This is a genomic window from Chryseolinea soli, from assembly GCF_003589925.1.
GTDB classification, from domain to species: Bacteria; Bacteroidota; Bacteroidia; order Cytophagales; family Cyclobacteriaceae; genus Chryseolinea; species Chryseolinea soli.
On record NZ_CP032382.1, the window covers coordinates 3514061 to 3629403 of the forward strand.

The 115343-nt window shown below is 50.8% G+C and carries 98 protein-coding genes (2 of these 98 running past the window's edge); 50 read left to right on the plus strand and 48 right to left on the minus strand.

From position 1 onward, the window contains the following. On the minus strand, positions 1 to 979 hold the 5' portion of the coding sequence (locus D4L85_RS15135) for a Kelch repeat-containing protein (protein ID WP_160143747.1). Its footprint begins 1577 nt before the window's first position; 979 of the gene's 2556 nt are visible here — the first part of the coding sequence; the start codon lies at positions 977 to 979; its stop codon lies beyond the left edge, outside the window. A 158-nt stretch (positions 980 to 1137) separates the two neighbouring features. Here D4L85_RS15135 and D4L85_RS15140 point away from each other — a divergent pair, with 158 nt between their 5' ends. From D4L85_RS15140 to D4L85_RS15180, 10 genes are all read left to right on the plus strand, one after another. Further along, positions 1138 to 3429 (plus strand): GH92 family glycosyl hydrolase, encoded by a 2292-nt coding sequence (locus D4L85_RS15140; protein WP_119755079.1) that lies wholly within the window; start codon positions 1138 to 1140, stop codon positions 3427 to 3429. 43 nt (positions 3430 to 3472) lie between these two features. Then, positions 3473 to 3685 (plus strand): hypothetical protein, encoded by a 213-nt coding sequence (locus tag D4L85_RS15145; protein WP_119755080.1) that lies wholly within the window; start codon positions 3473 to 3475, stop codon positions 3683 to 3685. A gap of 80 nt (positions 3686 to 3765) precedes the next feature. Next, positions 3766 to 5202, plus strand: a complete 1437-nt coding sequence (locus tag D4L85_RS15150) for a GDSL-type esterase/lipase family protein (protein ID WP_228450908.1) — start codon at positions 3766 to 3768, stop codon at positions 5200 to 5202. Between the two features lie 280 nt (positions 5203 to 5482). Then, positions 5483 to 8602, plus strand: a complete 3120-nt coding sequence (locus D4L85_RS15155; RefSeq protein ID WP_119755081.1) for a SusC/RagA family TonB-linked outer membrane protein — start codon at positions 5483 to 5485, stop codon at positions 8600 to 8602. 30 nt (positions 8603 to 8632) lie between these two features. Beyond that, positions 8633 to 10159 carry a RagB/SusD family nutrient uptake outer membrane protein gene (locus tag D4L85_RS15160; RefSeq protein WP_119755082.1) on the plus strand — a complete coding sequence of 509 codons (1527 nt, stop codon included), beginning with the start codon at positions 8633 to 8635 and terminating at the stop codon, positions 10157 to 10159. 510 nt (positions 10160 to 10669) lie between these two features. Then, the gene (locus tag D4L85_RS15165; protein WP_119755083.1) at positions 10670 to 11944 is read left to right on the plus strand and encodes a glycoside hydrolase family 99 protein; all 1275 of its coding nucleotides are present in this window, start codon (positions 10670 to 10672) and stop codon (positions 11942 to 11944) included. A 38-nt stretch (positions 11945 to 11982) separates the two neighbouring features. Continuing rightward, positions 11983 to 14025 (plus strand): SGNH/GDSL hydrolase family protein, encoded by a 2043-nt coding sequence (locus tag D4L85_RS15170; RefSeq protein ID WP_119755084.1) that lies wholly within the window; start codon positions 11983 to 11985, stop codon positions 14023 to 14025. Positions 14026 to 14040: 15 nt separating this feature from the next. After that, on the plus strand, positions 14041 to 14433 hold the full coding sequence (locus D4L85_RS15175; RefSeq protein ID WP_160143748.1) for a hypothetical protein: 393 nt from the start codon (positions 14041 to 14043) through the stop codon (positions 14431 to 14433). 76 nt (positions 14434 to 14509) lie between these two features. Next, a complete protein-coding gene (locus tag D4L85_RS34925) occupies positions 14510 to 14602 on the plus strand; it encodes a DUF5989 family protein (protein ID WP_236849113.1) in 93 nt (30 codons plus the stop codon). 1 nt (position 14603) lies between these two features. Next, positions 14604 to 16457 (plus strand): carbamoyltransferase family protein, encoded by a 1854-nt coding sequence (locus D4L85_RS15180; RefSeq protein ID WP_119755086.1) that lies wholly within the window; start codon positions 14604 to 14606, stop codon positions 16455 to 16457. Positions 16458 to 16486: 29 nt separating this feature from the next. On the opposite strand, the gene D4L85_RS15185 is transcribed toward D4L85_RS15180, so the two are convergent. The 5 genes from D4L85_RS15185 to D4L85_RS15205 all read right to left on the minus strand — a co-directional run bounded on the left by D4L85_RS15185 (position 16487) and on the right by D4L85_RS15205 (position 22023). Then, positions 16487 to 17236 carry a DUF72 domain-containing protein gene (locus D4L85_RS15185; RefSeq protein WP_228450909.1) on the minus strand — a complete coding sequence of 250 codons (750 nt, stop codon included), beginning with the start codon at positions 17234 to 17236 and terminating at the stop codon, positions 16487 to 16489. A 62-nt stretch (positions 17237 to 17298) separates the two neighbouring features. Beyond that, complete coding sequence (locus D4L85_RS15190) at positions 17299 to 19971, minus strand: ABC transporter permease (protein ID WP_119755088.1); 2673 nt, start codon at positions 19969 to 19971, stop codon at positions 17299 to 17301. Continuing rightward, entirely contained in the window at positions 19968 to 20306 is a 339-nt protein-coding gene (locus D4L85_RS15195; RefSeq protein ID WP_119755089.1) for a PadR family transcriptional regulator, read from the minus strand. The genes D4L85_RS15190 and D4L85_RS15195 overlap by 4 nt, the downstream gene beginning before the upstream one ends. A gap of 169 nt (positions 20307 to 20475) precedes the next feature. Then, on the minus strand, positions 20476 to 20925 hold the full coding sequence (locus tag D4L85_RS15200) for an SRPBCC domain-containing protein (protein ID WP_119755090.1): 450 nt from the start codon (positions 20923 to 20925) through the stop codon (positions 20476 to 20478). Between the two features lie 186 nt (positions 20926 to 21111). After that, positions 21112 to 22023: a VOC family protein gene (locus tag D4L85_RS15205; protein WP_119755091.1), complete on the minus strand. Its 912-nt coding sequence runs from the start codon at positions 22021 to 22023 to the stop codon at positions 21112 to 21114. Between the two features lie 241 nt (positions 22024 to 22264). On the opposite strand from D4L85_RS15205, the gene D4L85_RS15210 reads away from it, so the two are divergent. Together D4L85_RS15210 and D4L85_RS15215 are read left to right on the plus strand one after the other, a co-directional pair. Continuing rightward, positions 22265 to 23542 (plus strand): amidohydrolase family protein, encoded by a 1278-nt coding sequence (locus D4L85_RS15210; protein ID WP_119755092.1) that lies wholly within the window; start codon positions 22265 to 22267, stop codon positions 23540 to 23542. A gap of 239 nt (positions 23543 to 23781) precedes the next feature. Beyond that, positions 23782 to 24555, plus strand: coding sequence for a DUF4382 domain-containing protein (locus D4L85_RS15215; RefSeq protein ID WP_160143749.1), 774 nt, complete (start codon positions 23782 to 23784; stop codon positions 24553 to 24555). A 101-nt stretch (positions 24556 to 24656) separates the two neighbouring features. Here the strand turns inward: D4L85_RS15215 and D4L85_RS34785 are convergent, their stop codons facing one another. After that, the gene (locus D4L85_RS34785; RefSeq protein ID WP_228450910.1) at positions 24657 to 25271 is read right to left on the minus strand and encodes a nickel-binding protein; all 615 of its coding nucleotides are present in this window, start codon (positions 25269 to 25271) and stop codon (positions 24657 to 24659) included. A 119-nt stretch (positions 25272 to 25390) separates the two neighbouring features. Between D4L85_RS34785 and D4L85_RS15225 the strand changes: the two genes are divergently transcribed. From D4L85_RS15225 to D4L85_RS15255, 7 genes are all read left to right on the plus strand, one after another. Then, a complete protein-coding gene (locus D4L85_RS15225) occupies positions 25391 to 27997 on the plus strand; it encodes a helix-turn-helix transcriptional regulator (protein WP_119755094.1) in 2607 nt (868 codons plus the stop codon). A gap of 89 nt (positions 27998 to 28086) precedes the next feature. Beyond that, a complete protein-coding gene (locus tag D4L85_RS15230; protein WP_119755095.1) occupies positions 28087 to 28359 on the plus strand; it encodes a DUF4242 domain-containing protein in 273 nt (90 codons plus the stop codon). Positions 28360 to 28415: 56 nt separating this feature from the next. After that, complete coding sequence (locus D4L85_RS15235) at positions 28416 to 29621, plus strand: acetyltransferase domain-containing protein (protein WP_119755096.1); 1206 nt, start codon at positions 28416 to 28418, stop codon at positions 29619 to 29621. Between the two features lie 98 nt (positions 29622 to 29719). After that, positions 29720 to 30049 (plus strand): PadR family transcriptional regulator, encoded by a 330-nt coding sequence (locus D4L85_RS15240; RefSeq protein WP_119755097.1) that lies wholly within the window; start codon positions 29720 to 29722, stop codon positions 30047 to 30049. Next, the gene (locus D4L85_RS15245) at positions 30046 to 30492 is read left to right on the plus strand and encodes a permease prefix domain 2-containing transporter (RefSeq protein ID WP_119755098.1); all 447 of its coding nucleotides are present in this window, start codon (positions 30046 to 30048) and stop codon (positions 30490 to 30492) included. Before D4L85_RS15240 ends, D4L85_RS15245 begins: the two co-directional genes overlap by 4 nt. 28 nt (positions 30493 to 30520) lie before the next feature. Then, positions 30521 to 32725: an FtsX-like permease family protein gene (locus D4L85_RS15250; protein ID WP_160143750.1), complete on the plus strand. Its 2205-nt coding sequence runs from the start codon at positions 30521 to 30523 to the stop codon at positions 32723 to 32725. A gap of 278 nt (positions 32726 to 33003) precedes the next feature. Then, on the plus strand, positions 33004 to 33492 hold the full coding sequence (locus D4L85_RS15255) for a DUF2061 domain-containing protein (RefSeq protein ID WP_119755100.1): 489 nt from the start codon (positions 33004 to 33006) through the stop codon (positions 33490 to 33492). A gap of 65 nt (positions 33493 to 33557) precedes the next feature. Here D4L85_RS15255 and D4L85_RS15260 read toward each other — a convergent pair whose 3' ends face one another. Beyond that, positions 33558 to 33944 carry an iron chaperone gene (locus tag D4L85_RS15260; protein WP_228450911.1) on the minus strand — a complete coding sequence of 129 codons (387 nt, stop codon included), beginning with the start codon at positions 33942 to 33944 and terminating at the stop codon, positions 33558 to 33560. Positions 33945 to 34077: 133 nt separating this feature from the next. Continuing rightward, the gene (locus tag D4L85_RS15265) at positions 34078 to 34926 is read right to left on the minus strand and encodes an AraC family transcriptional regulator (RefSeq protein ID WP_119755101.1); all 849 of its coding nucleotides are present in this window, start codon (positions 34924 to 34926) and stop codon (positions 34078 to 34080) included. Between the two features lie 137 nt (positions 34927 to 35063). Between D4L85_RS15265 and D4L85_RS15270 the strand changes: the two genes are divergently transcribed. Continuing rightward, positions 35064 to 35957 (plus strand): phytanoyl-CoA dioxygenase family protein, encoded by an 894-nt coding sequence (locus D4L85_RS15270; protein WP_119755102.1) that lies wholly within the window; start codon positions 35064 to 35066, stop codon positions 35955 to 35957. 44 nt (positions 35958 to 36001) lie between these two features. Here D4L85_RS15270 and tsaA read toward each other — a convergent pair whose 3' ends face one another. The 4 genes from tsaA to D4L85_RS15290 all read right to left on the minus strand — a co-directional run bounded on the left by tsaA (position 36002) and on the right by D4L85_RS15290 (position 39579). Continuing rightward, a complete protein-coding gene (gene tsaA, locus D4L85_RS15275; RefSeq protein WP_119755103.1) occupies positions 36002 to 36403 on the minus strand; it encodes a tRNA (N6-threonylcarbamoyladenosine(37)-N6)-methyltransferase TrmO in 402 nt (133 codons plus the stop codon). 12 nt (positions 36404 to 36415) lie between these two features. After that, positions 36416 to 37291, minus strand: coding sequence for an AraC family transcriptional regulator (locus tag D4L85_RS15280; protein ID WP_119755104.1), 876 nt, complete (start codon positions 37289 to 37291; stop codon positions 36416 to 36418). A gap of 285 nt (positions 37292 to 37576) precedes the next feature. Next, complete coding sequence (locus tag D4L85_RS15285) at positions 37577 to 38434, minus strand: immunity 49 family protein (RefSeq protein ID WP_119755105.1); 858 nt, start codon at positions 38432 to 38434, stop codon at positions 37577 to 37579. Between the two features lie 473 nt (positions 38435 to 38907). Next, positions 38908 to 39579, minus strand: coding sequence for an FAD-binding oxidoreductase (locus tag D4L85_RS15290; RefSeq protein WP_119755106.1), 672 nt, complete (start codon positions 39577 to 39579; stop codon positions 38908 to 38910). Between the two features lie 55 nt (positions 39580 to 39634). Between D4L85_RS15290 and D4L85_RS15295 the strand changes: the two genes are divergently transcribed. The 4 genes from D4L85_RS15295 (at position 39635) to D4L85_RS15310 (ending at position 44351) form a co-directional block, all read left to right on the plus strand. Then, positions 39635 to 40798, plus strand: coding sequence for a helix-turn-helix domain-containing protein (locus D4L85_RS15295; protein ID WP_119755107.1), 1164 nt, complete (start codon positions 39635 to 39637; stop codon positions 40796 to 40798). 134 nt (positions 40799 to 40932) lie between these two features. Continuing rightward, complete coding sequence (locus D4L85_RS15300) at positions 40933 to 42024, plus strand: hypothetical protein (protein WP_119755108.1); 1092 nt, start codon at positions 40933 to 40935, stop codon at positions 42022 to 42024. Between the two features lie 318 nt (positions 42025 to 42342). Further along, the gene (locus D4L85_RS15305) at positions 42343 to 43245 is read left to right on the plus strand and encodes a carboxylesterase family protein (protein WP_119755109.1); all 903 of its coding nucleotides are present in this window, start codon (positions 42343 to 42345) and stop codon (positions 43243 to 43245) included. A 239-nt stretch (positions 43246 to 43484) separates the two neighbouring features. Further along, positions 43485 to 44351, plus strand: coding sequence for a dienelactone hydrolase family protein (locus D4L85_RS15310; protein WP_119755110.1), 867 nt, complete (start codon positions 43485 to 43487; stop codon positions 44349 to 44351). Positions 44352 to 44409: 58 nt separating this feature from the next. Here the strand turns inward: D4L85_RS15310 and D4L85_RS15315 are convergent, their stop codons facing one another. Further along, positions 44410 to 46839, minus strand: coding sequence for an ABC transporter permease (locus D4L85_RS15315; protein WP_119755111.1), 2430 nt, complete (start codon positions 46837 to 46839; stop codon positions 44410 to 44412). Positions 46840 to 47124: 285 nt separating this feature from the next. On the opposite strand from D4L85_RS15315, the gene gndA reads away from it, so the two are divergent. The 6 genes from gndA (at position 47125) to D4L85_RS15345 (ending at position 53709) form a co-directional block, all read left to right on the plus strand. Further along, the gene (gene gndA, locus D4L85_RS15320) at positions 47125 to 48537 is read left to right on the plus strand and encodes an NADP-dependent phosphogluconate dehydrogenase (protein WP_119755112.1); all 1413 of its coding nucleotides are present in this window, start codon (positions 47125 to 47127) and stop codon (positions 48535 to 48537) included. Positions 48538 to 48577: 40 nt separating this feature from the next. Then, positions 48578 to 50110 carry a glucose-6-phosphate dehydrogenase gene (gene zwf / locus D4L85_RS15325; RefSeq protein ID WP_119755113.1) on the plus strand — a complete coding sequence of 511 codons (1533 nt, stop codon included), beginning with the start codon at positions 48578 to 48580 and terminating at the stop codon, positions 50108 to 50110. Then, entirely contained in the window at positions 50103 to 50837 is a 735-nt protein-coding gene (gene pgl, locus D4L85_RS15330) for a 6-phosphogluconolactonase (RefSeq protein WP_119758812.1), read from the plus strand. Before zwf ends, pgl begins: the two co-directional genes overlap by 8 nt. 140 nt (positions 50838 to 50977) lie before the next feature. Next, positions 50978 to 51880, plus strand: coding sequence for a class A beta-lactamase, subclass A2 (bla, locus tag D4L85_RS15335; RefSeq protein WP_119755114.1), 903 nt, complete (start codon positions 50978 to 50980; stop codon positions 51878 to 51880). Between the two features lie 20 nt (positions 51881 to 51900). Then, positions 51901 to 52527: a class I SAM-dependent DNA methyltransferase gene (locus D4L85_RS15340; RefSeq protein WP_119755115.1), complete on the plus strand. Its 627-nt coding sequence runs from the start codon at positions 51901 to 51903 to the stop codon at positions 52525 to 52527. Positions 52528 to 52740: 213 nt separating this feature from the next. Continuing rightward, positions 52741 to 53709, plus strand: coding sequence for a DUF4097 family beta strand repeat-containing protein (locus D4L85_RS15345; protein WP_160143751.1), 969 nt, complete (start codon positions 52741 to 52743; stop codon positions 53707 to 53709). Positions 53710 to 53860: 151 nt separating this feature from the next. On the opposite strand, the gene D4L85_RS15350 is transcribed toward D4L85_RS15345, so the two are convergent. Further along, a complete protein-coding gene (locus D4L85_RS15350) occupies positions 53861 to 54472 on the minus strand; it encodes a PAS domain-containing protein (RefSeq protein WP_119755117.1) in 612 nt (203 codons plus the stop codon). Positions 54473 to 54601: 129 nt separating this feature from the next. On the opposite strand from D4L85_RS15350, the gene D4L85_RS15355 reads away from it, so the two are divergent. Then, positions 54602 to 56533: a sialate O-acetylesterase gene (locus tag D4L85_RS15355; protein WP_228450912.1), complete on the plus strand. Its 1932-nt coding sequence runs from the start codon at positions 54602 to 54604 to the stop codon at positions 56531 to 56533. Between the two features lie 61 nt (positions 56534 to 56594). On the opposite strand, the gene D4L85_RS15360 is transcribed toward D4L85_RS15355, so the two are convergent. From D4L85_RS15360 to D4L85_RS15370, 3 genes are all read right to left on the minus strand, one after another. Next, positions 56595 to 57371, minus strand: a complete 777-nt coding sequence (locus D4L85_RS15360) for a DNA alkylation repair protein (RefSeq protein WP_228450913.1) — start codon at positions 57369 to 57371, stop codon at positions 56595 to 56597. Between the two features lie 52 nt (positions 57372 to 57423). Further along, positions 57424 to 57897, minus strand: a complete 474-nt coding sequence (locus tag D4L85_RS15365; RefSeq protein WP_119758814.1) for a VOC family protein — start codon at positions 57895 to 57897, stop codon at positions 57424 to 57426. 146 nt (positions 57898 to 58043) lie between these two features. Beyond that, positions 58044 to 58502, minus strand: coding sequence for a YybH family protein (locus D4L85_RS15370; protein WP_119755119.1), 459 nt, complete (start codon positions 58500 to 58502; stop codon positions 58044 to 58046). A 122-nt stretch (positions 58503 to 58624) separates the two neighbouring features. On the opposite strand from D4L85_RS15370, the gene D4L85_RS15375 reads away from it, so the two are divergent. The 3 genes from D4L85_RS15375 to D4L85_RS15380 all read left to right on the plus strand — a co-directional run bounded on the left by D4L85_RS15375 (position 58625) and on the right by D4L85_RS15380 (position 62498). Then, positions 58625 to 59596 carry a GlxA family transcriptional regulator gene (locus D4L85_RS15375; protein ID WP_119755120.1) on the plus strand — a complete coding sequence of 324 codons (972 nt, stop codon included), beginning with the start codon at positions 58625 to 58627 and terminating at the stop codon, positions 59594 to 59596. A 238-nt stretch (positions 59597 to 59834) separates the two neighbouring features. Next, the gene (locus D4L85_RS34425) at positions 59835 to 60098 is read left to right on the plus strand and encodes a hypothetical protein (protein ID WP_160143752.1); all 264 of its coding nucleotides are present in this window, start codon (positions 59835 to 59837) and stop codon (positions 60096 to 60098) included. 165 nt (positions 60099 to 60263) lie between these two features. Further along, positions 60264 to 62498 carry a T9SS type A sorting domain-containing protein gene (locus D4L85_RS15380; RefSeq protein ID WP_119755121.1) on the plus strand — a complete coding sequence of 745 codons (2235 nt, stop codon included), beginning with the start codon at positions 60264 to 60266 and terminating at the stop codon, positions 62496 to 62498. Positions 62499 to 62537: 39 nt separating this feature from the next. On the opposite strand, the gene D4L85_RS15385 is transcribed toward D4L85_RS15380, so the two are convergent. After that, entirely contained in the window at positions 62538 to 63380 is an 843-nt protein-coding gene (locus D4L85_RS15385; protein WP_119755122.1) for an alpha/beta fold hydrolase, read from the minus strand. Between the two features lie 171 nt (positions 63381 to 63551). Continuing rightward, positions 63552 to 64022: a VOC family protein gene (locus D4L85_RS15390; RefSeq protein ID WP_228450914.1), complete on the minus strand. Its 471-nt coding sequence runs from the start codon at positions 64020 to 64022 to the stop codon at positions 63552 to 63554. 218 nt (positions 64023 to 64240) lie between these two features. Here D4L85_RS15390 and D4L85_RS15395 point away from each other — a divergent pair, with 218 nt between their 5' ends. Further along, positions 64241 to 64798 (plus strand): carboxymuconolactone decarboxylase family protein, encoded by a 558-nt coding sequence (locus tag D4L85_RS15395; protein WP_119755123.1) that lies wholly within the window; start codon positions 64241 to 64243, stop codon positions 64796 to 64798. A gap of 55 nt (positions 64799 to 64853) precedes the next feature. On the opposite strand, the gene D4L85_RS15400 is transcribed toward D4L85_RS15395, so the two are convergent. The 15 genes from D4L85_RS15400 to D4L85_RS15470 all read right to left on the minus strand — a co-directional run bounded on the left by D4L85_RS15400 (position 64854) and on the right by D4L85_RS15470 (position 78747). Further along, on the minus strand, positions 64854 to 65318 hold the full coding sequence (locus D4L85_RS15400) for a hypothetical protein (RefSeq protein ID WP_160143753.1): 465 nt from the start codon (positions 65316 to 65318) through the stop codon (positions 64854 to 64856). Between the two features lie 229 nt (positions 65319 to 65547). Continuing rightward, positions 65548 to 66849 carry an agmatine deiminase family protein gene (locus tag D4L85_RS15410; RefSeq protein WP_228450915.1) on the minus strand — a complete coding sequence of 434 codons (1302 nt, stop codon included), beginning with the start codon at positions 66847 to 66849 and terminating at the stop codon, positions 65548 to 65550. Between the two features lie 144 nt (positions 66850 to 66993). Then, complete coding sequence (locus D4L85_RS15415) at positions 66994 to 68034, minus strand: hypothetical protein (RefSeq protein WP_119755126.1); 1041 nt, start codon at positions 68032 to 68034, stop codon at positions 66994 to 66996. 84 nt (positions 68035 to 68118) lie between these two features. Further along, on the minus strand, positions 68119 to 68883 hold the full coding sequence (locus D4L85_RS15420; RefSeq protein WP_119758817.1) for a slipin family protein: 765 nt from the start codon (positions 68881 to 68883) through the stop codon (positions 68119 to 68121). A 14-nt stretch (positions 68884 to 68897) separates the two neighbouring features. Beyond that, complete coding sequence (locus D4L85_RS15425) at positions 68898 to 70175, minus strand: NfeD family protein (RefSeq protein WP_119755127.1); 1278 nt, start codon at positions 70173 to 70175, stop codon at positions 68898 to 68900. Positions 70176 to 70195: 20 nt separating this feature from the next. Then, on the minus strand, positions 70196 to 70729 hold the full coding sequence (locus D4L85_RS15430; RefSeq protein ID WP_119755128.1) for a hypothetical protein: 534 nt from the start codon (positions 70727 to 70729) through the stop codon (positions 70196 to 70198). A gap of 11 nt (positions 70730 to 70740) precedes the next feature. Beyond that, positions 70741 to 71496 (minus strand): succinate dehydrogenase/fumarate reductase iron-sulfur subunit, encoded by a 756-nt coding sequence (locus tag D4L85_RS15435; RefSeq protein ID WP_119755129.1) that lies wholly within the window; start codon positions 71494 to 71496, stop codon positions 70741 to 70743. A gap of 41 nt (positions 71497 to 71537) precedes the next feature. Next, entirely contained in the window at positions 71538 to 73358 is a 1821-nt protein-coding gene (locus tag D4L85_RS15440; protein ID WP_119755130.1) for a fumarate reductase/succinate dehydrogenase flavoprotein subunit, read from the minus strand. Beyond that, positions 73358 to 74134: a hypothetical protein gene (locus D4L85_RS15445; RefSeq protein WP_228450916.1), complete on the minus strand. Its 777-nt coding sequence runs from the start codon at positions 74132 to 74134 to the stop codon at positions 73358 to 73360. Before D4L85_RS15445 ends, D4L85_RS15440 begins: the two co-directional genes overlap by 1 nt. 493 nt (positions 74135 to 74627) lie before the next feature. Beyond that, a complete protein-coding gene (locus D4L85_RS15450; RefSeq protein ID WP_119755132.1) occupies positions 74628 to 75383 on the minus strand; it encodes a hypothetical protein in 756 nt (251 codons plus the stop codon). Positions 75384 to 75394: 11 nt separating this feature from the next. After that, positions 75395 to 76033 (minus strand): TlpA family protein disulfide reductase, encoded by a 639-nt coding sequence (locus tag D4L85_RS15455; RefSeq protein WP_119755133.1) that lies wholly within the window; start codon positions 76031 to 76033, stop codon positions 75395 to 75397. Continuing rightward, positions 76030 to 76161 carry a hypothetical protein gene (locus D4L85_RS34975; protein WP_257791775.1) on the minus strand — a complete coding sequence of 44 codons (132 nt, stop codon included), beginning with the start codon at positions 76159 to 76161 and terminating at the stop codon, positions 76030 to 76032. Before D4L85_RS34975 ends, D4L85_RS15455 begins: the two co-directional genes overlap by 4 nt. A gap of 498 nt (positions 76162 to 76659) precedes the next feature. After that, positions 76660 to 77745, minus strand: coding sequence for a hypothetical protein (locus D4L85_RS15460; RefSeq protein ID WP_119755134.1), 1086 nt, complete (start codon positions 77743 to 77745; stop codon positions 76660 to 76662). Between the two features lie 159 nt (positions 77746 to 77904). After that, positions 77905 to 78375: a methyltransferase family protein gene (locus D4L85_RS15465; protein ID WP_160143754.1), complete on the minus strand. Its 471-nt coding sequence runs from the start codon at positions 78373 to 78375 to the stop codon at positions 77905 to 77907. A 93-nt stretch (positions 78376 to 78468) separates the two neighbouring features. Beyond that, positions 78469 to 78747, minus strand: coding sequence for a DUF1905 domain-containing protein (locus D4L85_RS15470; protein WP_119755136.1), 279 nt, complete (start codon positions 78745 to 78747; stop codon positions 78469 to 78471). Between the two features lie 515 nt (positions 78748 to 79262). Between D4L85_RS15470 and D4L85_RS15475 the strand changes: the two genes are divergently transcribed. Both D4L85_RS15475 and D4L85_RS15480 read left to right on the plus strand, forming a co-directional pair. Next, positions 79263 to 79874: a TlpA family protein disulfide reductase gene (locus D4L85_RS15475; protein WP_119755137.1), complete on the plus strand. Its 612-nt coding sequence runs from the start codon at positions 79263 to 79265 to the stop codon at positions 79872 to 79874. Further along, positions 79871 to 80908, plus strand: coding sequence for a hypothetical protein (locus tag D4L85_RS15480; RefSeq protein WP_160143755.1), 1038 nt, complete (start codon positions 79871 to 79873; stop codon positions 80906 to 80908). The genes D4L85_RS15475 and D4L85_RS15480 overlap by 4 nt, the downstream gene beginning before the upstream one ends. Before the next feature lie 12 nt (positions 80909 to 80920). Here the strand turns inward: D4L85_RS15480 and D4L85_RS15485 are convergent, their stop codons facing one another. Together D4L85_RS15485 and D4L85_RS15490 are read right to left on the minus strand one after the other, a co-directional pair. Beyond that, the gene (locus D4L85_RS15485) at positions 80921 to 82951 is read right to left on the minus strand and encodes a WD40 repeat domain-containing protein (RefSeq protein WP_119755139.1); all 2031 of its coding nucleotides are present in this window, start codon (positions 82949 to 82951) and stop codon (positions 80921 to 80923) included. A 127-nt stretch (positions 82952 to 83078) separates the two neighbouring features. Next, a complete protein-coding gene (locus D4L85_RS15490) occupies positions 83079 to 86525 on the minus strand; it encodes a discoidin domain-containing protein (protein WP_119755140.1) in 3447 nt (1148 codons plus the stop codon). A 545-nt stretch (positions 86526 to 87070) separates the two neighbouring features. Between D4L85_RS15490 and D4L85_RS15500 the strand changes: the two genes are divergently transcribed. Next, on the plus strand, positions 87071 to 87709 hold the full coding sequence (locus D4L85_RS15500) for a zeta toxin family protein (protein WP_160143756.1): 639 nt from the start codon (positions 87071 to 87073) through the stop codon (positions 87707 to 87709). Positions 87710 to 87931: 222 nt separating this feature from the next. Here the strand turns inward: D4L85_RS15500 and D4L85_RS34430 are convergent, their stop codons facing one another. From D4L85_RS34430 to D4L85_RS15515, 3 genes are read right to left on the minus strand one after another with little or no spacing between them, the layout of a single operon-like run. Beyond that, a complete protein-coding gene (locus D4L85_RS34430; protein WP_160143757.1) occupies positions 87932 to 88378 on the minus strand; it encodes a hypothetical protein in 447 nt (148 codons plus the stop codon). Between the two features lie 7 nt (positions 88379 to 88385). Next, positions 88386 to 91070, minus strand: coding sequence for a T9SS type A sorting domain-containing protein (locus D4L85_RS15510; protein ID WP_119755144.1), 2685 nt, complete (start codon positions 91068 to 91070; stop codon positions 88386 to 88388). 24 nt (positions 91071 to 91094) lie between these two features. Beyond that, positions 91095 to 92555 carry a hypothetical protein gene (locus tag D4L85_RS15515; RefSeq protein ID WP_119755145.1) on the minus strand — a complete coding sequence of 487 codons (1461 nt, stop codon included), beginning with the start codon at positions 92553 to 92555 and terminating at the stop codon, positions 91095 to 91097. 181 nt (positions 92556 to 92736) lie between these two features. On the opposite strand from D4L85_RS15515, the gene D4L85_RS15520 reads away from it, so the two are divergent. From D4L85_RS15520 to D4L85_RS15530, 3 genes are all read left to right on the plus strand, one after another. Further along, on the plus strand, positions 92737 to 94761 hold the full coding sequence (locus D4L85_RS15520) for an ATP-binding protein (RefSeq protein WP_160143758.1): 2025 nt from the start codon (positions 92737 to 92739) through the stop codon (positions 94759 to 94761). Beyond that, positions 94761 to 95378 (plus strand): response regulator, encoded by a 618-nt coding sequence (locus D4L85_RS15525; RefSeq protein ID WP_119755147.1) that lies wholly within the window; start codon positions 94761 to 94763, stop codon positions 95376 to 95378. Before D4L85_RS15520 ends, D4L85_RS15525 begins: the two co-directional genes overlap by 1 nt. A gap of 229 nt (positions 95379 to 95607) precedes the next feature. Beyond that, entirely contained in the window at positions 95608 to 97338 is a 1731-nt protein-coding gene (locus tag D4L85_RS15530) for a tetratricopeptide repeat protein (RefSeq protein ID WP_119755148.1), read from the plus strand. A 157-nt stretch (positions 97339 to 97495) separates the two neighbouring features. Here D4L85_RS15530 and D4L85_RS15535 read toward each other — a convergent pair whose 3' ends face one another. Further along, a complete protein-coding gene (locus tag D4L85_RS15535; protein WP_119755149.1) occupies positions 97496 to 97951 on the minus strand; it encodes a nuclear transport factor 2 family protein in 456 nt (151 codons plus the stop codon). Positions 97952 to 98088: 137 nt separating this feature from the next. Next, positions 98089 to 99336: a Clp protease N-terminal domain-containing protein gene (locus D4L85_RS15540; RefSeq protein WP_160143759.1), complete on the minus strand. Its 1248-nt coding sequence runs from the start codon at positions 99334 to 99336 to the stop codon at positions 98089 to 98091. 209 nt (positions 99337 to 99545) lie between these two features. Between D4L85_RS15540 and D4L85_RS15545 the strand changes: the two genes are divergently transcribed. From D4L85_RS15545 to D4L85_RS15585, 9 genes are all read left to right on the plus strand, one after another. Next, positions 99546 to 100157 carry a TetR/AcrR family transcriptional regulator gene (locus tag D4L85_RS15545; RefSeq protein WP_119755151.1) on the plus strand — a complete coding sequence of 204 codons (612 nt, stop codon included), beginning with the start codon at positions 99546 to 99548 and terminating at the stop codon, positions 100155 to 100157. An 84-nt stretch (positions 100158 to 100241) separates the two neighbouring features. Further along, the gene (locus D4L85_RS15550) at positions 100242 to 101594 is read left to right on the plus strand and encodes a TolC family protein (protein WP_119755152.1); all 1353 of its coding nucleotides are present in this window, start codon (positions 100242 to 100244) and stop codon (positions 101592 to 101594) included. Positions 101595 to 101629: 35 nt separating this feature from the next. Further along, positions 101630 to 102685 carry an efflux RND transporter periplasmic adaptor subunit gene (locus tag D4L85_RS15555; protein ID WP_119755153.1) on the plus strand — a complete coding sequence of 352 codons (1056 nt, stop codon included), beginning with the start codon at positions 101630 to 101632 and terminating at the stop codon, positions 102683 to 102685. Between the two features lie 49 nt (positions 102686 to 102734). Further along, a complete protein-coding gene (locus D4L85_RS15560) occupies positions 102735 to 105869 on the plus strand; it encodes an efflux RND transporter permease subunit (protein WP_119755154.1) in 3135 nt (1044 codons plus the stop codon). Positions 105870 to 105892: 23 nt separating this feature from the next. Continuing rightward, entirely contained in the window at positions 105893 to 106165 is a 273-nt protein-coding gene (locus tag D4L85_RS15565; RefSeq protein WP_119755155.1) for a hypothetical protein, read from the plus strand. Positions 106166 to 106305: 140 nt separating this feature from the next. Further along, a complete protein-coding gene (locus D4L85_RS15570) occupies positions 106306 to 106704 on the plus strand; it encodes a hypothetical protein (RefSeq protein ID WP_119755156.1) in 399 nt (132 codons plus the stop codon). 149 nt (positions 106705 to 106853) lie between these two features. Further along, a complete protein-coding gene (locus D4L85_RS15575) occupies positions 106854 to 107849 on the plus strand; it encodes a TolB-like translocation protein (RefSeq protein ID WP_119755157.1) in 996 nt (331 codons plus the stop codon). After that, the gene (locus D4L85_RS15580) at positions 107846 to 108817 is read left to right on the plus strand and encodes a TolB-like translocation protein (RefSeq protein WP_119755158.1); all 972 of its coding nucleotides are present in this window, start codon (positions 107846 to 107848) and stop codon (positions 108815 to 108817) included. The genes D4L85_RS15575 and D4L85_RS15580 overlap by 4 nt, the downstream gene beginning before the upstream one ends. Before the next feature lie 130 nt (positions 108818 to 108947). After that, entirely contained in the window at positions 108948 to 109829 is an 882-nt protein-coding gene (locus tag D4L85_RS15585; protein WP_160143760.1) for a PD40 domain-containing protein, read from the plus strand. A 90-nt stretch (positions 109830 to 109919) separates the two neighbouring features. Here the strand turns inward: D4L85_RS15585 and D4L85_RS15590 are convergent, their stop codons facing one another. The 6 genes from D4L85_RS15590 to D4L85_RS15615 all read right to left on the minus strand — a co-directional run. Further along, a complete protein-coding gene (locus D4L85_RS15590) occupies positions 109920 to 110762 on the minus strand; it encodes a sigma-70 family RNA polymerase sigma factor (RefSeq protein WP_119755160.1) in 843 nt (280 codons plus the stop codon). 10 nt (positions 110763 to 110772) lie between these two features. Then, a complete protein-coding gene (locus D4L85_RS15595; protein WP_119755161.1) occupies positions 110773 to 110991 on the minus strand; it encodes a putative antibiotic biosynthesis monooxygenase in 219 nt (72 codons plus the stop codon). Between the two features lie 13 nt (positions 110992 to 111004). Next, on the minus strand, positions 111005 to 111313 hold the full coding sequence (locus tag D4L85_RS15600) for a hypothetical protein (RefSeq protein WP_119755162.1): 309 nt from the start codon (positions 111311 to 111313) through the stop codon (positions 111005 to 111007). Positions 111314 to 111560: 247 nt separating this feature from the next. After that, a complete protein-coding gene (locus D4L85_RS15605; protein WP_119755163.1) occupies positions 111561 to 114203 on the minus strand; it encodes an ABC transporter permease in 2643 nt (880 codons plus the stop codon). Then, positions 114200 to 114532 (minus strand): PadR family transcriptional regulator, encoded by a 333-nt coding sequence (locus D4L85_RS15610; protein ID WP_119755164.1) that lies wholly within the window; start codon positions 114530 to 114532, stop codon positions 114200 to 114202. The genes D4L85_RS15605 and D4L85_RS15610 overlap by 4 nt, the downstream gene beginning before the upstream one ends. A 144-nt stretch (positions 114533 to 114676) precedes the next feature. Beyond that, positions 114677 to 115343 carry the 3' portion of an SMEK domain-containing protein gene (locus D4L85_RS15615; protein WP_119755165.1) on the minus strand. It continues 1757 nt past the right edge of the window, so only the last 667 of its 2424 coding nucleotides appear in the window; its start codon lies off the right edge, out of view; the stop codon is at positions 114677 to 114679.

Below are 115343 nucleotides of genomic sequence, written 5' to 3' on the forward strand. Positions count from 1 at the left end.
TTGTCCAGGTATGGCGCTCAGGGTTGTAGCGGGCGAGCGTGTTGGTGAAGACGTCATAGTTGATCAACGTATGATTCTGTTCGACATACAACAACTGGTTGGCATCGGTGTGAACCACGTTGCCCACCGTATTTTTTTCGAATTGTATTTCGCCGTGTTGCAGGTTCCAGGTGTAGACACCATTCACGTCGGCGGCGTATAAAATACCCTCCTTACCGTTGAAGGCTACGCCGGGATATTTGCCAATGACAAAATTCTTCCGGTGCACCCATTTGATGTGGCGGTCGATCAGCCACGTGGGGTTCTTTACGAGGGCCACGCGCTCTTTTTGGCTGTCATACACTTCGTTGACGGCATGGCGTTTCAGCTCCCATTGCGCTGCCACCTTGTCGCTGTCGCGGAGGACAACGTCTTTGATGCTCATGGGGGGCACATCGGCGGTGTTGAACCGGCCAAAGTCGTTGGCGCCAAAAAAGAAGCGGAAGGTCTTGAGTTGGGCTACAGGAAAAGATTGCGTTTTTTTTACGCCGTTCCAGGTCACGGTGATCTGGTTGGTTTGGGGTGAGAAGGCAATCCGCACGGGCGTCCACGTGCCGGGTTGGAGTTTCACGTCCAGGAATTCGTACTGGATGTCGGTTTGTTTGTTGTTCACGATGATGCCCATGTCGTGGAACTCGCTGTGTTCGGGGCTGGACAAGAGGTCGATGTTCACCGAGTCGTTGGCGATGATGCGCACCACATAGCCATAGGCATTGGTGAGGCGGTGAAAGGAAAGCTGGAAGGTGAGCTCGAAGCCGTTGTCAAACGCGAACGGGTCCTCGGGGGTGAGGTTAAGGGATGTGCGCTGATCCTTGATCACTTCGTGCGACGCAAAGGACAATCCGTAGTCGGGAACGGTCGATACTTTTTGCGCAAAGAGACCAGTAACGAAGAAGAGGAGGGGGAGTACGCGAAGAAAAGTTCGAGTTAAAGAAAGCATCGCAACCTGTATTTCTCCATCACTGTTTTAAAAACGAATTTAGTCAAAAAAATCCTCATTACGCGATAAAAAAACGTTTGAACGGCGTCTTTAATCCGATATTAATTCGATTTTAAGAGGGCACTCCTACTTTCACGGCGATCCAAAATAAAAGACGCATGGCCCTGAGAGTGTTGTTTTCTTTTTTGACGTTGGCTGCCCTCGTGGCCCTGCCCCAACATCCCGCGAAAGCGCAACAGAAAAAGCCGCAAGGCAAAATCGCGCTCGTCAACCCTTTCATTGGTACCGGTGGCCACGGCCACACATTTCCCGGCGCCGTTGTCCCTTTTGGTATGGTGCAGCTGAGTCCCGACACGCGCTTGAATGGCTGGGACGCCTGCGCCGGTTACCACGCGTCTGATCCGGTCATCCTCGGATTTTCGCATACCCACCTGAGCGGCACCGGCATTGGCGATTACGGCGACATTTTATTTATGCCCGTAGCCGGACAACCCTGGCTAAACCAAGGCACGGCCGACAACCCGGAGAGCGGCTATTGCTCCCGTAAGGTGGAGGGGTCGGAGGCGGCCACGCCAGGTTATTACCGTGTCACCCTCAAAGACGACAACATCACCGCCGAGCTCACCGCTACCACGCGCGCCGGCATGCACCAGTATACGTATCCTGCAGGGACCAACCCAGGCCTGATCATCGATGTGGGCCACACCTTGCAAAGCCATCAAAACGCGGAGAATCTCATCGAAATCGTGAACGACCACGAAATACGGGGCCACAAGTTCACCCGCGGATGGGCCCGCGAACATCATGTTTACTTTCACGCGGTGTTCTCGCAACCCTTCACCTACCGGCTGGCGTCCGGCGATGCCTATGCCACCTCATCCCAATCCAGCATAAATGCCGCAGGCGCCAAAGCCGTCTTGAAATTTGAAAACCTGAAAGATCGTCAATTGCAGGTACGTGTTGGCATCTCGGCGGTGGACATGGAAGGCGCCCGCAACAACGTGATGAACGAAATTCCGGACTGGAACTTTGCGAAGGTAAAAGATAACGCCGCAGCCGCCTGGACCGAATGGCTGAACAAAGTTGATCTGCAAGGCGGCACGCCCGACCAGCAGACCATTTTCTACACGGCCTTGTACCACTCCGCCATCAGCCCCAACCTGTACACGGATTGGGATGGACGATACCGGGGCCTGGACAAGAAAATCCACACGGCCGAAAAAGGATCGGAGAGTTATACCGTGTTTTCGCTATGGGACACCTTCCGCGCCTTTCACCCGTTGATGACCATCATCAACCCCTCGCGCAACGAAGCTTGGGTGAGGACGCTCATCACAAAATATGAACAAGACGGCGTGCTGCCCATGTGGGAACTGGCCGCCAACGAAACGGGCACTATGATCGGCTACCACTCCGCGTCGGTCATTGCCGATGCCTATGTGAAAGGCAATCGCAACTTCAATGTGCAGAAAGCCTACGAAGGTTTGTTGCGTGCACCGCACTTCGACACCGTGTCCGTCCATTTTCCCGATGCCGAAATAAAAAACAATGTGATGCCCGTGGGCAAGTACTACAACGAGACGTTGGGTTTTATTCCGTGCGACAAAGACAATGAGTCGGTGAGCAAAGCGCTGGAGTATGCCTATGACGATTGGTGCATTGCGCAAATGGCGAAAGGCCTGGGCAAAACCAAGGACTATGAAAAATTTATGGAGCGATCGCGGCGCTACGCAAAATATTTTGACAAACGCGTCGGCTTCATGCGGGGCGTGAATGCCGATGGTTCGTGGAAGACACCGTTCAACCCGCGTTTCTCGAATCACCGCCGCGACGAATATGTGGAGGGGAACTCCTGGCAGTGGTCGTGGTTTGTACCCCACGACATCGATGGCCTCATGGCGCTGCACGGCGGCCGGAAGCCGTTCATTCAAAAACTCGACAGTTTGTTTTCCGTGCAATCGGATATCGAGGGCAACAATTCTTCGGCCGACATTACGGGTTTGGTTGGGCAGTATGCGCATGGCAACGAGCCCAGTCACCACATTGCCTATCTCTATAATTATGTAGGCCAGCCTTGGAAGACCCAGGAGCTTGCCGATAAAATCCTGAACACGCTTTATTTCAACGACGCCAATGGTTTATCCGGGAACGAAGACTGTGGACAGATGTCGGCATGGTATATTCTGAGCAGCCTGGGAATTTACCAGGTGAGCCCGGGTGATCCAACGTACACCTTGGGCCGTCCCCTGTTCAGCGAAGCAAAGGTGCATCTCGAAAATGGGAAGACCTTTGTGGTGAAAGCGCAGAACAACAGTGTGGTTAATAAATACGTCACCAAAGTGAGCTTGAACGGGACGCCGCTCAAAACCCCGTTCATCACACACGAGGATATTTTAAAGGGAGGCACGTTGGAATTTGTCATGTCGGCGCATCCCACCATCACGCCCTGATTTTTTTAACAACTTAACCGAAAAAGAAATACACCGAAATATTATGCGACAAGAGGAGCTTGCCAAGCTGGAGAAGGAAGACCTGGTGATGTTGTTGACCCAGACCCACGACAAGATGAAAAAGAAAAACACCCAACTGCGCAAAACTCAAGAGAAGCTAAGTCTGGCCAAAAGCCGGATCCGTAAAATGAAGGACATTATCAGCTACCAACGGAAACGGATATTGGATGGTGTTTCAACACAGGAGACTGCGTAATACGATGGAGTGATCGCCCGTTTTTGCCGTTAACATAAATTCAGTTCATTCATTCAAGGCGTTATATCCACTTTTATTCCATGATCGCGCGTGTCTACATTTTAATGATTGGAATGCTGTCGACGCTGCTTTCCGTTTCGTTTACCTGCGCCCAGCCCAGCCGTAAGGTCAGCATCGCTTGCATTGGCGCTAGCATCACGTATGGCGCCGGTCTTGAGGATCGCGAAAAGCAATCCTATCCCGCGCAACTTCAAAACCTGTTGGGTGACCATTATACCGTGACCAATTATGGTGTGAACAGCACTACGCTCCTACGGCAGGGCGATCATCCTTATTGGAGCACAAAAGCATACGCGTCAGCACTGGCCAGCAATCCCGACATCGTGTTCATCGACTTAGGTGGAAACGACAGTAAGCTGGTGAATCGCGTAAACGCCGGTGCGCTGGAACAGGATGGCCGGGACCTCATTCAATCCTTTCGACAGCTTCCCTCGCACCCGCGCGTTATTTTGCTGTTACCGATCGTCTCGTTTGTGACGGACACGATGGAAATCTGGGATGCCGCCATCGTGAAAACCATCATCCCGCATTTGCGCAACGTTGCGTTCGATGCGGGCTGCGAGGTATTGGATATGCATCCGTTATTATTGAACCAATCCGCGTACATGCCGGATAAAATACATCCCGACGCCGTGGGGGCGTTGATGATGGCAAAACGGCTTCACGCTTTTCTCACCCAAGACTATGACGAGCGTTTCGATATTTTCAAAACGCTAAAACCCGAAAACCTTCAATCGTTTTATGGTTATGCGTGTTCGGAATTCACAATGGAAGGGCATCCCTGCAAGATCGTCCAGCCTAAACGCGCTGCGAAGCATCATCCGTGGATTTGGCGCGCGCGCTTTTGGGGTCACGAACCGCAAACGGACATTGCTTTGCTGGAGCGAGGATTTCACGTGGTCTACTGTGATGTAGCCGAATTGTTCGGCAACGCCGAAGCTGTGCAGCGCTGGAATACATTTTACGAGACGCTCACAAAGAACGGACTCTTTCGCAAAGTAGCGCTGGAAGGCATGAGCCGAGGCGCGGTGTACTGCTATAACTGGGCCGCCGCAAATCCGGACAAAGTAGTATGTGTTTATGTGGACAATCCGGTGCTGGACCTGAAGAGTTGGCCGGGCAGTCAGCGAACCAAAACCGAGCGACCGGAGTGGGAGATGTTCAAAAAAGATTTTGGGCTGGTTTCGGATGAGGCGGCGCTGGCGTTTCAAGGAAGCCCCATCGACAAGGTAGCGCTGATCGTAAACGGACATTATCCGCTGTTGCACGTTTGCGGTGATGCGGACCGCGATGTACCCATGATCGAAAACACGACCCCTTTCGAACAAAAGGTAAAGGCGCTTCATGGCGATATCACGGTGATCCACAAACCAGGCTTCGCACATCATCCGCACAGCCTTCCGGATCCAAGCCCCATCGTCGATTTTATTATGACGGCGTGGAATACGTACCGGTAGCCTGTTCACCTCATCCTAATCCAACGCCCTGCTTTTTCTAAAGCCATGTCAAAAGGATCGTCGCGGATCAAATTTTACAATTGCGGTTCAATCGTATGGATAGCGCTTGATTTTTTTTCATCTGTAAAAGCAAAAACCTTCAAAAAAATCGCTGTTAATAGGTTTTTAAGAGATAATTAATTCCCCCCGGATAGATTTGATTCATCGTAAACGATTGAATTGCCCATCGCAAACGATGATTATACCAACCCATGTTCCACTTAACTAACTATCCAAAACGATGATCAAAATCTACACGTTTTTGGCGCTCTTCGTTGGCACAAGTACCCTTCTGCAAGCCGGCAACGCCGGCCGGAAGGATGCTTTGAACGAAGATCGCAACGCGGGGCGGATCGCAAACGCGACTGCTCTTGACACTACGATTCCCCCCGATGAGGAGCCATTGGCCGCTGCACTGACGGCGCAGGCTGTGCAGGGGGTGATAACTTCTGAAAGCGGGGACCCCATGCCCGGCGTGAATGTGATTGAAAAAGGAACTTCCAATGGTACGACTACTGATGTGGAAGGAAAGTATGCGCTCAATGTGTCCGGACCGGATGCCGTATTGTTATTTACATTCATCGGGTATTCATCCCAGGAAGTGCGCGTTGGAACGCAATCGGCCATAAGCCTTTCACTTTCGCCCGATGTTTCCACTTTGCAAGAAGTGGTCGTTGTGGGTTATGGTACACAACAAAAGCGCGACGTTACCGGCGCTACCTCCACGGTTAAATCAGACGAAATTGTGAAACGCCCGATCATGCGCGTGGAGCAAGCCTTGCAGGGCACTACACCCGGGGTGGTCGTGAGCAGCAACAGCGGACAGCCCGGCGTTCCTTTGAGTGTGCGCATCCGCGGTTCGAATTCGATCAGCGGATCCAACGATCCTCTATACGTGATCGACGGCTATATCGGCGGCAACATCGAATCGATCAACCCGAATGATATAGAGTCATTGGAGATCCTGAAAGATGCGTCGGCCACGGCCATCTATGGTTCGCGCGGGTCGAACGGGGTGGTGATCATTACCACCAAAACCGGCAAAGAAGGAGCACCCCGACTCAACTTTAGCACGTGGTTCAGCAAGGCCATGATCGGCAAACAGCTGGATCTCATGAACGCCTACGATTTTGCCAAGACGGTAAACCTCCAACAATCGCAAATCGGCCAGGGTGCAGCATTCAGCGACGCACAACTGCAGGCGCTGAAAGAAAATGGTGGAACCGATTGGCAGAAAGAACTCCAGCAAAAACCCTGGATCCAAAATTACCAGCTCGATTTGAATGGAGGAACGTCGGCGGTGCATTACTATTTCTCATTCAACCACCTCAACCAACCGGGTCTCATTGTGAACCAGTACTACAAGCGTACCACGTTCCGTACCAACGTGGATGTGAAGGTGAACGACCGGCTGGACCTCAAATTCAAGATCACGGCGCTGCTTCCGCAAAGCCGCAACACAAAATACCAGGGCGATCTCACCGATCCATTCTCGCAAGCCAACATCTGGGACCCTACATCGCCCATCCGCAACCCGGCAACCGGCGAGTATGTGAACAACTCGTCTTATGGCTCCACAGGTTTCAACCCCATCGCGCAAGCGCGGAGTCAACAGGAAGATGTGTCGACCACCAACGTGACCGGTATGGCTACGTTGTCGTACAAAATCTTTAAAGACCTGACGTTTACGTCAAACAACAGTTATGAAATACAGTCGCAGTTCTCCGACGCCTTGCGTGGTCCGGGCACAGATCCTACGTCTGCTTTTTATGCCTCGACCTCGGCCAGCCGCTACAGGGCCTATCAGAACAGTAACTTCCTGACGTATAATCACAGTTTCGGAGAACATTCACTGACCGTAACGGCGCTGTATGAACAACAGAACCACTTGAACCGGAACCTGGATGGACGCTCATCGAAGTTGTCGAGCTATGCGCTTGGTTATTATGGACTGAGTCTTGGTCAGACACAACAGATCAACACCGGCTACTGGAACGACGCGTTGCAATCGTACATGGGTCGCGTGAACTATGCGTTCCGTCAGAAATATCTTTTGACGGCCAGTGTGCGTACAGATGGTTCGTCGCATTTGGTACAAAAGTATAGCACGTTTCCCTCCGTGGCCGTGGGGTGGAACATTTCCCGTGAGTCGTTTATGCAATCCTCCAAGCTGTTTGCTGATTTGAAATTGCGTGCCAGCTATGGTAAGACCGGCAACCAGGCCGTGCCTCCCTATTCTTCCATCGCCCAGATCACGACAGGTGGTCCGCACCCTTCCTACTATTTTGACGGCAACACACCCAGTGTATCCACACCGTTGGGCGCCCCGGTTTCAACGACTTTGAAATGGGAGACCTCTGCCCAATATGATATCGGTTTGGACGCATCGTTCCTGGAAGGCCGCTTGACGCTGACCGTGGATGCGTATAAGAAGAAAATCTCCGACTTGTTGTATAATTACCAGGCACCCTTCTACATGGGCGGTGGCTACTACCAGCGCAACATCGGAACGGTGGAAAACAAAGGTCTCGAATTCGCGCTGCGCGGAACGCCTGTGAACACGGGCAAATTGAAATGGAACAGCTTCTTCACACTCTCCTTTAACCGCAACAAGGTGCTTGACCTGGGTGGATTGGACAACGTGCAAGTGGGTAACATCGGCTCGGCACAAGACGGCGCCTCGCTGTTACGTGTAGGAAGACCGTTGGGTGAGTTCTACGGATACGAGTTCCTGGGAACCTGGAAAAGCAGCGAAGCCGACGAAGCAGCCAAATTTGGATTGTTGCCCGGCGCCGCTAAATACACCGACGTCAATGGCGACCATGCTTACAACTCGGCCGATCTGAAGCCCATCGGAAACGGTACGCCGAAGTATTCCTTTGGTTTTATTAACGACGTGACCTATGGCAACTTCACCTTCAGCTTTATGTTCCAGGGTACGCATGGCAACCAGATCTATTCGCAAACCATGGCTTACCTGTGGGGCGGACAAGGACAAGCCAAAAATGCTACAACCAGCGATGCGATGAACATGTGGTCGCCTACGAACGAGACCGACAATCCCTCGTTTGGTGGCAATGGCAAGAACTTCATCAACAGCAGCCGCTACGTGTATAACGGCAGCTACATCAAGTTGAAGAACATTTCGATATCGTATCACATACCGACGGATCTGCTCGACAAAGTGAAGATGAAGAACCTGGAAGTGTATGTGAGCAGCCAGAACCTCTTCACGATCACAAAGTTCCCAGGCTATGATCCCGAAATCAACAACGCTCAGAACGCGGTAACACAAGGCCTCGAAATGGGTGTGATCCCCAACCCGAGAACGTACACCATCGGTTTGAGAGCCGGCTTCTAACCATCACAAACATTTTTTAAAAACGTAACTATGAACAAGAAATATTTCATACCCTTCGCCTACGTCGGGCTGCTGGCCCTGGCAAGTTGCCAGGACCTGAGCGAAGACCCGAAAGCGAATCTTACGCCTCAGACTTATTTTAAAACGCAATCCGATCTCGATGCGGCCGTGTCCGCGATCTACGTACAGTTCGCCATCGACGGCGCTTATGGATTCACCAGCCGCATGACCTCATACTTCGGTGCAGACGATTTGACTACGGATCCCGCCCTGAATAAAGCCGACTTTCGTGACTTCGACCGTCTTGCCGGAGGCAGTGGAAACAGCAGCATGGTGGCCGAGTGGTCGGGTCCTTGGCAAGGCATTTACCAAGCCAACAACGTACTCACGAACTATGCGAAAGTAGAATCCTCCGAAGACGCAAAGAACGCGTCTGCAGGGCAAGCATACTTTCTAAGAGCATGGGGCTATTACAACCTCGTGCGCACGTTTGGTCCCGTGCCGCTCATCACTGGCCCGATCGACGTGAATGCACGTCCCGACCGTGCGCCGGTTGCCGACATCTATGCATCCATCATCAGCGATCTGGAAGCCGCAAAATCTTTGTTGCCGGTGAAGTTCGATGGTGCTCCGGGTAAAGCCAACCAGATGGCTGCACGCGCGCTGCTGGCTGACGTGTATCTTACGATGGCCGGCTGGCCGCTGAACCAAACCAGCAACTATGCACTGGCTGTACAAGAAGCGCAAGGCGTGATGGACGGCACCTACACGTTGCTGGATGACTACGCCACGGTATTCTCCACCAACAATCACTCGGAGTCGATCTTTGCCTTGCAGTACAACGTGGCTGGTGGAACACCCCAACGCAGCTTCGGTTCTTCGTCTGTTCCCCTGGAGGAAGTAGCATTGAATGGTTCCAGCGGATGGGATGATTACTATCCTGAGATCAACTTCTATCTGAACGCACCGAAGTGTGAACGCACCGATGAAACGTTTTACACCACGATCAAATTGCGCCAAGCCGATAATGTAACGTATAAACTGGTGAACTGGGATGCTGAGGAAACCCACGCCCGTCACCCGTATTTCAAAAAGTTCCGTGCAGGCCTTAACGGCGATGGCGTATCCGAGACTGCTAACTCCATCATCACCATGAACCCCAGCACCAACAAAGCGCTCGACATCATCCGCTATCCCATGGTATTGCTGGATTTTGCCGAAGCCAAGGCCATGTCTACCGGCCCCGACCAGGCGGCCTACGATGCCATCAACGCCGTGCGCCACCGCGCAGGTCTGAAGGATCTCACCACCGGATTGTCCGCTACCGCGTTTCGTGATTCTGTGGTCTACGAACGCGCCTACGAATTTGCCGGAGAGTTCGGTATCCGCTGGTTCGACATCGTGCGACTGCAATTGCTGCCACAAGTTATTGCCGCCCGGAGCGACAAAGAAAATGCGATCAACACCTCGGGCAACCTAAACGACAAATATCTCGCACCGATCCCTCAGAATGAGATGTACAGAAATCCACTCTGGCAACAGAATGATGGGTATTGATTTTTGTTTGGAATTCGTTAAACCATGCCTTCGGGTGTGGTTTAACTTTTTAATGCGGGGTTGGGCTGGGCAAGGGTTCCCCAGCTTCCCCCTGCATTTTGTTAGTGCGTGCTGTTCCGCGCCGCGGAGCGTTCGTACGGATCTATTTCGTTCGCAGCGGCGCGGCTGGAGATAGTTGGTGTAGCAAAGCTGTCCTAGACGGACAGCTTTGCTACACCAACCATCTTTTAAGGGCAAGCATCCGCGTAGCGGATGCTTGCTTTTGCGGTTCGAAAGCCAACAAGAACATGCGCAGCATATTCTTGCATCTTAAATCTTTTTGCTGATCAGGCACCCTGCTGGTGCCTGATCAGCAAAAAGATTTTCTAAGGCGCCTACGCACGATCTAGAGGTGATCACGTTCTTTCGCGCCTTCGATACACACTTCCTACAGAGCACCTCCCACACAAAACTCACACCCACACCTATTGCGCGACCCGCACACAAATCTCACTATAACATCAGCACAAAATGAAACGACAAATACTTTTTCTAATATTCCTTGCGACAGCACCTTTTGCTTTTGGCCAATCCAAACACAATCCCAAAACTTTATATCCCACTTACAACGGCCTGGTCATGGCCGGCTACCAAGGATGGTTTCGGGCGGCCGGCGACGGCAGCCAAGCCCGGCACTATGCCTACGGCGACGAGAGCCGTTCGAGCATCGACGCATGGCCCGACGTTTCGGAATATGAAAAAACTTACGAAACCCCCTTCAAGCTTCCGAACGGATCAAAAGCAAAGTTCTTCAGCTCGGTGGATAAAAGCACGGTGGATCTGCATTTCAAATGGATGCAACAATACGGCGTAGACGGCGTGTTCATGCAACGCTTCTTTGACGACACCCGCGATAATAACCGGAAAAAAGAATCGTCTGCTATTCTGACGAACGCTATGGAGGCGGCGACGAAATATAAGCGTGCCATCGCCGTCATGTACGATCTCTCGGGATTGAAAGGATCGGGAGAAGATTGCTCCTCTATTATCGAGGATTGGAAATATTTGGTGGATCAGCTTCGCGTTACCAGTCAGAAAGAAAACAATACGTATCTGCATCACAACGGCAAGCCGCTGGTGGTGATCTGGGGCGTGGGCTTTCCCGACCGGCCGTATAACATCCGGAACATCGGGTTGGAGCGTCTGATGAACTTTTTAAAGAATGACCCCGTCTATGGCAATTGTTCTGTGATGCTGGGCGTGCCCACGGCATGGCGCGAATTGAATGCCGATTGTTTGCCCGATCCCTATCTGCACGATCTCATCCGGGCCGCTGACTTAGTGTTGCCCTGGACCGTGCAGCGCTTCTCTCCGTTGCTGCACAATGACATGGATCGTTACCGTGACCTGATGCTAGCCGATATGAAATGGTGTGAAGACAATCGCGTCGGCTACGTGCCCTGTGTATACCCGGGTTTTAGCTGGCACAATCTCAGTGTGCATGCTTTCCCCGACGACATCAAGCCGGTGGCTTCCATTCCGCGTCAGGGAGGAAGGTTCTATTGGCAACTGATCTCCACCGCCCTGAACACCGGCGCGAAGATGCTGTATGTGGCCATGTTCGACGAAGTAAACGAGGGCACTGCTATTTTCAAGGTGACCGATACCCCACCCGTGGGGGGTGCGACGCAATTCATGGACCTGGATCACAAACCCTCCGACCATTATCTCTGGCTCACCGGCGAGGCAGCGAAAATGTTGAGGGGCGAAAAGCCGCTCACTTTTACACTACCGGAACGGAAATGAAGGAGCACCTTCGTACTTTACCCTGAAGAATCCTTTTTATGACACAGCCCCGCACCAATGACCAACCCAAAGCATCACCCCCGGGTCCGGGGAGGGTGCTGGCGTTTAAGGTGATCGGCGTGTTGTTGCCGTTTGCGTTCTTAGTATTGGTTGAGGTTTTATTGCGGGTGTTTCACTACGGATACGCCACGGATCTTTTTATAGCGTATTCGGGAAACAAGGATCTCCTGGTCATGAACCCGGATGCCTCCAAGAAATATTTCACGAATGCCTCGGCGGCGACCGTGGGAAACGTGGAGTTTTTCAGAAAGGTGAAAAATAAAAACACGTTGCGCATTTTTGTACTGGGCGAGTCTACCACGCTGGGCTACCCGTATTTTCACAACGGCTCGTTTCACCGCTGGCTGCAGTATCGCCTGCAGCATACTTTCCCGGAACGCGACTTTGAGATCATCAACCTGGCGCTGACGGCCGTCAATTCCTATACGGTGATGGGCTTTGCCAAGGAGGTGGTGAACTATTCGCCGGATGCTGTTTTTATTTATACGGGTCACAACGAATACTACGGCACACTAGGTGTGGCGTCGACAGATCGGATAGGAGGGAGTCGGTTTGTCGTGAAGACCATGCTCTTGTTGCGCGAATTGAAAATTGTGCAAGGCATGACGCGGATGTATGAGAAACTTTTTGGACCCTCATCCCAAACCAGCGGGGGCACCCGCATGAAAAGGATGGTGGCCGATGAGCAGATCCCCTTTGGATCGGAGCGCTACCGTCGGGGGATGGAGCAGTTCAAGGCCAATCTGGACGAGACCCTGGATGTTTTCCAACAGCACAACATTCCGGTTTTTGTCAGCACGCTGGTGAGCAATGAAAGAGACTTGAAGCCCTTTGTCAGTTTTCGGGTGGACAGCGTAAAGCACCCCGGTTTCCGGGAAAGGTTTGCTTTTGCTATAAGGGCTCTTCGAGACAACGATCTTTCGCAGGCGTATCGTTATTTAAAGGAAGCGGATTCCATCTATGACGGCCATGCGCTGAGTCAATATTACCTGGGGAAGCTGGCGTACCGGTATGGAGACTATGAAAAAGCAAAGCGCGCTTTCCAAAGAGCAAAAGACTTTGACGGCCTTCGCTTCCGCGCCCCGGAAGAAGCGAATGATATCATCCGGCAGACGTGTAAGCAACATCGCAGCGCCTATGTTGTGGACGCAAAAGCTTTTTTCGAAAGGGCGTCGTCACACGGGGTGACGGGCGATGCGCTGATCCTCGAGCACGTCCATCCCAACCTGACGGGCTATGGCTTGTTATCGGACGCGTTTTACGAGGCCTTAAAAAAGGAGAATCTTATCGCAACGGATGCACAAAAAGAAATGACCGTAGAGCAGCTGCTGCGGGTAATGCCGATCACGAAGGTGGATTCCCTTGCGGGTCTGTATAAGATAGATCGTCTAAAAAGAAGCTGGCCTTTCCGCGAAGCCCTTCGCCGCGATTCCGTGAAAGTGGAGACCTACGAAGAAATGCTGGCGTTGAAACTGGCCAACCGACAAGTGACTTGGCAAGCGGCCAACGACAGCCTGTACGTGTACTATTTGGCAAAACGCGACTTCCGCGCGGCAAAGACCGTGATGGAAACCCTGGCGCTCGAATATCCGGACGACGCGGCGTTCTATGAGAAGGCGGCGATGTTGAGTGGCGAGATAAACGAATTGTCCGATGCACTCGTATATTTCCAGAATGCCTTTCGCCGCGCACCCACAACCGAGAAAGCGAGATACCTTTTTGTTCTTTACCTGAAACAAGACCGGCCAGCCGATGCCATACCGTATTTGGACTATGCCATCGCTCACAGCCCTTCACGCGCTGCGCTGCTGCCGGTGAAAACTTATGCGGAAAAAATAGTCAAGCTTCAGACTATTCAGAAAAAAGATACCGCCAACGTGATGCTTTTGAATGAGATTGCGCAAGCCTATTATCGTATGGACAACCGGGATGCAACAGAAAAGTACATTGGTAAAATATTTAAACTCGATGCACGCAATGCCACCGCGCTGGCATTGCAGGCAAAGCTTGGTCACAAGTAAAACGAAACGGGAAGCATGAAGTCATTCGTTACATCGGTTACGCGAAAGCAATGTTTGGAATTCGGGCAGGTGGCTGTGCTGATCGCGTTGCTGGCTGCCCTTTATTTTAGAGATGACCACGGGTTCCTCTTGGCGGCTTTGTTTTTGACATTGGTTACGATCGTGGTTCCCACGGTATTTTATCCATTTGCCGTGGTGTGGTTCGCGCTGGCAAAACTATTGGCAGCAGTAGTGCCGCCGGTGGTGCTTGGCATTTTGTTTTTTGTGATGGTGACGCCCCTCGGTTTCGTGCGGCGGATGTTGGGACGCGATACTTTGCGGCTTCGTCAATTCAAAAAGGGAAGATCGTCGGTGATGAACGACCGTGACCATGTCTATACAGCGGATGACCTGAAAGATACATTTTGAATACTTAAAATTTAAAGCCATCGAATTTCTAAAAGAACTCCTGCGCTTTCTACGCACCCGGAAAAAGTTCTGGCTGCTGCCGCTTATTGTGGTGCTGTTGCTTTTCGCGGTGCTCATCGCGCTGACCAGCGCCTCGGCCTTGGCACCTTTCATCTACGCTTTGTTCTAATATGGCGCGGATCGTTATCCTGGGCATTTCGGCATTCTATCACGACAGTGCTGCGGCGCTTATCGTGAACGGAACCATCGTAGCCGCCGCGCAGGAAGAACGCTTTACCCGGAAGAAACACGACGCAGGCTTTCCCATCCACGCCATCCGTTACGTGTTGCGGGAGGCGGGTGTCGACTTTGATGACCTCACGACGATCGCGTTTTACGACAAGCCCTTATTGAAGTTTGAACGCTTGCTGGAAACCTATCACGCTTTTGCACCCCGCGGTTTGGTGAGCTTTATTACTGCGCTTCCCGTGTGGATGAAAGAAAAGCTCTTTATGAAGAATGTATTGCGCAAGCAATTAAAAGCTTTGGGGGATGCCCGCGTGCCGATGCTTTTCCCGGAACATCACCTGTCGCATGCGGCCAGCGCCTTTTATCCTTCGCCTTTCGAGGAAGCAGCTATTCTGACCATCGATGGCGTCGGGGAATGGGCTACCACCACGTTGTGTTATGGGAAATCCAACACGATAAAAATTTTAAAGGAGCTTCATTTTCCACATTCCGTTGGACTATTATATGCGGCCTTCACCTATTACCTCGGTTTCAAGATAAACAGTGGAGAGTATAAAGTAATGGGGCTGGTGCCGTATGGCGACATGGCTTCACCCCAAACCAATGAATTCCGCCAAAAAATTCTCTCCACGCTCGTCGACGTGAGAGAAGACGGTTCGATACTCCTCAACATGGACTTTTTCGACTTCGCCACTCAACTCACGATGACGCGAGACGAGAAATGGGAAAGTCTCTTTGACCTGCCCCGCCGTGAGTCGGAATCGGAAATACGGCAAGTACACATGAATCTTGCCCTGGCCTTGCAGCAGGTAACGGAGCAAATCGTGTTGATGCTCGCGCGCACGGCGCAGCAGCTCACCGGGAGCCGAAACCTGGTCATGGCCGGTGGCGTCGCGCTAAATTGTGTCGCCAACAGCAAGATCCGGGAGGCAGGTATATTCGATGCAGTATGGATTCAGCCCGCAGCGGGCGATGCCGGCGGTGCACTTGGTGCTGCATTGGCGGCCCATCACATCGGTCATCACCAGCCGCGGACGCCCACCCCGGGCGATGCGATGCAAAATGCTTACCTGGGTCCTGAATACACGGATAAGGAAATTCTCAATGCGGCTCAAAAATTCAATGCGCCGTTTCGTCGCTTTGAAAAGTTTTCGGACCTCACGGCGCAGGTGAGTGAAAAGATCGCCGCGGGAAAGATTGTCGGATGGTTTCAAGGTAGGATGGAGTTTGGGCCGCGGGCCTTGGGCAATCGGAGCATCCTGGGCGATCCGCGCAACCCGTCGCTGCAAAAGATGCTGAACCTGAAGATCAAGTCTCGTGAAGAGTTCAGGCCCTTTGCGCCCAGTGTTTTGCTGGAGGATCTTCAGGACTATTTCAAGACCACCGAGCCCTCACCCTACATGCTGTTTGTCGCCGCGCTGCGCTGCGAGCTGCGTCAACCTGAGCCGGAGCACTACCAGACGATGTCTTTGCACGACCGTCTTTATCATGTGCGGTCGGATGTGCCCGCCGTGACACACATCGATTATTCTGCACGCATCCAAACCGTGACCCGGGAAAGCAATCCGGAATTTTTCCAATTGCTACGCGACTTCAAAGCGATCAGCGGCTGCGGAATGCTGATCAATACATCGTTCAACGTGCGGGGCGAGCCCATCGTGTGCACACCGCAGGAGGCGTACGCCGGCTTTATGCGCACCGGGATGGATTACCTGGTGATGGGAAATTTTTTGTTTGATCGCCGCGAACAGCCGGCATTACCCTCGGGCCTGGAACAGCATTTTCCGTTGGATTAGGTTGCGCTTCGCCGGCGTTGGACTGTTTTTTAAGGCGTTGGTTGCTCCACCAATTTTCTCAGCGTTTGGGCATCCTCGAAAGCGGTGCCAATCGTGTTATTAAAATAGGCATACACGTCCTTATCTTTTGCCAGCCACGTTCGAATTAAAGCGGCATAGCCTTCCAGAAATTCCTGCGAGTAGCCACCACGATAGTTTCCGTCAGGTCCATGAAACCGCAGGTAAACAACCCGGGTTGCCTCATCCGAAACCGGCGGCTTCGAACCCGGCATGTCGTGCATCACCACAGAGGCTTCATATCGGTCCAGCAGTTCGTATACCGGACCGATATACCAATTTATATCGCGAAACTCGACGCAAATATTCCACCCGGGCACGCTGTTCAGGGCATGGACCTGTTTCAGGATGTTTTTTACTTCCCGCCGGAGTTCGATTTTGACGCTGGTCGGAAATTGGATGAGCAGGCATCCTTTCTTTGCTCCGATCTTGTCGGCTGCTTTCAGAAAGGTCGTGATGTCATCCGGGTTGTAGGGTAATTTCTTTTTGTGCGTGATCGCACGCCACAGCTTCACGGTGAATTTAAAATCATCCGGCACTTCCTGCGACCATTTTTCGAATGTCGCAGGCAAAGGCACTTTGTAGAATGAACTGTTTACTTCCAGTGTATTGAATAGCGATCCGTAGTATTGCAGCCGGCTGGCAGAGCGATATTCTTCGGGAAAGGTCTCTTTCGTCCCGGGAACAACAATTCCGCTGGTACCGATTCGTAGCGTGCCCACCTGCAAGTAATGGTTACATTACTTATAACAAAGCGGGGCGAAAATTAGTTACACCGCCACGTTCATTCCGATCGCAGGCTCTTCGCCGGGTTGGCCAGTGCCGCCCGGATGGATTGATAGCTCACGGTCGACAACGCGATGAATACCGACATCGCTCCGGCCAGTACAAACACATCCCACGTGATGGGAATTTTATACGTGTAGTCGGCGAGCCAGGTTTGCATGAGGTACCATCCCAGAGGAGTGGCGATAGCCATGGAAATGAAGACGAGCTTTACAAAATTTTGGGTGAGCATCCGGAAAATGCTTTGCGTGGTGGCGCCCAGCACCAGCCGTATACTGATCTCCTTACTGCGTTGCTCGACCATAAAGGCAGACAGGGCAAACAAACCCAGACAGGCCACGATGATGGCCAGTGTGGCAAAGCCTGCAAAGAGATTACCCATGCGCTGCACGTCATCGTACATGCGGGCGAAGCTTTCATCGAGAAATCCATAGCGAAAAGGTTGGTGCGGCATGAACTTGTTCCACACCTTCGTGAGCGATCCCAGTGTGGCCTGCATGTCCTTTGATTTTACCCGCACGGTCATCATGGAGTTACCCCCGCCTTCGATCACCAGGGAAAGCGGCATGATCTTTTGTTTCATCGACTCAAAGTTGAAATCTTCCACCACACCGATGATGGTGAACGTCTGGTGGCCGTTTGTGATTTGGTCGCCCAGCGGTTTTTTTAAACCGAATTCCTTGACAAACGCCTGGTTCACCACCGCCGCTTGCGAGTCGGAAGCAAGCTCCCGGTTGAAGTCGCGTCCCTCGACGATGTGCATCTTCATGGTGCTGATGTAGTCGGCGTCGACGCGCCATTTTTGTGCGTTGATGGGCAGGTCTGCTTTCTCTCTTCCTTTACGCCAGAAGCCGTATCCTTCGCGACTTCCACCTCCTACCGGCAGGTAACTGCTGATGGAGACGTGTTGCACATCAGCCAAACCCAGCAGTTCATCCCGGAACGTAAGTTGTTGGTTGTTCAAGGTGTGTGTACCATAGAGAATGACGACCTGGTCCTTGTCAAAACCTGTTTTTGTGGTGAGCAAATAATTCATCTGTCGGTAAATGACCAACGTGCCGATGATCAGGACGATGGAGGCGGTAAACTGAAATACGACCATCGCGCTGCGCAGCCCCGAGCTTTTGCTTCCACGACTCAAGCTGCCCTTCAGCACATCGATGGGTTTGAAGGCCGACAAATAGAAAGATGGATAGAGCCCGGCCACCACGCCGATAAAAAGCATGGCTACAACCAGTGAAGGAAAGAACCACCATGATAACCAGGGAATGGTGAGCGATTTCCCCGCCAGGGCATTGAAGTAGGGAAGAGCAACCCAAACCATAACCAAAGCTATCGCGAATGACACCAGACTATAGAATACTGACTCGGTTAAGAACTGGGTGATGAGATAACCGCGGACAGAGCCTGCCGTTTTGCGCAAGCCTACTTCTTTGGCACGGTTCGCCGATTTGGCGGTGGACAAATTGATGAAGTTGATACACGCCAACAACAGGATGAACGCAGCGATGGCACCGAACAACCAGATGTACCGCGCGTCGCTGTGTCGCATCTCATCATATATTCCGTTCGATTTCAGATAAATGTCTCCGACGGGTTGCAGTCGGAAGAAGTGATATTTCTTTACGTCGGCGGCCGATTGATCGCCTTGTTGTTCCAGGTGTTTGACAAAATACGTGTCCCGCATGGCGGTCATCTTCTTTTCAAGCGCAAGTGGACTTGCGCCCCGTCGCAGTTTGACGTATACACTATAATTCCAGCAACACCAGTTGTCTTGTTCGCCCTGCCAGAACTCTTCGCCTTTCAGCGTGATCAGGAAATCGAATTGAAAGTGTGTGTTTGCCGGCATGTCTTTCATCACGCCGCCGATCGTATACAGCCTGGATTTGTCATCGTTGAGGATGATACTTTTTCCGCGCGGATCTTCGTTCGGAAAATATTTGTCCGCCTTGCGCTTCGAAAGGACAATCGTGTTGGGTTTATCGAGCGCGGTGGCGGCGGTGCCATAGACCATGGGAACTTCCAGGATCTCCAACAAATCCGGATCGGCATAGCCAAAACCTTCTTCAAAACTATTTTCAACGACGTCTTCACGACGGAACAATCCTTTTGTGCCAAAGCCCAGCAGCGTGTTGGGCATGAGCCGGCCTGCTTTTTCCACTTCCGGAAAATCGGTTCGAAGGATGCCGGCCACGGGTGGGGGAATATTGACCCACCGGTCGCCTTGCGGTCCCTTGTATTCATTGTATAAGCGAAAAATGCGATCGCCGTCGGCATATTGTTTGTCGTAGCTCAACTCTTGTCGGATGAAAAGGAAAATGACAAGGCACGTGGCCAACCCCAATGCAAAGCCACCAATAGTGATGCCGGCATACATCTTCTGGCGGGACATGGTCCTCCAGGCGATCTTGAAATAATTTTGAAACATGTCGCGTTGATTTAATGTGGTTCGATAATGACTTTTTCGAAAGGCAAAAGGTTGCAGGAATTGAATGACGTTCCAGATAAATAGAAGGTCTGCTCTGCGTTTTCCGAGCGTGTCGGCGCGGCGTTCATAAAGCTCCTCCAGGTCGCCGAGCACCGCTTCCGACAGGTGATCGTTGCAGAACCAGCGCAAGAAGCGCGTCGCCCACCGGGGTGGGGTTGGTTTGGGATGAGCGCTGCCCTTCATAGCTTTGCGGTTTCCCACACAACCTTAGGGATCTCCTTCCACATGGCGTTGCGCAATTCCTTGGCCTCTTGTAAAGCCTTTTTGCCACCTTGGGTGAGGGTGTACAAACGCTTGTCTCTTCCGCCGCGTTGTTGCGTGCCACCGCCCATATGCGATTTGAGATAACCCTTTTCTTCCAGGCGCACCAGCGTCTTGTGTACAGAGCTGATCATGATGTTGCGACCCGTTTTCTTTTCCAATTCGTCGATGATGGCCAATCCATAAGCATCGCCAAAAAGAATGCCTACGGCCAATAAGACCAGTTCTTCAAATTCACCTAAATAGGTTCCTTTCATATTTATATGTTTCACCTTTGCCTAAATATCAGCGTAAAACAGAAAGGTTACAATTTTTGTGAAGGAATTTTTTTGGAACCCTATAGTCGACGCGTTCGGCCTGGTGTCGAAGTGTGCGTTTTTGGGATGGATCGTTCTTGTGGCCGAGTGAAGTTGATTGACTTGAGGACTAGGAAGTCTTTTTTTCCACGATCGCTTTCAACCCGTTCAGAACATTATCCCACCCCTGCACAGACTTTTCATACCTTTCCTCGGCGCCGGCTCCTGCGCCGACGTCGTCTGTGATGGAAACAACGGTTTCGCCGTTCGCGTATGCTAAGCGGTCCGTTACCGTCGAGGTGCTGTCCGGATGCTTGTCTTCGGAATTCTTCAACGTGTATTTTAAAAGTCTCTCGGGCTCGATGGCGATGATCTCGCCACGCAATTCGATTTTTTTCGACATGACGTGCCCCTTAAAGGTGATGGCACGGCCTACTTTCCAATCGGAGATCACTTCGCAGTTAAAAAAATATTCCTTTGTTTTTTCAGGATTGGTCAGCGCATCCCAAACCTGCGCGGGGGTTCCTTTTATGCGAATGCTTTTGTTGACAACATGGTTGTCGGTGATGTCGGTTTTCATAGGCTTTTTAAGATGGTTAATTCACTGTTCACATCTTCACACAGCATCTAACAATCTGCGTGCAGCAATGTTTTGCCGAGCCTGGGTTGATAAATAAGTAGAAAAAAACGCCGCAGATAAGCAAAGTTTTTGCTTGCCCTGCGGCGTAAATTTTATAAATGCAACATCTTCGTTCGGGGATCCATTTTATCCCGCATACTCTTTCTCCAGCGTAGCCAGATCGTATTTCCTCATTTTTAAAAAGGCATTCATGACCCTTCCCTTTTTCTTCGGATCGGGATCAACAAGCATCTCACCGAGCTGTACGGGGGCAACCTCCCACGACAAACCGAATTTATCCTTCAGCCATCCGCACATGCTTTCCTGTCCGCCGGCCGTGAGTTTCTTCCAGTAATTGTCGATCTCGGTTTGTGTTTCACAGTTCACGACCAGCGCGATGCCCTCATTGAATTCGAAGTCATGCTGCAAGCCGCCGTCCATGGCCATAAACGTTTGGCCGGCCAGTTTGAAACGAGCATGCATTACTTTGCCTTCGTGACCCTCGATCTCCGGGCCGTAACGATGAACGGCTTCGATGGAGGAATTTTCAAACACGGTGGTGTAGAACTTGACGGCTTCTTCCGCTCTTCCAAATTGATTTCCGACATACATCACCATGGGTGTTATTCTTTGACCGACTTCTTGGACGCTACCCAGGTTGAGTTGCCACGACAGTCCATAGCGGTCGCTGACCCAGCCGTACTTTTCGCTCCAGTCATATTTGTCCAGTGGCATCATCACGTTTCCATCCTTTGAAAGCGCCTTCCAGAGTTTTGTGATTTCCGCTTCCGTCTCGCAAACCGTGAATAAGGAGATGGTCGGATTCATTTTGAAGATCGGCCCCCCGTTGGTACCCATGAATTCCTGGCCGTCCAGGTTGAAGGTTACGGTGAGCACCTGTCCCTCAGGTTGGTGGTGAACCTCATAGCCTTCTTTGCCATAGCGTGCAATAACTCCGACGTGCGAGTTGGGAAAAAGCGACGTGTAAAATTTTGCGGCTTCTTCGGCCTGGGTGTCGAACCACAACCCCGTGGCGATTCGTTTGGTGATTTTTGTCATGGTTAAAGTTGTTTTTTTATGAATGATATAATGTAATGGCCATGCTAAACCGATACGTCCGAACCGTTTGGTGATTCAAAGCCCGCATCGTTGCGCAATTCAAAGGTAAAGTAGAGGACGGTTTTGGCGACGTGCTGAAAACGTCAACTTTCGGGGGCAGATGCGTCAGAAAAATTGTCGCACCGCTGCCGGAAATGTAATAACCCAACAATCATACCTGGAAACTGTTTAATTTCCCTCCATGAACCTCGTGAGACTCCTCCCCCTGCTCTTCCTCGCCTTGATGGCATGCAAGCGCCCCGAACAAACAAACCAATCGTTCACCGCCTACACCGGCGCCACCATCATCGATGGCAATGGTTCCAACCCGATCCGGGATGGCGTGCTCCTTATTTCCAACGGGCGCGTAGTGGCAGTTGGCACGAAAGAAAGTGTAAAGATCCCCGAGCATGCTACCGTGCACGATGTGGTGGGCAAGACCATTATCCCCGGCTTGATCAATGCCCATGGCCATGTGGGCGATGTGAAAGGCATTGACGGCGGTCATTATTCGCGCGAAAATATCATCGATAACTTATCGATCTATGCGCGTTATGGCATCACCACGGTGGTGAGCCTGGGCGGCGATAAACCCGACGCGGAATCCCTGCGCGCCGTGAAAGATACCGTCAACACGCAGCACGCACGCTTGTTCATCGCCGGCGAAATCATTAATGGGAAAACCCCCGAAGAAGCGATGGCCGTGGCCGACAGCAACCACCACATGGGCGTCGACATCATGAAGATCAGGGTGGACGATAATCTCGGGACTTCTCCGAAAATGCCTGAAGAAATTTATCGCGCCGCCATCAAACGCGCACACGAACTCGGCTATAAAATGGCCACCCACATGTATTACCTCGACGATGCCCACAAACTGCTCGACGCCGGCTCCGACATGATGGCCCACAGCGTTCGCGACCTCCCTGTAGACGACGCCTTCATTCAACTGATCAAACAAAAGAAAGCAAGCTACTGCCCAACCCTAACCCGCGAGCTCTCCACCTTTGTTTATGAAGATACGGCTGAATTTTTCTCCGATCCGTTCTTCACACGCGAATACGACACGGCCATCATCAAACCCCTGCTGGATCCTGCTCGTCAGCAAAAGATGCGCGAAAGCAAAAGCGCACAAACCTATAAGAAGCAATTGCCGGTAGCGAAGGCTAACCTCAAGACCCTTTGCAACCAGGGCGTCCCGATTGTTTTTGGCACCGACAGTGGCGTGCCCACGCGTTTTATCGGTTACTTCGAACATGTCGAAATGAGCATGATGGCCGACGCAGGCCTCACACCGGAACAAATCCTCTTGTCGGCGACAAAGAACCCTGCAGAATACCTGGGTTTGAAAGATGTGGGCACGCTTGTTCCAGGTCATTGGGCCGATTTCATAGTGTTGGATGCTGATCCGTTGAGCGATATAAAGAATGTAAGAAAAATAAATGCTGTTTTTATCGGTGGACACGAGGTGAAACGATAAAAAAAAGGTCCCCGAAATCGCAACGGCGGTGAACATATTGTTCGCGACGATGAGCAGCGTCTATGCTTCTTTTAACGGACGAACAGGATTGCGTTAAGATGGTTATCATTGTGAGTTTTTGGTGCGTGTACATCGTAGGTGCCAAGCGTTGAATGCATATCGCTTGGATACATTTCTACCGAAAGGTGTATACATAGCATGCACGCACGAAAGCTTAACCCTGACAAACAATGACTATTATGAAAAAGCTATTTCAGATATTTTCTGTTTTGCTGATCGCGACCGCTTGTAGCAATTCCGACAACAACGAAAATGCACAACTCGAGATTCGATTGACCGACGCCCCGGGCGACTATGAAGAAGTAAACATCGACATCCAATCCGTCGAGATCAACGCCAGCGAGACGGACTCAGATTCGGGATGGAAAACGATTGATATCCACGGTGGCGTTTACAACCTCCTGAAGCTTACCAATGGTTTGGACACCGTATTGAGCCATGTGGAACTTCCCGCCGGACATATCTCCCAGATCAGACTGATCCTGGGTGAAAATAACAGCGTGAAGAAGAACGGCATATTAACGCCTTTGAAAACGCCCAGCGCTCAGCAGTCGGGTTTAAAAGTAAAGGTGAATGCCGACCTTACACCGGGGATTACCTACACCATTCTACTGGACTTCGATGCGGCTCGTTCGATTGTTGAAAAGGGCAATGGAGGCTTCAATCTTAAGCCGGTGATTCGCGGCGTGAGCGAGGCGACCAGTGGTGCCATTAAGGGAGTGATTGTGCCGGCCGCTTCAAAACCCGCGATCTTCGCCGTGAACATGAGCGGCGACACGGTGGCCACAACCTACAGCGATACCACTTCGGGTAAATTCTTGTTGCGCGGCATCGATCCGGGCATGTATACCGTGAAGGTCAGCCCTAAACCGAACTATCAACCTACCGAGAAAACAGCTGTATCCGTGTCGCTGGGTGTGGTGACGGATGTCGGCGTGGTGAATGTTCCTTGATTTAAAAAGATAGATGTAAACGCAAAGAGGACTGCATAACAAAATGCAGTCCTTTTTTACTATTAACAATTCACTTCAATTGAAGTCTATCGATTCCGCGCTCAATTCCCCTGTTTCACCAAATGTACTTCGTCGGGGATCAGACCGTGCGCTTCTTTGTGTGTGTTCACCATCGCTGCCGAGTCGGGTGCTTCGGCCAGGCACATCACCACGCCGGCTTTCTCATCTACCCAATAGTTGATCAGGTTCACATCGTATTTGCCTTGAACAGCCAGGTCTTTCACGTGCGCGTCGGCGACTGCCTTCGCGGTAACATTGCCGGCACCCAGGTGGTGAACATCCAGAAAGAGGGCGCCACGCGACTGGGAGGCTGCAGCCGTACCGCTCGTAACGAGTTCGATCAGGTCGGGTACAAGGCCATGCGCCTGTTGATGGGTCTTATAAATAGAAGAATCGTCGGGCGATTCGGAGAGGCAATACACTTTGCCTTTCATTTCATCCACCCAATAGGTTAGAAAACTCACACCAAATTTGCCTTGGGTGGCCAGATCTTTCTGGTGGGCACCGGCCACGTCGGCGGCCGTTACTTTACCGGGTTCCAGGTTGTGTACATCGATGTAAAGCTGTCGTTCGACTGGTTTAGGCTGTTGGACGTTCGTGGAACAAGCGGCCAAAACCAGGGCCAGGGAGAGGAAAACAATACAGGTCTTTTTCATTTTTCGTGATTTAGTTTTAACTAGGACAAAGGAAATCCAAGGGAAATCAAATCTCATCGGAGGTTTTCCCCGTTTTAGTATTCCGGTTCCCTATTTTTACTAAACCCTCTCTTGCAAAAATGGAATTGGTCGAGCGCGATGCATACCTGGATGTGCTTGCAGAACATTATCAGCGCCTCGTCAATGGCGTGGGGCATACCGTGTTTTTGGGAGGCGAGGCTGGCGTGGGCAAAACCTCGCTCGTCAATCGTTTTCTCGACGGCATAGCAGGCAAGGCCAAGATCTATACCGGTGCCTGTGATTCGCTGTTCACCCCGCGACCGCTCGGTCCTCTCTATGATATTGCCGGGCAATTGGGAAAACCCTTGCTGGAACTGCTGCGCAATGAAAAAGACCGGGCCCTCATCTTTACTTCTTTTCTGCAAGCGCTGTCGATCCCCGAGGCTCCGGTCGTCCTTGTATTCGAAGACATTCACTGGGCCGATGAAGCCACGATCGACTTTATAAAATTCCTGGCCCGTCGCATCGCTCGTATTCCGTGTTTGTTTCTGCTGACGTACCGCGATGAAGAAGCCAACTTTTATATTCCCCTGAAAGCCTTGTTCGGTGAACTGCCGGCGGGGCTGTTCACCAAGCTCATGGTGCAAAGACTTTCGCGCGAAGCCGTGGACCGCATGGCGCTGGAGAAAGGCTACGCCTCGGGCAAGGAAGTATACGCCCTCACCTCGGGGAATCCGTTTTACGTGACGGAGATCCTCGCCAGCTATAGCCCCGGGATTCCCGAAAAAGTGAAGGATGCGATCCTCACCGTCTTTCATACGCGTGACGAAACCACCCAAGCGCTATGGGAATTTTTGTCCATCCTGCCCTCGGGCATTGACTACAAAAAGGCGGAACAGATCGATTCTAACTTTCCCGCGGGACTGGAGCATTGCATGCGATCGGGCATCATCGTAAACAAAAATGATTTCCTGTACTTCAAGCACGAACTCTACCGCATCGCCATTGAAGAGTCGATGACGCCGTATCGACGCAAGAGTTTGCACCACCGGATCCTCCAGATCATGTTGGACTGCCCCGTAGAGTTCAATAACCTCTCGGAGGTTGTGCACCACGCCAGGCTAGCCGACGACCGCGCGACCGTAGCGCGTCTGGCACCACAAGCCGCAAAAGAGGCCGCTGGTTTGGGAGCTCACCTCCAGGCGTCCAAGCTCTATCTGACCGCCATCGAATACACCGACCCCAGCGATCCCGCGTTGGTGGAGCTCTATGAGCGTCATGCCTACGAATGCTACCTCACCAACCAGATCGCACCGGCCATCGCCTCTCAACAAACTGTGTTGGCGATGTGGCGTGAACGGAAAGTAAAATTGAGGGAAGGCGACACCCTTCGCTTTTTGTCGAGACTATGGTGGTTTAGCGGTCATCGCGAACAATCCATCGCACTGGCGCGTGAAGCGATCGAAGTTCTGGAGAACGGTTTCCCTACGCGCGAGCGCGCGTTAGCCTATAGCAACCTGGCACAACTCAGCATGCTGGCCGACGATCCGGAGAACACGTTGCTCTGGGGAAACAAAGCCATCGACCTGGCCCAGCGCATGGACGACCAGGAGATCCTTTCACATGCGCTCAACAACGTGGGCGCGGTACAAGTAAAATTCAGTCACGATGCAACGGAGGGAACAGCGAAGCTTCAGGAGAGCCTCGCCATTGCGCTAAAGAATGGCTTGCACGAACACGCGGCCCGGGCCTATACCAATCTTTCCTATTCTTATGTGTTGATCCGGCAGTATAAGAAAGCGGCTGCAATTTTTGATGAAGGACTGAAGTACTGTGAAGAACGCGACTTGAAATCGTGGTCATATTATATGGAGAGCGAAAGGGTGAAGATCCTGTTGGATACAGGCGCCTGGCCCGAAGCCGAAGCACTGGCCCTGTCGTTGTTGAGCAATGCCTTGCAACCGATCACCACGAAGATCGGCGCCATCGTTACCCTGGCGCGCCTGAAGACACGGCGCGGCGCGTTTGAGGAAGCGCGACAATTCATCGATGAGGGAAAAAGGATCGCCCCTCAAACCAGCGAAGCCCAGCGCATCGTTCCCGTGCTGACCGCCGCGATGGAATTTAGCTGGATCACCGGAGAACCGCTTCCCCTCGAAGAATTGAAAGCAGCGGAAGAGTCCTTGTTCTTTCAAAAGGATACTTCCTGGCATTATACCGCCTTGGCCTACTGGATGCACAAATGCGGACTCTCATTAAACGACAAAACCAAGATCGAATTTGTGGGCCCCTTCCGTTTAGAAATTGAAGGCGACTGGAAAGCCGCCGCAGACGAATGGGAGCAAGCCGGGTGCCGCTATGAACACGCATTGGCCTTGCTGGCCGGCGACGAGAAACATCAAAAGCAAGGCATCCTCTTGCTCGACGAGATGGGCGCCACTGCCACCAGCGAAATGCTAAAGCTGAAATTAAAAGGACTGGGTGTGCGAAACATTCCGAGAGGCCCGCGCGAAAGCACGCGGAACAATCCAGCCCAACTCACCGGCCGCCAGATCGAGATCCTGACCCTGTTGCAAGGCGGCGCACCCAACAAAGAGATAGCCGACAAGTTGTTCATCTCGCCCAAAACTGTAGACCATCATATCTCGGCCATCCTCTCGAAGCTGGAGGTGAGCTCGCGCGCGAAGGCCGTGCTGGAGGCGCAAAAGCTGGGCATTTTAAAATAGGGGAGACCCGAGGGGTAAAATAGGGAATTCCCCTGGCGCACAACCGCCCATCCTAAACCAGCTTTGCAGAAGCATTAAACAAACGCTTCATGAAAAAATTCATCATCGAACGCGAGCTGCCGGGAGCCGGCAAGCTCACCCCCTCCGAACTGAAGGCCATTGCCACCAAATCGTGCGACGTAGTCGACAACCTGGAGGCACCGTATCACTGGATCCAGACCTTCGTGACCGACAACAAACTCTATTGCGTCCACATCGCGCCCGACCGTGAAACGGTTTTGGAGCATGCCCGCCAGGGAGGCTTCCCCGCCGACAAAGTATCGGAAGTGAGAAGCATTATGGATCCGACCACCAGCGCTTAAAAAATAAGAGAAGATAATAGTATCTTAGTTGAATAGGACTCCAACCCATTCTCCCCATGAATCCTTCTCCCAACATCGGTGGACCTTCTCGCATACAGTCGGTGGACTTCCTGCGAGGAGCTGTCATGATCATTATGGCCATTGACCACGTGCGTGTCTACTCCGGCATTCCCGCCGGGGGACCGACCGCCGATGTTTTCTTTACCCGTTGGATCACCCACTACTGCGCACCGACATTTGTTTTCTTCGCGGGCACCAGCGCGTTCCTGTATTTTCAGAAGACCGGGGATAAGGGAGCCGTTGCAAAATTCTTGCTCACCCGCGGCCTGCTGCTGGTGTTCTTGGAAATGACGGTGATCCGTTTTTTCTGGATGTTCAATTTCGATTATGCCACGTTCACCTTCACCGGCGTGATCTGGATGCTGGGATGGTGCATGGTGCTGATGGCGGCGCTGGTCAACCTGCGTCCGTCAACGCTAGGCATAGCGGGTTTGGTCATCATTTTTGGTCAACAGGTTTTTCAGTTTGTGCCGCAGCTTTTTCCAGCGTCCCTGCAAGGATCAGTAGCAAAACTGTGGGGCTTCTTCTATCCACCGGCCATGGAAGGGTTGGCTGGCGCGGGAAATCTTTCCGGCACGTCGGGCATGGACAAACCGTTTGGCCTCAGCATTTTCTATGTGATCATCCCTTGGATTGGGGTGATGATGGCGGGATACGGTTTTGGGACGTTGCTGCTCCGCCCGTCAGCTGAAGTGAGAAAGCTCTGTTGGCAAATCGGCATCGGAGCCGTAGTTCTTTTTTTCGTCGGCGGGATCGCCATGACGATATTGAACACCATTCCCGATGACACTACACCTTTCCTGTTCCGGTTTCTCGGTCAAAAAAAATATCCGCCTTCTCAACTCTTCCTGCTGATGACCCTCGGTCCCATCATTGCGTTGGTGCCCTGGGCTGAGAAAACACGCGGCCGCCTGGCCGACGCAGTGAAGATCATCGGGCGCGTACCCATGTTTTATTACCTCCTGCATTTGTTGCTCATCCACCTTTCTGCGTTCATCGTGAATCTTTTGTTATATGGGGAAATACATCAAGACTGGTACACGAATGCACCGTTTGTGGGCATGGCCGAAGATCAGCGATGGGGCCTGCCGTTGTTGTACCTGGTGTGGGCCATCGATGTGGTGATCCTCTATTATGTCTGCCGGTGGTATGCCCGGTATAAGGCCGATCATCCGGAAATAGCATGGATGAAATACATATGACACCCCGACAATTGCATGGGTGAAATAAAAAGCATCTAATTATATCTGAAAAGTAGAAACATATCATTAGCTTTGTTTACAACAAACAAAGTTTGTGAATGAAAGGCTACATTGGCGAATTTGAAGAGCTGGTACTGATCACCATCGCAAGCCTGGGCGAAAATGCTTACGGCGTAGCGATCAAAGAAGACATTGAAATGCGGGCCGGCCGCGACATCAGTCTGGGAGCGTTGCATTCCACCATCACGCGGCTGGGAGAAAAAAAATTTATTCAATCGTGGCTTGGCGAACCCACGCAAGAGCGGGGAGGGAGACGAAAGCGCTTCTTTGAACTCACTCACCAGGGAAAGGTCGCGCTGCACGATATCAAAGCATTGCGCGATGAACTTTGGAAACTTTCAAAAGCCACCCTTACGCTCGCCAAATGAAAACAAAACCCTCCGTTAAACCCCCACACCTGGCCGACCGGCTTTTTGAATGGTACTGCAGCAACGCTTCTATTGAGGATTTGCATGGCGACTTGGAAGAATTGTTTTTCAGAAACCTGGAGAGAATGTCGGTACGCCGCGCCAAGTGGAGGTACTGGCAACAGGTGCTATCACTGATTTTTTCCTATGCCCTTCGGCGAAGAAAAGAAACGGCTGCGTTTCATCCCTATTCGAGCTCGTCCGCACAAACGGCAATGCTTCTCAGTTACTTAAAGATTGGATTCCGGAACCTGGTCAAAAATAAAGGCTACGCAATGGTGAACATCGGCGGGTTGGCCATTTCCGGTGCCGTCGGTCTTATCATCGTATTGTTCATTGCACATGAACTGAGCTATGACCGTTACAATGCCAAAGCCGCCCCGCATTTATCGGCTGAACTTTGAACATCGTTTCGGAGAGAACCATGCGCATATGGCCACCACACCAGCGATGGCCGCCACCGCCTTGCAACAAGAATTTCCCGAAATTGAATCGACCACGCGGTTCCTCGACTATGGTACGTATTTGGTTAGAACGGCCGAAGCCAAGGAAAGCGTCAAGGAATACCATGTGCTGTGGACCGACAGTACGGTCTTTAAAATTTTTTCGTTCCATGTGCTCGAAGGCAATGCCAACAACGCCTTGGCTGATCCCTACGGCGTGGCGATCAGCAAGCGCACGGCTGTGAAATATTTTGGCAATGCCAGCGCACTGGGAAAATCCCTTGTGCTCGACAACCGCATCCACACCCAGGTCACCGCTGTTTTTGAAGATCTCCCTGCGGCATCTCACTTCCATGCCGACATGCTCATCTCGTTGGCGGGCGATTGGCCCGCGGCGCGTGAGGCAAGGTTCAATGGATTTTCCAACAACAACTTCAATAGCTATGTTTTGCTTCGGCCTGAAGCCGATGCGCAAAGACTGGAAGCCAAACTACCTTCATTCGTGGAGAAGTACAATGGCCCATCCAAAGGCGGCGATTTTGCCCGGCTTGAACTGATGCCCCTGCTGGACATCCATTTGCATTCGCAGCTCCGAGGCGAGCTGGAAACAAATGGCGACATCATCTATGTCTATTTGTTTTTTACGGTGGCAGTATTTGTTCTCATCATCGCTTGCATCAATTTCATGAACCTGGCCACCGCGCAATCCACACAGCGTGCAAAAGAAGTCGGCATCCGGAAAGTGTTAGGGTCACAGCGCGGACACCTGGTCCGGCAATTTTTGCTGGAGTCTTTCATCATTACGGGAGTGGGTTTCGCAGCCGCCGTGGGCCTGGCGTATTTGCTGACGAGCATGTTCTCCAATATCCTTCAGAAACCACTGCAGCTTCCGCTAACGGAGCCGTGGTTCTACGCAGCGCTGTGCGTCGCCACATTCATCGTGAGCTTCCTGGCAGGGGCATATCCTTCTCTTTTCTTGTCGGCCTTTAAACCCGTGGATGTTTTGAAAGGACAAACCCCCTTGCGTTCCAGAGGTGTTTTGCGCAGCGGCCTGGTGGTGTTTCAATTTGTGGTTTCTATTTTTCTCATTGTAGGGGCCCTCACGGTAAACCAACAGGTGGCGTATATTCAGAACAAGAAACTCGGTTTCGAAAAGGATCACGTGTTGCTCGTGAAAGACGCCTACGCCCTTCGTCCCAATAGCGGCGCGTATAAAACAGAGGCGGCGAAGATCCCTGCCGTGCGCAGCACCACCGTGTCGGGATTTATTCCCGTTGAAGGTGGTTCGGACTTTCCCCGGCGCGATCGCTCATTTTGGAGAGAAGGGACTCAGCCCTCGTCGGATAACTTGGTCAACATCCAGCAATGGAGTGTGGATTTTGACTACATCACAACGCTAGGGCTAGAAGTAGTCGACGGGCGGGGCTTTTCAGAGGACTTCCCATCGGACTCCGTCGGTGTGGTCTTGAATAAAACTGCCGCCGATCACTTTGGCCTGGGTCCCGATCCCATTGGCAAGCGGATCGCTACATTTGGCGGCGGCCGTGTCCCCGATTTTGATCATCCGTTGTTCTATACCGTGGTCGGCGTCGTGGACGATTTTCATTTTTCTTCATTGAAAGAGAACATCGGGCCACTGGCACTTTTCCTGGGCAGGAGTGACGGGTTTGTCAGCATTCGGTTTGACGGCGATCCTCGGCGCGTCATTGAGGGATTGGAAGCCGCGTGGAAACGCATGGCGCCCGGTCAGCCTTTTCAATATTCCTTTCTCGACCAGGAATTCGGGCGGATGTATGCCGGCGAGCAGCGTCTGGCAAAATTGTTCGGCATCTTTGCTGCCTTTGCCGTCATCATTGCCTGCGTCGGATTGTTTGCCCTGACAGCCTACACGTCGCGACAGCGCACAAAAGAGATCGGTATCCGAAAGGTTTTGGGGGCTTCCGTGGCAAGCATTGTCTTTTTGTTGTCGGGTGAGTTTACAAAATTGATTGTTATTGCTTTTGTCATCGCCGTGCCGTTGGCTTGGGCTGGGGTGCAATGGTGGTTGGAGAGCTTTACATATAAGGCGGAAGTTGGACTCGTGGTGTATGCTGCGGCGGGGATCTTGGTTTTAGTGATTGCCTGGTTGACGACGTGGTATCATTCGTATCGCGCGGCTTCGGCTGATCCGGTGAAGTCTATTCGCACGGAGTAGGGTGGGCGTGATTTTTTTCGCTGAAGCTCGTGTCTTCGCTGAAGCAAGTCGGCGACTAAAGAAAGGCAATAACGGGCGTTAGCTAGTCGTATTTATTCTGCAATTGAGTGTTTCGATCTTTGGTTTCTGGCCGGAGCGGTCTTACCTTTAGGGCTCCTGAACGCAGAAAACCTGCATTTCCCGCAATTTTCGAAGAAAAACAGTCTAAACGCGGTCAATGTTTGTGTCTTATGCGCTACTAATTCGATAGAGTAAATAATAAAAATAGACTTTAGAACATGTTTTTGACCAACCAGAATACGATGGACAGCCACGTGAGAAGCGTCGTGAAGGGCGTGAGCTGGCGGATCGTGGGAACCATCGACACCATCATCCTGTCCTTTATCGTTACAGGAAACATCGGCAACGCGCTCAAAATCGGGTTCACGGAAGTGTTCACGAAGATATTTTTATACTATCTCCACGAACGGATCTGGAACACGACATCCTTTGGCCGGACCCGCGACAAAAAACCTTCGCACTTGCGCAGCTTGTTGAAAGGCGTTTCGTGGCGTGCAGTGGGTACGTTGGACACCATGTTCATCGCCTATTTTATTACCGGGGTTCCCCTCGACGCGCTTAAGATCGGCGGCTTTGAAGTATTTACGAAGGTGGCGTTCTTCTATATCCACGAACGCATCTGGAGTGGAATAAAGTGGGGACGTGGCGCGGTCATCGCCCAGCCCGAAGAAGTGGTGGCGGCCCAAGAGACCACGCTGCAATCCTGATTTTCGGTACAACGGAATACTACATAACGGAAGCGAGTCTGCACAAAAGCATGCATTCGCTTCCGTTATTTCTTTTTAGCCTTCATTTTCTCGGCATTACGTTTTGCGTTGAATTTTACAATCTTGCTGATCAGTGTTAAAGGCATGGGCTTATCCAACGGAAGCTGTAAAGAGCCTTTGCCGGTCACGTAAGGCGCCAGTGCCTCATCCCAACCCGGCACACCCATCGGCACGGGGTAGATTCCAATATGTTTTTGATACGCCGCAAAGTGGATGAGATTTCCGTCGAGCGTAAAGGTGGGCATCGCATATTTTATGGTCTCTTCTGCCCGTGGCGCGGCCTTGCGAATAGTGGTCCGGATGGTCTTCAGCATTTTTCGAATGTTCAAGGGAAAGTCCGCGATGTAGGCATCGATGCTTTCGGCGGGAGGGTTTGTCATGGTCTTTGCCATTGTCTGCAGGATTTTGATGATAGCACAATCTAGCGATACGAATGAAAACAACGGCTGTATGAAAACGACAATAAGCAGGGCCGAAAGCGGCAAAGTGATGGGCTTGGTTTCGGCTGATGCTGCGGGACAACTCCTACGATGGGCCAGACATTTGTAGTTTTCTGAACTGCAATGGCGAAGTGTTCTTGTATTTTTTAAACTGCCGGTAAAAAAAGGGAAGGCTTTCAAAACCAGTGCCGTATCCTACCTGTGCCACGGGTGTGGAGCCCTCCGCCAAAAGCCGCGCGGCCACCTGTACGCGGTATTCGTTCAGGTAGCTGAAAAAAGGCTTTCGCATGGCATTGCTAAAGAAGCGCGAGAACGATTGCTCCGTCATAGACACCTGCGAAGCCATTTCGGCAAGCGTGATGCGGCGCGTATAATTTTCGTGTACGTATTCCTGTACGCACTTCAACCGGTCGTGCACATCGTGCGAAAGTGTGAAGGTATGATCGGGTGTGGAAAGGAATGCGACCTTTTTTTGATGCGTCAATTCTTCCAACAAAGCGAGCAGCTGCAGGTAACGATTCACGCCCTTGCTGTCGATGATTTCCTGCAGCTTACTTTTTACGCGACGGGCAAAGACGTTATCGAATTTGATGCCGCGTTCTGCGCGTTTCAACAGCGACGCGATGGCCGCAAATTCTTTCAGGGGCTGTATGATCTCGTCGTTCCACTGGATCACCAGCGACCGTGCAACGGTTGTTTTGGTCTTGTCGCTTTTCCAATAGTGGGGCACGTTCGAACCGATGAGCACCAGGTCGTCTTCAGCAAACGGCGAGATGTGATTGCCCACATAGCGAATGCCTTTGCTCTTGACGATGTAGGTCAATTCATATTCGGGATGAAAATGAAACGGGGCGTCGAACACCGGTCCCTGGTAATCGAACGCGGTCACCGAGCTCTCTTCATGCGCCCTTACTTTTTCAAAGACGGCTTTCATTTATCCTGTATTTTGTATGAGATAATGAGTTTTATTCCACTGTGAACTACAAAATAGTGTATTTTTTTGTTAAAATAAAGGAAGAACTGAGCCCCGTTGTTTTTGCTACTTTGTCTCATCCCAAACCCGGAAGAACTATGGACATGTACAGCGACCTTTCAGAGCATCATTATTTGCTGGGTTCGATGTTTCCCGAAGCCAACACACGCGAACTTTGGGAGGCCTATAAATTGTCGGACGACCAACTTGCGTTTTTTGAAGAGAACGGATACCTGGCCAACATCAAATTGTTGGAACATGACCAGATAGATCAGCTCAACCGGGAGTTGGCCGAGATCATGGACCCCACGCATCCGTTGCATCATTTGTTTTACGAATTCCATTCCAACGAATCGGAGGATGCAAATTCCGTCTTGTTCCACTCCCTGGGGCACTGGCGCATCACACCGGGCTTTCATGATATTTTGTGGAATCCGCGGTTTGTGATTCCGGCGTCACAATTGTTGGGAAATCGCGCCGTACGTTTTTGGCACGATCAACTGTTTTGCAAACCTGCACACCACGGCGGCGTTGTGGCATGGCACCAAGACTATAGCTATTGGACACGCACCACACCGATGCAACACCTCACCTGTTGGGTGGCGTTGGATGATGCCTCGAGCGAAAATGGTTGCTTGCAATACGTTCCCAAAAGTCACCGCTGGGATTTGCTGGACAGAACCAGCCTGGCCGGCGACATGGAAGGACTGGAAAGATTTCTAACCGGAGAACAGAAAAAACAATTTGCCAACAAAGTGGCCATCGAAATGCCGCGAGGCTACGCCACGTTCCATCATCCGCTCATGGTGCACGGCTCCTATGAGAACCGCTCGCCCCGCTCGCGCCGTGCATTTGTATTGAATGTATTTGCCGACGGCACGGTGTCGAATACCGATGAGGCAGTCTTGACGGGCGTGCCGGCCATTGCCACGGGTAATAAAATGCAAGGACAATTTTTTCCGTTGCTCTTCGATCCGGCGACGATCCGATGATCGCAGTCCGCGCAACGTTCGGTTGACTCAGATTCCGTGGCGTGCTATCGCGACGAAATGTCCGGCTTGATATCGATCACCGGCGTGCCATCGAGCGCTTCCAGGGGATGTACTTTCAATTTGCCCGGTAACACTTCAATGACCTTCACGCGATGCAGGCCGACAGGATTAGGTCGGTCGGGAGAACGCGTCGTGAACACGCCAATTTCCGGCGCGGTGGTCTCCCGCCGCGGATAACATTTTAGAACACGGCGATCGGCAAGGTGGAACCAGGTGAGCAACACCAGGGGAGCTCCTACCCGGATGCCTTCAATACCTTCGGTGTACGCCGCATCGATTTCGATCACGGCCTCCGGTGCCCCTTCACTTTCCTGTAAAGGACAATCTTCCAAAGTCTTTAGCGATGAACGTATATAGCCAATGGGTTGTAATGCAAATTTTTCCATAGCACGGATAGTTTACTTCATGATCTTTTTCCAATACTCCTGCCGGAACACCAGCGGACTGACTTTATATACCTTTTTAAATTGCCGGTTGAAATTGGAGAGATTGTTGAACCCGCAGGCAAAACAAACTTCCGAGACACTCTTGTCCTGGCTGATCAGCAGTTTGGTGGCTTGCCCCAGGCGCACTTCGTTCAGAAAAGATGTAAAGGTTTTGCGTGTGCGCTGGCTAAAAAACCTGGAGAAAGAATTCACGGCCAGGTTGGTCAGCGAAGCCACTTCCTCCAGGCGGATCTCGCGGTGATAGTTGTTGAAAACAAAGTCGAACACTTCGTTCATGCGCGACGACTCCACAGCGTTCACGCCTTTCACCGGTTCGTTGGAGATGTAACGATAGTCGCGCGACTCCGAAAGTTCCTGCAGGACATCCAGCAGTTTGAGCATGCGGGGAAATCCTTTCAGCGAGCAGAGCTCGAACATTTTTTTGCGGATGCTCTCATTGGTCTTTCCCAAAATATCAAGGCCGCGAGTGCTGCGGGTGAGCAGGCTTTTAATTTTTCGGGATTCTGGTAGCGCAAGAAAGTCGGCGCCAAAGGAATGTTCGAGAAAGTGAACCACGATGGACTGCGCGCGGAGCTTGCTTTTAGAACGATAATACTCGGCCCCATTTTTATAGAGGTGCGGCAGATTGGGACCGATAAGCGCCAGGTCGTTTTCATGAAAGGTCCGGATGTTGTCTCCAATAAAGCGCTGCCCTGTGCTGGCGGTGACCAGCACCAGTTCGTATTCGGGATGAAAATGCCACGGGGTAGGGTAGTAGCGATAGTCGAAATACTTCACCACAAAGGATTCCTCCGATTTTATTGGCAATCTTTCGAGTACGGGTTGCATGATGATGTTTTGCTGGGTCTAAACTAACGGATATTTCGATGTTAAAAAAGTATCAGTTCTGTTCCGGATGCCGGGAAACACGTTAGCGATGCAGGCGGATGCATGGTGAAAAAAGGAAGGTACTACGGGGGAGGTGATTTTTTTTATGCGGCCCCCCTCGGAGACCTCGGGGCCGGGCTATCCGTTCCAAGTCCGCCCAACACACAAAGCCAACGCACTTCGGGCTTTCCACTGCTATCCCTGGCCGGCCCCGGAAATAAGCATTCGGCCTCTGCGGAGAAAAAATTATTTTATATTTAGTTCGCAATCTTTAAAATCACCTTCAAATAACCATCGAGGTATATAGTCACTTTCTACAGTAATAGAAATTCCGTTATCATAGGCATAGGAGCAAATCATAAGGAGTGGAAAGGAAACCCAACCCCAGAAATCAGCCGCTCTATCTTTCTTACTAAAATATTCTTTATGTTTATTCAAAGCTTTTTCAAGAAGATCATTAAAACCAAATGCATCTTTTTGAAGAACTGATTTACATAACATTATAACCGGAGTTCCCTGATTGTCAATCCAATTTCTTGATGGATTAGTTTTACTAAACTCTTTTTCTTTTAACTCATAAATCTCAATAGCTTTCTCTAAATACTTAGAATCTTCAAAAAGAACTTTATAAACTTCGACTTCGGCTATTCTTACATCGTCAAAAGAAACGTTTCCTTGTTTCATAAACCTGTTCTCAAGACCTGTTAAAAAATCAATAGCTTTTTTATCCCTTAAAATAATGGCTGTATAAAACACTGTCATCCATGTTCCGAAATCAATATAATCTCTAGTCTCCTTTCCAACCGTTTTGATTGTTGTCTTTCCTACTTGGATTTCTCTTTCTTTGTTTGGGTTAGAAGCCAACTTGAAATGATTCAACCCAAATTGAAGAGCGTAAAAAAAGCTCTGAAAAATTTCATCTTTATCGCAGTTTAAAACAATCGAGTATCCAATGTCATTTATTATGCTTGTATAAAAGGAAATTATGTCTCGCGATCTAAAATCTATTTTTAATGCCTCTACATAAGATGATAACCTTACTTTGAATTTTTCATGGTAAGTTTCTATCCTATCAATTTGAAACCCTATGTCGTGTCTATCCATTTTCAATTTGAAAATTCTTTAATAATTAAGCCACCTAATTCTCCTTTCGAATATTTCTCCAGAACAAGTTTATTGTTTTTGTATATAAGCAGACTGTGTCTGTTGGGATAAAAACCCGAATCAATGTCTTCAATGATTTGTTTAATTACTGCTCTATTCATTCCTACATCTTCCAATGTAGAAGTCGTAATGCCGTCATGTAGGTCATCGGGTCTTTTTGAATCACCCTGGGTTGTTTGTCCAAACCCACAATTGTAAATGAGGAAACTGAAAATCAGAAGAGCTAATCGTTTTTTTCATGTTATTTTATTAGTCTAATGGCTTGCCGCCAACTAGCGAATATATGCCATTAGTGGCATATACCGGTATTTTGCAGCGCGAAGTTGGGGGAGTTTAGCAGGAAAGGACAAAAACCATATTACATACACTGTGGTGACCGGAAACTGATCTACCCGCTTACTATAAGACCGTCTCTAAAATTGTTCAACAATAACTTTTGAGGATGCTGCTCCCAGCGAGATCAGTGTTTTTTGCAAAGCGAGCACCATGGGGTCAGGGCCGCAAAGATAAAAATAGGAAGAGAAGGTAGGCAACTTTTCTTTCAGGTAAACCGCATCGATCATGCGATGATCAAATGATTTTGTCTCTTCCTGCGTAAGCGTGTTGATAAAATTCTTGCCAAGCATTTGCGTGAACTCTTCGCGCAGGATGATATCCTTTTCGGTGTTGTTGGAAAAGATCAGCGTGTTGTTGCCCAGTTTCCCCTCTTTTTTCAATTGCCGGAAGATGGCGATAAACGGGGTTACCCCTGCACCACCTGCAATGAAAACACCTTCGCCATAGTAGTGGATGGCACCGAACACATCATGGATGATCAATTGATCGCCGGCTTTCAACTTGCCCAGGTGATTGGTGACGCCGTTGTGATCCGTATAGATCTTAATGGTGAATTCCAGGTGATCCCACTCCGTCAGCCCGGTGAAGGTGAAGGGTCTTTTCTCATCCTTCATTTCCGGCGTGTTGATGGAAATGTCGGCTGCTTGGCCGGGCACGAAGGTAAGGCCTTTAGGTCTTTCCAACGTGAATCGCCTGACGTTGTGCGTAACCGGTTCAACTTTCAATATGTTGACGATGGCAGGTTCCATAACGAAAGATAGTTATAAATAATAATTAAATATCTTGCATCGAACAATCTCGTGCATGCAAGAACTTACACTTTACACCCTCGCTGCCGGCAGTGTTTTTTTACTGGCCTTTCTGTCCGTCGCAAATCCAAAGGGAACAAACGACGCGGCAAATAAATGGCTGGGAGTTTTTCTGTTTTCGTTTGGTTGTGCGTTGCTGGAGCGGGCTTTGTTGTCGAGTCCACCGACTAGACCACCCGAGGCATTCATCGTGATGACGGAGCTGTCCAGGTTTGCCCTTGCACCGGCGTTGTACCTGAGCGTATTGAATTTTACATCACCGGGGCGAAAGTTCAAAAAGGCCGAGTATCTTCATTTTTTGCCGTTCCTTCTTTTCGCCTTGTGTTCGCTCATCACTTTCTTTTTGTCGCCGCACGCATCGCCGATACTCCCACCCGCCTTGGGAAAAATGCTGGGAGTGGTTGTGTTCCTGAGTGTGAAAATTCAGGTGGTGGTCTATTGGCTGTTGAGCTACGGCAAGCTCGTCCGGCACCAACGCAACATCCGGTTATTTGCCTCTGCAACGGGAAGTATTGACCTCCGCTGGTTGCAATATTTTCTCTGGGCGCTGGTGTTCATGATCTTTCTCTGGTTCAACGAGTTGTTCTTTGACATCACCATCATTAAAGACCTGGCCCCGTTCGGATACCTGGTGGCCGTTTATTTCCTCGGCTACTTTTCGCTCCGGCAGCAAGAAATATTCCGCTTTGAGAAACAAGAGGTGGAAGCGATTCGCGAAATATTGGAAGAAGACCCGGTCTTCACCACGAAAGCGCCCCGTCTTTCCGGCGAAGCGGTAGCGGCGTTGAAGGAGAAAATGAGATCGATCATGGAACACGATAAAGCGTTCCTGGACCAGGAATTGGATTTGCCGCAGTTGGCCCGACGCATGCACATTTCCTCACATGATCTTTCCTACCTGCTCAATGCCGGGTTTGGAGAAAGTTTTTTCCAGTTTGTCAACCGTTACCGTGTAGAGGAAGCAAAAACACTTTTACTTTCTCCCAAACATCGCCATCTCAACGTGCTGGGCGTCGCCTACGAGGCGGGGTTCAGTTCCAAAACCACCTTCAATACAACGTTCAAGAAGTTTACCGGCCAATCGCCCACCCAATTCCAACGGAACGCATTGGCGGAAGTCCGGTCTTCGCCGCCGGCACATCCCGGGAAGGCCGGATGAACACACACGGATAAAAGCAATTTTTGGTTAGATCCACGAAAAAAGGAATGGAAAGGGGTTCGGGTGGTTCCATCGGAACATCCCGGCGACCGGAGCTGCCTACTTTTAGCGCTCATCCTAAATCAAAAATCAAAATGAACGCCCGTTCCTTTCTTCAAAAATTTGTCGCCTGCTTTCTGGCCGGCCTGTCCGTTATGGCCGCCACGCTAAGAATCGGCCGAAGATTTATTTCTCCTTGGATTCCCCTTCCGGTCATCGCGGCCTTTGCGTTTATCTTTTTTGTATCTGCTATAGTTCTCGCCGTGGTATGGCATAGACGAGAGAAAGCCAAAGCTCCGGACGCATCTTCGCCCCTCTGGATGCAGTTGAATTTTTGGCAGGCCCTGCTTCGCTATGCCGTTGCGCTCGACCTCTCGATGTTCGGTTGGCAAAAGATCTTCCACCTTCAGATGGTGTCACCGTTGGGCTTGCTCGACCTGCCCTTCAGCAGCCTTTCCGGCGAGGACCTTACGTGGAGTTACTTCGGACATTCCTATCCCATGGTGGTGGCGATCGGTAGCCTGCAGATCCTGGGGTCGTTCCTGTTGCTTTTTAACCGCACGCGTCTGTTGGCGTTGTTCACTTTGTTGCCGGTACTGCTCAACATCGTGTTGATCGATTTCTTTTATGGGTTGGATTGGGGTGAACGGCTCTATGCTTCTGTCATTTTCGGGGAACTGCTCTATCTCCTGTTGTCGGAATATGACCGGCTGGTGGAATTCTTTTTTAAAGCGCAGACCGCCATGCCTTCCGTTGTCTTTAAAAACATGCACATCAAAAAAGGCATGCGTTTGTCGGTTATCGGTATTCCCCTCCTCCTTATTGCAGCCTATGAAAATCCGGATAAACATCCTTCGCTGACAGGCAAATACAACGTGACGAAACTGCAATTGAACCACGCAACGTTGAAGCCCGGCACTTGCCAGGACAGCGTATTGACTACGGTATATCTCGATGTCGGAAACGACGTGGTGTTTGAATTTAACAACCCGGAAAGACGCCTGATCGGTCACTACACCTACGCGGAACAAACCGGAAAGCTAGACGCTGCGTGGCATTATCCGCCAACGTTCCATACGCCGTTGCAGGCGATACTGACTTCACAAAACGATTCGGATCTAACCTTAACGGGAACGATGGGGGAGGACCAAATAATCATCGAAATGCACAAGATTCGAGGAAGATAAAGCATCAAAAAATGAACAGAAAACAACGACCAAGTTGAGAGTGATTTTTGCACGAGAGATGCCCGGTTAATGGCATCAATGCCCACCCTAAGCCTGATGGCGAGCCGCATTTATGGGAAAAACGAGTTCCATTTTGGGCTTTTGTTCGCGTGGATGCCAGGTCTTTAGGCTTTGGTTTTTACATGAAAGGCTGCAAATCCCCCTTTTCTGAGCGAATTTAAAGGGTTACCTTTACCCCAGAGTAAGGGTATATACCACGGTATACAATTTGATATCCCCCCGTTAGATTTAAGCGTTCCCTAACAACCCTTTCGTTTTATGAAAAACAAGATCTCTATCCTGTTGGCCTTCGGGTTAATTGTGCTAGGATGTACCAAAGATCCCGTGCAACCCGTTACCCCTAACACCGATCCCAGCAATCCAAACACTCCCGGAGACACCACCCGTACGAACCCGGGAGACACCACAAACACAAATCCTGTTACCGAAGACAAAGGCATACTAAAAGCCATGCCACGCGGTACCGACGATGCTCCTTACGGGTATTATGTCTATACCCCGGAAGCTTACACTACAGACACCTTGAAGTATCCACTGCTGATCTACTTGCACGGTTCCGATGAAACCGGCGATAGCCAGGGTTCCCCTACCGAATTGGAAAAAGTCCTGGGCGCCGGTCCCCCGAAAATGATCGACACCAAACACTGGGCACCGCTGCACCCTATGGTCGTGGTTGCGCCGCAGTGTCATGAAGGATGGTGGGATCGCGAACATGTGCGCACGTTCATCCGGTTCATCAGCACCACGTATCGCGTTGACACCACACGCATTTACCTCACCGGTATGAGTATGGGCGGCAACGCTACCATCGATCAATTGAATTCTTACGACAACAATCAGATTGCTGCAGCAGTGCCCATCGCAGCGGGTGGCGTGATGAACGATTTGTTTACGCAACGCATGGCCGCCGTGCCCTTGTGGTTCTTTCATGGCGAACAGGACGAAACGGTTCTTCCTGAGTACGTCATGGCCGTTGCACCCGCTATAAATGCCCTGTCGCCCACCGTCCGCGCCAAGCTGACTTTATACCCTGGGGTGGCCCATGAATGCGGGGAAATGACCTATACGGGCTCAGGCATGGGCAAAGAAGACCCTTCTTTCAGCGCCTTCAATATGGACGTCTTCACGTGGATGTATCAATACACCAAGCCAAGTCATTAGCATCCCGACAAGGACCGCCTGTTGAATTTGTGGTTTAGTATGGGGGCTTATAACACAGAGGTGCCGGTTGTTCCGGCACCTTTTTTATTGCTACCCGGCGGCACTCAACGGCCCAGCCCTGCGTTCAACGCGAAATTCTGGGCTCCATCCCAACCCAACGGCCAGGGCCGGTTTTAGCGGTATGCAATTTGATACCTTTGAGGTCGTTAAAAAGTTTGACCTCTCAACCTCAGTAAATCATGAAAAACACAATGGTAAACGTGCTGGCGGCGGCTTTGATTTTGCTGGGATGCTCGAAAGATCCTATTCAACAAATTTCGCCCGAACCGGAAACGTCCAACCCGGCGGACACGGCGACCAACAATAAACCCACACCCGATACGGGGGGTACGCACAAGGCCATGCTCTTGGGCTCGGATGCAGCGCCCTATGGATATTATGTCTACACGCCATCCAGTTATAAAAAAGACGGCCCTGCATTTCCGTTGCTCATTTTTCTTCACGGCGCAGGCGAAACAGGCAACAGCAAAACTTCGCCGGCCGAATTGGAGAAGGTGTTAGTGAACGGTCCGCCAAACATGATCAAAAATAAAACCTGGGCACCCACACATCCCATGATCGTGGTGTCGCCGCAGTGTCATGAAGGATGGTGGGACCGCGATCACGTACGGCAGTTTATTAAATTCATCAGCACCACATATCGCGTAGATCAAAAACGCATTTACCTCACGGGACTGAGCATGGGCGGGTATGGCACATTTGATCAGCTCAACTCTTATGATGACAATCAGATCGCAGCGGCCGTGCCCATCGCCGGCAGTGGCATCGTGAACGCTTTGTTCACACAACGAATTTCCAAAGTGCCGATCTGGGTCTTTCACGGAGAGGCCGACAAGATCGTGCCTCCGGATTTTTCAAAGGCCATCGTTCCCGCGATAAATGCCCTGAATCCCAAGGTCCGCGCAAAACTAACCCTGTACCCGGGTGTAGAACACAACAGTTGGAAAATGACCTATACAGGTTCGGGCATGGGCAAGGAAGATCCGGCCTATGATCCCTTCGCAATGGACATTTACGATTGGATGTACCAATACACAAAGCCCTAGCGTCGATTTTATTTGAAAGATTTAACGCTTTGAAATGATGGGGGCCAAAGTGCTTCGCTTATTCATTGCGCAGCGCTTCCACCGGATTGCGAAGGGCCGCTCGAATAGATTCAAAGCTCACCGTGATCAGCGCGATAGCAAGCGCGATTGATCCGCCGGTAACAAAGACCATGATGTTTATCGAAGTCTTATAGGCGAATCCTTCCAGCCAAAGCACCATTCCATACCACGCCAACGGGATGGCAATGACGATGGCGATGCAAACCAGTTTAGCAAATTCCGACGACATGAGCCGCACGATTTGTTGTACGGAGGCGCCCATCACTTTGCGCACACCAATCTCCTTCACGCGGCGTTCGGCGGTGTAGGAAGACAATCCATATAACCCGAGGCAGCAAAGCACCAGGGCAATACAGGTGAAGGTAACGATGATGCTGGAGGCTTTTTGATCTTCACGATACAGTTTCCCGATGTTTTCATCGAGGAAAGAATAATCAAAGGGCGTGTCGCTAACAATTTTCTTCCAGCTCTTTTCCAGATTTGCCGTCACGTCAGGAAGCGCGCCGGGGCCAATGTCCACCACCAGGTTTTCGAAGGCTTCACCACGCTCGACCCTGGGGAGTTTCAGGAAGGCGGGCTCTATAGGTTCGTGCAAGGACATGCGATGAAAGTCCTGCATCACCCCGATGATCTCGAACCTCACCAGCGTGCCGTCGGCCTGCTGAAAGAAACTTTGCTCGACTTGTTGGCCGATGGCCTGCGCGGGCGTGAACCCGAGGGCCTTTGCAGAAGCTTCATTGATGATGATTTTATTTTGATCGCTGGCCAGGTTCGCCGTGAAGGGCCGGCCGGCGACCAGCTTGATGTTCAGCACGTCGTTGAAGTCGTAGGCTACATCGTTCATGAAATGACCGACGCCTTCTTCACGGGTTTTGCCGGGCCTGAAGAGCACGATGTCGTTCCAATACATGCCCGGGAGATAATCGGCACCCGAAACCTTCCGTACCGCGGGCTGCTGCTGATAATTTTGCTTTAGGGCGGCGTATGCCTTGCGGGCGGACTCGGTGCGCAGCGGCACGACAAGTTTTGCTTTCGTGTCGAAGCCCAGGTTCTTGTTGCGAATGAAAGCCAGTTGCTGCGACACCATGATCATGCCGCATACCAACACGATGGCGATGACGAATTGAAATACAACCAAGGCTTTGCGCAGTCCGCCGGAACCGCCGGTGGAGAACCTGTTTTTCAACACGGTTGCGGGTTGAAAGGCCGTGAGATAAAAGGCAGGGTAACTCCCTGCCAACAAACCTGTGAGCAGGGTGATGCCCAGCAAGGTGAACAAGAACGACAGTGAAGGCATGGTGTGCAAGGTGATGGACTTACCCACCAGGGTATTGAACCAGGGGAGGGCTACTTCGATCATGACCAGGCTGATGAGCACCGCCGTGATCACCACAAGCATCGCCTCACCGAGGATCTGGCGGATCAATACGCCCCGGAAGGCACCCATCACTTTGCGTACACCAATCTCGGTTGCCCGGCGTGTAGCCCTGGCCGTTGTCAGGTTAATGAAGTTAATACAGGCGATCAGCAGGACGAAGGCGGCGATAGCGGCGACGATATACACGTACACGATGCGTGGATTTTTATCGACGGACGATCGCAGGTAGATGTCTTTCACAGGCTCCAGGCTCAGGGTTTTACTAAAACCAAAGGCTTTCATGGCTTCGGCGCCATGACGTGCGAGGACATCATTCATTTTTTTCTCGACGGCGGCAATTTGGCTTCCCGTCTGAAGCTTCACATACGAAGGCACAAAGTTTTGCCCGGCCCATTCGGGAGAGGTGCGGATAAATTCTGTCCAGCCGCCGCGACTGGACAGTGAAATGATGAAGTTGGCTTTGATGTGGCTATGTTCCATCTCCTTGACAACGCCCGTGATCCTGTAGTCGCCGCTGGGGCCGCCTTGCGTGATGTTGATCACTTTATCGAGTGCGCTGCTTTGACCAAAAAGTTTAGCGGCTATTTTTTCGGTGATGACCACCGTGTTGGGGCGGGTCAATGCGTTGCTGGGTGTGCCTTCCACAAAGGTGAAAGAAAAGAAATCAAACAGCGTCGAGTCGGCCATGTAGCCATCGGTTTCATAGAACGTCTGGTTCTCGAAGCGGATCAGGTTCTCGGTCACGCCTGGGCTGCTCACGAAACGCAGGCCTTTCTGCACTTCGGGGATCTCGTCGGCCATCGCCATGGCGGTGGGAGGTGAACAAACGCCAAGATCTTCGCTTTGCGCATCGCGGGTCAGGTGGCTGACGATGCGGTAGAGCGATTGGACGTCTTTATGTTGTTGGTCATAACGCATTTCATCCTGGATAAAAAGCACCAGCAGCAGACAGCAGGCCACGCCCACCGCGAGACCGAAGATGGTGATGAACGAATAGGACTTGTGGCGGACCAAATTCCGGAAGGCGAGGAGAAGATGATTCTTTAACATATGTACGAGGTTGAACTTGCCCCTTCCAATTATGAGGCCAGGAAATTTCGCTCAGGGTAGGCTGGAATCAAAGCCTTCCTATTTCGACGTGATCAATAGCGGACGACGGTTGTTCGGAAAAAAGGCATTCGGAAACAGGATCCCGTCAAAAAGAATTCGCTAAAACACAGATAAATACTGGCCCCGCTGCAGGTGCTTGCCCTTTGGTTAATTTAATTTAACAGCGATATTGTACCGCGTTAAAAAAACGCGCTCCAACATCAACCAAAAACCCGATTCAAAACAATGCAAGGCAACGCATACATTTTAGGCATGGTAGGCCTCGGAACCATGGGCCGCAACCTGCTGCTCAACATGGCCGACCACGGTTTCAAAGTGGCAGGCTATGATAAAGACGCCACCAAAGTAGAGCTTCTGGGCAAAGAAGCTGTCCAGGGCGACGTGAAGGGATTCACTTCCCTGACCGACTTCATCCAAAACCTGCAGCGTCCCCGCGCGGTCATGCTGCTGGTTCCGGCCGGTAAGATCGTTGACAGCGCCATTGCCGACCTCGCGCCGTTGCTGGACAAGGGTGACCTCATCATCGACGGTGGTAACTCTCATTTTTCAGATACAAACCGTAGGGCCGAAGAACTCAAAGCGAAGGGACTTCACTTTTTTGGTATGGGCGTTTCCGGCGGCGAAGAAGGTGCGCGCAAAGGACCCAGCATGATGCCCGGCGGCGACCCGCAGGCCTATAAAGTGGTGCAACCCATTTTCGAGGCCATTGCCGCAAAAGTGAAAGGCGAACCCTGTGTGACCTATATCGGTCCCGGATCGGCCGGACATTTTGTGAAAATGGTTCACAACGGCATTGAATATGCGCTCATGCAATTGATCGCGGAAACGTATGAAGTGATGCAAAAGGGAATAGGCCTGTCCGGCGAAGAAATTCACGCCACCTTCAAAAAATGGAACGCAGGCCGTCTCCAGTCTTTTCTCATCGAGATCACCCGCGACATTTTTGCATTCCGCGAGCCTGGGGTGGACCACTTACTGCTCGAAGACATCAAGGACGAAGCGCGCTCCAAAGGCACGGGCAAATGGACCTCGCAGGTCGCCATGGACTTGCAGCTTCCTATTCCCACCATCGACACCGCCGTGGCCATGCGCGACCTCTCCAAATACAAGACCATGCGTGTAGCCGCCTCGCGTGTTTATAAGGACCCGAAGCGCAACGAAGCGCACATCCAAAAAAGTCTCACGGCGCTGGAAGAAGCCTTATATTTTAGCACGGTCATCGCCTATGCGCAAGGCATGCATTTGCTTTCGCAAGCGTCCAAGGAATTTGGCTATGCGCTGCAGATGGAAAAGATCGCGTTGATCTGGCGTGGAGGCTGCATCATCCGCTCTACTTTCCTGGAGGACATTTACCAGGCCTATAAAAAGAACAACGCCCTGGAGCACCTGTTGCTGGACGCCGGCATCGCCAAAAAAGTGAACGGGGCCACGGCCGGTATGCGTAGCGTTGTTTCTTCCGCGGCCGCCGCCGGCATCGCCGCCCCCGCCTATGCCGCATCGCTCAGCTATTTCGACACCTTCCGCAGCGCCCGCATGCCGTCCAACCTGATCCAGGCGCAACGGGATTATTTTGGAGCCCACACCTACGAACGAAACGGCAAGGAAGGCGTGTTTCATACCCAGTGGTTCAAGAAGTAAGACGATCCTTGTTATTGAAGACCCAACCCATACTATTCGCATGAGTGCAACCGCAGATTCATCCAAAACACATCCTACCATCTTTTTTATTTTCGGCGGCACAGGCGACCTCACGTCGCGCAAGCTGGTGCCGGCCTTGTTCAATCTTTTCCTGGATGGCTGGATGCCCAAGCACCTCGCCATCGTGGCCATGGGGCGCACCGCATTCACCGACGACCAATTCCGGGAAGAGCTCTTGAAAGACATCAACCAATTCTCGCGCCGCGGCAAAGCCGACAAAGCGAAGTGGGATGCTTTTTCGAAGAGTGTATATTTCCAGGTGTCCGACATAAACAATACCGCCACCTACGAAGAGCAGGCCGCGCGCATTGCCAAGTTTACCCAGGAAGCGGGTGTGGCACCCAATGTGATCTACTACCTGGCCGTGGCCCCGCGTTTCTTTAGCACCATCACGGAAAATCTTTCCCGCCATAAGTTGGCGGCCGACGCCGAGCGAACACGGATCGTTATTGAGAAACCGTTTGGTCACGACCTGGAATCCGCAAAGGAATTGAATAAGCAATTGTGCAGCATTTTTTCCGAGCGGCAGATCTATCGCATCGATCATTACCTCGGAAAAGAAACCGTACAAAATATTCTGGCCTTCCGCTTTGCCAACTCCATCTTCGAGCCGCTGTGGAACCGGAACAACATCGACCACGTGCAGATCTCCGTCACCGAACAACTCGGTATGGGGAACCGCGGCGGATACTATGATGAAGCCGGCGCCATGCGCGACATGATCCAGAACCACATTCTCCAACTGTTGTGTCTGGTGGCCATGGAGCCACCGGTTAGCTTCCAGGCCGACGAGGTGCGAAACCGGAAAGTAGATGTGTTGAACTCCGTTCGGAAATTTTCACCGGAAGACATCCAGCGCAATACGGTGCGTGGACAGTATAGCAAAGGATGGATCGAAGGCAAGGAAGTGCCCGGCTATCGCGAGGAGCAAGGTGTGAACCCGCAATCCAATACCGAGACCTTCGCGGCGATTAAATTCTTTGTAGACAACTGGCGCTGGCATGGCGTGCCGTTCTATTTGCGGACGGGAAAACGAATGCATCAGTCATCGTCGGTGATCACCATTCAGTTTAAGGATGTGCCCCACATGATCTTTCCGTCTGAAGCGGTGGAAGGATGGCAGCAGAACCGGCTCATCATCAGCATCCAACCGGAAATGAGTGTTCGTCTGCAAGTGCAGGCCAAACGCCCGGGTTTGGAGATGGCGCTGAATCCGGTTGATATGATCTTTGATTACAACGGTACGTATACTGGCGACACACCGGAAGCCTACGAAACTTTGTTGCTGGATACCATGCTGGGCGATCAAACCTTGTTCATGCGAGGCGACCAGGTGGAAGCCGCGTGGGATTTGCTGATGCCTATACTGAATGCGTGGTCGGGCAAAAAGAGTCTCAGCTTCCCGAACTATTCCGCCGACTCGTGGGGACCGGAAACAGCCGAAGCCCTCATTGCACGGGATGGATTCCATTGGTTCACGCTGCCGTTGAAAAATAATGGTCATCATGGATAGGCATACCCTGCGCATCCTGAAAACCCCAGACCTGGTCATCGAGGCGCTGGCCGAGTTTGTGGTGGAAGAAGCGCGCCGCGCGATTCGTGAACACGGAAGATTTTCGCTGGTGTTGTCGGGCGGAAGCTCACCAAAAAAATTGTTCGCGCTCCTGGCTTCGGCCGCCTACCGCGACCGGTTGGAATGGGATAGATTGTTTTTCTTTTTTGGAGACGAGCGCTACGTCCCCGCCGATCATGCCGACAGCAACTATCGCATGGCGCGCGAAACGCTTTTTGACCCGATGAAGACCACCCCAGGCCAGGTATTCCGGATGAATACCGACCTCTCCCCCGTGGAGGCCGCGCTGGCCTATGAACGCGATCTGCGGGCGTACTTCGGTGACCGCCCCATGCGTTTCGACCTGGTGCTATTGGGGTTGGGAGATGATGCGCACACAGCTTCCTTGTTTCCCCACACGAAGGTGTTGCACGAAAAAGAAGCTCTGGTGAAGGAAGTATATGTCGAGAAGGTAAAAATGTTTCGTCTCACCTTGACGGCACGCGCCATCAACTGCGCCAGCAACGTGGCGTTCCTGGTGTTTGGCGAAAGCAAAGCCAACGCGCTGTATCACGTCCTGAAGGGAGAGCGGAATGTGGATGAATATCCCGCGCAAAGCATACAACCCGAGCAAGGCAGGCTATTTTGGTTTTTGGATGAGGCCGCCGCAGCGAAGCTAAACGCTTGACGAGGCGTGTTAGGATCATTTCTCAATTGATTAGTAGACTCATTTCATTTATTTGCCTGAGCAACCTAATCCATCCCGTTGCGTGACGTAAAGGGAGGATTTCCAGAATCATCATCTTGTACCCATAATCACCCTGGATAATGAAGAGCGCCCTGGCATTAACAGCAACAATTTTTTTATCGACGTTGATGGCACACGATGTCGATGCCCAAAATGCGCGTCTAAGAGACGAAATAGCACGCATAACCGCATCCGTTTCAGCAGATGTGGGTGTAGCCGTGCTGAACATGGACACGGGCGACACACTGACCTTGCATGGCCGGGGCCATTTCCCAATGCAGAGCGTTTTCAAGTTCCCACTGGCCATCATGGTTTTGCACGAGGTCGACAAAGGAACGTTGGCGCTCGATCAGAAGATCCACCTGCGGAAGGAAGATATGCTGCTCAACACCTGGAGCCCGATGGCGGAGAAATACCCGGAGGGCAATGTGGATCTCGCCCTTTCGGAGATTCTTCGCTACACCGTTTCGCAAAGCGACAACAGCGGATGCGATGTGTTGTTTCGTCTGATGGGAGGCCCAAAAAAGGTGAATGACTTCCTTCGTGGTCTCGGGATAACACAGATCACTATTGCCGCCACGGAGACAGAAATGCATCAGGCCTGGCCGGTGCAATTCACGAATTGGTGCGAACCCGTTGCGATGGTGGCGTTGCTAAAACAATTTGACCGGGGAAACATTTTGTCGCCCACCAGTCGCGAGTTTCTTTGGAAAATTATGGTGGAAACTTCTACCGGCCCCAAGCGTATAAAAGGTTTGTTACCTGAAGGAACGGTGGTGGCTCATAAAACAGGTACAGGAGACTACAACGCGGAGGGCGTACTGGGTGCTATGAACGATGCCGGCATCATCGTGCTTCCGGGTGGATCGCACGTGGCGGTCGTTGTTTATATTTCACAGACGAAAGAAAAGGACATACCCAGACTGGAGTTGGTCATCGCACAAATTTCACGCGTCGTATACGACCAGTACACAAAACAGTAAAACGATCAAGATTCAAAATCATGAATACACAGCAAGCCTACAACCAGTGGGCCTCTCAATACGACACCAACCTAAACCGGACCCGCGACCTGGAAGGAAAAGCCCTGCGCGAGATGCTGTCGCAGTTTTCGATAGAGCAGTGCCTGGAGATCGGTTGTGGCACGGGAAAGAATACGGAATGGCTGATCAAAAAAGCAAAACACATCACCGCCGTCGACCTTTCCGAAAACATGCTGGCAAAAGCAAAGGAGAAGATCACCTCCAACAGCGTCCGGTTTTTGCAGGCCGACATTACGAAGCCCTGGGGCTTCGGCAGTGGATCGTACGACCTGGTAACCTTCAGCCTCGTGTTGGAACATATTCACCAGCTCGATTTCGTCTTTCAAGAAACAGCGGCTGCGCTGAAGACGGGTGGATACGTGTACATTGGCGAACTTCATCCCTTCAAACAATATTCCGGAAGCAAAGCGCGCTTTGAAACCGAGCAAGGACTGCAGGTGGTGGAATGTTTCAATCATCACGTTTCCGATTTCATTCAAGGTGCCAAACGATATGGACTCACCACGGTGGAGTTGAATGAGTATTTCGATGACGACAACCGGGACGAACTGCCAAGGATCTTGACGCTTTTATTGAGAAAGAATTAAGACAGTCTGGCGGAGCCACAGGAGCTGACGCGAGCGTTTCTTTTTAACCGGATCGTCTGTTAGGGTGACCGCTAACGCACACCCTTAATCGCAATTGTGGACATGCTGCGAGTATCCCAGCCCTTGAATTGGGGTGGACGGCCCGTTTTTTTGGGTGGCATGCCGATTGTCATATCCCCGCTGTTCATCAACCTAACGATCCCGTTTACGCTTATGAAACTCTCCCTACCCCTCATCACGGCCTGTCTGTTCGCGGTCTCCGTTTGCATGGCACAAGACCCCGAATATTCTTTCAAGGAAATTTATAAAGTATCCACCCCAGCCCAGCTCTCCATTTCCTCTTCCGATGGCAATATCGAAGTGCTGCCATCGCAAGGAAACGCCATTGAAGTGTTTTTCCAGGTGAAGAAAGGCAACAATGTGCTCAAGATCTCAAAGGCGGAGTTGAGCAAGGAATTGAAATTGACGATCGAGACCACCGCCAACAGCGTCGCCATCGACGTAGAATACCCGCCCAGCACATGGACCTTTGGTTTCAACGACCGCATGCGCGTGAACTTCAGGGTGCTGGTGCCCACACAAACCGCCTGTGACTTGCGTTCATCAGACGGGAACATTGCATTGTCGGGTGTGACGGCCAACCAGAGATGCAAAACCAGCGACGGCGACATTCGCGTGAGCTCCATTAAAGGCGATGTGTTCGGAAGAACTTCCGACGGCAACATCCACGTGACCCAGGTGACCGGCGCCATCGATATGAAAACCAGCGACGGCAATATCCGCCTGGAAAACATCGCCGGCAATGCCACCGTGGGTACCAGCGACGGCAACATCAGCATCACAAAAGCCAAGGGCGAAATTTCCACCAGCACCTCCGACGGCGATATTTCTTTCCGGGAGATCGCCGGCTCATTTAGTGGTTCCACATCCGACGGCAATGTGAAGGGAGATATGATCGAACTGCAAAAGAGTCTCACCGTGCGCACCAGCGACGGCAACATCGATATCAGCATCCCGGATCATCTCGGTCTCGACCTCGACGTGAAAGGCGAGTCGCTGCATGTGCCCTTGACAAACTTCTCGGGAACATCTGATGAAAAAGTGATCCGTGGTAAATCCAACGGAGGCGGTATTGCTGTCAACCTGTCGTCTAACGGTGGAGTTTCGTTAACCTATCGATAGGGAAGTTATTCAAGAAGGAATGCCAGCCTCGGCGGTTGTGCCGTCGTCGGTGTTCTTTACAAACATGCTCCTCACGCCTGTTGGTGTTCTTCGCCAACAGGTTTTTTTTTCTCCGTACCGATGGGTTTTCTTCACCTGCGGGTTTCTTCCACTACTCATCAAAGGCATGCTCATTGATCTCATGGATCACGGCATCCAGCTTGATGACGGCGCGCTTTAAACAATCGATGAGCTCTTTCGCATGCGCCCCGTCGAAGCCATCATGCTCGATGAGCTGAACGAGCCCGAGGATGGAGGCCACCGGGCCGCGGAGGTCATGGCTATTTTTAAAGGAAATGAGATCCAGTTTATTCACCTGCCGTTCAATTCGCTCCTTAAGCGCAACCACCTCTTCCACATTTGTGGCAATGGAGAGTACAGTTTTTGGTTTTTTGAATTCGTCCCGCGCCAGAACGGCCAACCGGATCTGAAGGTGTTCATAGACTCCGTTTTTCTTGAGCACGCGGATCGTATATTCCTGGAAGGGCGTGTCAGGTTGCTCAAACACCGATTGGTAGGCCTTCAGTTGGATCGGGCGGTCATCGGGGTGCACAAGCTTTTCAAACAGGTTATGGCTCAAGGTGAAGAATTCCTCCTCGGTATAGCCCAGTTGCTCGGTGGACCATTCGCAGTTGCAGATGAGTTCGCGATTCTTAATATCGACGATCCTGATACTGACCGGCGATACTTTGCAGATGGTCCGAAGCAACAGTTCGTCTTTCATGCGGAAATAGATTAAGGAAGTGGGATAACTTAAATTTAACTTTTATTTTAAGACTTTGAACCCGCTCGCGGCCGATTATTTCACGCGTTTTGAGAAGCCTATGAGCGACCCATTTTCTCCCCGACTTCAATGAAAAAGAACAAGCAACGATGGATCATGTGCGGATTATGGGCCTTGCTCGCGAGTTACCCGGCGATTGGCCAGCTCAGACTTCCGCGGCTGATCGGCGAGGGTATGGTGCTGCAACGCGACACCGAACTCACCCTTTGGGGATGGGCTGCCGGCGGTGAGGCCGTGACGGTCGTGTTTTCCGGCAAAAAATATCCAACCAAAGCCAACGCCGATGGAAAATGGACGGTGAAGCTCCCTCCCCAGAAAACCGGTGGCCCGTTCACGATGGACATTCTGGCCACCGACTCCATCACGCTGAAAAATATACTGGTGGGCGACGTCTGGCTTTGCTCCGGTCAATCAAACATGGTGTTGCCTATGGAACGGGTGAAGGAGCGGTATGCAAAACAAATCGCCGAGGCCGGTAACCCGTTTATCCGGCAATTCCTTATTCCCACCACCTTCGATTTTGCGCACCCCAAAGACGATGTTACCGGTTCCTGGCAAGCCGCAACGCCCGCGAATGTGCTAAGTTTTTCGGCTACCGCATATTTTTTTGCCCGCGACCTCTATGAAAAATATCACATGCCCATCGGGTTGATCAACGCCAGTGTTGGCGGGTCCCCGGCCGAAGCGTGGTTAAGCGGCGACGCCTTGAAAGCTTTTCCGGAATACCTACAGCGCACACAAAAATTTCAGAACGCGGCCTACACCGACAGCATCCGGCAGACAGAGGGCGCCATGGTAAAAGCATGGTACGGCGCACTTCGGAAAAAGGATGAAGGCATGAAAGGGGTGCCGTGGTATGCAGCGGATCTCGACGTAGCGGCGTGGCCAACCCTGCAAATCCCCGGCTACTGGACCGACCAGGGTTTGAAGGATGTGCACGGCGTAGTCTGGTTTCGGAAGGACATTGAGGTACCGGCTTCTTTCGCGGGCAAACCAGCAAAACTTCTGCTGGGAAGAATTGTGGACAGCGACTCGGTGTATGTGAACGGAACGTTCGTCGGCACGACAGGCTATCAATACCCGCCCAGAAGATACACGCTTCCCGACACGATCTTGAAAGCAGGGAAGAACACGATCGTCATCCGCGTTATCAATACATCCGAACGAGGAGGATTTATCACAGACAAGCCCTACACACTTTCGGCTGGAGGAGAAACGCTGGACCTGAAAGGAGCCTGGCATTATAAAATCGGCGCGGTATCCGACACATTGGCACCGGTGACTTTTTTTCAATATACGCCCGGGGGATTGTTCAACGGCATGATCGCACCCGTGACCAACTTTGCCATCAAAGGTGTCATTTGGTATCAGGGTGAATCCAATACGATGCAAGCCGCAAAATATCATGACGTGTTCAGCGCGGTGATCGCCGATTGGCGCAAGCAGTGGAAGCAAGGTGACTTTCCGTTTTTGTATGTGCAGCTGGCAAACTATGTTCCCGTAAAGAGTTCGGAAAAAGGATGGCCCGAGCTTCGCGAAGCGCAACGCAAAACACTGCGCGTCCCGAACACCGGCATGGCCGTAACCATCGACATCGGCGAATGGAATGACCTGCATCCGTTAGATAAGGAAGATGTAGGAAAACGGCTGGCACGGGCAGCTCAACATTTCGCCTATCACGACAAAAAGGTGGTCTACACCGGGCCAACGTTTTTGTCCATGAGAACAGAAGGAAATAAGGTCATCCTCACTTTCGCCAATACGGGAACGGGACTTTCCTCCAAAGGCGAAGCGCTAAAACATTTCACGATCGCGGGAGCGGATAAGAATTTTGTCGAAGCGCAAGCCGTCATTCGCGGCGGCGAGGTCGTGGCGTGGAGCGATGGCGTGTCCCATCCGGTTGCCGTGCGTTACGGTTGGGAAGACAATCCCCAAGGAGGAAATTTATTCAACAAAGAAGGCCTTCCCGCTTCTCCTTTTCGAACCGACGATACGCCTTAAGAAGTAAAGGGCCACTCCATAGATTGATCATGGAGCAGACTTTATCACGAGGAAATCAACCCTACAACTTTGCCAGGCTCAGGTAATGAGCCCGTCTCTTTTTATCCAGGCGTTCCGTGGCATACCGGAGCGTGGTGCGAGGCATGGTGGAGGCATATTTGTCCAGGAATTCATAGAGTCGTGCTGGCGCCTTTCCGCCGGCGGCGCGGAGCCATCCGCCGGTAGCTTTTTGAACGAGGTCTTCTTTGTCGCGAAGCAAAATCTCGGCGATCTTGAACGTATCGTCTACATCGCCTTGACGAATGAAAAAGAACGTGCTCACAATGGCCGTGCGCCGCTCCCACATATTCTTTGAGCGGGCAAGTTTGTAGAGCACATCACGGGACTTGTCATGCAAGTATCCCCCCACGACATAGGGGGCGGAGCGATCAACCAAATCCCAATTGTTGATGCAGTCGTGGCGGTCGATATAAAGATCATACAATGCTTTGCGGCGACTTGCCGGAATTTTTCGCGAACGGGCTTGAAAATCCATAATGCTTACCGCACCGGCCCGCGCTTCATGAATGGGATTCTCCAACAATTTTTCAATTTCCGCAGGTTCCATGTCCATGAACGTTTTGGCAAGTGCAAACAACTGCCCCATGCGAACACCGATGAACTTATCGCCCGCGCCATATTGACCTTCACCCGATTTGAAATAGCGTTGTATCTTTCTCAATTCGTCATCCGACTGGAGCGCCATGAGTTGTTTTAAAAAATCTTTGGCCAGGAGAGAAGAAGGCGAAGCATCGGGCTTCGCTTTCTTCTGAACCGTTGTCTTTGCAACGGTTTTCACGACTTTTTTTGGGGGACTGCTTTTTGCCATGGTTTGGGTTGAGGCACGGATTTTATTTTTGATCGTAGGCCTGCTTCAATTTTTTGATGTCGATCTTGTCCATCTGCATCATGGCTTGCATGACGCGTTGCGCCCGTTGTGGATCTTTGTCTTGCAGCATTTCACCCAAGATCGGGGGTATGATCTGCCAGCTCACGCCGAACTTATCTTTCAGCCACCCACACCGGTCTTTTTTTCCTCCAGCCGAGAGCTTCTCCCACAACGTGTCGATCTCTTCTTGTGTTTCGCATTTTACAAAGAACGAGATCGCCGGCGAAAAAGTAAACATTGGGCCACCGTTTAAGGCCATGAATTCTTGTCCTTCCAAAATAAATGTGGCCGACATCACGGTGCCCTTGGGGACAGGTGCTCCCTCGCCATAGCGACTCATGCTCACGATGCGCGAGTTTTTTAACGTTGAGGTGTAAAAGTTAACGGCTTCTTCCGCGTTGCCGTCGAACCATAGAAAAGGCGTGATTTTTTGCATGTTGTTGTTTTTGGGTTGATATAGGTTGAGTACTGGAGAGAAAGTCAATGCATAGCCTTCCCTCATCGCGAGGGCGACGTTTTATGAAAGGTGAAGAAAATTTTGATGTAGGCGACCAGCCTTTTGCCGCAAAGTGGGTTAGCGCTTCAAGGCTCCAGCGTGAATTGTGCTTGCAGCGTGTGAGGATTGAAAGGAACGGATCCGTGCTCGTGGACGATTTTCCATTTTCCTTGTATTTTTTTGAAGCCCGTTGTGGTGCGCATCCAAGTTTGTGCCGCCGGGTGATCTTTTTCGGTGCCGATCAAACGAAAGAGATAGTGTGATAGCGCGACGTCGGTGCCGGCATGTATGACGAGGTCTTTGATCTCCACCTGAAAGGAGGGAGGGAAAAACGGCAGGCAAGCTTCCCATACGTGCCGCCACGCAATGGCGCCACGAACCTGAAACGGTGGCTTCGCATCGTACAGGACGGCGTCGGGCGCATAATGCGACATCATGCTCTTCACGTCCTTGCTGCAAAGGGCTGCCATGAAATTGTCGATCACTTTCCGGACCGCCGCTTTGTTGTTCACCTTCGTTTTCGGGGCGGCTATTTTTTGTACCATGCCTGTTGCTATTTTGTGGTTAACAAAGATAGCACGACCGGGTGAGCAGTGGTGTAAAAAAAGCGCCAACTTTAGGGGCATTCCGGACAAAGCCTTAAATTCGCTGCATACGCTCTCCCCCCATGAAACGGATCGGACTTTTGTTGCCGTACGACTACCAGCTCTTCAGCATTGCCACCATCCTCGACGTGCTGGGTACGGCGAACGCTATTTGCGAGCGACAAAAGAAACAAGCTCCTTTTGCCATCACCCTCGTGCAACTACCTGAGCAGATCTTGCAGCACGGCTCCAGTTTTCACGGTCATCCCGTGAAGTCGATACACGCCCGCACACCCTACGACATTGTACTGATCCCGGCGATCAACCTGCACGACAAAGCTGCCACGAAACAAAAGAACATGCCGTTTGTTCCGTGGCTTCAAAAACAGTTTAAGACCGGCGCCGAGATGGCCAGTGTGTGCACAGGTGCCGATTTGTTTGCCGCGACGGGTCTGCTCAACGGCAAGCTGGCCACAACGCACATGGACGCCTGTCCCGACTTCATCGTCGATTATCCGTCCGTGTATGTAAAACCCGGACGAACCATCACCATCGACGAGCGTTGTTACACCAGTGGTGGAGCCACATCGTCGTTTCACTTGCTGATCTTTCTCATCCAAAAGTATGGGGGAAACGAATTGGCCGTGCGGGTCTCCAAGATCTTTTGCATCGATCTCAACCGCTCACAACAAAGCTACTTCAGCACCTTCCGGCCCGACTATTCGCATAATGACGAATTGGTAAAGAAGATCCAACGCAACATGGAAGAAAATTATTTGCACATCACCACGGTGGAGGAGATCACAAAAGACCTTCCGGCCAGTCGCAGAAATATCGTGCGCCGTTTCAAGCAGGCCACGGGCGTGCCGCCGATCGAGTACCTTCAGCATATTCGCATCGAGAAAGCCAAACGACAATTGGAGCTTTCTGACCTCAACATTTCCGAAATCATCAACGAGACGGGCTATACCGACCCCAAATCGTTTCGCAAGATCTTTGTGAAACTGGTGGGGATGACAGCCTCAGAGTACCGCAATAAACTGGGTATTAAATAACCCATTTCTCTTTTCCCGCTCGAAAGCATTTCCCCATCTCCAACGCTTTGTCGCCATACAAAACGACTCATCGACAATCCTATGGTATCCCTCTGTTCCGGCATAAAAAATGACTGTTTAGGTCGTTAGTAGTCTTAAACCTCCGGGGTTTGAGTGCATCTAACGCAAGATTGCTTGGCATGACCACGGAATGACCTGTCGATGACCTGCAAATCTTACCCTCTAAACAACGAATGACATGCAGAGAACATTTATAGCCGCTTTCATCGCACTGGCCAGCGCGTGTTTTTTTTGCTGCTCCAGCCACGACAACCTCACCCGGGCCGAACGGATCCAAACACAAGCCGTGTCACGCTCCTCCAAATATGTGTATCACAGTGGGCACGTTGGCTGGTCAAAGGGTTATAATCCTGTCCCGCCTAGTAATCGAACCATTTGGGTGCCGGGCAAATGGTATAAAACTTCGCAAGGGAAGATCTGGATTCCGGGTTACCGCAAGTGATCTCTCTTTTTAATTCCTGTCCACACCATACAGCCTAACACATTTCGGGTTATACGTTATGAACCGCGGTTGATTTTTTTGTGTGCATGGAATTTTACAGGACTGGAAAAAGATTTTGAGTTATATTACAAGGTCACTCTATGCTGCAGTTGAGTGAGCCTTGTCATGCGCGAACCATATTTTCACTTCAGCACCCTTCATCGTAGCAAATCAGCAGGACAAGACGGCTATCCATCCCTGCGTTTCAGGGCGACCATGCTTTGTGCTATGTTTATTTTTAACGGGATGTGTTGCGCTGCCCAGGCACAATCCCGTGACGTATCGCTGCCGCTGATTTCAGATCTGAAAATATACCAAGACGTTCCCGCGTTATCGCTGGCGGATTCTGTTCGCACAAGAACGGCGAGTACAAATCGCGCAGCTGATGATTCCCATTCTCCCGAAGTGGGCTATACGTTCAGCATGACGTTGACTCCCGACAACGCGGGCGTTTGGAAACGCTACAGACCCGACTACGATACCTGGGTACTAAAAGTCAACTCACCCGGAGCCTATGGTATGGCTGCACTATTGACGGATGTGAAATTGCTTCCCGGGGAGAAACTATACGTCTATAACCTGAACAGTATGCGTACGTTGGTAAGCGACGATGTATCGGACACCGGTGTGTGGCTTACCAATTTCCTGAAAGGCGATGAGATCGTTATCGAATTTGATGTGCCGGTGAGCAACGCCAAACGGGGCGCCTTTACCATCGCCGGTATCTCGCATGCTTATCGCGACGTTTTTACAGCACCGGCCACCCCAAACCAATCCATTTCAAGAACGCAGCAGGAAGATACTTGCTATCCTTGCGTGGAGGGAACGTTCTGGCAGGACGACCGGCGAGCCGTGATCCGCATCATGGTCTTTCGGAGCAATGCGGCCGTGGTCTGCACGGGCGCCCTGATCAACAACGCCGAGCGCAACCAGCGGCCCTATGTGCTGACGGCACAACATTGCATCGGAAGTCAGTTCGACGCCAGCAGGTCCATTTTCACGTTCAACTATGATGACTTGCTTTGCGACGGCAGTACGGTCACGGAAGACAATGCGCTGGTGGGTGCCAATTATAAGGCTTCGTTATATGAACATGATTTTTCTTTGGTAGAACTGTATACCGTGCCGCCGCTGGGTTTTAAGCCCTATTACTCGGGCTGGGACATCTCCGATACGGGATTGGATCACGTGAGCTGCATCCATCACCCGATGGGAACGCCGCGAAAAATTTCGCTCAGCAATGACGCGGTGACGCCAAGCGATTTCGAAGTGCCGTCCGGGCAACCGCGTGCGCCCGATGCGTTTTGGCGTGTAACCAAATGGGATTTGGGCGTAACCAACGGGGGCTCGTCGGGTGCGCCGCTGTTTAATCTGGATCATCACATCATCGGCAGCCTGGCAGGCGGAGGCTCTACGTGCAGCTTTCCCTTTAATGATTTCTTTCAACGCTTGTCGCAAAGCTGGACGCCTGCGCCAGAACTGGACCAACAATTGAAATACTGGCTCGACCCGCGCTCATCGGGCATCCAAACGCTGGATGGGTTCGACCCCTATGAAACACTGAACGTCAGTTGTGACACGGCTGCAAATTTTTCGGCCGCGGAGCCGATGAACCTGATTCCATACGCGTCAGGCAAGGGTTATTTTTCGGGTTATAATTCCGACGGCATCGCCTCGTATGCCGAACGGTTTTCCAGCGATGGAAAAAAACTTTTGACCGGCATCACCTTGCTCACCAGCAGTCTCAATGTGCATGCTCCGGGTGGTCTTGTCGTTTCTGTTAACTCGGGTAAAAACGGTTTGCCGGAGGGCACGGATCTTTTTCAAACCTATATTCCCTACATTCAAATGTCACAAGAGGTGAACTATGTGGGCCTTCATCCCTATTTGGAAGTGGAAGGCGATTACTTCATTACCTACACGATGACCTATTCCGAAGAAGACACGTTCGCGCTTGCCCAGGCACCCTGGCGTGCACCAGCCACCAACACCGCTTACGTGAAGCTTGGTTCGGGATGGGCGCCCATGACACAAATTAGTCCGGGTGGAATGGGCACATCGCTCGGCATCGAAGCCATGGTGTGTTCGGTGTTGCCTTCCGGTCCCCCAGCCGCCACGGCCACGGAAATTGATCTCTATCCCAATCCAACTACGGCGACGATCATTGCCCGGCTTCCCTTGCACGGCGACGTGCCGTTTGATGCGGCCGTGTATAACCCCCAGGGCAGGCTGGTCGCCAGCTACACGCGGTCGTTCGACAACAACCTGATCATCTCCACCGAAGGCTGGAGCGGCGGACTCTACATTCTCAGAGTGTCTACGTCGTCTCAAACCTATTCGGCCCGGTTTGTGAAAAATTGAAGGCGTCTGTGTTATTGCCGCGCTTTGTCCAGCAAATAGTTAATGACCGGCAAGAAACGAATCCAATATTTGGTTGAAGGCTTCGGGTTGATCCAGTTGCGTCCAGTGACCGGCGTGATCGATCACCTTAAAGTCAGCGTTCGGAAGCTGAGATTGCAGGGTGCCGGGTTGTTTGCTTTCGGCACCGGAGACGACGAGCAGCAAGGGTCCTTTGTATTTGTCAATCTTGGGAAGCGGGTCAAACTCGAACAGGCCTTTGATGATGCTGATCGTTTCATCTTTTGGGATAGCTTGAAAATCTTTGATCAAGACCTCAGCGATTTCAGGACGTGACTCCGTCAACAATTGATGCATATAGTCGTCCATGACTTTCTGATAGGCCGGTGACTCCAAAGCGGCGGTCACTTGTTTGGAAATTTCGGCGGGTGTTTTGCCGGGAGTTCCCGATAAAAGCAAGGCGGAAACACGTTCGGGATGTTGACTTGCATAGGCCACGGCGGCATGTCCACCCATGCTGTGTGCCACGAGGATGAAGTGATCTAACTGAAGATCATCCACGACGGCTGCAATGTCCTGGGCAAGATCTTCGGGTGTATACTTCAGTTCGCGGGGACGTTCGGATTGACCGTGACCTCTGAAATCCAAAGCGATGGCCCGGTAGTTTGCGCGAACGTGGTCGAGTTGTTTTCTCCAGTGTTCCGTGCTTCCACCGAATGAATGAACGAATACGATAGCGATTTCGCCTTTCCCGCCGTCATCGATGTGCAATGTTCCGGCGGGTCCCTGAAGTTGATGATCCGGTTTTGTGGTTTTTGTTTTCCGGACATTCCGCTCCTGCTTTTTTGGAGTGCTTGTTGATTTATTTTTTCCGAGCGTCTGCATAAATTTTTCTTTTGTTCATTTTTCTGAGGAATCAAAACAATAGCGTGCCATAGTAATTCTGATGGCCAGGTTCTTCCAGTGAAGGAAGGCGTGGGGCTTTATTTTTTTAACAGCAGTGTCTGTAAATTGTTCTGCACGACGGGTCTATGATAAATGTCCATCCTAGTCCATCTAAGGAGCCTTGTACGTGACGATGTCGATACCCACACCGTTAGGGTCCACCACCGCAAAATGACGGTCTCCCCAAGGCTCGTCGCGGAGTTCGATCGCAATGGGGACGCCCAGCGACTTGATCCGCTTGAATTCCGCATCGACATCCGTGACTTCAATGGTAAAGAACATGCCGGTTCCCTGAAATGCCGTTTGAAAAACCGGTTGTTGTGTGGGGTGGTTCGGGAGCAGGAACGCGACTGCCGGCGTGTTGTCGGGTGCGTGCATCAGTATATAAAACTCGTTCTCAAAAGCAACGCTGTATTTCAGCACGTTGGCGTAGAAATCCTTCGACTCCTTCAGTTTTGGCGTAATGATGCCGGCGTTCACTTTCATTGTGTTGGGGTTTTTGGGTTGGCCTTGCGTGGAGAGGGCGGCGAGCATTCCGAGGATACCGACCAGCACACCTACGAGCAGAATTAGCTTTTTCATGGCAATTGATCTTTTTTGTCCGATTTGTTCCATAAAGAAACAAAGCCTGTATGACAGCGGTATGTCAGTAGCATTTTTGAAACAGCGATCTTTTTGATCTTTTTTCGAGAAACGCCTTTCTGGGGAGTCAAGTCCGTGGGGTTTCACAAATCGAGTGATGAGCGGGTTCCGGTTTCGTTGGGATTTTCCTATTTTAGGCGTGTTCAAAATGTCAATTTATGCCGCACATCGATCTGCCAAAAGAATATCCCGGGGTACGGAGTTTGTTTGTTTACCGTCCAGAGACCGCTGCCCCGCTCAATGCGCTCGTGCAAACCCTGCTTCACAATCCCCATCCCAGCCTGAGTCCCGGTGAACGGGAACTGATTGCTACCTACGTTTCCAGCCTAAACACCTGCAAATACTGCGCAACCGTACATGGCGCTATCGCCAAGCATCACCTGAAGAATGCCGACATCGTTTCGGCTGTAAAAATCGACCCCGACCAAGCCGACATCAGCGACAAATTGAAAGCCTTGCTGAAGATTGCCGCCAAAGTTCAATTGGGTGGAAAAGAAGTCAAACCTTCCGATGTTGATGCCGCGCGAAAAGAAGGTGCCACCGATATCGAGATCCATGATACCGTGCTTATTGCGGCCACGTTTTGCATGTTCAACCGGTATGTCGATGGCCTGGCCACCTGGGCGCCCGACGACCCGGAAGTGTACGATCGGATGGGCAAGCAACGTGCGGAGGAAGGATACCTTACGCCTCCTTTCAAAGTCCAGCCTAATTAGTTGTATAGGGATATTCTCATCTACGCAAACCCTTTCGCTCTGGGTGGATTGTGTGTCAATGTTTTCGCTGTCGTCCCACGTAGTGATCGTCGGCTTTTCCGTCCGCATCAAAATCAAGCATGCCGTCGAACTCGGCCAGGTTGTTTTTAATGGTTGTACGAAGTTTGTAGGTGACACCATCCGATTCGTTCATGATCAGCGTGTCGTTAGAAACGTGCCACGTGCCGGCTGATTTCCGGAACAGGCTATCGTTCAGGGTGTAGTATTCCGAGCGATAGGTTCCATCCTTATTAAAAAAAGTATGGATCGGTTTGATGTGAAGCATGGCTTCCCAGTTGGAGCTGTCGCATACAGTGGTCATGGAGGAGTCGCTGCTGCCCACGGTGGGCATGGTGACGTTGAGATAGACATTCCTCCATTCCCCGACGAGATCGTCTGCCAGGGTACTTTTGGTTTCTTTCGACGTGCAGGAAGAAAGCACGAAGAGTGTGAGTAGGACAAGAACGTTTAAAGCTCTCATAGGTTTTAACAGGTTGATCAGACATTTCGATTACTGAAAATACAAACTTTGAAGATGGGTATACCGGGAATCTTACTGAACCGGAAGATTCCTGTTCCTAACCTGCCCATGACCGTCCCTAACCGACGGCTGATCAAACCTTCAATCGCCGGTGGAAAGGGCATAGTTGTAGGACTTGTCGCTAGAAACTTGTTGAAAGGATTGGATAGCGATCTGCCGTGGCTTATACCTAATGTTTGATCACCGCGGGCTGCTGTTGTGTCGAACAATGCATTCCGCCGCCTGCCCAATTCAAAGGCAAGGCATCGATGAAAACGATTTCCCTCCCCGGAAACTGCTCTTCAAATATTTTGCGAACGCGTTCTTCTTTTTCATGGGACGAGCCCGTGCCGGTGTAAGTCGGCAGGAGTACCACGCCGTTAGTGACTAGGTAGTTCATATAACTTGATGCGGGCACGCGGAGCAAGGTGTCGCCGGCCTGGGGCGCTTCTGATGGTTTGAAGGCACGGGGTCGTACATCGAGGGATGTTTGCCAATCGTCGAGGTGCACACGGGCTACGATCTTTCGCGCTGCGAGATCGGGCAGGGGTACTTTGATGATGGTGAACGGCGCTCCGTCCTGGTCGCGGGCGGCTTCGAGGATCTTCAGATTTTCGGACATGCGCTCATAGTTCATTTTGTTGATGGGATTCAAATCCTTTTCGCGCTCGTCCACCCAGGCCAGCATGATGGTGTGTGGATTAGCAAAGCGGACAAACTCGTCGGTGTGGCCCCCCGTTCCACCACCAACATAATTATCCACGATCCTCCGGAAGAAATGCTTGGGATCGTCGGCCAGGCCTTTTTTCATCCAGATGATATTTTCTACGCCCAACACTCTTTTGAACTCGGGCTCCAGCTCTTCTTTGTTTTTGCCCGGGTTGCGATCGAAGACCGTGGCCTCACAGAGGATCAGCGTACCCTTCCCATTCACTTCAATCGCACCGCCTTCGTGGACCACCCACGTGGTTAGCCGCGTGGCATGTTCGGCGACGGCCATGAGGCTATCGACCTGGCCGATCTTTTTGGTCCGGTCGGGCTTGAAATATTTTTTGACGCTGTCCATGTTGTTGTCAAATTTTTCTTGCAACCAATACGGAAAGCCATAGCTGTTCCAGGAAAAATCGGCCACGCCCAGTTCGCCTTTGCTATTGACGAGGTAGGCTGCGCCGTGATCGCGAATCCAATAACGCTCGCCTGGCATCACATAAAATTTAATGCGCGTGGTGTCGATGGACTGTTCGGATACGATCCGCTTTGCTACACGCAGCAGGCTGTCGGATTCGACGCCAATTTTCACCTGCACGTGGGGCATCAGGGTTTTGATCATCTTGAAAACCACGGGGTGATAAGTGAGGTATTCATCTTCCCACCCCAACCATACGGCATCGTGTGGTTCCCATTCGGCGGGCATGTAGAAGTTTGTTTTCTCGGGCTTTGCGCACGACGAAAGAATGCACAATAAAAGGAAATAGCGTAGGGGTTGATGCATGACAAGAGGAGAGGTTATTTTAAAGATACGATCCAGTCTCTAAAAATAATATCCCTGTTTTCCTTCCGCTCATCCTGTGCCGGGAGTTTACAAAAATGCTTTGGCCCTTTGGGTTAGGGTGATCGCTACTCCCGATCGCTAAGTTTATATTCGTTTGAACACCACTTGATCATCTTTTTCCCAAACCGCGAGTATGGATCTATCCGTAAATTCATACACTTTGAGTGCAGTGCCTTCGCCGATTTTTTGCGGGGTTCCGTTCAGGGGTTTCACAAACAGATCCGAGCCTTTTTCCCAGGTCAATAAGTTTCCGCTCATGCCAACGCTTCTCCCTTCGCCGATGATCCGTTCCGGCTGACCGGGCTGGGCGTAATAAATTTGACCGTCGCGCTGCCAGGCGGTGTGGATATTGTTCTTGAGATCGACTGTCAATCCGCCACCGTCCATGGGGCAACCTTTTAGCGGCCAGGTGCCGTTCCCAAGCTTCTGACCCTCCGAAAACGTTTCGCCGCCGTTGGAAGAGGTGATGAGATAAAGATCTCTCGAGCCCTTTAGCCAGTTCCTGAACATAATCGAAACCCCGTTGTCTTTCACGGCGATAGAAGGCTTGCAACATTCACAAACATGACCTTCCGGCGAACGGTAAACCAATTTGTTTTTCGACCAGGTCGAATTTTCTTTTAATGTAGCAAAGCAAATGTTGTTGTTATTATTATCGCGCAGGTCCAGCCAGACGGCATAAAAATTATTTTTAGCATCGGCAGCGATGCTCATCAATCCTTCCGGCGCGGAAGCTTCGACGTCATTTGCGTTTTTGATCTTTTCCCATGCACCGGTTTTATGCGTTAACCGGAAGGAATGGATCGTTCCCTTTTTGTCGATGGCAGTGACCACGGAATAGTCTTTTGAGGTGGCCAGTTGCGGACCCCTGGTCATTCCCAAATGCATCTCCTTGACCTCGCCCACAAAAACGGGTTTGGAAAACGTGCTCCCTTTGTCGTTGGATACGGAATAGAAGATCTTGTCTTTTTCGCCGAAGACCAATCGCACCGTTCCTTTGCTGTCGACCGTCATCTGAGGTTGCTCGCCTGGCGCAAGGCTCGTTTGGGCAACCGCATGTTGTTGCACAGATGCGAGGAAAATCAAAAATGGGAGTAGCGATAATTTCAGGCTGGTATTTCTCATGGGCAGTGCTCAGGGGAATAAATATAACGATATATACCAAGACCCTGGTTCTGCTTGTGCCCATCTTATGAAAGATGGAGTGGCTTATTTTTCGTGCCCGGAAAGAAACGGTTTTAAGAGGTCGATAGGGACTGGGAAAATGGTGGTGGAATTCTTTTCGGTTGCAATTTCGCGAAGGGTTTGCAAGTAACGCAGGGTGAGTGCGCTGGGTTCTTCGCTTAGGATCTTGGCTGCGTCGGCCAATCGTTTGGAGGCCTGGAACTCGCCTTCTGCGGCGATGATCTTCGATCGTCTTTCGCGCTCGGCTTCGGCTTGTTTGGCCATGGCCCGCTGCATTTCCTGGGGTAAATCAATTTGCTTTACCTCGACATTGGAGACTTTGATTCCCCAGGGACCGGTGTGGGCGTCGATGATCTGTTGCAGCTTTTGATTTATTTTTTCGCGCTGCGAGAGCAGGTCGTCGAGTTCGGATTGGCCCAGGACGCTCCTCAATGTGGTTTGTGAGATCTGGGAGGTGGCGAAAAGAAAATTTTCCACTTCGACGATGGCTTTTTGCGGGGCGATCACGCGGAAGTAAACTACGGCGTTCACTTTGATCGAGACGTTGTCTTGTGTGATAACGTCCTGCGGGGGAACATCCATGACCACCGTGCGCAAGCTGACCTTTACCATCCGGTCGATCACGGGCACCAGAATGATCAAGCCCGGTCCGCGGGCACCGCCGGCAGCCAACCGACCGAGACGAAAGACCACACCCCGTTCGTATTCCCGCAATATGCGTATGGAATTGGCGAGAATGATAATGCTGAACACGACGATCAGTACGACTTCCAGTGCAAATATTTTCATAACCATGGCGATGTTTATTCTACTGCGATTTCTACAAAAAGAAGGAGGTCTTTTATTCCGGCAATGCGGATCCGTGCGCCTTTTTTTATGGGGCCCGTAAGCGATTCGGCCTGCCACATTTCGCCGTGTACGCGGACTGTGCCCACGGGGTTGAGCATTTCGAGCGATTCGCCGATCTCGCCGATCATTCCTTCCACACCGGTCACAGGTTTCAGCCGTTGTGCCCGTATGCCCATGCCCAGCACGAATATGAAGAACAGTGCAGAAAATCCCACCGACGAAATGATCACGCCCCACGACAGGTGTTGAAATGCTATTTCCGAATCGGGCCGGATCAACATCATCGACCCGAGCAGCAGCGAAACAATGCCGCCAAGGGTGAGCATGCCGTGGCTTACGATCTTGATTTCAAGCAGAAAGAGGATGACCCCGAAAATGATCAGCATCAACCCGGCGTAGTTCACCGGCAAGGTATGCATGGAATAAAAGGCCAGCGTCAGACAAATGATGCCGACGATGCCGGGCAGAATGGCACCCGGATTATAAAGTTCGAGGAGCATGCCGTAGAGTCCGAGCAATAGGAAAATGTAGGCGACGTTGGGATCGCTGATCAAATCGAGAATTCTTTCAAAGGCTCCCATTTCAACCGTTTCGATTTTGGCATCGCGGGTCTCGAGCGTCTTTGTTTTTGAACTCAGGGCGACCGTCTTGCCATCGATTTGATCCAGCAGGGTTTCGGTGTTTTCCGCAATGAGATCGATCACGTCTTTTTTCAGCGCTTCCTTCTCGGTGATCGAAATACTTTTGCGTACCGATTCTTCGGCCCATTTGATGTTGCGTTTTCGCTTTTCGGCAATGGAGCGGATAAATGCCGCGGCATCGTTGGTAACTTTTTCACTCATCACCGTATCGAGCTTTCCTTGCAGATCGACCGGGTGGGCCGCGCCAATGTTTGTTCCGGGGGCCATGGCGGCAATATGCGCAGAGAGTGTGATGAAAACTCCCGCAGAGCCGGCGTGCGCTCCGCCGGGAGAAACAAAGACAACAATGGGTACAGGCGATTCCAAAATATCACTGACAATGACGCGCGTCGACTTCAACAGTCCTCCGGGTGTATTCAACTGGATGACGAGGCATTCTGCGTTTTCTTTGCCGGCTTTTTCGATGCTGCGTTGAATAAAGGCCGCCGATGCCGGGTTGATGGTCCCATCAATTTGTATGGACACTACTTTTTTCTGTGCCAAAAGCAGGGATGGGATAAGCACGATGAGAACCGAAAGCCGGGTCTTCATAAAAAGGAATTTTAGTCGAACTATTCCAGTGCGGGAAGCAGATCATCCAACGGCCTTTGCCGGAGATGATTTTCGGAGATGATACGGACACACGTATTCCAACGCAGGATCGGGTCATCGTTTTTGGAGTTTGGATTGATCGCATCGGCTTTTTCGTAGTACTCCATTGCTTCCGTATACCATTCATAGGCATCGAAGTCGGAGCCGTGCGTGCGCGCGTTCAGGGAGGCGCTGCCCTGGCGTTCGTGAATGATGCCCGTATAATACAACCGGTCGTATTCGTCCGATAAACTATTGGCGATGTCTTTGGCCTGGGTGGCTGTTTTGGCAGACGATTGTCCAAACTGGTCGGTCAGGGCCAGCAATAAAACAACAGACGCTTTTTGATGACCCGGCTCGACGGCCAGGATATCCAGGCAGATGCTTTCAGCCAATCGCGGTTGGTTGAGAAGCCGGTATTGTTCGGCTTTTTCCAGGGCGGCGTCGATTCCGCTTTTTGAAAGTGGCTTTAACGCAAACTCTCTTTTTTCGGTCGTCTGTGCTTGTGGGATCATGGCATTGGGACTTAATGGTTGTTTTTTTTCTTACTGAACAAATGGAGCAGCCGCATCAGGGGATCATAGAACCTGTCGGCTACACGCTCTTTCAAGGGGATGATCGCGTTGTCCGTGATCGTGATATGCTCCGGGCATACCGTCGTGCAACATTTGGTGATGTTGCAAAAACCGATGCCGCCCGTATCTTTTAGTTGTTCCCTCCGGTCTTCCACATCGAGGGGATGCATTTCCAGGGCTGCTGTATAGACCATGTGGCGCGGGCCGACAAATTCTTCGTGAAGCTGGTGTTCGCGCAACACATGACAAACATCCTGGCAAAGAAAACATTCGATACACTTTCGAAACTCCTGGATCCGGTCGATATCGGCCTGCGCCATGCGCCACGTGCCGTCCGGTGCATCCGGTGGTCTCGGCTTGAATTTTTTTATTTTCTTTTTCATGCGATAGTTGACCGACACATCCGTAACCAGGTCCCGGATCACAGGGAACGCTTTCATCGGGTGGATGGTGATGGGTTTGTCCTGGGGCATATCGCTCATGCGGGTCATGCACATCAGTTTCGGGTGGCCATTGATTTCGGCCGAACACGAACCGCACTTGCCCGCCTTACAATTCCAGCGCACTGCCATGTCGTTGGCTTGCTCGGCCTGGATCTGGTGGACGGCATCCAACACGACCATGCCTTCGGAAATTTCAGTTTTATATTCCTGAAGCTGCCCACCGGTTCCATGCGTACGCCAGATTTGAAAGGTTACAGAGGCCATAGGCACTATCGTTTAGGTCATGATGTTATTTCTGTTGCGGATCATTTCATTTCATTGACAATTTGCTGCAGGTCGTCGCGCATTTTTGGTTTTGTCACCTGGGTGACGGTCATGTCACCTTTGTCGTCCTTTTTGATGGCGATGTTTACTTTCCCAAAGGCATCGCTCTTTTCGGGAAAATCTTCACGGTAGTGGCCGCCACGACTTTCTTTGCGTTGGAGTGCTGCCCTCGCAATGGCTTCGGCCACCGTGATCATATGGGTTAGCTCCAAAGCCGTATGCCACCCCGGATTGTATCCGCGGTTTCCGCTGCAAGCCACGTGACTGATTTTTTCCTTGAATTGAACGATATGCTCAATGGCCGCTTCCAATTCTTTCCCTGTCCGAACAATACCCACCAGGTCTTGCATCCGGTCTTGCAACTTGGATTGAATCTGAAATGGATTTTCTCCCTCAGCGCTCGATCCCCTTTCAAAAGGAGCGAGTGCCGCCGTGGCAATCTCTTGAACTTCTTGCTCGTTGATTTTTCCGGCCGGCGTTTTCTTGGCATAGGCAGCCGCATATTCTCCGGCGCGTTTGCCAAATACCAATAGATCGGAAAGGGAATTGCCACCCAACCGGTTGGCGCCGTGCAAACCCGCCGCGCATTCGCCTGCGGCAAAGAGTCCGGGGGTGCTGGTCATTTGGCTATCTGCGTCGACTTTCACGCCGCCCATAATATAGTGCGTGGTCGGGCCCACCTCCATGGCTTCTTTGGTGATGTCGACACCGGCAAGTTCTTTGAACTGGTGATACATGCTGGGCAGTTTCCGCCGGATGTGCTCCGTGGCATTCGGAATTTTTTCTTTTATCCAGGCGATGTCGAGGTATACGCCGCCGTGCGGAGAGCCGCGTCCTTCTTTTATTTCGCGCATGATGCAACGCGCCACATGGTCGCGGGTGAGCAGCTCGGGTGGCCGCTTTGCATTTTTGTCGCCTTGCGTATAGCGCCACCCCTCTTCCTCATCGGTCGATGTTTGGGCGCGATACGATTCGGGCACGTCGTCGAACATAAACCGGCGACCGGCATTGTTTCGCAGCACGCCGCCTTCGCCGCGTACGCCCTCCGTGATCAGCAGACCGCGAACGCTGGGAGGCCACACCATCCCGGTAGGATGAAATTGGACAAACTCCATGTCGATAAGTTCGGCGCCGGCATGATAGGCCAACGAGATGCCGCTGCCCGTGCAATCCCAACTGTTGCTGGAGATCCGGTAAATTCTGCCCATGCCTCCCGTGGCGATGATGACTGCCTTGGCGTGAAACACTTTGAAGAGGCCCTTCTCCCGATCGTATCCAAACGCCCCGACAATTTTCTCTCCCTCTTTCAGCAGACTCACGATCGTAAACTCCTGGTAGATGTCCACGCCGAGGTGGATGGTGTAGTCTTGCAGGGTGCGGATCATTTCAAGACCGGTCCGGTCGCCCACGTGCGCGAGGCGCGGATATTTGTGTCCTCCGAAATTGCGTTGCAGGATCCTGCCGTCATCGGTCCGGTCGAATACGGCGCCCCAGGCTTCGAGTTCCCGCACGCGGTCGGGCGATTCCTTGGCGTGGAGTTCGGCCATGCGTTCGTTGTTCAGGTATTGTCCACCGCGGAGTGTATCGGTAAAATGGACTTTCCAATTGTCACGGTCGTCCACGTTGCCCAACGCGGCCGCTACGCCGCCCTCGGCCATCACGGTATGTGCTTTTCCGAGCAACGACCGGCAAACCACGGCCACCGAAACGCCGGCAGCCGAAGCTTCAATCGCGGCCCTCAACCCGGCGCCGCCGGAACCGATGACCAAGACATCGTGGTGATATGTTTCGTAGTTTGTCATTAGAAGATCCTCCAATCTGTCCAGATGCCCATGGAACAAAGGCGTACATAGATATCGGCAAAGGCAACGCCGAAGAGGCTACACCATGCCCAGTTCATGTGTCGTTTGTTTAGACAACTGGCACAATTGTAAACCTTTCGTTGTACCGGCGACCTCGAAAGCTGATCCTTGAACCCGCCCACCAGGTGGCGGAACGAATGACAACCGAACGTATAGCCACCCAGTAGGGTAGCATTCAGCGTGAGCACGATCGTGCCCACTCCAATACCAAAATGTTCCTGGCCCGTGGCGGGATCAACGAACCACAAAGCTTTCCAGGCATCATAGAAAAGAACGATGACAAAGAGGATGGCCAGGTATAAAAAGTAGCGGTGGACGTTTTGCAGAATCAGTGGTAAAGAATTTTCACCGCGGTAGGTTTTGCGCGGCTCCGACACGGCACACGCCGGGGGATCGGCCCAAAACGATTTGTAGTAGGCACCCCGGTAGTAGTAACAGGTAAGCCGCATTCCACCCGGTGCCCAGAGGATGAGCAGGGCCGGTGAAAAGCCCAACACTGCCGGCCACCAGGAAGGCTTGGGACCAAACCAGCTATGGGGGGAGTTGCCAAAAATTTCGGGTGAGTAGAAGGGAGAAATATAGGGGCCGATCGCGTAGTGTTCGCCTTGAAAGGCCGCCCAGGTGGCATAGACGATGAATGAGAAAAGACCAATAAAGACCATCAGCGGGCGTACCCACCAGAGATCTTTTCGCGCGGTTTGGCCAAAACGATTCACGGCCAGTGGTTTTTAAGTCTTTTTCCTTCCTAATGCATTACATTTTCGGTATTTGATGAGAAATGGATTCAGGCGTTGCGAAATCGTGTTTGTTTTTCTCCACGATCCAAGCCTGCGAGATGTTTTAAGGCGCTTCGACGCCCCTTGAAAGGCGTCGAATTCTTGTATGATGTTAGTTAAAAATAATGCTAAAAACAAACTGAAATGAGCGTTGTAAAGCCTTTTCTGAAAGGCGACGCGCAAAGAACCTTAGAAGGCTTTTAAAGAGGTCTATTGGAAATCAAACTTTAAAAATTCAATCCTAAAGCCAGGTTCAATCAGCAAGGTCTCCTAGTACATCCGTTGTGTGCTAAGAGACGATGATAAAGTTAAGATTCGTTCAAGGTTAAGAATTCCCTCTTGAAGCATGAAAAAACCTTAAACCGGACAGGTCTCAACGTGTGTCCAGTTTTTTGAGGGCGATGTCAGGGGAAACGACGTTGCGTCCGGAACTTTAAGCCCTTTTAAGTTTGCTTTGCAACTCCACCAAAACGGCGGCAAAGGGATCGTTGCTGTCGACCTCGGTGGTCTGGTCGTAAACGCCATGGGCAAGCATGTTGGCAAACTCGAGATTCTTTGAAAAATTGGACGACATTTCCTCGATCGCGATGATATTTTTAGCGTTTTCTGAAGTTCTTTTTTTCATATCGATAGCCCACAAGCAGCAAATGGTCAGGATGATCACGGCCAGAAAACAATGGATGATAAAGGTTTGCAAGTCCATATAATTCAATTGCGTGAAATACACCCGGGCATCGGTGTTTTGGAGGAAGCTCTTGTATTGCAGGTATCCAAAAAGCGCGTGGTGCAAAACGATGACAATGGCCAGCGGAATCTGGACTTTCCAATTCTGGTAGGTGATGAGGAGTGTGGCACCGATGAATGCAAAAAAATGCATCTCGAACAAACCATGCGTTTGATAAATGAACTGCCCCATGTAAACACCCACCACAGCGCTGGCAACAAACTGATTGACGTTTCCGTCGGGGAACAATTTCTTTGACAGAAAATAAATAGCGAGTAGTATTCCTCCTACCGCGATGGCAATAAACCAGGTATCGTACAGCGCGGCGATGACTACTCCAAACAGAAAATAGCCGATCAGAAAAATTTCAATGAGTTTATCGGAGCGTTTGTTGATTTCGCGGGTGAGCCGATCCAGGTAGTTGTCCTGAAGGGCTTGCATGTCGGTGGTAGCGGTACTGGTCATATAGGTATCATTTAGAAAAAACTTGAAATTTCGAACGACTGATCTGGATCGTCGGAAGGAAGGGTGCAGCCATAGGGCAGTGTCAATTCCGTGGTGACCCACAGTGGCAGCGCCTCACCTTTCAGGAGGTGATCCATCGCTATTTCCGCGAAGCTGGTTTCTTTGCGTGTGCAATAGCGTGCGACATTGTAGTTGCCTTTAAAATAAAGTTTTGATTCTTTGTCCAGCACGACACTTTGCGGCGTCGAATAAATGCCACACCGGTCGGAGATAGCGCCGTCGTGATCCAGCAGGATGGGGAGGTTCAGGTCATACTTTCTTCTGAAAGTTTCCACATCCTCTTCATCGGTTGATTGTAAGACCACGTAAACGTCTGCCTGATCCCGGTATTTGGATGCGATGCGTTCGAACTCCATCATATTAAAGCGCGAACACGGGCAATCGGGATTAAAAAAATGCAGCATGGTGATACGCCCCGGCGCGACGTGATACAGGGAGAGGTCGATGCTCGCCCCGAACTTTACATCTTTAAATTGGGGTGGCACGGGCGTAGGTAAAATATACTTTGCCTCTTGTTCCCAGAAGATCCATCCCATCGATATCACGGCAAGAAGGGCGGATATAGAAAAAATGGTGATGCGTCCTTTCATTTTATCCAGTGGTTGGGCAACTCTTTTTGATATCGCTGCCTGATCGAACTGTTGATACCGATCATGACCTCCGTATTGAACTGGGTAGTGTCATCTATTTTGGAGGGATAGATCTTGTTCTTTGACATGACTTTCATGTTTTCCATGGTAATGATTCGCCAACTTAATGGAGGTAGGTTTTCATTTACCCAACTGATGACCTGATTTGCCGGAGTTTCCACGTCTACTCTTCTTTATTTCTAATGTTGCACAAAAAGCTGAGGGTTAGGAAATATATCCAATTTCATTTAAGAATGATACTTTATGTAAGATTTGGGATGATTTCGCTAAAAATTTATCCCGCTGTTGTTGCCACTCCAAAATTTTATTGCGGACGCAAGCCGAGTAAAATGATCATCGTGAGACGAGGGATTGCTATTTAGCAGCACCCTGTTCTGTCTTCAGTGCAAGGGATAATATATTGGAGGAATCGGATAAAAGTCACGAGCTGCGAATAGAAGAAAGTTCAGTCAGCAGAATCCGATTAAATACTTTTTTTTGTTTTCAACGGAGTACAACAAAAAGAGCCTCGGTTTTTTCGAGGCTCTTTTGTGGCCGATGCGATCATGATGGCGTGAAAAAAATACTTACTGACAGCCCTTGTACTCAAACGTTGTGCCTGCCGTAGAAACCTCTACCCCTGTTTTATCAAGTGTCTTGCTTGTATAGCTGATGGGGAAATCTTTTGCATTGTAGTCATAAACGTAGGTCGTGGAGCTGTTGGGTTCAAAGCCGGTCATGGCGGCATTTGACGAGAGGTAATTTAGCCGGGTGATGTTGCGCTTGTAGCTGAAGTTAGCTCTCGTGGAGGGAACCACGGGATATCCCTTTTGACGCCCATAAACATAAGCATTCGGATTTTCCTTTGCGTCGTATTCGTAAACCGTCGCCGACGATGGCTTTCCATTGAGATAGCGCTCCTCGCGGGCCACTAACCCTTCTGTGGTGTATTCATAGCGATATTCTTCGGTATACCCTCCATCCGTTTCGATCGACTTGGTGAGTAAGCCCTTTTGGTTATACTCCAGAAATGGGGACGTGGTATTTCCTACGCCATCGGTTTTTGTGATCTTCAAAACGACATTGCCGTTGTATTCGATTTTGATGGAAGAGTTGTTATAGGTATTGGAGTATTTGGTCAGCTTCCCGCTGTCGTCATATTCATACTGTGTCACATAGCTGGTGACTTTGCCGTCGCGGGTATAGGAATAAGATTCTTTGGTCAGGCGATCATTCGCATAAGTGAAGTCTCCGTTGGAGGTTTCAAAAGTTGATTTGCCGTCTCTGTCTGTGGAATTATATTGTCCTATCCGTCTCAATACAAATCCTTTGTCGTCATATTGAAAACTGGTGGTGGATGTCGAACTGCTGGTCTTTCCGTCGCTGTAGGTATAATCGTACTTATAGGACTGTTGGGTCTGATTTCCGGCATCATCATACGAAAAGCCGTACACGGATTTGTAGGTATAGGTGATGGTTGCGTCATACTTACCCGTACCCGTGTTGGTTTGGGTGACGAGCTGACAGGCTGCATTGGAACCGCTGGGAGATGGCGCATCGTCATCGTTGTTGCAGGACGTGACCAATAGAATAGCCACGACAAAAAGCGTTGAAAAGCCCCGCGTGAAAGTGCCGGGCATTCTTAGAGTGGGATGGATCAGATTTTTTTTCATAACCAACTTTTTTTGACGAAGCAAAGGTATTGGTCAGAGCGATGGCTGTCTATCACCTTTTTGGGTCATAGCGTGCTATTCGACCCGCTAATCGGGGAGCGGATAAAACGTGATTCGCATGATTTATGGTTGCATTGAAGGAAAAGTGATGGGAGGATGTTAAATCCAGCGTCTCACCGTTTTGCAGTATTCCTGATAGCTTGTTCCGAAGTCTTTTTTCAGACGCGGTTCTTCCCGGAACACAATAAACAGGTTGAAAGCCGTGAAGACTCCGATGCCATACACGAATAAGTTAGCCGATTGGGTAAAAATTGCCTCACCGACAAGCATCAGCATCACACCTACATACATCGGATTGCGGGAGAACTTATAAAGCCCCGAAATGACAAGGCGTTGGGTTGGATCGGCGGGAGAGAGCGTGCCGCGGCCATGGACGGCGAAATTTGCGATGCAATGAAGAGTTACGCCCATTCCCACCAGGCATACCAGCATGCCCCCGTAGTGATACATCTGGAGTGAACCGGCAAAGGCGTTCTCGAAATTTTTCCGGGCCAGCAGAAACGGAATCAGCCCCGCCACAACGCCGGGTTGCAGGATGGTAAAGAATAGATTTCGCAGGAATAGCGACATACGCATGGTTAAAATATTGAAAAAAAATCGCAGATGCTATTCCGGAGCTACGCGTGCAACGGCTGAGGGGACGCCATAGCGCCCGGCCGACCCCTACTTCCTCCTGCCGCTGATGCAAATGGTTACTTGATCGCCTGGTGCTTTGTTGATCGTTTTTTGCAGCTCGGATTTGATGGGCAATTTATGGGTGCCGTCGCCGAGTGCCATGAATGCGCTTTGGAACGGGTGCCCGTCGGCGGTGCCATTTATTTTGACCAGGCCTTTCGTTCCAAAAAAAGTTACGGATTCCGGCCACTTCACATAGGTCCATCCACCCTTCGAGGGACTTTTTTGAAGCACCGCCTTGAACGTTGCTAATGCTTTTTTTGTCATGGTTTTTTTGTTTGATTTTCTAAGGTAAAGTTGGCAAGAAAATCTGCCGCGCGGCGGTGTAGGAGGCGACAAACTACCGGGCCGATCGCGCCAAGGTCAGCCTATCGATATTCGATCGATTTGGGCCCTTTTTGGGTCTTTGAAAACCGCCCAAACGCAGGCCTCGTCTGAACCACGTAGGCCCACCGTTACCAAATTGAAATTTATCCGTCCCATTTTGACATTTCTTAAGGAATTGACCGGAACAATAACTTCACTTCTCTTAGAAAAATACCCCAAAAAACGCTGTTATGCAGGCCCTGGTTACCTAGGGTTCTCGTTAGGGTACTAAGGCACTATATTTGTGTATTTGACACTTATCCGATCTCAAATGGATGCTGTTTCAGGCGTCATTTGATTGTTGTCTGCCACCACCTTACCGGACGAGACCATTTGAAGCTGGCACTGGGCCAGCAAGAAGGTCGCCCGTCCGGGTGCTGGCGGATCGCATTGATTTTTTGAAAAAGAAGACCCCGATGAAGAAAGTTGCGTTGATCATTATCCTGTCCGGCATTCTTGTGGCGATTGCCGGTGTCTTCTGGTATCAGGAGATGCGGTATCTGATGCCTACGCCGGTGCCGGTCGGCTACAAGGTGATCCACCCGGAAGAACTTATCCAGTACGATACCGTGCTCCTTCCGCAGCAACATAAAAAACCGAAGCTGCTGCACTTTTTCAGCCCTGAATGCCCCTGTTCCCGATTCAATCTGAAACATTTCCAGGCACTCCGCCGGGAATATGGTCAGGCGATCGATTTCTACGTGGTGGTGGACAGTGAAGATAAGGTCGAGCCAGCAAAGGGTCTGATCAGCAGCGAGGTGACGATCGTAGTGGACGGCAACAGAAAATTGGCAAAGGCCTGTGGCGTTTATTCCACCCCCCAGGCCGCCATCATACAAACGTCGAATCGACTTTACTTTAGAGGAAATTATAACCGGTCAAGATACTGCACCAACAAGGAAAGCAACTTTGTGCAAATGGCGCTTGACTCGTTGGTGGCCGACAAGAGACCGCCTCTTTTCAATGAACTCGCCATACAATCCTATGGCTGCAGCATCCCCACCACCGAAGCCCCGGAAATCCAATGAGCACATCAGCATTCTATACCGGGAAAATGTCAGGTAGCCAGGCACTCAGCGAAAGCGAGCTGAAGGAGATCAAGAAGGATATCTTTTTATTTGCCGACAAAGTGAATGAGGGGTTGCTCTTCGCCATGTTCATTTTCGGGATCTTCATTGCTTTTTTTTACGACACGTGGCTGGTGGCTTTTGCCGTAGGGAGTCTGTGCCTGGCGGCCTATTATATTTCAAAAAAGATGTTGCCGGAGTCTGACATCTATCAATATGTATTGAGTGGTGTCTCGGCAATTTTTGCAGCACAATTTATCTACCAGATGCACGGCATGGCCGAAATGCACTTTTGGGTGTTCATCTGTTCTACCATTCTCATCATCTATCAAAACTGGAAACTGCAAATCCCGTTGATCGCGATCGTCGTGGTTCACCATGCCTCCTTTGCCTATCTTCAATTCGTGGGATATAAAGAGATCTATTTCACCCAGCTGGACTATATGGATCTCACCACGTTCATATTCCACGGTGTGCTGGCGGCCTGCGTCTGCGCCGTAGCGGCCTACTGGAGTCATATCATCTATAAACGCACCGTCCAGGACGCAGAGAATCTTAAACTACAGTTGCTGTTAAAGACCGAACTGCAGGAAAAAAACGAAGAGCTTACGGCCTCCGAGGAAGAGCTTCGCGCGTCACAGGAAGAACTCATGGCGTCGCAGGAAGAGTTGACGCAGATCAACGAGAATCTCAACGACCTGGTCAAGGAAAGAACGTTAACCATCATCGATCAGAACAAGAAGTTTGTTCACCACGCCTTTATCAATGCACACAAAGTGAGAAGTCCGCTGGCGCGCATCCAGGGACTGGTCAACCTGCTGAGCTACGAAACGCATCGGTTAAGCGACGACGCGCTGGAGATCCATCGCCTGTTGAAAGCATCGTCTATCGAACTGGATGATATTCTCCATGAAGTGAAGGTCAATCTCGATGCCGCGGAATACAAAGGGCTGCCGGAAGATCCTTTTAGTGATGATCTGGTAAAACAGGCTTAGCGTCACGCATCGCTAATCCGTAATACAAGTCTTAAACAGATTTTTAACTTGTTTCATGCCTTGTTGTGCATTTGGCTTGATCAGATATTTGATCCCATCCGCTGTGCCATCATAAGCGCCGTCGTTCAGGATCACGTAATCTTTATACCGGCTTGATGTAAAGATGCACCCCGTTTGTGCACCTGTTTTCAGGTCCCAGAGCTTGATTTCCCCGCTGTACGTTCCCATCAGCAGATACTTTCCATTCGGGGCGAAGGCCAGGCAACTGACGGTGCCAGCGCTTGGTGAGAATGATTTGGTCTCCTTGGTTTGGAGGTTGATCAACTCGATCTGATTGCTCCGCGGCTGGTATTGCAAGGCCAGCCGTGTCTTGTCGGGAGAAAGTTCTGCGACACCGGGTTCTTCGCTTACTTCACACAATTTTTTCAAATCGAATTTGGAGAGGTCCAAGGTGTAGAGTGCCTTGTCGGAGGGATGAAAGACAATACAATGGCCAGGCGTTTGTGTGTTGATGATCTTATAGCCCTTGATCTGCTTGACGTAAATCGCATCGCTGATCCTTCTCAGGCTGATCACCTGCGCTTCTGCGTCATATTCGTAAAAAAGACCGGAGCCTGGAATGAAATTTCTTTGCGGACTGGTCACATTAAAAAAGTCATCGCGATTGATGAGGCTCAGGATCTTTGAAGTGCTATCGACCGGTATCGTAAAATCGATGAGATGATCTTTCTCCCCCACCTTTAGCAGGTATTTGTTGGTTAGAATAAATGCACTTTTGTTGTCGTAGATGAAATCGCTTGAGAATCTTCGCTCCAAGAGTTCGCGCGGCATGCGGTAACCCGTGACTCCTCCCGACTTGAAATCGCACAAGAGAATTGAATCCGGGGTAGCGTCCGGTATTTTCTTCAGGCCAATTCCCATAAAAGCATCGTTTTTAAAAGGGAGATCGCTGGAATGTGCAAAAATTCTTTCATTGAAAACGACATTGCCGCTCTTGTCAATGCCCGTCACTTCGTTGTCCTGGGTGATGGCAAGATCACCCCGCTGCGTAAAATTCAGTTGCCATACCGGGTTGCTATGGAACGTGAACGCTCTTTCGGTTTTTGCTGAGGGGATATCAACTACATAAAGATATCTTGACGCGGAGCCGGTATCGGCGATCCCATAGATAAGCTTTTGCCCATACATGACTACCGTCGGATTGTTGTACGGGTATGTGCTCAATTCGCTGGAAGGCTGCCCGCTGGCCGTTAGGAATTTAAGACTTGAGCGGAGCGCGAGAATCACGCGATCACCGGCCAGCGCGGCGCTTTCAATTTTGTTGTATTGTTGACCCGTTCTGAATCGAATAGACTGATCGGCGACAGTCCACAAAATAGCTTCCTCATAATAGAGCTGGTGTTGAGGATCCATACCCGAAGAAGAAGCAAGGAGATTTCCGTCCGCAGAGAAGTTCATGGAGACGACCTTTGCGCCATGACCTTTTAAAGAACCCTGGGGCATTAGGGTTTGCTTCTTGTGAAGCAGGATCTCGCCACTTTGGAGGCCGAGCGCTACTTGCCGTGAGCTAAACGCAACGGAAGTTATTTTCTGTGGCGGGGAAATGGTTTGAACCGGTTGTGTGGTTGCGGCGGTATTCAAACGGAATATCATTAATTTTCCATCGACCGAAAGGGCATACAGCCGATCCGTTTCGGAATCATACTGGATGCCGGCAATCTCGGTATTTCCATAGAGAAGGGTACTCTTACCTGACCGATCGGTACGATAAATTTTTCCCCGGCTTAACGTGATTATTTGGCCCTTCGTGGTCACCACCATCCCCGACAAACCGCCTTCTGTTGGAATGGTTTCTTTTTGTCGTAGCGAGAGGAGATCAAAAACGGAAATGATCCCATCGCCGGCCACAAGCAGCTCCCGTGCTGCAGAGTCTATCGCCAGGGCTCTGACTGTTCCGAAACCGTTCGCGTTTATTTTACCTTGGAATTGCCCATGCACCGAACATGTGAAGGCGATAAGGATGACACTGAGCGTGATCTTCATAATACATTATGCGCCAATGAATGGGCCAAATCAAATATCTAAAAAATCAAATCAAATAGAACGGCCGAACCGTGTTTTTTGTGGCGCATAGTCGCCCGGTTGATCTTTATTGGGAATTCAACCTGAGTTAATTTCGGATCACCAGTTTCTCTCGGTATTCCAATTTCGAAGTTTTGATCTCAATCGTATAGAGCCCATTGGCAAACGCATGGACGGGGAGGTCGGTAATGTCTGAGGCGATCGCGTCACGGAGAACCATCAGACGTCCGGTATTGTCATATAGCGCAATGGTCTTAATGTGGCTGGTTCCTTGTTTAACATGGATGACACCCCCTTGTGTGGGGTTAGCATATACGGTCGGTGGAATTTCGTCCAGGGCCGGCTGAACCGAAGTAATTAACGAAATGGAAACCGGCGCCGAATAGGTGGTTACACCATCATTGTCGGTGATCCGCAACCGGTAATAGCTCAGGGTCTGAAGCGGTTCAGTGTCTTCATACGCATAGGTGTGGGTAAATCTTCCATTGCTGAGGGCCGCGACCGTATCGAGATCGGTGAAGTTCAACATATTGTCACTGCGTTCTAAAACAAAGTTGTTGATGTTGGTCTCCAGTGTTGTAATCCATTCTAAAGCAACGGTTCTTGACAGGGTTGCCGATGCTGTGAAACTTTGAAGTTCAATGTCGAGAATTCCGGAAAGAAGATAGTTGTCGACCAGGGCATTCGAGAGCTTGGTGTTATCATGACTGGTTATGGCAAGGCCTGCATAGATCGGCACGTCGCCAAAACCGGCGTCCACCGGATTGCCTACTTTTGTCCATCCGATGCCATCCACCGAGCGGTATGCGGTGTAGACAGATCCGTTCTTCACGAGTTTGATCCATACCGGGGCACTGATTCCGGCCACTGTATTTTCCTCCTGGCTCGCGCCGTCGGTGACGATCCGGTTTTGAAACGTGACCCCGTTGCCACTGGTTAATGCCAGGAAGGCATACCTCGATCCCGGTGTTAAACTCTCGCGGAACATTATCCCACACTTATTCCAGGCGTTGGCTTGATCCAGGCTCGTTATCCTGGCCACTATTTCTCCGCCACCTACCAATGTTTTAAAAGCAAAACGAAACGCATCCTGTGTGTTTCCAATGTCGTCGCCCGAGCCCTGTAGTTCGAAAATGCCTCCGTCGTAACAGGCCGAGCCGGACACGCCAACCTGTCCAATATCCAACGTGGTCCATCGTGTCGGCAGGGGAGAGCACTGGGTGGTGCAGGTCAACGTTGAGAATGACGTGGACGCTGAATAGTTGCTGGAATTCGTGGCGTCACAAACACTTTGAACTTGGAAAAGATAGTCGGTTGCGCAGGCCAGTCCGCTGATGGTAAGATCCTTTGTGTTTGATGAAACGGTTGTCCAACCGCCGGCGGATACCGTTTTGTATTGAACATTGTAACGCGTGGCGCCGGTGGCTTGCCAGTGGAGCGAGGCTGCATGTTCGGAGATGTTCGTGACGCTGAGTGCCGTCGGAGTGGCACAATTGACATGCTTCTTTCCAAACACTTCAAACTCCCATATGGAGTAACCCCATTGTGTTCCGCGTGCTGTTCCGTACATGCGGACGTAACGCCCCGTTCCGGTCACCGGCAAATAGTTTTCGAGCGTGGTGTTGTTCGTTCGGCTCATCACGTCTTTCCAGGTGACAGCATCATCTGAAACTTGTATCTTGAAATCTTTCGCCAACGCGGTTTCCCAACGGATGATGATGTTGCACAAGTCGTAGCGGTCGCCAAGATCAACCGAGAGCCATTGGGGATCGGAGGCGAGGCTGCTCCACCGGGTAGTTAAGTTTCCGTCAAAGGCTGCGCTGGCCGGGCGGTTCACGTTTTCGGTGGAGGAAGCTGTGGCCGTTTTTTTCAACCCAATGTTTTGTGAATTGCATTGGTCGGCTTGGGCATTTCCGGTCATGCCATAGACCACCAATTGATTGGAGAATGTGGCTAAGTACACTTTTCCGTTGATGACGGTTGGGCAGTTGAACTTGGCATAATTGCCCGGGACATCGGTTGAATATTGAGATGAATTCCACAGTTCTTTCGTCACATCCGTTGCGGATAAAGCTCTTAATATACCCGGACGAACCGATTGATTGGCATCGCCGTTGGCGGCATAGCTTGCCCATAGGACTGCCGTAGAATCGATCGACCCATTGGATGACACGGACAGCACGGCGCCGTTATTACCGGTCGGACCCTGCACGCCACTGTTGATGGTGTTGTTCAAGTCGAACATGTTGGTGTTTCTGTTGAAGGGATATGCTTTTAATAGTGAGTTTTCCGACCAGGAGTATACAAATTCTTTTTGCTGGCCTTTGTAATACGTCAGCGACGAGCGAAGGTGAGCCGTTGCTCCCAGGTCGATCGTTTGAACGACATGGTTGGTAGTCGCATCATAGCCGCCCATGTTGCTGCGGTCCAGCAAGTAGATGCGGCCGTCTTTGCATGCCGTCATGGTGCGGTTGGTATTAGGAATGAGCAGCATGGCGGTGACCCCAAAGTCGAGATCTGTCGCTTCGAGTTCTGCGATATTTTTTGGAGTGAAGAAGGTGCTGACCGTTAACGTAGAGCCGGAGGGTTTGAGTTTTAAAGCGCTCTCGGAGCGATTGGTGAGATCGGAGGGGTTATTGGTCACGCCAACGGATCCGTTTCCCACCGAGGCATAGATATTTCCCGATTCATCGGCAGCCGGTGCCGCACCGCTCATCCAGATGCCACCGTTATAGCCTTCCGGTGTCGTATTGTAGACGATGGATTGCGCCAAGGAGGATTTGTCATAACCAATGATCCAACCGTGATAGGGGCCCCAATCGCAATGCGAGGACCACGCGATGTAGACGATGCCGTTGAGTAATAATAGTCCGGGTCGCTGGTTTTGCTTTTGCGGATTAAAGTTTACTACGCCGTTAACATTGCCGCTTCCGTGGCCATTCACTTGTGCCGTGATGAGTTTAGGACTGTTTGCTCTTTCTTGTCCCGTCAGAATATCCAGGGCGTGCAAGTGTTGTTGAAATGTATTGGTTGTCGTACTCACACTTCGTACGACAACATACAGCGTGTTTGTTGCAGGGTCAATGACGGGTGTGCCGACGATCCCCATATTGCCAGAGAAATCGCGATAGTTACCCCCGCAGGCGCCGGTCATGTCGGTGTTCTTTATGGCCCGGCTTCCGGCCGGCGATAGATTTACTTTCCAATAGGGGTTTGCCACCTTGGCGGAGTCGGCGTCAAAGGCATATACGGTATTATTCACGGTAGCCACAAAAACAACATTCTTCTTTCCTACCGAGGGCATGTTAACGTTGAGCATGACCAGGGGCTGGGCATAGATTTGATCATCTACCGCGCGGACAAACAGTTTGCCAAAGGAACCGGGCTTGATATTCTTGGTATGGAGAATAGTTTCCTGGGCGTTCCAACCCGTTCGATTTAAATCATTGTGTTGAGTGAGAACACCCATTTGTGCTTTCAGGGAAAACGAAAAAAGCATCAAAAGTGTAAAGAGGGTTGCTTTGACTTTTTTCATAGGGGTTGAACGAGAGATTTAAGTCATGGTAGGGAGCACCACCGAGGTACACTAAATATAGTGATAATCATGTAGGCGCCCGCAGTAAAAAAGCTAGAGCTTTCTTTCTGAGGTCGGAATCTTCGCCAGACCTATGAAGTGATAAAGGGCATACTTGAGAGCTTCCCGATAGCCATCCTGCAATCAGCAAAATGTATTTTAATTACGAATTTTTTCGTAAAAAACTATGTTGTGTCCAGGAAAAAGATTGTTTCTTTGTACATTGAATCCTGTATTAAGATAATGAAAGGCCGGACTGAAATAGAAATCGCAGGCATAAACGCGGTAAAAAAATTGCGCAGAAGCAAGCTCAAGGGAGGCGAGTTTTTTATGATCAATCTGAATTCCTTGCCTGACGATCATTGTTACTTGGAATTTCCGGACGGAACTATCAGACTTGCAATTTATGAGTTGGGTGCGAATGATTTTACCATAGTTCGTGAGCTCGAAAGCGACGAAAGTTCAGCGCTTCGCAAAAAGTTCGACCTCGAACCAATCCAATAGCATTGCCTGAACTGCATATAATTACGGGATCAAACGGCGCGGGAAAATCTTCCATAGGCGCAGACTATCTACCAACGCACATTAAGAAAAACTACACTGTGTTTGATGGTGATAAACTCACGCTGGAGAAGATTAAAGAGTTAAGAGCCACTAAACACCATAGTGATAAGGAAACGAAAGCACTGGCTAATGAATGGATAGGTCAGCATTTTGATGAACAGGTTAAGAATGCCCTAAGTAGCGCTGATCATTTTGCATATGAGGGACATTTCAGAGAAGCGTCCGCTTGGAAGGTTATCAATAAATTTAAAAGAAAGGGGTACAGCGTCCACCTGATTTTTTTTGGTCTGATCAATGTTGAACGTTCGGCGATGCGCGTCTTCGACCGTGCAATCAAGGGGGGGCACAATGTTTCACTTGCAGAGATCGATCTGAACTATCACGGAAACTTGTTGCAGTTGGATCGTCATTTCAAAATGTTGGATACACTGAGAATTATTGATACCTCGGAGACAGCTCCCAAGCTCCTATTACATATAGAGGGTGGTCAAGTGGCTTTTTATGCGCCGTTTCACGACTTGCCTGATTGGTTCACAACCTACCTGATAAAAATAACGAGATACTTGTATCCTAAGATATAATGGAACTGCCTAGCGCAAACCATGCAGCAAAACCGTCCGACGACTTGGCCGGTATCACGGAGGAGTGTTGATGAGGTGCTGTAAAATTCTGAATGCTTACGAAATCATCCATAAGCAATCAGAATTTTATTTTCCGATGACGAGGCAGGCCTGTCCACTGCCGCCAAGGTTTCGCATGTAAATACGAAATGTGCCGAATCGTGACACCTGTCGTTTTCATGTTCATTTATTGAACTCGAAAACAAACTCGCCGGTCGTAGACTCTGCCCTGCCGCCTGCTTGGAATACCGGATAGCTGGAAATCAAGGACAACGTGAGATGCGTACTGGTCAACGAATGAATGGTCACCAACACATCGTCATCGCGCGTAAAGGATGCGGCATTTTCATCGGCAAAAGCCCACGTGCCGGACGATGCCCAAACGGGCGAGCCCTCATGTGCGGTGTAAGTGTTGGCGGCAAAGGTCAGCGTGAAGCCGGAAAATGCACTGGTTTTATCCATGTCGTCTGCCGTTACACTGGAAACTTGCCAGGTGCCAGTGGTTAACAGTTTACGCGCTTTATCTTGAGCGCTCTCCTCCGGGGAAGTATGGCAGGAAAATAAGCATACCAGGAATAGCAAGGAGGTCAGTGACCAGATTTTATCGGGGAAAGGAATTGTAATGCGCATAGGATAATTATTTCAGTAATTTTTTTGTGATGACTTGTTTTCCGTTGAAGACCTTCAACACATAGAGGCCGGTCTTTAAGGCGGTTACATCAATGACAAATTTTCCCGGACCGCTATCCTCGTGAACGACACGCCCGATGGCGTCGTAGAGGTTTACCTTTACCGGACTTCCGGAGGCCAACACACCGGCATCCACAACAAGTTGATCTTGCATGGGATTGGGATAGACATTTACCGACCCTGAAGGATCTTCTATGCCGGTAACGATAAAGGTTCTTTCGTCTGAGGGTTCGCTCTGGCAATTATCGACAGTCACTATTACGGAATACGTTCCTGCTTCGAGCAGCGTTAGGGTGCGTTGTGTTTCATTGTTCATCGCCACGCCATCTTTGAACCATTGATTCCCGCCGACGCTGCTGGAGGTGAGTACTGGCGCCGAAGGATCAGCATTCGAAACGGAGATGACGGGCTTGGCGGGGTTGATACAAAAAGTTTGTGATGTGCGCGGGGCAGCAGCGAACGTTGTGTTCCCCGGCTGATCGGCAAACACCGTCACGGAACCAGCCTTTAGCAGTGATGCGATATTCCCCGCAATAGAAATTTTATCGGATGCGCTGGAGAATACAACCGTCAATCCCGACGTGGCGGTTGCTGACAAGACAAAACTCGGATCGCCCATCGTTTTTGCGGCCACGACCGGGAAGCCGATGCTTTGCGCGGTTCTCACGGAGAGCGTTTGCGCCACACTGGGTGCCGCGTTGTAGTTAGTGTCGCCCGCCTGCGATGCGGTAAGGGTGGTTGAACCGGTGCCATGAATCGTAACCGTATTGCCCGACACTGTAGCGACGGCACCGTTGCTGCTGGTGTAACTCACGGCAAGCCCCGACGATGCCGTGGCGTTCAAAGTAAAGTCCGGATCGCCCGGCACTTTCACCGGGAGCGCATTGAAAGTAATGGTTTGATCGCCTTTAACTACAGTGAGTGTTTGTGACACCGGTGGCGCGGGATTGTACATCGTACCACCCGGTTGGCTGGCCGTAATGGTGGTTGTACCCATGCCCGTCATCACCACGATAGTTCCGGAAATCGTGGCCACCGATGGGTTGTCGCTCGTATAGGTCACCGTCAACCCCGAACTTGCGATTGCGGTGAGCGCAAAATCACCATCCGATATTTTTTTGGATGGCAAAGCATTGAACGTGATCAACTGGTCTGATTTTCCACCATTGCCGCCGCCCAACGTACCGTCTGCCTGAATGCGCTGGGCATAGATATCTGTCGTGGTGTTGGTTCTCGCGTCGACAAAGGCTACGATGGCACCACCCTGGTTGTCGGGTATGAGCCTCGGACTTTGTTGTACGAAGGTGGAGTTGCTGATCGCGCTACCGCCATTTGGCCATAAGGTCTGACCGTTGGCATCCACACGTTGGGCAAAAATATCCTTGAGGGCGCCGATGGGTAACTGGCCCCGGTAATCTTCCCAGGCAATGATCACTCCACCGGCGCCGTCGGGAGTGATTTGTGGATTTTCCATCCCGGCGTTATTGAGCGCAACACCGGCAGTGGCCCATTGTTTTGCGCCGTTGCCATTGACACGCTGGGCCACCAGGTAGCTGACGTAAGCATTGTAGGATCCACTTCCGTTTTGCCAAGTGATGATCGCACCCCCGGTGCCGTCTTTTGTCAGGACGGGCCGCGTTTGTGTATCCGGGGAAACGCCAATCCCAACGCCGTTAGCGGTCCACAACACGTCACCCACGGCACTGATGTGTTGGCCATAGATGTCCACGTTAAAAGCGTTGGTATTGTCGGCATCGCGGTCGTCCTCCCAAACGATAATGGCGCCGCCGTGGCCGTCGCCTGTCAATTGTGGATATTGTTGATACCGGTCATACACGGCGACGCCTATACCATCCGTTGTCCAAACCTGACTGCCGCCAGCGCTGATGCGTTGCGCATAAACGTCTACGGCGGTTGTACCGGTGGTCGTGTTGCGGTAGTCGGTCCAGGCCACAATAGCACCACCGTTTTCGTCGGAGATGATTTTGATGTCCTCTTGCCGGTAGTACGCTTCTGTTACCGGGTTGTTCACGGGCCATCCTAGCGATCCGTCGGCGTTCACGTGCTGAATGTAGACGTCCTTCGCTGCGTCCATCTCCGGGCCGTCATCGATCCAGGCGATGATCGCTCCTCCATGGCCATCGGTCGTGATGACGGGGTTTGTCTGGAATCCATCGGAAGCCGACACCTGTATGCCGCCGGTGGTCCATTGTGGTTGTCCTTGCCCGTTGAATCGCTGGACATAGATGTCAAAGTCATTTCCGTTGCGCAGATCAACCCAGGTGATGATCACGCCGCCGCTGCCATCTTCCACTGCGCCCTGTACAAAACTTTGCGAGGTGGTGACGGCGATGCCATCGATGGTCCACTTCAGCAGCCCGTTGGCATCGATGCGTTGCGCGTAAACCCTGCTGCTCTCGCCTCGGTAATCCGTCCACGCGATGATGGCGCCGCCACTGCCGTCTGAGACAATGGCAGTTTGATCCTGGTTGCCCGGTGCGGTGCAGATGCTATTGTTGGCGTAAGCACTGGTTGACCACTGCGCCACGGCCGGTGATGATGGAAAGAAGATGCCGGTCAGGCTGAGTATGCCCAAGGCAAGCTTGCAAAGGATGTTCATGTTATTTTTCATGACGTCGTTTGGTTACGTTGATTTTTAGTTCGCCAGCACCAAGCGGAATTCTCCGCTCACCGTATGCATGATGGGCGACTTGCAGAGGATGCCAAACTCGGTTTTGTCCTCATATAGTTTGCCGGAGAAGGAACCGCGCACATAACCTTCTTCATCTTTAGGATCTTCGTCGAAGGTTATCGAAGTCTCGCCGCACATATACTCGGTATCACAGTAATCATTTGGTATAGGGGTTCGCTTCGTGTAGCTCAGCAAATACCCGGTTTGCTGGCCTATCGCAAACGACATATCATCATCGCCGTCGTTGTTAAAGCACACCAGGGAGCGTGTGCCCTTTGCAGGACTCTTCACAGCAAGCGCAAACCCATCGATCAGATTGATGTTGCCCTCAACCCGCGTTCCCACGATCTCCAGAACATCTTCATCCGACAGCCCGCTGTTCGCGATCGAGATGTCGTTGCCATTGGGAGGGATTGTTCCATTGTATCCATATTGATAATACACATGTGTTTGTCCGTCGACGGTGACACTGAGATACAGATCACTGTCTACAACGGTGATGGTGGATGTTAGTAAATACTTGAGCTTGCTTCCTTCTTTGTTCGACGCTTCCAGCTCCACCGACACGGCAACAGGGTTTGTCGCAGGTATTTTGTTGGGTGCCGTATAGGTCGCCGTGTTCTTGTTGGACTCCAACTGACCGTTGCTGTTGGAAACCGGGGCAGCACTTCCGTTCAGGGTCCACTCCTTCACTTTGAAGGTCATGATCCGCGACTCCACGGGTGGGATCTTGGTTAACGGAACGAGATCATCACTTTCGGAGGTGATTGGGGCGAGGGGCACCAGTTCGTCTTCTTCGTCGTTGGGCGAAAACCCGGTGATGATCAACTGAAGTGCGTCGCCTTTCATCACCTTCGAAGAAGCAGGGGTCAGCGACAGGTCGATAAACTTTCCGGCAGCCCAGTCGCTGAAATGGGTGGTCTCGATGGAGATCGTTTTTGTCCCGGCATCTACTTCACTTTTCAACAGGGCGTTCCAACTGCCGTCAGCAGCCTGTGTGATGATCCATAGAAAATCTTCCGGAATGCCTTTCAACATTTCCGCATTATAGGAGAATGTCAGCTCCACCGGCACGGCAAACGTGAGGCCCTCCGGTTGCAGCCGGTAGGCGGCGCCGATGCCGAGGGGTCCTTCGTTGGTGATCGGTTGGATGGAAATGGTCGTGTTGGCCGCCAACGCCCCGGCTGGGATGGTCAACGTGAATTGACCATCCGAAGCCGAGAGACTTCCGCCTTGGGCGCCGATTAAAGCCGACGTTGGCTCACCGTTGGGTGTACCTTCGCCGGTGATGACAGGATCGTTGTGCTGAGGGGAGGGGTTGTCTGCATCGCTGCAAGATGCCAGCACCAACACCAGGGCAAACATCCACGCGCAGCCTGTGCGTAGACGTGGGGATGTTGAAGTTGGAACATAGGATGTTTTCATAAGAGGGTCTTTTTTGATGATGTAAAAGTGCTGTGTACAAACAGAAGATGTGATCCTGTAAAAACAGGATATTTCGCGGGGTCGAAAAAATCATGGAAAAAGAGGAGGTAAGGGGGCGGCGTACAGCCGTTTATTTGTAATGTAGATGGTTAGAATTAAATTCAGGGAAAAGACCCACCCTATGCCTACTCACCACGAACCGAGCCAGCGGCTTTCGATAACTTGTTTCTTCATCGCAGGAGTGTTCGCGATAGGCCTCCTGCATGTTCCGGCATCTGCACAGCTTCCGTCCTCTGCACAAAAGGAACTGATCGACAGCCTGGAAAATAAAATCAAGATCGAAAAGAACGACACCGTGAAAGTGAGGCTCCATTTTCAGATCGCAAACAAGCTGCGCACCGCCGATACCACAAATGCCTGGCGCCATCAGCGAGAAATAACCCGCTTGGCAGAAGAAAAGAAGAACGACTATTTCCGGGGCGAGTCGTATGCGCTGGCCGCCACCTTGCAACTGGCCAACCATCCGCAGGAAGGTATTGGCAATTTTGAAAAGGCCATACGGATCTATTCGAAGTATCCGGAAAATCGCCGGGCAAATCTTTCGTCCGCCACCGCCTATGTCAATCTCGGCCTGCTCCATTACCAGAACAACGATTATCAAACGGCCATTGAAAATTACCTGAGGGCCGAAGATGTTTATCTGAGAGAAGATCCCCGCAATAGCGATCTGGGTATATTGTACAGCAATCTATCTGTCGCTTACGGTACCATCAATAAATACGAGGAAGGATTAGCCTTTAGCAAAAAAGGACTTGATTTCGCGCGACGGGGCAAAGACAAGGCGAGCCGCATGGGCGCGTTGTATGCCTATGGCGGAAACCTGGTGACGGCAAAAAAAGGTGATGGGGGATTGGTCTTCCTCGACTCCGCAAAAATAATGGCAACGGAGTTGAACAACCTGTACTATATGTATGGCAGTGACTTCATGAAGGCGATGTACTACTATAACACCAAGCAGTACGACCAGGCGATCCGCTACTACACAGAATGTCTGAACTTTGCAAAAAAGTACAATTCCACTCCCGACATCGGCAACAACTTTTTAAATATCTCGGCGTGCGAAGCCGAATTGAAGAAACCCCGGCTGGCGGCCGCGCATCTCGATTCTTCCGCCAAATACCTCGACTACTCCATCCGGACCGTGTCGAAGCAGATGTACTTTGAGAACTATGCCGAGGTATATAAGCAGTTGGGCAATTTCACGAAGGCGTTTGCGTACAAAGATTCCGTGGGCGCTATCAAGGACTCGCTGTACCAGGCAGACAACATCAAACAGTTGGAGTTCCGGCAAGCCCGCTACAATTACGAAAAAAGGCAAAACGAAATTGAACAGTTGGAAGCCGGGAAGCGGCTGCAGGAGGCATCGATCAAGCAAAAAAATATGATCAACTATGTGCTGATCGGCGGCACCGGCGCCTTGTTGCTCATCCTGGTGCTCTCGTATCGTACCTACCGTCAAAAACAAAAGCTCCAGTTGCAACGCATCTCCGAGCTTGAAGTCGAAAAGAAACTTGCCGCCACCGAAGCGGTACTGAAAGGCGAAGAGCAGGAGCGTACACGCCTGGCAAAAGATCTGCACGATGGCTTGGGTGGCATGCTGTCGGGCATTAAATATGGACTGAACACTATGAAAGGAAACCAGATCATGACGCCTGAGAACGCGCAGGCCTTCGAACGCAGCATGGACATGCTGGACAGTTCCATTCGCGAGATGCGCCGGGTGGCGCACAACATGATGCCGGAAGCGCTGGTGAAATTCGGCCTCGATACCGCACTGCGGGACTATTGTAATGACATCCACCAAAGTGGTGCCCTTCAAATCAATTATCAATCCTTCGGCCTGGAGAATGCCTCCATCGACCAGACTGCGGCGATCACCATCTATCGCGTCATCCAGGAGCTGGTGACGAACATTGTGAAGCATGCCGGTGCGCGATCGGCCATCGTGCAGGTAACGAAAAATGAAGGTGCGGTGTCTGTTACCGTGGAAGATGACGGAAAGGGTTTTGATACCGCCATCCTCCGAAGGTCCACCGGTATCGGCTGGACAAATATTCAACACCGGGTGGAATTTCTCAAAGGCAAACTCGATGTGAACTCCCAAGCCGGAAAAGGAACGTCTGTACTCATTGAACTGACCGTATAATGGCAACTTCTATTTTTATCGTCGACGATCACTACATGGTGATTGAAGGCATTCGTTCGCTGCTTCAACCGGAAAAGAAGATCGAATGGATGGGGCACGCCATGACCGCGGCATCGTGTCTGGCGTTTCTGTTGCAAGAACAACCCGACGTTATCCTCATGGACGTCAACCTCCCCGATAAAAGCGGCATCGACCTGTGCCGGGAGGTGAAAGAAAAGTACCCGCGTATTTCGATCATCGGCCTGAGCTCATTCAATCAGCAAAGCTTCATTCAGAAAATGATGGAGCATGGCGCTTCCGGCTACGTGTTGAAGAATGCGACGCGCGAAGAGATCGTAGAAGCCATTGAGGCCGTCACAGCAGGGCATAAATTTTTAAGCCACGAAGCCGCCATGACGGTAAAGAAGAATGAGGATTCGAAAATGCCGATCCTTACACGGCGGGAAAAGGAAGTGCTCAGTCTGATCGCGGAAGGCCTGACCAATCACGAGATGGCCGACAAACTCTTTATCAGCACCACCACCGTCGATACACACCGCAAGAACTTGCTGGAGAAATTCGGCGTGAACAATACGGCAGTGTTGATCCGGTTGGCGGCGAAGTATCAGTTTATCTAGGGATCTGCAGCAGCTTGATGATCCAGTTCCTTCGTCCTCGCTTTTTGCTAAACGGTAGCCATCCTGTTGTGGGGTAAGAATTATTTTGTATTTTTAGTTTTCACGATGTCCGGTATTGTGGGGCAGAAACGGATCAGATCATCAAAGTCACTCCCTGTAATTTGGCTTTTGACGCTCATCCAACATCATATGTAGCTGGACAAACGACTTGATCCAAAAACCCCCACATATGAAAATAATTACAACCTGTTTCCTCTTGACATCCGCAGCCTTGTTGATCGTAGGCTGCAAGGAAAGTCAACCTGCTTTTGAAGCTCCTGTTTTGAAGAATATCGGAAGCTATAGCGTTCCCGTCACCACCAAGTCAAAGCATGCTCAGATGTTCTTCAACCAGGGGATCATCATGGCCAATAATTTCAATCATGCAGAGGCGGAGCGGTCGTTCAGAGAGGCGATCCGTCAAGATACGACGTTTGCCATGGGCTATTGGGGAATAGCTTATGTGTTGGGCCCCAATTTTAATTCAGTCGACAACATGGGAACGGTGAACGAAATCAGGAAAGCCGTGACAAAAGCCGTTGGTCTCAGCGAGGGAGCATCGCCCTGGGAGAAAGCGGCCATCAAAGCCATTCAGATCAAATTTCCGATGGACACCGCGGCCACCGATGCAGAAGGTTTCGCCAACGCGATGAAGCAAGCCTATACCCAGTTTCCCGACCATTCCTTTGTGGCCACGCTTTATGCCGAGTCGGTCATGAATTTGCATCCCTGGGACTTTTATGCCGGAAGAGGTGGAGAGCCCCGGTCCTGGACACCGGAGGTCGTGTCGCTTCTCGAAAAAGTGATATCAATAGATCCGGAAAATCCCCTGGCCAATCATCTTTATCTACACGCCACCGAGGCAGGTGGCGACTTTTCGAAATCGTTGGTAAGTGCCGAAAGGCTAAAGACGCTCGTGCCCTCGGCCGGACACCTGGTGCATATGCCTTCTCATATTTATATCAACACCGGCGATTATCATGAAGGGTCGATCGCCAACGAGGCAGCGGTGATTGCCGATAGTATTTATATCGCCGAGTGCAAGTCGCAAGGTTACTACCCACAGATGTACTACCCGCACAACTATCACTTCCTCGCGGCGACAGCAGCATTCGAAGGCCGCGTCGCACGTTCCATTGAAGCCGCCTACAAGACGGCTGGCCTCGTCGATAAGAAATACTATCACGAACCGGGATTTGAGATGGTCCAGCATTACCTGACCATCCCCAACCATATATTGATCAAGTTCGGCCAATGGGAAAAAATATTAACACTGCCGCAACCGACGGAAGATTTGATCTACCCCACGGCCATCTGGCACTATACCAGGGGCATGGCCTATGCCAACCTGGATAAGGCTGAGCAAGCAAAGGAAGAGCTCAAGAAGTTGAATGAACTCAGCCAGTCGCCGTCGATAGCCGGGCAAATGAACTGGGGAATAAATAAAGTGACCGATGTCTGCCAGATATCTTCAAAAGTGCTGCAAGCGGAACTTGCTGTGAAAGCTGGCCAGTTCAAAGAAGCGATTCAACTGCTTACCGACGCGATCGCCATCGAGGACAACCTCAACTACAATGAACCGCCGGACTGGTTTTTTTCGGTGCGCCACACCCTGGGCCATGTATTGCTGAAAGCAAAGGACTACGCCCAAGCCGAAAAAATTTACCGGGAGGATTTAACGCACTGGCCCAAAAACGGATTTGCGCTAAACGGGCTATTCGAGAGTTTGACCGCGCAAGGAAAAACTTCGGAGGCCGCAGAAATTAAAAAGCAATTTGACGAAGCTTGGAAATATGCCGACGTCGCCTTAACGGCTTCGGTGATCGACCCGGAAAAGAGGAAGGATGTGGCCTTAAGCGTCGATGAAAAATCGCCGGATGCATTGGTTTATTTGGCAAATTCTCTTTGTATGACCCGGTAGTGAAAGGAGTGTCGGATCTGGTCAGGTTACATTCAAATGATTCAAAAAAACGGACAAGCTAACAGGAGTCCCAGTTGCCGTGCAGCTGGGACTCGCTGTGCTTTGGAGACCTGAATATCAAACTGAGTTAAGAAATTTGAACAGCCTCGCCGAATTGCTACTCTACTTTTATGATCGTTGCTTGTCGCGCGATTAGACTCCAGCTATTATTAGCATACTGCCAGACATGCGTAAACCTCCTGGTCACAACTTTGCCCGCATTTATCTGCTTGCCTTGAGGTTTGATCACTTCTCCCCCCATGACAATGGCGACGTTATCATTAAACGACATCTTCTCAATATTCCTTTCAAAGGATAAGTAATGGAGATCACCCGATCTGAAATGAGCCTTCGTTCCTTCAACGGTCCCTACCACGTTGGCCGGGGTATTGACGATCATTTTTGGTGACCAGATTTTGTCGAATAGGGGGATGGAGTCGCCTTTTAATACCGATTCCCTTTCCAGTTTTTCCAGTCGTCTGATTTCAGATTCCCGGGGGTCTTGAGCAAATGTGACCTGAGAAACTCCTGTCACAAAGAATAGAAGCACTAGTGACTGAATGAAGTGTTTCATATTTTAATTATTTAGGTTGGTGTGTCCGAGGTATTGCTGACGCTGTCTGAATATACTCATAACGCGATTGAGCATCAAGAAAAAAGCTCTCAAGATATCTGAAGAGCTTTTGCGTGCCAGGGGAAATCTCAACATACCTATTTCCAAAGTCGTTTCCACCATTTCTCCGGTTGTGGCGGCGTTGGCTGATCGGGAACAGGTTGAGCAGTGGGTTGACCGGGAGCATAAATGATAAACTGTGCTTCGCGAAATGAATTCATCAATCCGCTTTGGTGGTCGAGATTTCCGATCATGAATTCAAGCTCGTCGCCGAGAAGATCCCAGGCGATGCTCTCAACATCTTCTATAATATCAGGAATGACATTGTCTTCACCGGCGTTGAGCCTGAGTCCGATGAGCACGCGATGTGCTATGCCCAGGGTGACGTTGGTGGAAACGCCGAAATTTATCTGAAGAACCTGTGGTCTTGTTTGGGCGTATAGGGCAAGCGATGCTTTTAGCTTGGCATACGCTGTGCCAACCTGGATACGAAACTCATAGACATTCTTATCTTCTGTTTTGTCTTTTTCTTTTGAAGAAACAGGAGTGACCCCGGTAGCCCAGAATTTCACCTCGTTTGGGTTGAATTCTTTTTTGTACAGAGAGAACGGATTGAGTATTAACGTTGGAAAGGGCTCGGGAAAACTCTTGCAAAACGTTACGAAGTTGATGGCGACGAGTTTTTTATCGGCCGATAACGGCTGTTGTTCAACTGCCCGGTGAATGGAAGTGAATATCGGGACGACATCGCCTTCGAATCGCAGGATCTGGTATTGGTGGTTTTCGGGTGGCTTGTCGAAGGCCGTGAAGAATATAATTTCCGCCGCTCTCAAATTGCGCGTGAAGGCTGGCCGGTAAGCGGGTTCGTCGATGGCCTGTGCGAGTAGGTACTCCAGTTCATTCACTGGCTCCCAGTGAGGGCGCAACGTAGCGATAACTTTCTGTTCCAGGAGATGCTGCTGCAGGGCATGGTATCCCAGATCGAAGCTATTCATCAATCTTCTGCAATCGTCGTCCACGCGGGTGGCCGCCAGCAGGACGTGAAAACCTTCGATTTCAGTGCCTTGGTGAAACGCTCGTTCGAGACTGGCTTCTTTGAGTACTTTTTCGGCCACCACGGTAAGCGGAAGCGCGTCTACGTGTTCCAGCCTTGGCCCGAGTCTGAATTTATCTTTTAAATCGGTGGATGAGATATGTTTTGATTTCAACAGCGGAAGCAAGAAGCTGTTCTCATTTTCCAGGTCAGCCAGAATAAAATGGATGGTCGCTATATGGGAGTAACCCAGATCGATGGCAATGTCGCGCGAAACTTTGAGCACTGCCTTCATGTAATTTGACAAATTCATGGGCTTAAGATAGGAAACGATGTCAACATCGGACCGGGGCGTTTTGGAGGCGACTCCGGAATTAAAAAGTCTATCCACCGTCATCGAGAACATGATGTAAGATGCTTGTAATCAATGATTTAATAATTAATTGAAACAAAACGCACCTGGATTCGTTGGAAATATCAGAAAAACGTCTGACATTTGTGTCAGACAAAAAAGTTTAACGAATGCTGTACGACGAAACGGCCACCGACACAGAGACCCTGATAAAAATCGCTGCCAAGAAGGTGTTCCTCAAAAAGGGGTTTGCCGGCACGCGGTTGCAGGAGATCGCGGATGAGGCGGGCATTGGCCGTACGGCGCTCCATTACTACTTCCGCAACAAGGAAAAGTTGTTTGTGGCTGTGTTGCAGGACTTTTTCAAAGAAGTGGTATCGCGAATGCCCAGTTTTGACGATGCACAATTGCCGATCATCGAACGGATGAAACACTTTGTAACAGACTATATGGACACCGCGATAAAGTCGCCCGAGATAGACCTGTTTATGCTCAATGAATTCAATGAGAATCCGGACCTCTTCCGCGAGATCAGGGGTTCACTGGATCATGATCTTCCCGAACGGTTTTTGGCTGCCATACAAAGAGGCGTTGACAAGGGCGAAATAGCCGGCGAGCCAAACCAAATTCTCATGACACTGATGTCCATGTGTATGTTTCCATTTGCGGGCATGTCTATGATCAAAGGGATCATGGGGCTTTCCGATGAAACTTTCATGAGACTGATGCAGGCCCGGAAAGAACACTTGCTTCACATCGTGGAAACCGCTTTTAGGCCCTAGGAATTTTTTTTGTCCTGAATTCGACAAAAATGTCGAATTAAATTGTCGAATAATGATGTCAAATAACCCAATAAACGAGATAATATGAAACGAAAAGCATTTGTGGTCTTTGCTGTTTTAGCGCTCATGGCGCGCGGAAGGGTAGAAGCGCAGCAAACCTATAACCTTCAGCAATGCACGGAGATCGCACTCAAACAAAGTCTTCAACTAAAGGCGGATGCACTTGATCTGGCGAAAACCGATGCGTCGATCCAACAAGCCTATAGTGCCTTACTGCCGAGTGTCACGGTGAATGGCTCCTACCAGTATGCACCCCAGGTACAGGCCAGCGTCATTCCCGCAGAAACATTCGGCGGACCGGAGGGGACTTACACGGCTGCACGTTTAGGTGTTCGTCAGACCAAGTACGCCACTGCGGAGCTCTCGCAGAATTTATACAATCCCTCGGCGCTCATCGGTTTGAAAGCCGCCAAGATCCTGGTCACCGGCAATCAACTGCAGATCAGGAGCAGCCAGGAGGACCTGGTTTACAACGTGGCGGCCACCTACTATAACATCCAGTCTTTGATGAAGCAGGAAGAACTGACGAAGCTGAATCTGCAGAACACGGAAGCACTCTTGCAAAGCACCACCGATCAATTGAAAGCCGGCCTGGCCACGCAAACCGACGCAGACCGCCTCACGGTCACACGCGACAACACCCGGGCTAACCTGGAAAGTCTTCAAAACAATAAAGAGAAATACTACAACCTGCTCAAAGTGCTGATGAACGTGCCGTTGAGTGAGCCTGTGGCCATCGACGCTTTCCGCGACAGCGAAGTGATGGTGATGCCGGAAGCTGACTATGATGCCAAGCAGAAAACAAATTATCTCCAGTTGATGCAAAGCAAACGGGTTGCCGAACTGGACTACAAGAACATCAAAGCGGGCTATCTCCCAACCCTGTCGCTATTCGCCAACTACGGACTCTATGGCTATAACAATACGGCCAATCCGTTCGAGAACATCAACGGCAAATTCTATCCGACCTCCGCTGTCGGCATCCGGTTAAAAATCACGGTTTTCGATGGCTTCAATATCCGGTACCAAGCCCGGCAGCGGCAAATGGAGATCAATAAACTGGATGTCCAGGCGATGCAGACCCTTCAGCAAAATGAAAAAGATGTAGCCGACGCGCTCGCCGACATCCGCAGCAACCGGGTGACCTACGAGAATCAAAAAAGAAATCTTGCCCTGGCACAGAAGGTAATGGCCGATATCAACCAGCAATATCAAAGCGGGATTGTGAAGGTGAGTGATGTGATCAACACCACCAATGACCTGCAAACCGCGCAAAACAATTACGTAACGGCGGTGATCAATCTCAAGCAAGCGGAGATCAATCTGAAAAAAGCACAGGGAACGCTGCTGCCCGATGCAGCCAACCGTATCGATTAAACTTAACGCACTCAAAAACATAAAACAGTAAACACGTGAACAGATCAACAAAAATTACGATCACCGTAGTGATCGCAGGAGCCTTGGTTGCCACTGTGGCATTCAAGCTGATGAGCAATCAAAAAGAAGTAGCAGCCAAAGTCTACCACCCCGACATCAATACCGCGGTGGTGGTTCAGGTCGACACGGTCGATGCGGGCAGGTTTGATGTGACGGCCGCGTTTACCGGATCGTTCAGTCCGAACCGGGAAGTGACCATTGGTTCAGAGACCAGCGGGAGAGTTGTAAACGTAAACGTTCAGGAGGGGTCGCAGGTGAGCACGGGGCAACGCATTGCCCAGTTAGACGATCGGCTTGTCCAGGCGCAATTGCAATCTGCACAAGCCAGCTATGACCGGGCCGTGAACACTCTTGCGCGATATCAACAAGGCAGCTCGGGCGTAACACAGCTTCAGATGGACAATGCAAAAACGGAGATCCTGACCACGCAAGCACAAATAGAGCAATTGAAAACACAGATCCGGCAGTTTACAATTTCAGCGCCGTTCGGCGGCATTATTACAAGCCGTAGTTTCGAGTTGGGCGCCATTGTATCGCCCGGCATGCAGATGGCTACGTTGACCGATATCAGTTCGGTGAAACTGGAGATCAGCGTTCCCGAAAAAAGTATCGCACAGTTCAGCCTGGGCCAGACGATCTACGTGAAGACGGATGTTTATCCCGACGCGCCCTTCAGGGGAAAAGTTGACATGATCGGGTCGAAGGCCGATGCATCGCATAATTTCCAGGTGAAGATACTGGTTCCAAATCCCAAGTCTGCTATAAAGTCAGGTATGTACGGCACGGTGGTGCTCAACTCCGAGGCTTCAGGCGATGCACTCACCATACCGCGTTCGGCGTTGTTGGGCTCTTCTGTAAAGCCCCAGGTTTACGTTGTGGAAGCGGGTGTTTCAAAACTCCGCGACATCCAAACGGGAAGTGGAAATGAACTCCGCATCGAGGTTGTTGGCGGCTTGCGAAAGGGTGAAATAGTTGTCTCGGGTGGGTTGGTGAACCTGAGTGACGGAACGAAAGTGTCTATCGCGAATTAACCGCCCTTGAGCGCCTGCAAGATTTCATTAAAAGTTAAATGATAAAAAGATGACATTAACCGAAATATCCATCAAACGACCCTCCCTGATCATCGTGATCTTTACGGTCCTGATTGCCGGGGGCATTTTCTGCTACACCAAGCTCAGCTATGAGCTGATGCCCGACATGAGTCAGCCTACGCTGGTGGTAACGACCCAGTATCCGGGTGCCGCACCCGTTAACGTCGAACAAACGGTGACCAAGGAAATCGAAGACGTGCTCAGCGGTGTCGACGGGATCAAATCCATTTCGTCGCAGTCGCTGGAAGGCAACTCGATCATCACAGCTGAATTCAACGTCAGCACTGACATCGACAGCAAAGAGCAGGAAGTGCAGCGGAAGATCAACAATATTTTAAGTGAGCTCCCAACCGATGTGAAGTCGCCGAGCATTTCAAAGGTTACGCCGAGCGACTCGCCGATCATGCAATTGGCCGCAACGTCGAAATTGAGCAATGCGGATTTTTACGACATCATGAAGAACGAGATCAACCCGCAGTTTCAACAAATTTCCGGTGTGGGCGAGATCACGTTGATCGGTGGACAGGAAAGGGAAATACAGGTGAATGTCATGAAGGATAAACTCGATTACTATGGTCTTTCTATCCTGAGCATAACACAAGCGATCAACAACGCTAACGTAGAATTTCCGGCGGGCAAAGTGAAGTCGGAAAGCCATGGGCAGATGACGGTGCGTCTGGCTGGAAAATTTACATCTGTTTCGCAATTAAATGATCTTACGGTTGCCCTTCCCGTGGCAGGGAGTCCGGTGAAGTTGGGGGAAGTGGCAACCGTTTCTGATTTAACAAAAGATCCGGCGTCAGTCTTCCGGTACAACGGACAGAATGCGATCGGCCTGTTGATAAAGAAGCAAGGCGATGCCAACGCCGTGGAGATCAGCAAACAGGTGAAGGAAAAGATCGCTTCTCTGGAAAAGAAATATGCAAACGACGGGGTTCAATTTATTATCGCCGACGATTCGGCCGATTACACGCTCGATTCGGCCGAGGGGGTGATGCATGATCTGATGATCGCGGTCATCCTGGTTGCGGCCATCATGGTCTTGTTCCTGCATAGCCTGAGAGATTCTGTGATTGTCTTAGTGGCCATTCCCACCTCACTGATCTCTACTTTCATTGCCATGTACTTCTTCGGGTTTAGCCTGAACCTGATGAGTTTGCTGGCCCTTTCGCTGGTCATCGGCATCCTGGTTGACGATAGCATCGTGGTGCTGGAGAACATCCACCGGCACTTGCATATGGGTAAAGACAAGCGCACGGCAGCATTGGACGGTCGTAATGAAATCGGATTTTCGGCACTGGCCATCACCATGGTCGACGTTGTGGTGTTCGGTCCGCTGTGTCTCATACAGAATACCATTGGTGACGTGCTCCGCCAGTATTCGGTAACGATCGTGGTGGCAACGCTCATGAGTTTGTTTGTTTGTTATACCCTCACGCCCTGGCTTGCCTCGCGTTTTGGGAAAATAACGATACTCAGCAACAATAGCTTTTTTCATAAACCACTGATCTGGTTCGAGCAGATGCTTGAGGCGTTGACCGAATGGTACACCGGGGCACTGCAATGGGCGTTGAAGCACAAGTTGATCATGTCGGGTTTTATTGTTGCGCTTTTTGGTGTGATCGGGGTGGTGATGAACATGGGCGTGATCGGCAATGAATTTGTTACCGAAAGCGACAAAGGACAATTCCGTCTTGCCCTGGAGTTCGACAAGAGCCTGACAGTGAAACAAAACAACCTGCGTAGCATCGGGGTCGAGAACTATCTGCGCAAGCAACCCGACGTGACTACGGTTTTCAGCAACGTGGCGGGTAGCAGCACGTCCTCGCTCGTTGCCGGGGTAGGTTCGGATTATAAAACCGAGTTGACGGTGACCCTGATCGATAAAACGGAGCGGAGTGTTTCTACTGAGCAACTGATGTTGAAGAAGAGCCAGGAAATCTCCAGGCTGTTCCCCGGCGTGAAAGTGAGTCCCAGCATGGTGAGCCTGGTCAACGGCGGCGACCCGATTCAGATCGTTTTGAATGGCGAGAACAGCCAGGAGCTGATGGCTGCGGCCAACGAACTGAAAGCGCGCATTGCCCTCATGCCCGGTGCGATCAATACCAGTTTGAGCGTAGAAGCTGGAAATCCCGAAGTTGAAGTGAACATCGACCGGGAGAAAATGGGACAGTTGGGACTGAACATTTACAACGTCGGTGCGACATTACAGAACGCCTATGCCGGCAACGATGACGCGAAGTACCGCGTCGGCAATAATGAATACGACATCCGTGTAAAGTTTGATGACTTCAACAAACACGATGTAGAGGACGTGAAAGATGTCACGTTCGTAAACAATTCCGGGCAGATCATCAAGCTATCGCAGTTTGCAAACGTCGTGCAGAGCAGCGGCCCCAGTGTGTTGGAGCGCAAGGACAGACGCGCTTCCGTGACGGTGAAGAGCAACATACTCGGTATTACATCGGGCGAACTAGGCGACAGGATCAACCAATCGCTGGCCGAAAAACCGCTGCCGGCAGGTATCGACATGCGATGGACGGGTGATGCCGAGCGTCAGTCTGAATCGTTTGGATCGCTGGCCGCGGCGATCGTGGCGGCGCTGCTGCTGATGTACCTGGTGATGGTGGCCTTGTACAACAATTTCGTTTATCCTTTCGTCGTGTTGTTTGCCATTCCGGTTGCCTTTATCGGTGTGTTTCTTGCCCTGGCGCTTACCAAATCTTCGATGAGCATTTTTACCATCCTGGGGATGATCATGTTGCTGGGGTTGGTGTCCAAAAATGCGATCCTGATCGTCGATTTTGCCAACCATCGCAAAGAGCACGGCGACAGCACCTGGACGGCACTGATCGCTGCCGGGAAAACAAGGTTGCGTCCCATCTTGATGACGACCCTGGCCATGGTGATCGGTATGATTCCCATTGCCACCAGCACGGCGGCGGGAAGTGAATGGAAAAATGGATTGGCTTGGGTGCTTATCGGGGGACTCACCACAAGCCTGTGTCTCACGGTTTTTGTCGTGCCGATCGTATACTACTGTGTTGACCGGGTGGGCGACCTCTGGAGAAAGAGATTTCCAAAAAAAGAAGAAACGCTTTCCGGCACGGTAGTGTCGCACTGATCATCCTTTAACAAAATAAAAACATGGAAAATAAACCAGTCCTTTCCATACGCGAGCTGACGGAGATCATCCGCAATTGTCAATCCGCGCCAGAGATCGAACGCTTCATTTCAAACATACGAACCGAATTCGATAGCCATTCCATTTCTGACCAGGCTTTTTTACTGGCCATGATGGGAGTCACGTTGATGACCATAACAGCAACGCCTGATCCGCTGGATCACGACATGGGCAAGATGCATTTATCCCGATTGCTGAGCGCGGTGAATTGGAAGGGGAACGACAATTTAAATTGACAGCACTAGTCGTCTAGGAGACCAACTCAAAAGCCTTTGCTTGTGGTTTTTACCGGGATGATATGATTGTGCATTCATCTTGGTACGATCAGCAGTTTTCAGAAACAAGATCATAGAAAATTTTAAAAGTACAACTTCACATGAACAACGACAGTATTGCCACAAAAACGAATACGGAGTTTATCTATCAGACAGAAGGGTCTATTTTGATCGCCCGGTTTCATGGGTTTCAGAAACCGGACGAGGCCGCGAAAGACAACCAGGTACTGGACCAAACCATCCGTCAGAAAAGAGTCCGGGCGCTGTTGATCAACCAGCGGAATATCAAAGTGCTGTCGGGTGAAATGCAGTCGTTGATCCTCGATAACGCTGCCAAGGTGGTCGACCGCCGGGTGAAGCGGGTCGCGATAGTCATGCCCGAAGATGTTTTTGCGTTGGCAGCCGTTTCAAAAATTCACAGTCAGTCTAAAATAGCCGGGGTGGCCGTGCAATTATTCTCTTCGGAGCCGGATGCCGTGGAGTGGCTGCGGAAGTCTTGAGGGTAAATGCGACATGGTCAAAGAAAGATACAACAACGGCAATGCCAGGAGAAAAATAACCATCCCAATCCATCCCCCAGGGCGTGGCATGACAAAGAGCATATTTGTATCTAATATTGTATCGACCTGCCGGTGCATGGATCAATCCTATGAATCTCTTATTCCCCTGGCTATACGCAATCTGTCTGTCGATTGCTTCTGCATCGATACACCCATCGCTTCGTATGAAAGATGCGGCCGTGGCAACTCCCGTGATCATGGCCGAAAGTATTCTTTCGACCGAAGACGATGAGTTTGGCGGAACGTTGTCGCCGGATGGGAAGCTGTTCTTCTTTTGTAAACGTGCGCCCACAACCGGGAGGAGCAATTACATCGCGATCTGTTTTGTGGAAAATAAAAACGGATCGTGGGCCAACGTGCAAGTGGCTCCGTTTTCGGGGCAGTATCGCGACTTCAATCCGCAGTTCTCCGCAGACGGCAGCAAACTCTACTTCATGTCAACGCGACCCGTGACAACCGGTGTAGCCAAAAACGACAGCGACATTTGGTTTGTCGAACGAAAGACAAACGGCTGGAGTGAGCCGGTCCACCTCGGTGAAGCGGTGAACAGCCCGTATGTCGAATATGCCTGTTCGTTTGCTAACACCGGCGACATGTATCTGAGCAGCGGGAGAAACGGCCGCGATGTACGCATGTATGTATCGCGGTTGACGAATGGGGAATACCAGGCACCCGAGGAGCTGAGCGAAGTGGTCAACACCGTATTGCCGGCCTTGGATGCCTGCATCGCGCCCGATGAAAGTTACCTGTTGTTTACTTCGGCCGGAAACGACGACATGATCGTTCCGAAGCAGGGTGTCATTTATCCGAGAAGCGACTTATACATCTGCTACAAGATCCAGGGAACGTGGTCAAAGCCAACGATTCTTCCCGAACCCTTGAACTCGGTCGCCGACGACGGAAGTCCCGCTGTGTCGCGCGATGGGAAGACACTCTTTTTCACCAGCAAAAGAAATTTTGCATCGATACCAATGGCCAAAAAGCTCAATCACCAGGAGCTGGAAAAGCAGTTGCACGGCACGCTGAATGGTTTGGGAAACATCTATGCCGTGAGTACAGACGGATTGAAAACAAAAGGGCAATGACAAAACGTTTGGTCCAGATCGGCTTGTTCATCACGCTGACATCTGCGGCGATAGCGCAGGCCTTACCGTTTGCCAAGAAGGACAAAGCCGATACCATCACCTTATTTGGCGAAGGCATTATCTCTACACCGGATGATGAATTCGGTGGAACGTTTACACCCGATGGAAAAACAGTATTCTTCTCCAAGAGCGTGCCGGGATCCTATTTTTATACCATCTGCTTTTCAGAATTCAAAAACGGAACGTGGACTGCGCCACAGGTTGCGCCTTTCTCCGGCACCTACCGTGACTTCGACCCGGTGATTGCGCCCGACGGAGAAACGATGTTGTTCGCATCCGACAGACCCGTGGGCGATGAGGCCAAGCATGACTACGACATCTGGATGGTGCAACGCACAGGAACCGGGTGGGGGAAACCAACCCGCCTTCCCGAACCGGTCAACTCCGCATTCGACGAACATTTCGCTTCGATGGCTGCCAGCGGAAACATCTACTTCAGCTCAACACGTCCCGACTCCACTGGAAACCAAACCGGTTCCGATGTATACTCAAGCAAACGCGTGGATGGAACGTATAAAACAGCGGAGCGCATGAACGCCGTGAGCACGGATGCCTTCGAGCTGGATGTCATTATTGCGCCTGATGAAAGCTATATTCTTGTTGGCGCCGCCGGAAGACCGGATGGACTGGGTGGCTTCGACATCTTCATCAGCCGGCAGGTTAAAGGACAATGGCACGAGGCCGTGAATGCAGGCCCAAAAATAAACTCCCCGTTTCGCGACTACAGTCCACGGATCTCGCCCGACGGCAAATACCTGTTCTTTACTTCAGAACGCGATTTTACAACCTTGCGAAAGCCCACCGCGCCCCTCACGTATCCCGAGCTGGTAAAGTTTTTCCGGGGCACGCTCAACGGGTTGGGTAACATCTATCAGATCGACCTCGATGAAATTGTAAAATCGAAGTAATTTTTTAGCCCGTCGAACATCAACTCGTCGATTTTTAATATAACCATAACTTTACCATTAAAATGACGTTAGATGGTAATAGTAATTTAGAGCAAATAAATCGCGATCGCCTATGGTTTTGGATAAATCCATGAAGAATCTTTTCCTGATAGCCCTCACGATGCTGATGATGCAGTGCGTCCGTGACCAGCGACGCCAGATTTCGGGCAACTATCCCCAACCTTTGCCTGATTCCATTGCCCTGCCTTTCCTTCCCGGAATTGTGAGCAGCGACTCGCTTGACTTCAATGCAGCCTTTTCTTCGGATGGAGAGCGTTTTTATTTTTCAAGATCAAGCCATGGGAAATGGATGATCTACATGACGGAATTGCGGGAAGGTTCTTGGGGCAAGCCCGTGCTGGCGCCGTTTACTGAAACCGAGTATTCGCAAGCAGACCCCTTTATATCCCGCGACGGAACGTTATATTATATTTCAAACCGGCCCCGATATGCGGGCGACACCATTCCGGATTACGATATCTGGTTTATCCGCCCGCAACCCGATGGCTCATGGTCTAAGCCCGAAAATCCCGAAGGTGTAAACTCGGATAGTACCGAATACTACATGTCCCGTGCGGCCAATGGCAATTTGTACTTTGCATCCAATCGTTCGGGGACGCTGGGATCGCATGACATTTATGTCAGCCGGCACGTCGATGGCGGGTATATAACTCCAGAAAACCTTGGGCCGGCCATCAACTCGGCGCAAATGGAACACGATCCCATGATCTCACCGGATGAACAATACCTTATTTTTACTTCCGTTGATCGGGCCGATTCGTACGGCAGCGGCGATCTTTACTATTCACAGCGCAGCAGCGATGGTACGTGGAGCCCTGCGAAAAACATGGGCAGTAAATTCAATACGAAGACGTATGAATACTGTGCCTATCTGACGCCGGACGGGCAGTATCTCTTTTATAGCACCAACTACGATGTGAAGTGGATCAGCGCCCGGCACTTTCCGTGGTAGTCAGTGTGTATTAATCAGGAAACCGATAAATGGATATTCAAGGAAAGAAGAAATGTAGGAACCCGGATATTCATTGAGTTCCCAATTCTCCTACCTGACCGGAAGCTGAATATTCTTGAGCTTTTCGGGATCAATGATGGTGTTGATCCGTAGAATTTTTCCTTCGGGCGAAAGATCAAACACCTGGCAGCTTACCAGGGTTGACCCGGAGTAGAACAGGAGCGAAGGCTCGTGATTGATTTCCGCGGGAATAATAAAGAAACCCGTCTGGTATTTGTCGTAGATATAGAGTAGAAGACCGGAAACTTCGTGCGCGCCGGAAAGATACTTGGCGACGATGTTCATGTTAGCGCCACCATCGGCATGGAATGCGATGTCTTGCGAGAGCAGCGCTTCCAGCTGTTCGATGTTCCGTGCGCGAATGGCAGCGATATAATGGTGGAGAACTTCAGAAGAGGAACCTGTTTTAGGCCTGGTGCTGGCCGGCTGTTGTTTTAGCTTTTCTTTGGCCCGGCTCAGTATTTTTCGCGAGGTCTCAACCGTAGTCGAGAGCACGCCCGAGATATCTTCATGTGAGTAGCTGAAGGCCTCTTTTAAGATGAACACGGCCCGTTCTTTTGCTGTGAGTTGCTCGAGTAGAATGAGCAGGGAGTAGGAAACGATATCTTTCAGGTCGGCTTGCGTATCGGCACCTTCGGTGGCTACAGGCTCCGGCAGCCACACATCGCCATAGCGTAGCTTCTTCTTTTTGTTCTTGATGGTGATGGCCCGGTTGATGACACTCCGGATCAGGTAGTTCTTTTCGTTCCCCACATGCTCGTGGTTTGCCGTGAGAAAAGCAGACATGACGTCTTGTATAGCATCCTTGGCGTCGTCGGCCGAGCCAAGGATGTTATAGGCATATGGAAAAAGAACCCGTTGATAATTCTTCATTGGTCGCTCGCTAAGATTCCAGCCATTTGGATAATTTTTTAAACAGGAATGGCATCAGCAAAAATACCATAAATGGCACTACAATGAGCGTGATCGCCAGCGTTCTTAACGGCATGGGGTTGATGCGGTTAAAAATGTCGCCAAAAAGGCCGAACAATATGGTAAGGGTGGGGTAGATCGCTATCCAGGTAAGGACGGAGATCTTCCATCGTTTGGGCTGCGTTTTCATGTAGTGTAGACGTTTAGTTAAAGATGGCGTGTGAGGTATGCAGCAGGTTGAGCATTTCAATGCGTGGCTCGGACTCCAGGTTTTCATCGCGTTGCTGCTGAAAGGAGAGGAAGGTCTTCAGTGCCAGGAATCTTTTCTGCGACTCGTCGTTGTTGTAAATGGACAGGTGCGTGAAAGTCTTTCCATCTTCCGCCAGGAAAACATGGTAGCGCATGCCGTGATCACCGATCGCTTTGACTTCTTCTAAAAAGGCCTGGATGTTTTGGTTGTTCTTTTCTGCAAACTCCCGTGCTGCGGTGTAGGTTACTTTAACTGCTTTCATATTTTTTGTTTTGTTTCGCTTAAGACTAAACAGCCCGGAAAAACGTGACACGGTTTTACAAGAATTGGCGCTTTTTTTATAAATCACAGATAATCAGGCGTTCACAACCCGTCTCTTTTTGGGGGTGCGTGCGAAAACATGGATTGAATCGGTTCAGAATAAAATAAAGACTGTGCGATGGGTTCCCCGGGGCCTTGTTGCCCCTTGTCGGTTTACAATATCATTGAAGGGCTGGTAGTGAAGCTCGTCATTCGTATTTCAAACTATCGACCGGGTTGGCGCGTGCCGATTTGAACGATTGAAAGCCTATGGTTAAAAAAACCAGGATCAATGCCATGACGGTCACCGCGATGTAGAGCAAATAATCTAATTGGGTTTTGTACGCAAAATTTTCCATCCATTGCGTCATCACCCACCATGAAACGGGGATCACCAGCACGGCCGAGAGGACGACCAGAAGGAGGATGTCTTTTGATAATAAGAAAAGAATATCCGGGATGTTTGCTCCCAACACTTTTCTGACCCCGATCTCTTTAACGCGCTGTGTTGCCGCAAAGGCCGATAAGCCGATCAAGCCCAACAGGGAGATGAAGATAGATATGCCGGATAAGATCGACAACAACTTATGCTGCCGCACATCGTCGTTGTATTGCTCGTTGAAGCGCTGGTCGAGAAAGAAAAAATCAAAGGGATGGCCGGGCGCATGCTGCGTCCATTTCGCTTGGATGTCGGAAATGGTTTGGGAGAGTTCTTCACCGCTCAGTTTGATGTGGAGATAGCCGCTCTCGCTATTCGTTCGAATGATCAGAAGCGGTTCGACCGCGTTGCGCAGCGACTTGAAATTAAAATCCTCGACCACGCCAACCACATGCCCGGGAATATCACCATGAAAAAACTTCATGGCCTTCCCCACCGCGTGAGCACCCCAACCCAGCCGTTTGGCCGCGGTTTCGTTCACGATGTAGGGTGTTTCGTCATCGGCCACGGGGCCGGCCTTAAAATCACGACCCTCCAGGATCTTTAGGCCCATGGTTTTAACATAGTCCTCGCCAACGAAGATCACCGCATAACCCGATTGCTTCATCCCCGAAGAAGTCTCTGCCCAGAAATTCATCGCTCCACCCGCGTTCGCTCCCACCACCGTTCCCCCGGTGGTCACTCCGGCTATGCGAGGATTTTGAAGCAACGCATTTTTGAGGGCCGGAATGTTGTGCTCCACCGCGCTATCCGGAATGGGCAAAACCAAAATATTATCCTTGTTAAAACCCAGCGCTTTGTTGCTGATAAATTCGATCTGATCGCCCATAAACCAGGTACATACGATCACTAAAATGGAAATTGCAAATTGCGTTGTGATCAAAACTTTTCTGAACAGCCGGTTTGATGGACTTGTTTTAAACTTGCCCTTCAACGCGGTCAGCAGGGGTGAAGTAGAGAGGAAAATGGCAGGGTAGAGTCCCGATAATAAACCGATGCACAACGCTACCGCTAGCGACACCACCATCAACCCCGGATTTTGGAAAGGATCAAAGACCAGATTCTTTCCGATCAACTGATCAAAAGACGTGAAATTCAAGACACCATACACCATGACAAGCGCAAGCAGCAGAGAGATCAGTGACAAGAAAACCGACTCGACCAATATGGAAATGGCCAGGAGTTGCCGGTTGGAGCCAACCAGTTTCTTTATCGCGATTTCCGTTGCCCGGCGTGTGGACTTTGCCGTCGAAAGGTTCATGTAGTTGATGCAAGCCATGAGCATGATTAGGATGCCCGTTGCCCCAAAACCATAGAGATAGGCGATGTTGCCCCGCGGCTCGTCCTGGTCAAGGTCGGAATGAAAATGGATCTCCGTTAAAGGCTCCAGTATGGGAGAATATCTCCCGTCTACTTCCACGCTAAACGCTTTAAAATATTTGTCAAAAAGTGCCGGAAATTTTGCGTGAAAAGTCTGTGGTTCATAATTCTTCGGAACCACGATGTACAAATAGCTCCCCGGATTCCAGAAATTTTCCGAGGCGATCTTTTCTCCCTCTACAAAGTTCCGGTTCGACATCAACAGGTCGAACTTGAGGTGCGTGTTCTCGGGCAGGTCCCGGATGACACCGGTAACGATCCAGGAGTCACTTCCAATGACGAGTGACTGTCCCAAGGGGTCCTCGGAACCAAAATACTTGTGCGCGATCGTTTCCGTTACCACGACTGCATTGGCGGTTTGCAAGCAGGTTTTCGGATCGCCATAGACAAAGGGATGATCAAATACTTTAAAATAAGTGGTGTCTGCATCGATGATTCCTTCCTCGTAAAACTCTTTCAACCCATCGCGACCTTCATGTTTTACCAATATGCGTGAACCATCCCGGTTGATGCGAACCACCTCTTCTATTTCAGGCATTTCGGTCTTCAGTACCATCCCCAGGTTCATCGCCGACCGGGCCCAACGAATATCCAATCCGGTCTGCTGCTGGTGACATCCCACCCGGTAGATGCGATCGTGGAGGGCATAGTGCTTGTCGTACGAAAGGTCGCTTTGAAGGATCAGCAACAAGACGACGCCCACGGCAATGCCCAACGCCAATCCCAGAATATTGAGGGTAGAGAAAAATTTATCTTTCAGAAAAGCACGCGTGGCGAATTTGAGGTGATAGCGCAGCATAGGATATGAATTTAAGGGAGGCGAAAATTTATTTCTCAAAAGTATCCCGGGGCGGAAGAACCGGATGATGCTCCATGCCAGCCTCCACTTCGCCTTTGCCGCTCCCAAACGTTTTACATTTTGTTCAAACTGGTGGAAGAGATCGCCTTCAATTTCCTCCAGGAGATGTTCCGGGCAGAACCACGAAAGTAAACGGAACAGCCAGGCGGGCGGTGTTGAATCTTTTTCTTTCATGATACGCTCATCTTCAATTGAGGAACCATGCTCCACAGATCCAGACGCGTCTCCTTCATCGCCTTCAACATGGCCATGCCGGCGCTGGTGACCGTGAAAATTCTTTTGCGCCGGCCACCGCGCTCCTTGGTGGCGCCGCCCACTTTAGATTTTACGTGGCCTTTGTCCTCCAACCTGTAGAGGGTGACATGGACGGCGCTGAGCGTAACATCGCGTTTTAGCCTTCGTTCTATTTCCTCGGCAATGGCCGCACCATACGCATCGTCCTGAAGAGCGGCTACCAGAATTAACACCAACTCTTCAAACTCGCCCAGGTATTCTTTTCCCATTTGCTTCTATTTTGTTAAGTAAATAAGACAAATATTTTGAGATATCCAAACTACGCTTGATTGAGGGCAGCGGACGCAAAGACTGTCAATGAAAAATGCTGGTGTCTGTGGGCGCGAATAGATTTCAACTCTTCAAAAGACGTTCTATTGAGAAATCATGTTTCCATTAACATCGATGACATGAGCTAATCCACGAACTTCGCAGGTCGATTTACCTTCATCATCAAAAGAAAGGAAATTTTCGCAATCCGTTTTTGCAATTCGTTTGCCCGTAAGGTCGAACAAAATGGCGCCGTCACTGGTCTGGCCACACAATCGGCCGGCGCCGGCATATCTGATATAATGGCAGGAGTCGGCGCTGATCGGCATGGTCTCTGCTACTTTTCCGTTGGCGAGCCGCAACAATTGAGTATGATTGCCTTTCCAGGCAACGATCATTTTATTACCGGGGGTGCCGAGTGATTGGAATGAAGTAAATCCACTGCCAAAATCAACGACAATGTCACCCTGTGCCGTTATCAAAGCGATTTGATTGTTCAGGAACGCTTCAACATAGGGATAACCTGCATCGATCAGCCTGTCATACTTGCATTCCGTAACATATCCCGTCTTAATGTCAACCAGACCCCATTTCTTATCTATGCTTTTTGAGTTTCCACCCCTCTGGGATTCGTTCACAGATAGCAGGTATGCATCATCAAAATCATAGTCGTATGAAATGGCCGAAAACGTGATACGATGGCTATGGCTGAGCGTCTCAAAGCCAGAATCAGCGACAGTATAAATGTATTTGAAGGGTTCAACAACTTCA

Bases quoted from the DNA above. Each gene is read 5' to 3' on its own strand.
- D4L85_RS15245 (WP_119755098.1), top strand. From the start codon at position 30,046: ATGAAAACAAAACCCTCCGTTAAACCCCCACACCTGGCCGACCGGCTT.
- D4L85_RS15310 (WP_119755110.1), top strand. From the start codon at position 43,485: ATGAAAAACACAATGGTAAACGTGCTGGCGGCGGCTTTGATTTTGCTG.
- D4L85_RS15270 (WP_119755102.1), top strand. From the start codon at position 35,064: ATGGACATGTACAGCGACCTTTCAGAGCATCATTATTTGCTGGGTTCG.
- D4L85_RS15510 (WP_119755144.1), bottom strand. From the start codon at position 91,070: ATGAAAAATAACATGAACATCCTTTGCAAGCTTGCCTTGGGCATACTC.
- D4L85_RS15250 (WP_160143750.1), top strand. From the start codon at position 30,521: ATGGCCACCACACCAGCGATGGCCGCCACCGCCTTGCAACAAGAATTT.
- D4L85_RS15525 (WP_119755147.1), top strand. From the start codon at position 94,761: ATGGCAACTTCTATTTTTATCGTCGACGATCACTACATGGTGATTGAA.
- D4L85_RS15295 (WP_119755107.1), top strand. From the start codon at position 39,635: ATGCAAGAACTTACACTTTACACCCTCGCTGCCGGCAGTGTTTTTTTA.
- D4L85_RS15265 (WP_119755101.1), bottom strand. From the start codon at position 34,926: ATGAAAGCCGTCTTTGAAAAAGTAAGGGCGCATGAAGAGAGCTCGGTG.
- D4L85_RS15365 (WP_119758814.1), bottom strand. From the start codon at position 57,897: ATGCAAAAAATCACGCCTTTTCTATGGTTCGACGGCAACGCGGAAGAA.
- D4L85_RS15435 (WP_119755129.1), bottom strand. From the start codon at position 71,496: ATGGCCTCTGTAACCTTTCAAATCTGGCGTACGCATGGAACCGGTGGG.
- D4L85_RS15580 (WP_119755158.1), top strand. From the start codon at position 107,846: ATGACAAAACGTTTGGTCCAGATCGGCTTGTTCATCACGCTGACATCT.
- D4L85_RS15165 (WP_119755083.1), top strand. From the start codon at position 10,670: ATGAAACGACAAATACTTTTTCTAATATTCCTTGCGACAGCACCTTTT.
- D4L85_RS15235 (WP_119755096.1), top strand. From the start codon at position 28,416: ATGAATCCTTCTCCCAACATCGGTGGACCTTCTCGCATACAGTCGGTG.
- D4L85_RS15255 (WP_119755100.1), top strand. From the start codon at position 33,004: ATGTTTTTGACCAACCAGAATACGATGGACAGCCACGTGAGAAGCGTC.
- D4L85_RS15470 (WP_119755136.1), bottom strand. From the start codon at position 78,747: ATGACAAAAAAAGCATTAGCAACGTTCAAGGCGGTGCTTCAAAAAAGT.
- D4L85_RS15570 (WP_119755156.1), top strand. From the start codon at position 106,306: ATGAACAACGACAGTATTGCCACAAAAACGAATACGGAGTTTATCTAT.
- D4L85_RS15205 (WP_119755091.1), bottom strand. From the start codon at position 22,023: ATGACAAAAATCACCAAACGAATCGCCACGGGGTTGTGGTTCGACACC.
- D4L85_RS15395 (WP_119755123.1), top strand. From the start codon at position 64,241: ATGCCGCACATCGATCTGCCAAAAGAATATCCCGGGGTACGGAGTTTG.
- D4L85_RS15345 (WP_160143751.1), top strand. From the start codon at position 52,741: ATGAAACTCTCCCTACCCCTCATCACGGCCTGTCTGTTCGCGGTCTCC.
- tsaA (WP_119755103.1), bottom strand. From the start codon at position 36,403: ATGGAAAAATTTGCATTACAACCCATTGGCTATATACGTTCATCGCTA.
- D4L85_RS15430 (WP_119755128.1), bottom strand. From the start codon at position 70,729: ATGATCCCACAAGCACAGACGACCGAAAAAAGAGAGTTTGCGTTAAAG.
- D4L85_RS15590 (WP_119755160.1), bottom strand. From the start codon at position 110,762: ATGAAGAATTATCAACGGGTTCTTTTTCCATATGCCTATAACATCCTT.
- D4L85_RS15465 (WP_160143754.1), bottom strand. From the start codon at position 78,375: ATGTCGCTATTCCTGCGAAATCTATTCTTTACCATCCTGCAACCCGGC.
- D4L85_RS15490 (WP_119755140.1), bottom strand. From the start codon at position 86,525: ATGAAAAAAGTCAAAGCAACCCTCTTTACACTTTTGATGCTTTTTTCG.
- D4L85_RS15240 (WP_119755097.1), top strand. From the start codon at position 29,720: ATGAAAGGCTACATTGGCGAATTTGAAGAGCTGGTACTGATCACCATC.
- D4L85_RS15455 (WP_119755133.1), bottom strand. From the start codon at position 76,033: ATGAAAGGACGCATCACCATTTTTTCTATATCCGCCCTTCTTGCCGTG.
- D4L85_RS15545 (WP_119755151.1), top strand. From the start codon at position 99,546: ATGCTGTACGACGAAACGGCCACCGACACAGAGACCCTGATAAAAATC.
- pgl (WP_119758812.1), top strand. From the start codon at position 50,103: ATGGATAGGCATACCCTGCGCATCCTGAAAACCCCAGACCTGGTCATC.
- D4L85_RS15565 (WP_119755155.1), top strand. From the start codon at position 105,893: ATGGAAAATAAACCAGTCCTTTCCATACGCGAGCTGACGGAGATCATC.
- D4L85_RS15140 (WP_119755079.1), top strand. From the start codon at position 1,138: ATGGCCCTGAGAGTGTTGTTTTCTTTTTTGACGTTGGCTGCCCTCGTG.
- D4L85_RS15550 (WP_119755152.1), top strand. From the start codon at position 100,242: ATGAAACGAAAAGCATTTGTGGTCTTTGCTGTTTTAGCGCTCATGGCG.
- D4L85_RS15410 (WP_228450915.1), bottom strand. From the start codon at position 66,849: ATGCATCAACCCCTACGCTATTTCCTTTTATTGTGCATTCTTTCGTCG.
- D4L85_RS15150 (WP_228450908.1), top strand. From the start codon at position 3,766: ATGATCGCGCGTGTCTACATTTTAATGATTGGAATGCTGTCGACGCTG.
- D4L85_RS15305 (WP_119755109.1), top strand. From the start codon at position 42,343: ATGAAAAACAAGATCTCTATCCTGTTGGCCTTCGGGTTAATTGTGCTA.
- zwf (WP_119755113.1), top strand. From the start codon at position 48,578: ATGAGTGCAACCGCAGATTCATCCAAAACACATCCTACCATCTTTTTT.
- D4L85_RS15210 (WP_119755092.1), top strand. From the start codon at position 22,265: ATGAACCTCGTGAGACTCCTCCCCCTGCTCTTCCTCGCCTTGATGGCA.
- D4L85_RS15380 (WP_119755121.1), top strand. From the start codon at position 60,264: ATGCGCGAACCATATTTTCACTTCAGCACCCTTCATCGTAGCAAATCA.
- D4L85_RS15475 (WP_119755137.1), top strand. From the start codon at position 79,263: ATGAAGAAAGTTGCGTTGATCATTATCCTGTCCGGCATTCTTGTGGCG.
- D4L85_RS15285 (WP_119755105.1), bottom strand. From the start codon at position 38,434: ATGGATAGACACGACATAGGGTTTCAAATTGATAGGATAGAAACTTAC.
- D4L85_RS34785 (WP_228450910.1), bottom strand. From the start codon at position 25,271: ATGAAAAAGACCTGTATTGTTTTCCTCTCCCTGGCCCTGGTTTTGGCC.
- D4L85_RS15420 (WP_119758817.1), bottom strand. From the start codon at position 68,883: ATGAAAATATTTGCACTGGAAGTCGTACTGATCGTCGTGTTCAGCATT.
- D4L85_RS15520 (WP_160143758.1), top strand. From the start codon at position 92,737: ATGCCTACTCACCACGAACCGAGCCAGCGGCTTTCGATAACTTGTTTC.
- D4L85_RS15195 (WP_119755089.1), bottom strand. From the start codon at position 20,306: ATGAAAGGAACCTATTTAGGTGAATTTGAAGAACTGGTCTTATTGGCC.
- D4L85_RS15260 (WP_228450911.1), bottom strand. From the start codon at position 33,944: ATGGCAAAGACCATGACAAACCCTCCCGCCGAAAGCATCGATGCCTAC.
- D4L85_RS15350 (WP_119755117.1), bottom strand. From the start codon at position 54,472: ATGAAAGACGAACTGTTGCTTCGGACCATCTGCAAAGTATCGCCGGTC.
- D4L85_RS15170 (WP_119755084.1), top strand. From the start codon at position 11,983: ATGACACAGCCCCGCACCAATGACCAACCCAAAGCATCACCCCCGGGT.
- D4L85_RS15415 (WP_119755126.1), bottom strand. From the start codon at position 68,034: ATGAGAAATACCAGCCTGAAATTATCGCTACTCCCATTTTTGATTTTC.
- D4L85_RS15530 (WP_119755148.1), top strand. From the start codon at position 95,608: ATGAAAATAATTACAACCTGTTTCCTCTTGACATCCGCAGCCTTGTTG.
- D4L85_RS15190 (WP_119755088.1), bottom strand. From the start codon at position 19,971: ATGAAGGGCAGCGCTCATCCCAAACCAACCCCACCCCGGTGGGCGACG.
- D4L85_RS15610 (WP_119755164.1), bottom strand. From the start codon at position 114,532: ATGGGAAAAGAATACCTGGGCGAGTTTGAAGAGTTGGTGTTAATTCTG.
- D4L85_RS34975 (WP_257791775.1), bottom strand. From the start codon at position 76,161: ATGTCAAAGAACAAGATCTATCCCTCCAAAATAGATGACACTACCCAG.
- D4L85_RS15280 (WP_119755104.1), bottom strand. From the start codon at position 37,291: ATGCAACCCGTACTCGAAAGATTGCCAATAAAATCGGAGGAATCCTTT.
- D4L85_RS15375 (WP_119755120.1), top strand. From the start codon at position 58,625: ATGAAACGGATCGGACTTTTGTTGCCGTACGACTACCAGCTCTTCAGC.
- D4L85_RS15540 (WP_160143759.1), bottom strand. From the start codon at position 99,336: ATGAATTTGTCAAATTACATGAAGGCAGTGCTCAAAGTTTCGCGCGAC.
- D4L85_RS15400 (WP_160143753.1), bottom strand. From the start codon at position 65,318: ATGAGAGCTTTAAACGTTCTTGTCCTACTCACACTCTTCGTGCTTTCT.
- D4L85_RS15315 (WP_119755111.1), bottom strand. From the start codon at position 46,839: ATGTTAAAGAATCATCTTCTCCTCGCCTTCCGGAATTTGGTCCGCCAC.
- D4L85_RS15300 (WP_119755108.1), top strand. From the start codon at position 40,933: ATGAACGCCCGTTCCTTTCTTCAAAAATTTGTCGCCTGCTTTCTGGCC.
- D4L85_RS15480 (WP_160143755.1), top strand. From the start codon at position 79,871: ATGAGCACATCAGCATTCTATACCGGGAAAATGTCAGGTAGCCAGGCA.
- D4L85_RS34425 (WP_160143752.1), top strand. From the start codon at position 59,835: ATGCAGAGAACATTTATAGCCGCTTTCATCGCACTGGCCAGCGCGTGT.
- D4L85_RS15200 (WP_119755090.1), bottom strand. From the start codon at position 20,925: ATGAAAACCGACATCACCGACAACCATGTTGTCAACAAAAGCATTCGC.
- D4L85_RS15370 (WP_119755119.1), bottom strand. From the start codon at position 58,502: ATGGTACAAAAAATAGCCGCCCCGAAAACGAAGGTGAACAACAAAGCG.
- D4L85_RS15450 (WP_119755132.1), bottom strand. From the start codon at position 75,383: ATGACCAGTACCGCTACCACCGACATGCAAGCCCTTCAGGACAACTAC.
- bla (WP_119755114.1), top strand. From the start codon at position 50,978: ATGAAGAGCGCCCTGGCATTAACAGCAACAATTTTTTTATCGACGTTG.
- D4L85_RS15560 (WP_119755154.1), top strand. From the start codon at position 102,735: ATGACATTAACCGAAATATCCATCAAACGACCCTCCCTGATCATCGTG.
- D4L85_RS15290 (WP_119755106.1), bottom strand. From the start codon at position 39,579: ATGGAACCTGCCATCGTCAACATATTGAAAGTTGAACCGGTTACGCAC.
- D4L85_RS34430 (WP_160143757.1), bottom strand. From the start codon at position 88,378: ATGCGCATTACAATTCCTTTCCCCGATAAAATCTGGTCACTGACCTCC.
- D4L85_RS15230 (WP_119755095.1), top strand. From the start codon at position 28,087: ATGAAAAAATTCATCATCGAACGCGAGCTGCCGGGAGCCGGCAAGCTC.
- D4L85_RS15340 (WP_119755115.1), top strand. From the start codon at position 51,901: ATGAATACACAGCAAGCCTACAACCAGTGGGCCTCTCAATACGACACC.
- D4L85_RS15575 (WP_119755157.1), top strand. From the start codon at position 106,854: ATGAATCTCTTATTCCCCTGGCTATACGCAATCTGTCTGTCGATTGCT.
- D4L85_RS15440 (WP_119755130.1), bottom strand. From the start codon at position 73,358: ATGACAAACTACGAAACATATCACCACGATGTCTTGGTCATCGGTTCC.
- D4L85_RS15585 (WP_160143760.1), top strand. From the start codon at position 108,948: ATGAAGAATCTTTTCCTGATAGCCCTCACGATGCTGATGATGCAGTGC.
- D4L85_RS15600 (WP_119755162.1), bottom strand. From the start codon at position 111,313: ATGAAAGCAGTTAAAGTAACCTACACCGCAGCACGGGAGTTTGCAGAA.
- D4L85_RS15385 (WP_119755122.1), bottom strand. From the start codon at position 63,380: ATGCAGACGCTCGGAAAAAATAAATCAACAAGCACTCCAAAAAAGCAG.
- D4L85_RS15515 (WP_119755145.1), bottom strand. From the start codon at position 92,555: ATGAAAACATCCTATGTTCCAACTTCAACATCCCCACGTCTACGCACA.
- D4L85_RS15225 (WP_119755094.1), top strand. From the start codon at position 25,391: ATGGAATTGGTCGAGCGCGATGCATACCTGGATGTGCTTGCAGAACAT.
- D4L85_RS15460 (WP_119755134.1), bottom strand. From the start codon at position 77,745: ATGAAAAAAAATCTGATCCATCCCACTCTAAGAATGCCCGGCACTTTC.
- D4L85_RS15145 (WP_119755080.1), top strand. From the start codon at position 3,473: ATGCGACAAGAGGAGCTTGCCAAGCTGGAGAAGGAAGACCTGGTGATG.
- D4L85_RS15215 (WP_160143749.1), top strand. From the start codon at position 23,782: ATGAAAAAGCTATTTCAGATATTTTCTGTTTTGCTGATCGCGACCGCT.
- D4L85_RS15180 (WP_119755086.1), top strand. From the start codon at position 14,604: ATGGCGCGGATCGTTATCCTGGGCATTTCGGCATTCTATCACGACAGT.
- D4L85_RS15160 (WP_119755082.1), top strand. From the start codon at position 8,633: ATGAACAAGAAATATTTCATACCCTTCGCCTACGTCGGGCTGCTGGCC.
- D4L85_RS15175 (WP_160143748.1), top strand. From the start codon at position 14,041: ATGAAGTCATTCGTTACATCGGTTACGCGAAAGCAATGTTTGGAATTC.
- D4L85_RS15155 (WP_119755081.1), top strand. From the start codon at position 5,483: ATGATCAAAATCTACACGTTTTTGGCGCTCTTCGTTGGCACAAGTACC.
- D4L85_RS15390 (WP_228450914.1), bottom strand. From the start codon at position 64,022: ATGAAAAAGCTAATTCTGCTCGTAGGTGTGCTGGTCGGTATCCTCGGA.
- D4L85_RS15595 (WP_119755161.1), bottom strand. From the start codon at position 110,991: ATGAAAACGCAGCCCAAACGATGGAAGATCTCCGTCCTTACCTGGATA.
- D4L85_RS15605 (WP_119755163.1), bottom strand. From the start codon at position 114,203: ATGAAAGAAAAAGATTCAACACCGCCCGCCTGGCTGTTCCGTTTACTT.
- D4L85_RS15425 (WP_119755127.1), bottom strand. From the start codon at position 70,175: ATGAAGACCCGGCTTTCGGTTCTCATCGTGCTTATCCCATCCCTGCTT.
- gndA (WP_119755112.1), top strand. From the start codon at position 47,125: ATGCAAGGCAACGCATACATTTTAGGCATGGTAGGCCTCGGAACCATG.
- D4L85_RS15535 (WP_119755149.1), bottom strand. From the start codon at position 97,951: ATGAAACACTTCATTCAGTCACTAGTGCTTCTATTCTTTGTGACAGGA.
- D4L85_RS15355 (WP_228450912.1), top strand. From the start codon at position 54,602: ATGAAAAAGAACAAGCAACGATGGATCATGTGCGGATTATGGGCCTTG.
- D4L85_RS15485 (WP_119755139.1), bottom strand. From the start codon at position 82,951: ATGAAGATCACGCTCAGTGTCATCCTTATCGCCTTCACATGTTCGGTG.